The 112,178-nt window shown below is 68.6% G+C and carries 105 protein-coding genes and 2 pseudogenes (2 of these 107 only partly in view); 65 read left to right on the top strand and 42 right to left on the bottom strand.

What is annotated here, in order from left to right:
• The 5 genes from K8P63_RS01600 to K8P63_RS01580 form a co-directional block, all read right to left on the bottom strand.
• A protein-coding gene (locus K8P63_RS01600; protein WP_223798143.1) for a hypothetical protein crosses the window boundary here: on the bottom strand, positions 1-295 show its start. It extends 353 nt beyond the left edge of the window; 295 of the gene's 648 nt are visible here — the first part of the coding sequence; its start codon is at positions 293-295; its stop codon lies off the left edge, out of view.
• The gene (gene rsmH / locus K8P63_RS01595; protein ID WP_398288230.1) at positions 292-1,236 is read right to left on the bottom strand and encodes a 16S rRNA (cytosine(1402)-N(4))-methyltransferase RsmH; all 945 of its coding nucleotides are present in this window, start codon (positions 1,234-1,236) and stop codon (positions 292-294) included. The genes K8P63_RS01600 and rsmH overlap by 4 nt, the downstream gene beginning before the upstream one ends.
• Positions 1,233-1,751, bottom strand: a complete 519-nt coding sequence (locus K8P63_RS01590) for a division/cell wall cluster transcriptional repressor MraZ (protein ID WP_223798142.1) — start codon at positions 1,749-1,751, stop codon at positions 1,233-1,235. Before K8P63_RS01590 ends, rsmH begins: the two co-directional genes overlap by 4 nt.
• Positions 1,752-2,031: 280 nt before the next feature.
• Complete coding sequence (locus K8P63_RS01585; RefSeq protein ID WP_223798141.1) at positions 2,032-2,304, bottom strand: hypothetical protein; 273 nt, start codon at positions 2,302-2,304, stop codon at positions 2,032-2,034.
• 52 nt (positions 2,305-2,356) lie between these two features.
• On the bottom strand, positions 2,357-3,349 hold the full coding sequence (locus K8P63_RS01580) for a cysteine synthase A (RefSeq protein WP_223798140.1): 993 nt from the start codon (positions 3,347-3,349) through the stop codon (positions 2,357-2,359).
• Positions 3,350-3,503: 154 nt separating this feature from the next.
• Here K8P63_RS01580 and K8P63_RS01575 point away from each other — a divergent pair, with 154 nt between their 5' ends.
• The 7 genes from K8P63_RS01575 (at position 3,504) to bfr (ending at position 9,494) form a co-directional block, all read left to right on the top strand.
• On the top strand, positions 3,504-3,890 hold the full coding sequence (locus tag K8P63_RS01575) for a hypothetical protein (protein ID WP_223798139.1): 387 nt from the start codon (positions 3,504-3,506) through the stop codon (positions 3,888-3,890).
• A 48-nt stretch (positions 3,891-3,938) separates the two neighbouring features.
• Positions 3,939-4,691: a class I SAM-dependent methyltransferase gene (locus K8P63_RS01570; protein WP_223798138.1), complete on the top strand. Its 753-nt coding sequence runs from the start codon at positions 3,939-3,941 to the stop codon at positions 4,689-4,691.
• Positions 4,692-4,740: 49 nt separating this feature from the next.
• Positions 4,741-6,972 carry a phosphoribosylformylglycinamidine synthase subunit PurL gene (gene purL, locus K8P63_RS01565; protein ID WP_223798137.1) on the top strand — a complete coding sequence of 744 codons (2,232 nt, stop codon included), beginning with the start codon at positions 4,741-4,743 and terminating at the stop codon, positions 6,970-6,972.
• A gap of 61 nt (positions 6,973-7,033) precedes the next feature.
• The gene (locus tag K8P63_RS01560; protein ID WP_223798136.1) at positions 7,034-7,441 is read left to right on the top strand and encodes an endonuclease domain-containing protein; all 408 of its coding nucleotides are present in this window, start codon (positions 7,034-7,036) and stop codon (positions 7,439-7,441) included.
• Positions 7,438-8,676 carry a DUF418 domain-containing protein gene (locus tag K8P63_RS01555; RefSeq protein WP_223798135.1) on the top strand — a complete coding sequence of 413 codons (1,239 nt, stop codon included), beginning with the start codon at positions 7,438-7,440 and terminating at the stop codon, positions 8,674-8,676. Before K8P63_RS01560 ends, K8P63_RS01555 begins: the two co-directional genes overlap by 4 nt.
• A 56-nt stretch (positions 8,677-8,732) precedes the next feature.
• On the top strand, positions 8,733-8,906 hold the full coding sequence (locus tag K8P63_RS01550) for a (2Fe-2S)-binding protein (protein ID WP_223798134.1): 174 nt from the start codon (positions 8,733-8,735) through the stop codon (positions 8,904-8,906).
• A gap of 96 nt (positions 8,907-9,002) precedes the next feature.
• Positions 9,003-9,494 carry a bacterioferritin gene (gene bfr, locus K8P63_RS01545; protein WP_223798133.1) on the top strand — a complete coding sequence of 164 codons (492 nt, stop codon included), beginning with the start codon at positions 9,003-9,005 and terminating at the stop codon, positions 9,492-9,494.
• A 116-nt stretch (positions 9,495-9,610) separates the two neighbouring features.
• Here bfr and K8P63_RS01540 read toward each other — a convergent pair whose 3' ends face one another.
• From K8P63_RS01540 to K8P63_RS01505, 8 genes are all read right to left on the bottom strand, one after another.
• A complete protein-coding gene (locus tag K8P63_RS01540) occupies positions 9,611-10,024 on the bottom strand; it encodes an Hpt domain-containing protein (RefSeq protein ID WP_223798132.1) in 414 nt (137 codons plus the stop codon).
• A gap of 63 nt (positions 10,025-10,087) precedes the next feature.
• A complete protein-coding gene (locus K8P63_RS01535) occupies positions 10,088-10,300 on the bottom strand; it encodes a sulfurtransferase TusA family protein (protein ID WP_223798131.1) in 213 nt (70 codons plus the stop codon).
• A complete protein-coding gene (der, locus tag K8P63_RS01530; RefSeq protein WP_223798130.1) occupies positions 10,297-11,643 on the bottom strand; it encodes a ribosome biogenesis GTPase Der in 1,347 nt (448 codons plus the stop codon). The genes K8P63_RS01535 and der overlap by 4 nt, the downstream gene beginning before the upstream one ends.
• Before the next feature lie 30 nt (positions 11,644-11,673).
• The gene (gene hisN / locus K8P63_RS01525; protein ID WP_223798129.1) at positions 11,674-12,438 is read right to left on the bottom strand and encodes a histidinol-phosphatase; all 765 of its coding nucleotides are present in this window, start codon (positions 12,436-12,438) and stop codon (positions 11,674-11,676) included.
• Positions 12,435-14,012, bottom strand: a complete 1,578-nt coding sequence (locus K8P63_RS01520) for an MFS transporter (RefSeq protein ID WP_223798128.1) — start codon at positions 14,010-14,012, stop codon at positions 12,435-12,437. Before K8P63_RS01520 ends, hisN begins: the two co-directional genes overlap by 4 nt.
• A gap of 2 nt (positions 14,013-14,014) precedes the next feature.
• The gene (locus K8P63_RS01515) at positions 14,015-14,542 is read right to left on the bottom strand and encodes a hypothetical protein (protein WP_223798127.1); all 528 of its coding nucleotides are present in this window, start codon (positions 14,540-14,542) and stop codon (positions 14,015-14,017) included.
• Between the two features lie 44 nt (positions 14,543-14,586).
• The gene (locus K8P63_RS01510; protein ID WP_223799923.1) at positions 14,587-14,919 is read right to left on the bottom strand and encodes an acyl-CoA thioesterase; all 333 of its coding nucleotides are present in this window, start codon (positions 14,917-14,919) and stop codon (positions 14,587-14,589) included.
• Between the two features lie 59 nt (positions 14,920-14,978).
• Entirely contained in the window at positions 14,979-16,301 is a 1,323-nt protein-coding gene (locus K8P63_RS01505) for a pyruvate dehydrogenase complex dihydrolipoamide acetyltransferase (RefSeq protein ID WP_223798126.1), read from the bottom strand.
• 112 nt (positions 16,302-16,413) lie between these two features.
• Here K8P63_RS01505 and K8P63_RS01500 point away from each other — a divergent pair, with 112 nt between their 5' ends.
• Positions 16,414-16,869 carry a universal stress protein gene (locus K8P63_RS01500; RefSeq protein WP_223798125.1) on the top strand — a complete coding sequence of 152 codons (456 nt, stop codon included), beginning with the start codon at positions 16,414-16,416 and terminating at the stop codon, positions 16,867-16,869.
• A 78-nt stretch (positions 16,870-16,947) separates the two neighbouring features.
• Positions 16,948-18,111 (top strand): SMP-30/gluconolactonase/LRE family protein, encoded by a 1,164-nt coding sequence (locus K8P63_RS01495; protein WP_223798124.1) that lies wholly within the window; start codon positions 16,948-16,950, stop codon positions 18,109-18,111.
• A gap of 1 nt (position 18,112) precedes the next feature.
• Here K8P63_RS01495 and K8P63_RS01490 read toward each other — a convergent pair whose 3' ends face one another.
• Both K8P63_RS01490 and ubiG read right to left on the bottom strand, forming a co-directional pair.
• Positions 18,113-19,303, bottom strand: coding sequence for a M48 family metalloprotease (locus tag K8P63_RS01490; RefSeq protein ID WP_223798123.1), 1,191 nt, complete (start codon positions 19,301-19,303; stop codon positions 18,113-18,115).
• A gap of 1 nt (position 19,304) precedes the next feature.
• Positions 19,305-20,030, bottom strand: a complete 726-nt coding sequence (ubiG, locus tag K8P63_RS01485) for a bifunctional 2-polyprenyl-6-hydroxyphenol methylase/3-demethylubiquinol 3-O-methyltransferase UbiG (RefSeq protein ID WP_223798122.1) — start codon at positions 20,028-20,030, stop codon at positions 19,305-19,307.
• A gap of 78 nt (positions 20,031-20,108) precedes the next feature.
• Here ubiG and K8P63_RS01480 point away from each other — a divergent pair, with 78 nt between their 5' ends.
• Both K8P63_RS01480 and K8P63_RS01475 read left to right on the top strand, forming a co-directional pair.
• Positions 20,109-21,368 (top strand): aspartate kinase, encoded by a 1,260-nt coding sequence (locus K8P63_RS01480; RefSeq protein WP_223798121.1) that lies wholly within the window; start codon positions 20,109-20,111, stop codon positions 21,366-21,368.
• 23 nt (positions 21,369-21,391) lie between these two features.
• Positions 21,392-22,378: an NAD(P)H-dependent flavin oxidoreductase gene (locus tag K8P63_RS01475; protein ID WP_223799922.1), complete on the top strand. Its 987-nt coding sequence runs from the start codon at positions 21,392-21,394 to the stop codon at positions 22,376-22,378.
• A 10-nt stretch (positions 22,379-22,388) separates the two neighbouring features.
• Here K8P63_RS01475 and K8P63_RS01470 read toward each other — a convergent pair whose 3' ends face one another.
• Positions 22,389-22,652, bottom strand: a complete 264-nt coding sequence (locus tag K8P63_RS01470) for a hypothetical protein (protein ID WP_223798120.1) — start codon at positions 22,650-22,652, stop codon at positions 22,389-22,391.
• 149 nt (positions 22,653-22,801) lie between these two features.
• Here K8P63_RS01470 and ptsP point away from each other — a divergent pair, with 149 nt between their 5' ends.
• The 5 genes from ptsP to ftsH all read left to right on the top strand — a co-directional run bounded on the left by ptsP (position 22,802) and on the right by ftsH (position 30,150).
• On the top strand, positions 22,802-25,078 hold the full coding sequence (gene ptsP, locus K8P63_RS01465; protein WP_223798119.1) for a phosphoenolpyruvate--protein phosphotransferase: 2,277 nt from the start codon (positions 22,802-22,804) through the stop codon (positions 25,076-25,078).
• 91 nt (positions 25,079-25,169) lie between these two features.
• Complete coding sequence (locus K8P63_RS01460; protein WP_223798118.1) at positions 25,170-26,015, top strand: helix-turn-helix domain-containing protein; 846 nt, start codon at positions 25,170-25,172, stop codon at positions 26,013-26,015.
• Positions 26,016-26,095: 80 nt separating this feature from the next.
• Positions 26,096-27,049, top strand: a complete 954-nt coding sequence (locus K8P63_RS01455) for a tetratricopeptide repeat protein (RefSeq protein ID WP_223798117.1) — start codon at positions 26,096-26,098, stop codon at positions 27,047-27,049.
• Between the two features lie 126 nt (positions 27,050-27,175).
• Positions 27,176-28,123 (top strand): tRNA lysidine(34) synthetase TilS, encoded by a 948-nt coding sequence (gene tilS / locus K8P63_RS01450; RefSeq protein WP_223798116.1) that lies wholly within the window; start codon positions 27,176-27,178, stop codon positions 28,121-28,123.
• 77 nt (positions 28,124-28,200) lie between these two features.
• The gene (gene ftsH, locus K8P63_RS01445) at positions 28,201-30,150 is read left to right on the top strand and encodes an ATP-dependent zinc metalloprotease FtsH (protein ID WP_223798115.1); all 1,950 of its coding nucleotides are present in this window, start codon (positions 28,201-28,203) and stop codon (positions 30,148-30,150) included.
• Positions 30,151-30,214: 64 nt separating this feature from the next.
• Here ftsH and K8P63_RS01440 read toward each other — a convergent pair whose 3' ends face one another.
• Genes K8P63_RS01440 through cysQ form a run of 4 tightly spaced genes read right to left on the bottom strand, consistent with a single transcriptional unit; the run spans position 30,215 to position 35,754 of the window.
• Positions 30,215-31,963 (bottom strand): aspartyl protease family protein, encoded by a 1,749-nt coding sequence (locus tag K8P63_RS01440; RefSeq protein ID WP_223798114.1) that lies wholly within the window; start codon positions 31,961-31,963, stop codon positions 30,215-30,217.
• 58 nt (positions 31,964-32,021) lie between these two features.
• The gene (cysN, locus tag K8P63_RS01435; protein WP_317629336.1) at positions 32,022-33,950 is read right to left on the bottom strand and encodes a sulfate adenylyltransferase subunit CysN; all 1,929 of its coding nucleotides are present in this window, start codon (positions 33,948-33,950) and stop codon (positions 32,022-32,024) included.
• Between the two features lie 56 nt (positions 33,951-34,006).
• On the bottom strand, positions 34,007-34,912 hold the full coding sequence (gene cysD, locus K8P63_RS01430) for a sulfate adenylyltransferase subunit CysD (RefSeq protein ID WP_223798113.1): 906 nt from the start codon (positions 34,910-34,912) through the stop codon (positions 34,007-34,009).
• Positions 34,909-35,754 (bottom strand): 3'(2'),5'-bisphosphate nucleotidase CysQ, encoded by an 846-nt coding sequence (gene cysQ, locus K8P63_RS01425; RefSeq protein WP_223798112.1) that lies wholly within the window; start codon positions 35,752-35,754, stop codon positions 34,909-34,911. The genes cysD and cysQ overlap by 4 nt, the downstream gene beginning before the upstream one ends.
• Before the next feature lie 364 nt (positions 35,755-36,118).
• Here cysQ and rpoB point away from each other — a divergent pair, with 364 nt between their 5' ends.
• The 5 genes from rpoB to K8P63_RS01400 all read left to right on the top strand — a co-directional run bounded on the left by rpoB (position 36,119) and on the right by K8P63_RS01400 (position 47,800).
• On the top strand, positions 36,119-40,270 hold the full coding sequence (rpoB, locus tag K8P63_RS01420) for a DNA-directed RNA polymerase subunit beta (RefSeq protein ID WP_223798111.1): 4,152 nt from the start codon (positions 36,119-36,121) through the stop codon (positions 40,268-40,270).
• Positions 40,271-40,347: 77 nt separating this feature from the next.
• Positions 40,348-44,622, top strand: a complete 4,275-nt coding sequence (gene rpoC / locus K8P63_RS01415) for a DNA-directed RNA polymerase subunit beta' (RefSeq protein ID WP_223798110.1) — start codon at positions 40,348-40,350, stop codon at positions 44,620-44,622.
• 193 nt (positions 44,623-44,815) lie between these two features.
• Positions 44,816-47,200: a TonB-dependent receptor gene (locus tag K8P63_RS01410; RefSeq protein WP_449618973.1), complete on the top strand. Its 2,385-nt coding sequence runs from the start codon at positions 44,816-44,818 to the stop codon at positions 47,198-47,200.
• 71 nt (positions 47,201-47,271) lie between these two features.
• Entirely contained in the window at positions 47,272-47,502 is a 231-nt protein-coding gene (locus K8P63_RS01405) for a hypothetical protein (protein ID WP_223798108.1), read from the top strand.
• A gap of 55 nt (positions 47,503-47,557) precedes the next feature.
• Complete coding sequence (locus K8P63_RS01400) at positions 47,558-47,800, top strand: hypothetical protein (RefSeq protein ID WP_223798107.1); 243 nt, start codon at positions 47,558-47,560, stop codon at positions 47,798-47,800.
• A 108-nt stretch (positions 47,801-47,908) separates the two neighbouring features.
• Here the strand turns inward: K8P63_RS01400 and K8P63_RS01395 are convergent, their stop codons facing one another.
• Positions 47,909-49,654 carry a fatty acyl-AMP ligase gene (locus K8P63_RS01395; protein ID WP_223798106.1) on the bottom strand — a complete coding sequence of 582 codons (1,746 nt, stop codon included), beginning with the start codon at positions 49,652-49,654 and terminating at the stop codon, positions 47,909-47,911.
• 107 nt (positions 49,655-49,761) lie between these two features.
• Here K8P63_RS01395 and K8P63_RS01390 point away from each other — a divergent pair, with 107 nt between their 5' ends.
• From K8P63_RS01390 to K8P63_RS01365, 6 genes and pseudogenes are all read left to right on the top strand, one after another.
• Positions 49,762-50,301, top strand: a complete 540-nt coding sequence (locus K8P63_RS01390) for a RecX family transcriptional regulator (protein ID WP_223798105.1) — start codon at positions 49,762-49,764, stop codon at positions 50,299-50,301.
• 88 nt (positions 50,302-50,389) lie between these two features.
• On the top strand, positions 50,390-51,001 hold the full coding sequence (locus tag K8P63_RS01385) for a cold-shock protein (protein WP_317629377.1): 612 nt from the start codon (positions 50,390-50,392) through the stop codon (positions 50,999-51,001).
• The gene (locus K8P63_RS01380; RefSeq protein WP_223798103.1) at positions 50,998-51,453 is read left to right on the top strand and encodes a DUF192 domain-containing protein; all 456 of its coding nucleotides are present in this window, start codon (positions 50,998-51,000) and stop codon (positions 51,451-51,453) included. Before K8P63_RS01385 ends, K8P63_RS01380 begins: the two co-directional genes overlap by 4 nt.
• Before the next feature lie 67 nt (positions 51,454-51,520).
• Positions 51,521-51,910, top strand: a complete 390-nt coding sequence (locus K8P63_RS01375) for an NADH:ubiquinone oxidoreductase subunit NDUFA12 (RefSeq protein WP_223798102.1) — start codon at positions 51,521-51,523, stop codon at positions 51,908-51,910.
• 3 nt (positions 51,911-51,913) lie between these two features.
• Positions 51,914-52,408 carry an outer membrane lipid asymmetry maintenance protein MlaD gene (gene mlaD, locus K8P63_RS01370; protein ID WP_223798101.1) on the top strand — a complete coding sequence of 165 codons (495 nt, stop codon included), beginning with the start codon at positions 51,914-51,916 and terminating at the stop codon, positions 52,406-52,408.
• Positions 52,405-52,851: pseudogene (locus tag K8P63_RS01365) on the top strand (DUF2155 domain-containing protein); the annotation flags it as partial. The gene mlaD and the pseudogene K8P63_RS01365, both read left to right, overlap by 4 nt.
• A 35-nt stretch (positions 52,852-52,886) precedes the next feature.
• Here the strand turns inward: K8P63_RS01365 and aat are convergent.
• Positions 52,887-53,600, bottom strand: coding sequence for a leucyl/phenylalanyl-tRNA--protein transferase (gene aat / locus K8P63_RS01360; RefSeq protein WP_223798100.1), 714 nt, complete (start codon positions 53,598-53,600; stop codon positions 52,887-52,889).
• A 74-nt stretch (positions 53,601-53,674) separates the two neighbouring features.
• Between aat and K8P63_RS01355 the strand changes: the two genes are divergently transcribed.
• The 9 genes from K8P63_RS01355 to pgl all read left to right on the top strand — a co-directional run bounded on the left by K8P63_RS01355 (position 53,675) and on the right by pgl (position 64,077).
• Positions 53,675-54,157 carry a dihydrofolate reductase gene (locus K8P63_RS01355; protein WP_223798099.1) on the top strand — a complete coding sequence of 161 codons (483 nt, stop codon included), beginning with the start codon at positions 53,675-53,677 and terminating at the stop codon, positions 54,155-54,157.
• 35 nt (positions 54,158-54,192) lie between these two features.
• Entirely contained in the window at positions 54,193-55,125 is a 933-nt protein-coding gene (locus tag K8P63_RS01350; RefSeq protein ID WP_223798098.1) for a bifunctional riboflavin kinase/FAD synthetase, read from the top strand.
• Between the two features lie 32 nt (positions 55,126-55,157).
• The gene (ileS, locus tag K8P63_RS01345; RefSeq protein WP_223798097.1) at positions 55,158-58,139 is read left to right on the top strand and encodes an isoleucine--tRNA ligase; all 2,982 of its coding nucleotides are present in this window, start codon (positions 55,158-55,160) and stop codon (positions 58,137-58,139) included.
• A 117-nt stretch (positions 58,140-58,256) separates the two neighbouring features.
• Complete coding sequence (gene lspA, locus K8P63_RS01340) at positions 58,257-58,769, top strand: signal peptidase II (protein WP_223798096.1); 513 nt, start codon at positions 58,257-58,259, stop codon at positions 58,767-58,769.
• Positions 58,766-59,263, top strand: coding sequence for a DUF3035 domain-containing protein (locus K8P63_RS01335; protein ID WP_223798095.1), 498 nt, complete (start codon positions 58,766-58,768; stop codon positions 59,261-59,263). Before lspA ends, K8P63_RS01335 begins: the two co-directional genes overlap by 4 nt.
• Before the next feature lie 30 nt (positions 59,264-59,293).
• Positions 59,294-59,932, top strand: coding sequence for a DUF1345 domain-containing protein (locus K8P63_RS01330; protein ID WP_223799920.1), 639 nt, complete (start codon positions 59,294-59,296; stop codon positions 59,930-59,932).
• 41 nt (positions 59,933-59,973) lie between these two features.
• Entirely contained in the window at positions 59,974-61,917 is a 1,944-nt protein-coding gene (locus K8P63_RS01325; protein WP_398288210.1) for a M61 family metallopeptidase, read from the top strand.
• 2 nt (positions 61,918-61,919) lie between these two features.
• Complete coding sequence (gene zwf, locus K8P63_RS01320; protein ID WP_223798093.1) at positions 61,920-63,380, top strand: glucose-6-phosphate dehydrogenase; 1,461 nt, start codon at positions 61,920-61,922, stop codon at positions 63,378-63,380.
• Positions 63,373-64,077 carry a 6-phosphogluconolactonase gene (gene pgl / locus K8P63_RS01315; RefSeq protein WP_223798092.1) on the top strand — a complete coding sequence of 235 codons (705 nt, stop codon included), beginning with the start codon at positions 63,373-63,375 and terminating at the stop codon, positions 64,075-64,077. Before zwf ends, pgl begins: the two co-directional genes overlap by 8 nt.
• A gap of 7 nt (positions 64,078-64,084) precedes the next feature.
• On the opposite strand, the gene K8P63_RS01310 is transcribed toward pgl, so the two are convergent.
• Complete coding sequence (locus K8P63_RS01310; protein WP_223798091.1) at positions 64,085-64,303, bottom strand: hypothetical protein; 219 nt, start codon at positions 64,301-64,303, stop codon at positions 64,085-64,087.
• A 175-nt stretch (positions 64,304-64,478) separates the two neighbouring features.
• Here K8P63_RS01310 and K8P63_RS01305 point away from each other — a divergent pair, with 175 nt between their 5' ends.
• The 5 genes and pseudogenes from K8P63_RS01305 to K8P63_RS20915 form a co-directional block, all read left to right on the top strand.
• The gene (locus K8P63_RS01305) at positions 64,479-65,660 is read left to right on the top strand and encodes an efflux RND transporter periplasmic adaptor subunit (RefSeq protein WP_223798090.1); all 1,182 of its coding nucleotides are present in this window, start codon (positions 64,479-64,481) and stop codon (positions 65,658-65,660) included.
• 5 nt (positions 65,661-65,665) lie between these two features.
• Positions 65,666-68,857, top strand: a complete 3,192-nt coding sequence (locus K8P63_RS01300) for an efflux RND transporter permease subunit (RefSeq protein WP_223798089.1) — start codon at positions 65,666-65,668, stop codon at positions 68,855-68,857.
• On the top strand, positions 68,854-70,392 hold the full coding sequence (locus tag K8P63_RS01295; protein ID WP_223798088.1) for an efflux transporter outer membrane subunit: 1,539 nt from the start codon (positions 68,854-68,856) through the stop codon (positions 70,390-70,392). The genes K8P63_RS01300 and K8P63_RS01295 overlap by 4 nt, the downstream gene beginning before the upstream one ends.
• A 71-nt stretch (positions 70,393-70,463) precedes the next feature.
• Positions 70,464-71,981 carry an alpha/beta hydrolase family protein gene (locus K8P63_RS01290; RefSeq protein ID WP_223798087.1) on the top strand — a complete coding sequence of 506 codons (1,518 nt, stop codon included), beginning with the start codon at positions 70,464-70,466 and terminating at the stop codon, positions 71,979-71,981.
• A 1,322-nt stretch (positions 71,982-73,303) separates the two neighbouring features.
• Positions 73,304-73,405: pseudogene (locus K8P63_RS20915) on the top strand (PEPxxWA-CTERM sorting domain-containing protein); the annotation flags it as partial.
• Between the two features lie 76 nt (positions 73,406-73,481).
• Here the strand turns inward: K8P63_RS20915 and wrbA are convergent.
• Complete coding sequence (gene wrbA, locus K8P63_RS01280) at positions 73,482-74,081, bottom strand: NAD(P)H:quinone oxidoreductase (RefSeq protein ID WP_223798085.1); 600 nt, start codon at positions 74,079-74,081, stop codon at positions 73,482-73,484.
• A 116-nt stretch (positions 74,082-74,197) separates the two neighbouring features.
• Here wrbA and K8P63_RS01275 point away from each other — a divergent pair, with 116 nt between their 5' ends.
• The 4 genes from K8P63_RS01275 (at position 74,198) to K8P63_RS01260 (ending at position 79,924) form a co-directional block, all read left to right on the top strand.
• Entirely contained in the window at positions 74,198-75,124 is a 927-nt protein-coding gene (locus K8P63_RS01275) for a LysR family transcriptional regulator (protein WP_223798084.1), read from the top strand.
• A gap of 11 nt (positions 75,125-75,135) precedes the next feature.
• Positions 75,136-77,277 (top strand): NAD-dependent DNA ligase LigA, encoded by a 2,142-nt coding sequence (gene ligA, locus K8P63_RS01270; protein WP_223799919.1) that lies wholly within the window; start codon positions 75,136-75,138, stop codon positions 77,275-77,277.
• 37 nt (positions 77,278-77,314) lie between these two features.
• Entirely contained in the window at positions 77,315-79,156 is a 1,842-nt protein-coding gene (locus tag K8P63_RS01265; RefSeq protein WP_223798083.1) for a CHASE3 domain-containing protein, read from the top strand.
• 69 nt (positions 79,157-79,225) lie between these two features.
• A complete protein-coding gene (locus tag K8P63_RS01260; protein WP_223798082.1) occupies positions 79,226-79,924 on the top strand; it encodes an SIMPL domain-containing protein in 699 nt (232 codons plus the stop codon).
• A 77-nt stretch (positions 79,925-80,001) separates the two neighbouring features.
• On the opposite strand, the gene K8P63_RS01255 is transcribed toward K8P63_RS01260, so the two are convergent.
• From K8P63_RS01255 to K8P63_RS01245, 3 genes are all read right to left on the bottom strand, one after another.
• Complete coding sequence (locus K8P63_RS01255; protein WP_223798081.1) at positions 80,002-80,253, bottom strand: GlsB/YeaQ/YmgE family stress response membrane protein; 252 nt, start codon at positions 80,251-80,253, stop codon at positions 80,002-80,004.
• Positions 80,254-80,363: 110 nt separating this feature from the next.
• Positions 80,364-80,663 (bottom strand): CtrA inhibitor SciP, encoded by a 300-nt coding sequence (gene sciP, locus K8P63_RS01250; RefSeq protein WP_223798080.1) that lies wholly within the window; start codon positions 80,661-80,663, stop codon positions 80,364-80,366.
• The gene (locus tag K8P63_RS01245; RefSeq protein ID WP_223798079.1) at positions 80,660-81,013 is read right to left on the bottom strand and encodes a hypothetical protein; all 354 of its coding nucleotides are present in this window, start codon (positions 81,011-81,013) and stop codon (positions 80,660-80,662) included. Before K8P63_RS01245 ends, sciP begins: the two co-directional genes overlap by 4 nt.
• A gap of 120 nt (positions 81,014-81,133) precedes the next feature.
• Here K8P63_RS01245 and mnmA point away from each other — a divergent pair, with 120 nt between their 5' ends.
• On the top strand, positions 81,134-82,240 hold the full coding sequence (mnmA, locus tag K8P63_RS01240; RefSeq protein WP_223798078.1) for a tRNA 2-thiouridine(34) synthase MnmA: 1,107 nt from the start codon (positions 81,134-81,136) through the stop codon (positions 82,238-82,240).
• A 115-nt stretch (positions 82,241-82,355) separates the two neighbouring features.
• On the opposite strand, the gene K8P63_RS01235 is transcribed toward mnmA, so the two are convergent.
• The 3 genes from K8P63_RS01235 to K8P63_RS01225 are packed head-to-tail and all read right to left on the bottom strand — an operon-like array spanning position 82,356 to position 84,316.
• Positions 82,356-83,150, bottom strand: coding sequence for a PhzF family phenazine biosynthesis protein (locus K8P63_RS01235; protein WP_223798077.1), 795 nt, complete (start codon positions 83,148-83,150; stop codon positions 82,356-82,358).
• Positions 83,147-83,728, bottom strand: coding sequence for a pyridoxamine 5'-phosphate oxidase (pdxH, locus tag K8P63_RS01230; RefSeq protein WP_223798076.1), 582 nt, complete (start codon positions 83,726-83,728; stop codon positions 83,147-83,149). Before pdxH ends, K8P63_RS01235 begins: the two co-directional genes overlap by 4 nt.
• Positions 83,729-83,749: 21 nt before the next feature.
• Positions 83,750-84,316, bottom strand: a complete 567-nt coding sequence (locus K8P63_RS01225) for an HNH endonuclease (protein ID WP_223798075.1) — start codon at positions 84,314-84,316, stop codon at positions 83,750-83,752.
• 179 nt (positions 84,317-84,495) lie between these two features.
• On the opposite strand from K8P63_RS01225, the gene gluQRS reads away from it, so the two are divergent.
• Genes gluQRS through K8P63_RS01210 form a run of 3 tightly spaced genes read left to right on the top strand, consistent with a single transcriptional unit; the run spans position 84,496 to position 86,170 of the window.
• Positions 84,496-85,353 carry a tRNA glutamyl-Q(34) synthetase GluQRS gene (gene gluQRS, locus K8P63_RS01220; RefSeq protein ID WP_223798074.1) on the top strand — a complete coding sequence of 286 codons (858 nt, stop codon included), beginning with the start codon at positions 84,496-84,498 and terminating at the stop codon, positions 85,351-85,353.
• A 9-nt stretch (positions 85,354-85,362) separates the two neighbouring features.
• Positions 85,363-85,596 (top strand): HIG1 domain-containing protein, encoded by a 234-nt coding sequence (locus tag K8P63_RS01215; RefSeq protein WP_223798073.1) that lies wholly within the window; start codon positions 85,363-85,365, stop codon positions 85,594-85,596.
• Between the two features lie 4 nt (positions 85,597-85,600).
• Complete coding sequence (locus tag K8P63_RS01210) at positions 85,601-86,170, top strand: cob(I)yrinic acid a,c-diamide adenosyltransferase (RefSeq protein WP_223798072.1); 570 nt, start codon at positions 85,601-85,603, stop codon at positions 86,168-86,170.
• 151 nt (positions 86,171-86,321) lie between these two features.
• Here K8P63_RS01210 and K8P63_RS01205 read toward each other — a convergent pair whose 3' ends face one another.
• Entirely contained in the window at positions 86,322-87,242 is a 921-nt protein-coding gene (locus K8P63_RS01205) for a bifunctional helix-turn-helix transcriptional regulator/GNAT family N-acetyltransferase (protein WP_223798071.1), read from the bottom strand.
• Positions 87,243-87,375: 133 nt separating this feature from the next.
• Here K8P63_RS01205 and egtB point away from each other — a divergent pair, with 133 nt between their 5' ends.
• From egtB to K8P63_RS01190, 3 genes are all read left to right on the top strand, one after another.
• Positions 87,376-88,692, top strand: a complete 1,317-nt coding sequence (gene egtB, locus K8P63_RS01200; RefSeq protein WP_223798070.1) for an ergothioneine biosynthesis protein EgtB — start codon at positions 87,376-87,378, stop codon at positions 88,690-88,692.
• 1 nt (position 88,693) lies between these two features.
• Positions 88,694-89,674 carry an L-histidine N(alpha)-methyltransferase gene (gene egtD / locus K8P63_RS01195; protein WP_223798069.1) on the top strand — a complete coding sequence of 327 codons (981 nt, stop codon included), beginning with the start codon at positions 88,694-88,696 and terminating at the stop codon, positions 89,672-89,674.
• Between the two features lie 134 nt (positions 89,675-89,808).
• A complete protein-coding gene (locus K8P63_RS01190) occupies positions 89,809-90,678 on the top strand; it encodes a 3-hydroxybutyryl-CoA dehydrogenase (RefSeq protein ID WP_223798068.1) in 870 nt (289 codons plus the stop codon).
• Here the strand turns inward: K8P63_RS01190 and K8P63_RS01185 are convergent.
• Positions 90,645-91,487: a MerR family transcriptional regulator gene (locus K8P63_RS01185; RefSeq protein ID WP_223798067.1), complete on the bottom strand. Its 843-nt coding sequence runs from the start codon at positions 91,485-91,487 to the stop codon at positions 90,645-90,647. The two genes, K8P63_RS01190 and K8P63_RS01185, sit on opposite strands and share 34 nt — an antisense overlap.
• An 86-nt stretch (positions 91,488-91,573) precedes the next feature.
• Here K8P63_RS01185 and K8P63_RS01180 point away from each other — a divergent pair, with 86 nt between their 5' ends.
• Positions 91,574-92,227 carry a queuosine precursor transporter gene (locus tag K8P63_RS01180; protein ID WP_223799918.1) on the top strand — a complete coding sequence of 218 codons (654 nt, stop codon included), beginning with the start codon at positions 91,574-91,576 and terminating at the stop codon, positions 92,225-92,227.
• Here the strand turns inward: K8P63_RS01180 and K8P63_RS01175 are convergent.
• Positions 92,224-92,688 (bottom strand): nuclear transport factor 2 family protein, encoded by a 465-nt coding sequence (locus K8P63_RS01175; RefSeq protein ID WP_223798066.1) that lies wholly within the window; start codon positions 92,686-92,688, stop codon positions 92,224-92,226. The genes K8P63_RS01180 and K8P63_RS01175 overlap by 4 nt on opposite strands.
• 134 nt (positions 92,689-92,822) lie before the next feature.
• On the opposite strand from K8P63_RS01175, the gene argB reads away from it, so the two are divergent.
• Positions 92,823-93,692 carry an acetylglutamate kinase gene (gene argB, locus K8P63_RS01170; protein ID WP_223798065.1) on the top strand — a complete coding sequence of 290 codons (870 nt, stop codon included), beginning with the start codon at positions 92,823-92,825 and terminating at the stop codon, positions 93,690-93,692.
• Between the two features lie 8 nt (positions 93,693-93,700).
• Positions 93,701-94,363: a ligase-associated DNA damage response endonuclease PdeM gene (gene pdeM, locus K8P63_RS01165; protein ID WP_223799917.1), complete on the top strand. Its 663-nt coding sequence runs from the start codon at positions 93,701-93,703 to the stop codon at positions 94,361-94,363.
• A 149-nt stretch (positions 94,364-94,512) separates the two neighbouring features.
• On the opposite strand, the gene msrA is transcribed toward pdeM, so the two are convergent.
• The 4 genes from msrA to K8P63_RS01145 form a co-directional block, all read right to left on the bottom strand.
• Positions 94,513-95,211, bottom strand: a complete 699-nt coding sequence (msrA, locus tag K8P63_RS01160) for a peptide-methionine (S)-S-oxide reductase MsrA (protein ID WP_398288196.1) — start codon at positions 95,209-95,211, stop codon at positions 94,513-94,515.
• 199 nt (positions 95,212-95,410) lie between these two features.
• Positions 95,411-96,613, bottom strand: coding sequence for a pyridoxal phosphate-dependent aminotransferase (locus K8P63_RS01155; RefSeq protein ID WP_223798064.1), 1,203 nt, complete (start codon positions 96,611-96,613; stop codon positions 95,411-95,413).
• 73 nt (positions 96,614-96,686) lie between these two features.
• Positions 96,687-96,932 (bottom strand): hypothetical protein, encoded by a 246-nt coding sequence (locus K8P63_RS01150; RefSeq protein WP_223798063.1) that lies wholly within the window; start codon positions 96,930-96,932, stop codon positions 96,687-96,689.
• A 51-nt stretch (positions 96,933-96,983) separates the two neighbouring features.
• Positions 96,984-97,481 (bottom strand): DUF4142 domain-containing protein, encoded by a 498-nt coding sequence (locus tag K8P63_RS01145; protein ID WP_223798062.1) that lies wholly within the window; start codon positions 97,479-97,481, stop codon positions 96,984-96,986.
• A gap of 96 nt (positions 97,482-97,577) precedes the next feature.
• On the opposite strand from K8P63_RS01145, the gene K8P63_RS01140 reads away from it, so the two are divergent.
• Entirely contained in the window at positions 97,578-98,273 is a 696-nt protein-coding gene (locus K8P63_RS01140) for an MBL fold metallo-hydrolase (RefSeq protein ID WP_223798061.1), read from the top strand.
• A 47-nt stretch (positions 98,274-98,320) separates the two neighbouring features.
• On the opposite strand, the gene gatA is transcribed toward K8P63_RS01140, so the two are convergent.
• Positions 98,321-99,802 carry an Asp-tRNA(Asn)/Glu-tRNA(Gln) amidotransferase subunit GatA gene (gatA, locus tag K8P63_RS01135; protein WP_223798060.1) on the bottom strand — a complete coding sequence of 494 codons (1,482 nt, stop codon included), beginning with the start codon at positions 99,800-99,802 and terminating at the stop codon, positions 98,321-98,323.
• A gap of 67 nt (positions 99,803-99,869) precedes the next feature.
• Positions 99,870-100,157, bottom strand: a complete 288-nt coding sequence (gatC, locus tag K8P63_RS01130) for an Asp-tRNA(Asn)/Glu-tRNA(Gln) amidotransferase subunit GatC (RefSeq protein WP_223798059.1) — start codon at positions 100,155-100,157, stop codon at positions 99,870-99,872.
• Positions 100,158-100,610: 453 nt separating this feature from the next.
• Between gatC and K8P63_RS01125 the strand changes: the two genes are divergently transcribed.
• The 5 genes from K8P63_RS01125 to K8P63_RS01105 are packed head-to-tail and all read left to right on the top strand — an operon-like array spanning position 100,611 to position 105,353.
• Positions 100,611-101,735, top strand: coding sequence for a DUF3089 domain-containing protein (locus K8P63_RS01125; RefSeq protein WP_223798058.1), 1,125 nt, complete (start codon positions 100,611-100,613; stop codon positions 101,733-101,735).
• Positions 101,732-102,193 (top strand): Holliday junction resolvase RuvX, encoded by a 462-nt coding sequence (gene ruvX, locus K8P63_RS01120; protein ID WP_223798057.1) that lies wholly within the window; start codon positions 101,732-101,734, stop codon positions 102,191-102,193. The genes K8P63_RS01125 and ruvX overlap by 4 nt, the downstream gene beginning before the upstream one ends.
• A gap of 33 nt (positions 102,194-102,226) precedes the next feature.
• A complete protein-coding gene (locus K8P63_RS01115) occupies positions 102,227-103,204 on the top strand; it encodes an aspartate carbamoyltransferase catalytic subunit (protein ID WP_223798056.1) in 978 nt (325 codons plus the stop codon).
• Complete coding sequence (locus K8P63_RS01110) at positions 103,198-104,412, top strand: dihydroorotase (protein WP_223798055.1); 1,215 nt, start codon at positions 103,198-103,200, stop codon at positions 104,410-104,412. Before K8P63_RS01115 ends, K8P63_RS01110 begins: the two co-directional genes overlap by 7 nt.
• Positions 104,409-105,353 carry an SPOR domain-containing protein gene (locus tag K8P63_RS01105; protein WP_223798054.1) on the top strand — a complete coding sequence of 315 codons (945 nt, stop codon included), beginning with the start codon at positions 104,409-104,411 and terminating at the stop codon, positions 105,351-105,353. The genes K8P63_RS01110 and K8P63_RS01105 overlap by 4 nt, the downstream gene beginning before the upstream one ends.
• 306 nt (positions 105,354-105,659) lie before the next feature.
• On the opposite strand, the gene K8P63_RS01100 is transcribed toward K8P63_RS01105, so the two are convergent.
• Positions 105,660-105,815 carry a DUF3309 family protein gene (locus K8P63_RS01100; RefSeq protein WP_223798053.1) on the bottom strand — a complete coding sequence of 52 codons (156 nt, stop codon included), beginning with the start codon at positions 105,813-105,815 and terminating at the stop codon, positions 105,660-105,662.
• A 108-nt stretch (positions 105,816-105,923) separates the two neighbouring features.
• On the opposite strand from K8P63_RS01100, the gene K8P63_RS01095 reads away from it, so the two are divergent.
• Positions 105,924-106,463: a GNAT family N-acetyltransferase gene (locus tag K8P63_RS01095; RefSeq protein WP_223798052.1), complete on the top strand. Its 540-nt coding sequence runs from the start codon at positions 105,924-105,926 to the stop codon at positions 106,461-106,463.
• 25 nt (positions 106,464-106,488) lie between these two features.
• On the opposite strand, the gene K8P63_RS01090 is transcribed toward K8P63_RS01095, so the two are convergent.
• On the bottom strand, positions 106,489-107,310 hold the full coding sequence (locus K8P63_RS01090; RefSeq protein WP_223798051.1) for a PEP-CTERM sorting domain-containing protein: 822 nt from the start codon (positions 107,308-107,310) through the stop codon (positions 106,489-106,491).
• Positions 107,311-107,761: 451 nt separating this feature from the next.
• Positions 107,762-108,643, bottom strand: coding sequence for a phosphoserine phosphatase SerB (serB, locus tag K8P63_RS01085; protein WP_223798050.1), 882 nt, complete (start codon positions 108,641-108,643; stop codon positions 107,762-107,764).
• On the opposite strand from serB, the gene miaA reads away from it, so the two are divergent.
• The 3 genes from miaA to ilvB all read left to right on the top strand — a co-directional run.
• Positions 108,642-109,511, top strand: a complete 870-nt coding sequence (gene miaA / locus K8P63_RS01080) for a tRNA (adenosine(37)-N6)-dimethylallyltransferase MiaA (protein ID WP_223798049.1) — start codon at positions 108,642-108,644, stop codon at positions 109,509-109,511. The genes serB and miaA overlap by 2 nt on opposite strands.
• 96 nt (positions 109,512-109,607) lie before the next feature.
• On the top strand, positions 109,608-110,819 hold the full coding sequence (locus K8P63_RS01075) for a collagen-binding domain-containing protein (RefSeq protein ID WP_223798048.1): 1,212 nt from the start codon (positions 109,608-109,610) through the stop codon (positions 110,817-110,819).
• Positions 110,820-111,007: 188 nt separating this feature from the next.
• A protein-coding gene (gene ilvB / locus K8P63_RS01070; RefSeq protein WP_223798047.1) for a biosynthetic-type acetolactate synthase large subunit crosses the window boundary here: on the top strand, positions 111,008-112,178 show its 5' portion. Its footprint extends 584 nt past the window's final position; only the first 1,171 of its 1,755 coding nucleotides appear in the window; the start codon lies at positions 111,008-111,010; its stop codon lies off the right edge, out of view.

Below are 112,178 nucleotides of genomic sequence, written 5' to 3'. Positions count from 1 at the left end.
CGCCCTTGTGGCCATAGAGGCTCGCGAGCTGCACGCCGCTATCGACATATTGCGCCGGGCGCGGTGCCTTGAGGCCGAACGTGCCGTTCCACGCATCGAGCTGGGTGAAGCGCCCGCGCGCGCTGATCTCGGTGTTGAGCTTGGTGATCTCGTCCTGCGTCGAGGCGATCTGGCGATCGACCTTGCCCAGTGCGGCGCGCTCGGCCGCGACGGATTGCGAGACCAGATAGCAACAGAGCGCCGCTACCGCGACGCCCGCCACCTGCCACACCGAGCTCAGCCGCGCGGCGATCATGATGGTCGGCCTTTCCTTAGGCCCTGGGGAGCGGCCGCGGTGCGTCGGGCGACGCGCAACGTGGCGGAACGGGAACGGGGGTTGCGCGCCACCTCGGCCTCGTCGGCGCGCACCGGCTTGGCGACCGCCTCGAAGCTGGGGGCGGGCGCGTCAGCGGTCAGGTCGGGCAGATGGCGCGAGCCGGCGGTGACGCCGCTGCGCTCCTTGAGGAAGCGCTTGACGATGCGATCCTCGAGGCTGTGGAACGAGACGACCGCCAGCCGGCCACCGGGCGCCAGCACGCGCTCGGCAGCGGCAAGGCCGTCCTCCAGCTCGCCCAGCTCGCGGTTCACGTGGATGCGGATCGCCTGGAAGGTGCGAGTCGACGGATCCTTCTTGTCGTGATCGCGATGGCCCAATGCGCGGCGCACCACCGCAGCCAGCTCGCCGGTGCGCGTGATCGGCCGGGCGGCGACAATCGCGCGCGCGACGCGGCGCGACTGACGCTCCTCGCCCAGGTGGAACAGCACGTCGGCGATCTCGGCCTCGTCGGCCTCGTTGACGAACTCGGCGGCGCTGGTGCCAGACTGGCCCATGCGCATGTCGAGCGGCCCGTCGGCCTGGAAGGAGAAGCCGCGCTCGGCCTGGTCGAGCTGCATCGAGGACACGCCGATATCCAGCGTCACGCCGTCGATCGCGCCGTCGAGCGCCGCCTCCATCTGCGAATAGACGTCGTGGACGAGCGTGAGCGCGCCGCCGCTCTCCGCCACTAAGTCCTGTCCGCCGGCGATCGCGTCGGGATCGCGATCGAACGCGATCACGCGCACGCCCGCGTCGAGCAATGCGCGCGTATAGCCGCCGGCGCCGAACGTGCCGTCGATCATCGTCTCGCCGGAATGCGGTGCCAGGCCGGCAATCACGGCGTCGAGCAGCACGGGATCATGGGCGCGCGCCGCCATCATGCTGCAATGCCCCGTTCGCGCAGCAAATAATCGACGATCTTGCGCTTGCGGAGGTTGTCGGCGAACGCCTCGCGCGCCGCGATCGGATCCCAGATCTCGAAATAGTCGACCGTACCCCAGAATAGGGCATGCTCGCCGATCCCCGCGAATTCGCGCAGCATCGGCGGGATCACCATGCGCCCGGCGGGATCGAAGGTCACCCGATCGGTCGCGCCCAGATCGCCGCTGCCCAGCTCGGCCACCATCTTGCGGCGCTCGGCCGCCGGAAGATCGGAGACGCTCTCGCGCAAATCGTGCGAGATCTGGCGCTGCGCAATCGCGTCATAGGCCAGCAGCCGGTCCATCTCCTCGTTGGTGCCGATCTGCAGGACATTGTCCTTCACCGACGCATCGCCCGCCGCATAGACGAGGCAGCGCGTGGCGATGAGCTCACGAAAAGGGGCGGGGACCGACACCCGTCCTTTCGCGTCCACCGCGTTGAGCGCGTAGCCCGTGAAAGGGTGGTCGATCGACACGCATTCCTGCCCTGTTGCCCTTCGATGAGCGGCGCCCCGCCACCCACCGACAGCGCAGGGAATGTACGTGGTCGCACATGCCCCCTGATCTGTGTTCGGGGGGATACCATGGGTAGAACATGGTTTTCAATACCACTGTATCCCACTGAATGTGGGTTCCATGGTGGGCAATGGTCTAATTCGGACGCAAAAAGCGCACAAAACCGCGCCTCGCACCGTGGACGGGCCTGTGGATAACGATGTGGGGTGATTAGTTGGCGGCCGACTTAGGCCATGCAGATCAATGCGTCGCGGCCGCCTTGACCGGATTATGCGGGATCGGCGCCGGCTGCGGTGGATTGCCGGGGGCCACACCGAGTTCGGCCAGCGGCTCGCTCGGCCCCTGGGCGTTGGCCGCGGCGTTTTCGGCGGCGGTGTCGGCCCCCGCCTGGTGCAGCAGCGCCGTCGCCAGCATGACCAGCAGGAACACGAAGGCGAGGCCCGTCAGGCCGACGCGGACACGCTGGCCGGCTGCGCCGCGCGCAGCATGGGTCTGGATAGGATCGGCCGCCATCGGCGGTAGATAGGCCTCGGCTGATCGACTGTGAAGCTCCGTTCGTCGCCGTTCAGCGGTGCAGCCACTCCGGCGCGTCGAAACCTTTCGCCGCAAGCCATGCCGGATTGAACAGCGTCGACAGATAGCGCATCCCCGAATCGCAGAGGATGGTGACGATCCGCTTGCCGGGACCGAGCGTCCGCGCCAGCGCCATCGCGCCCGCGACGTTGATCCCCGACGACAGACCGACGCACAGCCCCTCGTCGCGCAGCAGCGCGAACGTCTGCGCCAGACCCTCCTCGTCGGAGATGCGGAAGGCGAGATCGATCGGCGCGCTTTCCAGATTGGCGGTGATCCGGCTCTGCCCGATGCCCTCCGCCACCGACGAGCCCTCCGCGCGCAGTTCGCCGTGCGTATAATAATCGTAGAGCGACGCGCCGTGCGGATCGGTCAGCGCGATCGTCACGCTCTCGTCGAACTGCTTCAGCCCCAGCCCGACGCCGGCGATGGTGCCGCCGGTGCCCGCCGCACAGGTGAAGCCGTCGATCCGCCCCTCGGTCTGCGCCCAGATTTCGGGGGCGGTCGTGCGGATATGCGCAAGCCGGTTGGCGATATTGTCGAACTGGTTGGACCAAAGCGCACCCGGCGTCTCTTCCGCGATGCGGCGAGACGTGTGCACGTAATGCGCGGGGTTGGAATAGGATGTCGGCGCCACCTCGACCAGCTCGGCGCCGAGCGCGCGCAGCGTATCCTTCTTCTCCTGGCTCTGCGTCTCGGGAATCACGATGATCGTTCGGTAGCCGCGCGCATTGCCCACCAGCGCCAGGCCGATGCCGGTATTGCCCGCCGTCCCTTCGACGATCGCGCCGCCCGGCTGGAGCGTGCCATTCTCCTCCGCATCCGCGATGATCGCAAGCGCGGCGCGGTCCTTCACCGATCCGCCCGGGTTCATGAACTCGCACTTGGCGAAGATGTCGCAGCCGGTGGCGGCGCTCGGCCCGGCGAGGCGAACGAGCGGGGTGTTGCCGACGAGCGCGGAGAGATCGGGGGCGATGGGTGCCATGCTGCGGACTTAGGCAAGGCGTCGACGGCAGGCAAGCAAGCTGCGGTTGGTCGGCCCATCGCAACGCTTCGCCGTCGCAGCGGGTGCAATTTATAATTAAAGTACGTCAGTGCCACTTGACGAAAATGATGCGGTCGCGAAAGAACGTGCTGCCATGCAAAACGTTCTCCTCCGCGCGGTCCCCCTGGCCGCTCTCGCCCTCCTCTCAGCCTGCGATTCGAAGCCGACGACCATCACTGGCGCCGGCCCGGTCGACACCACCGCCAACGAGATCGCGGCTGCGCCGCCGGTCAAGTTGCCGCCGGCGGTGCTCGCCAGCAAGCAGTATCGCTGCAAGGACAACAGCCTCGCCTTCGTCGACTTCATGAACGACGGCACCTCGGCCAACTATCGCACCAAGAAGGAAGGCACGCCGACCGCGCTGACCGCGCCGGCCGCCGGCCAGCCTTATGCAGGCGGCGACGTCACCGTCACCGGCCAGGCGACCGACAAGTCGATCACGCTGAAGGCCGGCGGCAAGTCGCAGGAATGCGACGGCTGATAGCCCCTCCGCCGGCGTCGATGCCGCTTCGGGCCGGTTGATCCGGCCGTGGCATCGCGCCGGCAGCAGATCACCCCGGCCGCGTTCGACGCGGTCTACGACCGGTTCGTGCGCCCCGGCGGTTTCCACGAGCATGACGATTATTACGACATCAGCCACGATCGTTACGTCCAGACGCTGGGCTACCTCGCTGACATCGCCCTGCCCGACAATGCCCGCCTGCTGGATATTGGCGGTGGCCAGATGGCGATCCTCGGGGCCAAATTGTTCGGCTTCGACGCGGTCATAGGCGACATCAACGAGAATTTCCGCGGGCCCGCCGACGACGCCGGAATCGGGTTTGCGGTCTGCAACCTGATCGACGACGATCCGCCCGCCTTCAAGGGCGCCTTCGACGCGGTGGTGCTGGCCGAGGTGGTCGAGCATCTGCCGATGCCGCCTTATATCGTCCTGTCCAAGGTGCGGACATGGCTGAAACCCGGCGGCGCGCTGCTCGTCACAACACCCAACCTGTTCCGGCTGCGCAACACCGCCCGCATGCTGCTCGGGCGCGATCCGTTCGATCGCTTCATGATGCCGCGCCACGATGTCAGCCTGGGCCACCAGACCGAATATTCGGGCGAACATCTCGCGTGGCAGATTCGCGAGGCCGGCTTCACGCTCGAACGGCTGGAGCATGACCAGCTCGGCGCGACCGGTTTCTCGTGGAAGGCACGGCTCGCGCGCACTTTGCTGTCGCCGCTGACGCGCCGCAAGGCGTGGCGCGAGGAACTGGTCGCGGTGGGGCGCAACCCGGCGTGATCGACGCGGGGGGTAGGCGATCCGCCGCCCCTCCGCTATCCGCGCGGGCATGAGCGAGATCACGCCCCAAATCGTCGCCGAGCACGGCCTCTCCCCCGAGGAATATGATCGCGTGCTCCACGCGCTCGGCCGCGAGCCCAATCTCACCGAACTCGGCATCTTCTCGGTGATGTGGTCCGAGCATTGCTCGTACAAATCGAGCCGCATCCACCTCGGCAAATTGCCCACCAAGGGCCCACAGGTGATCTGCGGCCCCGGCGAGAATGCCGGCGTGATCGACATCGGCGACGGCCAGGCCGCCATCTTCAAGATGGAGAGCCACAACCACCCCTCGTACATCGAGCCCTATCAGGGTGCGGCGACCGGCGTCGGCGGCATTTTGCGCGACGTGTTCACGATGGGCGCGCGTCCGGTCGCGAACCTGAACGCCTTGCGCTTCGGCCGGCCCGATCATCCCAAGATGCGCCACCTGATCGCGGGCGTGGTCCACGGCATTGGCGGCTATGGCAATTGCGTCGGCGTGCCCACGGTGGGCGGCGAGGTCAATTTCCACCCGGCCTATGACGGCAACATCCTCGTCAACGCGATGACGGTCGGCGTCGCCGAAACCGCGAAGATCTTCTATTCGGCGGCATCGGGCATCGGCAATCCGATCGTCTATGTCGGCTCCAAGACCGGCCGCGACGGCATCCACGGCGCGACGATGGCGTCGGCCGACTTCTCCGAGGATTCGGAGGAGAAGCGCCCGACCGTGCAGGTCGGCGACCCGTTCACCGAGAAACTGCTGATCGAGGCGTGCCTCGAGCTGATGGCCTCCGACGCGATCGTCGCGATCCAGGACATGGGCGCGGCCGGCCTCACCTCCTCCTCGGTCGAGATGGCGTCGAAGGGCGGCGTCGGCATCGAACTCGACATGAACGCCGTGCCATGCCGCGAGGAGGGCATGACGCCCTACGAGATGATGCTCTCCGAGAGCCAGGAGCGCATGCTGATGGTGCTGAAGCCCGGCCGCGAGGCCGAGGCCGAGGCGCTGTTCCACAAGTGGGAACTCGATTTCGCGGTGATCGGCCACGTCACCGACACCGGCCGCATGGTGCTCACCTTCAACGGCGCGACCGTATGCGACATCCCGCTCGGCCCCTTGGCCGACGAGGCGCCCAAATATGACCGGCCGTGGGTGCGCACCGAACCGCCGGCGATGCCGACCGGCCTGCCCGACAGCGCCGACCCTGCGGCCGACCTGCTCAAGCTGATGGCCTCGCCCGATCTCGCCAGCCGCCGCTGGATCTGGGAGCAATATGACACGATGGTCGGCGCCGACACGGTGCAGCGCCCCGGTGGCGACGCCGCGGTGGTGCGCGTCCACGGCACCGACAAGGCGCTGGCGATCAGCACCGACTGCACGCCGCGTTATTGCTATGCCGACCCGTATGAGGGCGGCAAGCAGGCGATCGCCGAATGCTTCCGCAACCTCTCCGCGGTCGGCGCCAAGCCGTTGGCGACGACCGACTGCATGAATTTCGGCAACCCGCAGCGGCCCGAGATCATGGGCCAGTTCGTCGGCTGCATCGAGGGCATGGCCGAGGCGTGCACCGCGCTCGATTTCCCGATCGTCTCGGGCAATGTCAGCCTCTACAACGAGACCAAGAATGACGATGGCTCGGGCAGCGCGATCCTGCCCACGCCCGCGATCGGCGGCGTCGGCCTGATGCAGGATTGGAAGCGCTCGGTCGGCATCGGCTTCCGCCAGAAGGGCGACATCGTCGTGCTGGTCGGCGAACGGCGCGGCCATCTCGGCCAGTCGTTGTGGCTGCGCGACATTCACGGCCTCGACGGCCGCGACGCCGGGCCGCCGCCGCCGGTCGACCTTGCCGCCGAGCGCCGCACGGGCGACTATGTCCGCAACGGCATCGAGGAAGGCTGGATCACCGCCTGCCACGACGTTTCCGATGGCGGCGTCGCGGTGGCGCTGGCCGAGATGGCACTGGCGGGCAATGTCGGCGCGCTGATCGACGGCGCGGTGCCGCATGGCCTCGCCGGTTCGCTGTTCGCCGAGGATCAGGGGCTCTACCTCGTCACCTTGCACGATCATGCGCTGCTCGGCTTCCTCGCCGGCGCACAGGCGGCGGGCATCGTGGCCGATCCGATCGGCCGTACGAGCGGCACCCGCCTGATCTTCGAGACCGAAACCGGCGACTTCTGCGTCCCGCTCGACGCGCTCCGCACCGCCCACGAAGGCTTCTTCCCCAAGCTGATGGGCGCCGACGCGGCGCTGGCGTGAACATCTCCTCCCCGAGCTCGCTCGGGGAGGGGGACCATCGCGCAGCGATGGTGGAGGGGCAATGCTGAGCGGCCCGAAACACACCGTCAAAAAGGCCCGCACGTTCCGCCGCGCTATGAGCGTGCCCGAAGTGCGGCTGTGGGTTCGCCTCCGCGAGCGGCCGGCTGGTTTCAAGTTCCGTCGTCAGCACCCGGCAGGCCCTTACGTGCTCGACTTCTACTGCCACGAGGCACGGCTCGCGATCGAGGTGGATGGCATAGCGCACGACATGGGGGACGCGCCCGAGCGGGACGGCGAACGCGACGCGTGGCTGGCGACGCAAGGCGTGGCGACGTTGAGGCTGCGCGCCGTGGACGTGATACGTGATATCGATGCAGCGGTTGGGGCGATCGTTCATGCCTGCCGACTGCGTTTACCCCTCCACCATGCTGCGCATGGTTCCCCTCCCCGTTCCGGGGAGGATGTATGAGCGTCCCCACCTCCGGCCGCATCCTGCCGCTCGATGCGGTGCGTGGGGTCGCGGTGATGGGCATCCTGCTCATGAACGTGAACGCCTTCGCCATGCCGTTCACCGCCTATGACAACCCCGCCAATTTCGGGCCGATGCATCCCGCCGACATCCTCGTCTGGGCGGTCGAGCTGGTGCTGGTCGACGGCAAGATGCGCGCGCTCTTCTCGGCTCTGTTCGGGGCGAGCCTGTTGCTGGTCGCCGAGCGCGCCGAAGCATCCGGGCGGAGCGCCGCGCGCGTCCATTATGCCCGCATGGCGGCGTTGCTGCTGATCGGGATCGTGCATGCCTGCCTGCTGTGGGACGGCGACATCCTCGTCCTGTACGCGCTGGTGGGCATGGCGGCATTCCCGCTGCGGCGGCTGGCGGTCGAATCGCTGCTGGTGCTGTCAGGGCTGATGATGCTGATCGGCATGGCCGTGCTGGGCCTGCATTTCGAGGGTCTCGCAGCGCTGGCGGCGGCCGCGCATGCCCCGGGTGCCGCGCCCGGCGACGTTGCGCTGTGGCAGGACGTGCTCGACCAGATCGGGCGGCCACGCGCCGCGCCGCTCGCCGCCGATCTGGCGCTGCATCGCGGCCCGTGGCTCGCTTTGGTCGCCGCGCGCGGCGTACAGGAGGCGGGGTCGTGGCTGGGCGACCTGATCCTCAACGGCCCGGAGACGCTTGGGCTGATGTTGCTGGGCATGGCGGGGCTGCGTTCGGGCTTCCTCACCGGCGCGTGGCCGCGCGCGCGATACACCCGCGTCGCGCGAATCGGCTTCGCGATCGGCCTGCCGTCGATGATCGCATTGGCCGTCTGGCTGATCGCCGCGGGCTTCCCGCCGCTGATGACGAGCCTGCTCGCGGGCGTGGTGGCGACGCCGATCCGCTGGTTGCTGGCGGTCGCGCTGGCCGCGCTGATCCTGCTGTGGTTCGGCACCGGCGAAAGCGGCTTGCGCACGAGAGTCGCCGCGACCGGGCGCGCGGCGCTCACGAATTACCTGGGCGCCAGCCTCGTCATGGATGCGGTCTTCCTCGGATGGGGCCTCGATCTCTACGGCCGGGTCGAGCGCTGGGGCTTGCTGCCGATCGCGCTCGCCGCTGCCGCGTTGATGCCGCTGTGGAGCCGTTTTTGGCTCGACCGCTTCGCCTATGGCCCGATGGAGTGGCTGTGGCGCAGCATGACGCGGCTGCGGTTCGTCTCAATCCGACGTTAAGATATTGCGAGTTATTTGCAAGATGCTAGAAAGGCTCTGCCGGTAAGGAGACGGGCGTGGTCGTTTGTTCGTGCAATGCGATTCGGGAACGTGACGTGCGGGAGGCCGCACGCTCCGGCGTCGACTGTCCGCTCCAGGCCTATGCCAGCCTCGGCCGTCGCCCGCGCTGCGGCCAATGCATCCCCTTCGCCCGCGCGCTGATCGCCGAAGAGCGCAGCGCCGCAGCCTGACGCGCGCTGCCCTGATAACGATTCGCGCGAGTCGTTCGCGCTTCGTTTCGGCCGTGCGCTTCTGTATCGGCGCCCCATCGAACAAGGAGCAGTCCGATGAAGGGCGACGATAAGGTCATCGAATTTCTCAACGGGGCGCTCAAGAACGAGCTGACCGCGATCAACCAGTATTTCCTGCATTACCGCATGCTGGATCACTGGGGCATCGCCCACCTCGCGAAGTTCGAATATCACGAGTCGATCGACGAGATGAAGCATGCCGACTGGCTGGCGGCGCGCATCCTGTTCCTCGACGGCCTGCCCAACTTCCAGCTGCTCGGCCGCCTGCGCATCGGCGAGACGGTGGAGGAGATCCTCCGCGCCGACCTCGCGCTGGAAGGCGACGCCATCCCCCTGCTGCGCGATGCGATCGCGCACTGCGAAGAGGTGCGCGACTATATCAGCCGCGACCTGTTCAAGCGCATCCTCGACAATGAGGAGGAGCATGTCGATTATCTGGAGCGCCAGTTCGACATGATCGAACGGATGGGCATCCACAATTACGTCCAGCTCCAGTCGAAGCCGGCGGAAGAAGAAGCCAAGGGCTGACGCGCTTCGGCGCGGCGCCTCGCGCCCGCCGCCGTCCCGAACGGCACCGTGCTCCGGCGCAGGCCGGAGCCCAAGGCTTCAGAAGTCGGGCTTTCGCGGGCTGGGCCCGAGCCAGCTCAGCTCGTCTTGCGCCCGAATCCCCCGGGCGCGCGCCGCACCGGCGCGGGCGGCGCGACGATCGTCTGGCGCAGCGCATTGATCGCTTCGTGAAACAGGGGCCGGAGCCGCGCGGCTTCGGCCACCATGTCGGCCGGAAAGGTGCGATCCTCGACGGCCTGGCGTCCGGCCATCTCGATCTTCTCGGCGAGCATGCCTAGATGGGCAGCGCCGAACTGCAGCGATTCGCCCTTCAGCGTGTGCGCCGGGCGGACGAGGCCCGCCGCATTGGCGCCGCGCACCGCATTCTCGATCTCGGCCACCGAGCGTTCGCCGTCCTCGGCATAATAGCTCAGGATGCGCGGAAAGGCGGTGCCCATCTCGCGCTGCGCCTTGCTCAACTGGCCATGATCGATCGGCCCGAATTCGCTCACGTGCATTCCCTCCGCCGGTTGCGGCGGTGAGCAGGCCTAGCAAGCGCAGCGTAAAATAAACGTTTATCGGTCTGCCGCGGTCACGACCAGCGTGTCGCCGGCCGGATGCACCGTCCAGCCGTTGGCCGTCGCCAGCGCGGCGATCTCGGCCGGGGCCAGCGGATCGTCGGCGCGGATCGATACGCTGCGCGCGCTGCGCATCACCCGCGCCAGTCGCAGCGCCGGCCACGGGCAGCGCAGGCCGCGCGCGTCGATCGCGACCGCGCCTTCGCTCATCCCCCGAACGGATTCTTGGGCGCGCGCAGGTTGAGCCGCACCGGCACCGCACCGAAGCCGAGTTCGCGCCTTATGCCGTTGACGAGGTAACGGCGGTAGCTTTCGGGCAATTGGTCGACACGCGTGCCGAACAGCACGAAGGTCGGCGGCCGCGTGCGTGCCTGGGTGAGGTAGCGCAGCTTGATCCGCTTGCCGCCGGGCGCGGGCGGCGGGTTCGCCTCCAACGCGCGCTCGAACCAGCGGTTGAGCTCGCCCGTACCGACGCGCGCCGACCACGCCTCACGCGTCGCGAACGCCGCCTGGATCAGCTGGTCGACGCCGCGCCCGGTGACGCCCGAAACGGTGATGAGCGGCAGGCCCTTCACCTGCGCGAGCCCGTCGTCGAGCGCGCCGCGTATGCCCTGGAACAGGCTCGGCGCATTCTCGGCGACGTCCCACTTGCTCACCGCGACGATCAGCGCGCGCCCTTCCTCGATCACCTGCGATGCGATGCGCAGATCCTGCGCCTCCAGCCCGCGCGTCGCGTCGAGCAGCAGCACCACCACCTCGGCAAAGTCGATCGCGCGCTGCGTGTCGGCCGCCGACAGCCGCTCGAGCTTGTCCTCCACCTTCGCCTTGCGGCGCAGGCCGGCCGTGTCGATCAGGCGAACGGGCTTGCCGAACCATTCCCAGTCGATCGCGATCGAATCGCGCGTGATGCCCGCCTCCGGACCCGTAATCATCCGGTCCTCGCCCAGCATCTGGTTGACGAGGGTCGACTTGCCCGCATTCGGGCGGCCGACGATCGCCAGCTTGAGCGGCCCGTCGGTGCCTTCCTCGTCCTCGACCTCGCCGGGATCGAAATCGTCGACGATCGGCCGGATCGCCTCGAACAGGTCGACCAGCCCCTCGCCATGTTCGGCCGACAGCGGGATCGCCTCGCCGAAGCCCAGCTTGAACGCGTCGAGCAGGCCGCTCTCGCCCGCTTTGCCCTCGGCCTTGTTGCCCGCGAGGATCACCGGCGTGTCGCCGTTGCGCAGCCAGCGGCCCATCTCCTCGTCCAGCGGCGTCACGCCCACGCGTGCGTCGAACAGGAACAATGCCGCATCGGCATCGGAGACCGCCGCCTGCGTCTGCGCGCGCATCCGGCCGGGGAGCGTCTGCGGATCCTCGTCCTCGAAGCCGGCGGTGTCGACGATGCGGAAATCGAGCCCGAGCAGGGTCGCCTCGCCCTCGCGCCGATCGCGCGTGACGCCGGGGCGATCGTCGACCAGCGCCAGCTTCTTGCCGACCAGCCGGTTGAACAGGGTGGACTTGCCCACATTGGGGCGACCGACGATGGCGATGGTGGGCAAAACTGGCATGATCCGCCCCGCTTACCGCCTGCGAGGGTTTCAGGCCAGCGCCGCCACCGCCGCCTCGATCAGCGCGGGATCGCCCGCGGCGATGACATGGCCGCTGCTGCCGGCGTCGAGCGGCCTGCCCGCCCAATCGGTCATGCGCCCGCCCGCGCCCTCGACCACCGGCACGAGCGCCGCGAAATCGTGCAGCTTGAGCCCGCTCTCGACGACCAGGTCGAGATGGCCCGAGGCGAGCAGGCCGTAATTATGACAGTCGCCGCCCCACAACACGTCGTGGCAGGCACCGCGCAACCGCTCGAACGCGGCCCATTCGGGCGGCGCGAAATAGGATGGGCCGGTGGTGGCGATATAGGCAGAGGCGAGCGCGCCGCACGCGCGCACCGTGGCGGCCTCGCCATTGAGCTGTGTGGGCCGGCCCGCAGCGCCCAGCCAGCGGTCGCGTGCGATCGGCTGGTCGATCACGCCCAGCACCGGTCGCCCCGCCTCCAGCAGCGCGATGAGCGTGCCGAACAGCGGCCGGCCGGCGAGGAAGGCGCGCGTGCCGTCGATCGGATCGATCACCCAGACGCGCTCCGCCTCGGGCCGATCGTCGCCAAATTCCTCACCGATCACGCCGTCCGCCGGGCGCTCCGCCGCCAGGATCGCGCGGATCGCCGTCTCGGCGGCGCGATCGACCTCGGTCACCGGCGAGGCGTCGGACTTGGTCTCCATCGCGAACGGCCGGCGGTAGAAAGGGCGGATCGCCGCGCCCGCTGCATCGGCGAGCCGGTTCACCAGCATGATGTCGTCGTCGGTCATTCGAGCTCCCGTCCGGCGGTTTCGGGCAAGGTCGCGGCGCTGACGATCAGGCTGAGGATCGCCACCGCGACGACGTACCACAGGCCGGCGAACGGATCGCCGGTCCGCGCCACGGCATATTGAACGATGAAGGGCAGGAAGCCGCCGAAATAGCCGGTGCCGACATTGTAGGGGATCGACAGCGAGGTGTAGCGCACCCGCGCCGGGAACAGTTCGACCAGCCATGCCGCGAGCGGGCCGAAGGTCATGCCCGAGAACAGCGCCAGCCCCATGATCGCGAGCGCGACGCGGATCGCCGCGCCATAATCCGGCACCACCTTGTCCGGCGGATAGCCTGCCCCCGCCAGCGCCGAGGCGAGCGAAGCGTCGTCCAGCGCCAGCACCGGATGGCCGCCGATCGTCACGCTCGGCGGCACGCCCGGCGCGGCCGACGCCTTGGTGTAGGCGACCCCGCGTTTCGACAAGCTGTCGAGGATGCGGGCACATGGCGTCGCCTGGCCGTGGGAGGCGAAGGGATCGTAGCGGCAGTCGCTGCCGGTCACGATCACCGGTGCGCGGGCACGTGCCGCCGCCAGCACCGGGTTGCCGTCCTCGGCCATCTGGCGATGCAGCGGGAAGATGCAGAGGATCGCCAGCACATAGCCGACCACGATCGGCGGCTTGCGCCCGACATGATCCGACAGCCAGCCGAACAGGACGTACCAGATCATGCTGCTGGCCGCGGCGAGGCCGACGATCAGCCGCGCGGGCGTGTCGGCGATGCGCACGGTGTTCTGGAGGAAATAGAGCGACTGGATCTGCGCCGAATAGAACAGCACCGTCATGCCCGCCGCCACGCCGAGCACGGCGAGGATGCGCAGCGCCTTGGCGCGGCTGTCGAAGCTTTCGCGCAGCGGATTGCCGGCGACGCGCCCCTCGGCCTGCATCGTGCGGAACACCGGGCTTTCATGCAGCAGCATCCGCACCCACAAGGATACGGCGAGCAGCACGGTGCTGAACAGGAACGGCAGGCGCCAACCCCATTCGGTCCACGCCGCCGGCGCGACATAGGCATTGGCCGCCAGCACCACCGCGAGGCTGAGCAGGAAGCCGCCCGCCACCCCGGCATGGATGAAGCTGGTGTAGAGCCCGCGGCGATGCGCCGGCGCATATTCGGCGACATAGACCGCCGCCCCGCCATATTCGCCGCCCAGCGCCAGCCCCTGACCGATGCGCAGCAGGACGAGGATGGCGGGCGCGGCGATGCCGATCGTGGCGTAGGTCGGCAGCAGGCCGATCGCCGCGGTCGAGCCGCCCATCAGCACGACCGTCGCGAGGAAGGTGTATTTGCGGCCCAGCCGGTCGCCGAGCACCCCGAACAAAGCCGCGCCGATCGGCCGCATGCCGAAGCCGACGCCGAACGTCGCCAGCGCGATCAGCAGCGAAACCGTCTCGTTTCCAGCGGGAAAGAAATGCGAACCGATGATCCCGGCGAGCGTGCCGTAGACGAAGAAATCATACCATTCGAACATCGTGCCGAGCGCGGACGCGACCACCACCAGCCGCATCGAGGCGGCACGCTCCCCATCCGCCATCCTCAGCCGACCCGGATCGCGCGCGTCGCATGGCCGTAGCGGCCGATCTTCAGCATATAGCTGCCCATCGCCGCGCGGCGGATGCGGATTTCCGCGCCGGGCTTCGGCGGATCGACAAGGCCGGTCTCGATCGTCCGCCACACGGCGCCGCTGGCGATGCGGATCGTCCACTGATCGTAGCCATATTGGCTGACCGAGACGACGGTCGAGACGATCTCGACCGGATCGATCGAGGGACGGCGCGGTGCGCTCGGCAATCTCCGCTCGGGAACGAGCACGCCGAAACCGACGGTGCGGTCCTGCGCCACCTGTTCGCGATCGACGATCACCACGCGCCGCGCCGCCACTGCCTGCTGCAGCGTATCGAGCGCGGCATCGTAGCAGGTCGCGCGCGCGCGCGGGTCGGCGGTCTGGCGGCAGTTCACCAGCGGCGCGAGCGCGCGATCGGAGGCGCGACCGCTATCCTGCGCGTCGGCGGCGACGGCCGCCAACGTCGTCATGGCCCAGCCGAGCGCCACGCGCCTTACCATCCGTCCCCCTCAACCTCGCGCGCCGGACTTACGCCGACCAGCCATCATGGCACGATGGGACGCGGCCGGCCATCCTCGCCGATGGCGACGAAGGTGAAATGGGCGTGGGTGACGCGGTCGCTCTCGGTGCCCGCGCGGACGCGGCGCCACGCGGCGACCTCGATCTTCATCGACGAGCGGCCGGTCGACACCACCTCGGCATAGACCGACACCACGTCGCCGACCTTGACCGGCCGGTGGAAGGTCATGCCATCGATCGCGATGGTGACGGCACGGCCGCCGCTATATTGCGCGGCGACCGTGCCGGCGGCCGAATCCATCTGGCTCAGCAGCCAGCCGCCGAAGATATCACCATAAGGATTGGTGTCGGCCGGCATCGCCACGACGCGGATCGCCGGCTCGACCTCCGGCGGACCGGCGGGCTGGTCGCTGCCGCTCAAGCCAGCATCGCCAGCGGGTTCTCCACCAGCCGCTTGAACGCCGCCATGAAGGCCGCGCCGTCCGCGCCATCGATCGCGCGATGGTCGAAGCTGCCGGTCGCCGACATGATCGTGGCGACGGTCAGCTCGTCACCGACGACATAGGGCCGCTTCTCGCCCGCGCCGATCGCGAGGATCATCGCCTGCGGCGGGTTGATGACCGCCTCGAACTGCTTGATGCCGTACATGCCCATGTTGGACAGGCTGGCGGTGCCGCCCTGATATTCGTGCGGCTGCAGCTTGCCCTCGCGCGCCCGGCCCGCGAGATCCTTGATCTCGGTGGCGATGGCGGAGAGCGACTTGGTGTCGGCGCCGGTGACGACCGGCGTGATGAGCCCGCCGGGGATCGACACCGCGACCGAGATGTCGGCGCGCTTGAACTGGATCAGCGTGTCGCCGCCGAACTGCACGTTGCAGGCCGACACCTCCATCAACGCAACAGCCTGCGCCTTGACGAGCATGTCGTTGACCGACAGCTTCACGCCGCGGCTCTCCAGCCCCTTGTTGAGCTCGGTGCGCAGCTTCAGCAGCGCGTCGAGGTTGATGTCGACGGTCAGGTAGATGTGCGGCACCTGCTGCTTCGACTCGGTCAGGCGGCGCGCGATCGTCTTGCGCATGTTCGACAGCTTGACCGTCTCGGCCGGCACGCCCTCGGGCGCGGCGGTGACCGGAGCCGGCTTCGGCGCTTCGGCAGCGGCCGACGCAGGCGCGGCGGCCGGGGCCGGCTTGGCCTGGCCGGGCTGCGCGCCCTCGACGTCGGCCTTGACGATGCGGCCGTTCGGGCCGGTGCCGGCAAGCGCCGCCAGGTCGAGGCCCTTCTGTTCGGCGATGCGACGGGCGAGCGGGGTCGCCCGGACGCGGTCGCCACTGGCGGCAGGCGCGGCAGCGGCGCTCGCGCTCACGTCGGACGGCTTGGGATCGGTCGCCGGGCTCGCACCATAGCCCTTCTCGGCCACTTCGGGCTCAGCCTTTGGGGCGGCGGCAGGCTTGGCGGCGGGCGGCGCATCGGCCTTGGGGGCAGGTTCGGACGCATCCTCGTCCTCTCCGGCCAGCCACGCGATGGTGGCACCCACCTTCACGCCGTCCGATCCCTCGGCCACCATCAGCTTGGTGATCGTGCCTTCGTCGATGGTCTCGAACTCCATCGTCGCCTTGTCGGTCTCGATCTCGGCGAGGATATCGCCCGACTTGACGGTGTCGCCCTCCTTCACCAGCCATTTGGCGAGCGTCCCCTCCTCCATCGTCGGGGACAAAGCGGGCATCTTGATCTCGATCGGCATGGAGCGCGAAAGCCTTTTCGGGGAGCGGATGGTCGGCGCCTCATTTCGGCCAGCGGGCACTGCCGGTCAAGGCGCTTGCGTCGCGGGGGGCGACGCGACACTCTCGCGCGCCATGCGGACCTACCTCGCCGTGATCGACGACAAGCCCGAGGCGCGGGTCGCGCTGCGCTTCGCCGCGCGCCGCGCCGCCAAGACCGGCAGCGCCATCGCCATCCTCGCGCTGGTGCCGCAGGCCGAGTTCGTCCACCTCGCCAGCGTCCAGGCGGCGATGGAAGAGGAAGAGACACTGCGCGTCGAGGCGCTGGTCGCCGCCGCAGCCGGCGCGCTGCTGGAGGAAACCGGCGTGAAGCCCGAGATCATCGTACGGCAGGGAGAGGGCGTCGCGGTGGTCAACAAATTGCTCAAGGAACGCAGCGACGTCGCGGCGCTGGTGCTGGGCGCGGCGGTGGTCGACGGCCCCGGCCCGCTGGTCGCGCATTTTGCCGGCCCCGGCGCGGGCAAGATGACCTGCCCGGTGATGATCATCCCCGGCAGCCTCAGCGACGAGGCGCTCGACCGGCTGAGCTAGCCCGATCCGGCCATACGGAAACCCATATGCGGCTGCGGGGTTCGGGATCCATTCCGCCGCGCAAGAAAGCCCGTCTCGATGTCATTCCGCCTGTCCAGCCTTCGCAGCCGCTCGTTTCGCGTCGCCATCGGCGTCGCGTTGCTCGGAGCGGTCGGCGCGGCGCCCACGGCGACCGGCGTCGAGCGACCCGATAGCGTCGATCACGGCGCGCGGCCGAGCGGCAACGTCCGCGTCGTCGCGCGATTCGACCAGGCGCAGCCGTCGGGCATCGCGGCTCTCCCCGATGGCGGACTGGTCATCTCCTTCCCGCGCAGCGCGTTCGATCATCCGGGGCCGCGTCTCGGGCTATGGCGCGATGGCAAGCTCACCGCATGGCCCGACGCGGCAGCGCAGGCGCAGTTCGTCTCGCCGCTCGGCATGACGATCGACGCGCGCGGACGGCTGTGGCTGCTCGACGAGGGCATCGTCGCCGGCGCGCATGGCGCGCCGCGCCCGCATCTGTTCGCAATCGATCCGGCCACCCGTCGCATTGTGGAAGATATCGCGCTGGTCGCGCCGGGAGCCCCCACCGGGACGGCGGTCAACGACATCCGCATCGACCTGACGCACGGATCGGCCGGCACCGCCTATATTTCCGACATATCGGGCGATCATCCCGGCATCATCGTCGTCGATCTGGCGACGCGCGCCGCACGCCACCTCCTCACCGGCGCACCGCAGGTCAGCCCGGTTCCGGGGTTCGCGATGATGGTCGACGGCGATCTGAAGCGCTACGACCCGAGGCACCCCAATTTCGCGGTCGGCGCGATCGACGGCATCGTGCTGAGCGCCGACAAGAAGTGGCTTTACTGGTCGCCGCTCGCCGGCCGCCGGCTCTACAGCCTGCCGACCGCCTTGCTCGCCGACCCCGCCACGACCGAAGCAGCCTTACGCGCTGCGATTCGCGACGAGGGCGAAGTCGGCGTCGCCGACGGCATGGCGGCGGGGGCCGACGGCTCGCTCTTCTTCACCGATCTGGAGCGCCACGCGATCGAGCGGCTCTGGCCCGATGGCCACCTGTCGACCGTGGCGCGCGATCCGCGGCTGATCGCCCCCGACAGCATCGCGCTCACCAATGGCGGCATGTTCGTCACCGTCGGCCAATGGTCGCGGTTGCCGAGCTACCATGATGGCCGCGATCTGGTCGAACGGCCGTGGCTGGTCGTCCATATCGACGCGCCGGGTGTCGCGCCCGCGCGCTAGATCACTTCCCGACGAGATCGGGATGCTGCGCCTTCCACACCATCGCCCGATGCACGCGCCGTTCGACGCTCGGATGATCGTAGAAGATCGCCTCCTCGATCCATGACGGCGAGGAGGCGCGATAGGCGATCGTCTTGACCAGCGCCTTCGCCATGCCGTCGGGCTCGTGCGCATGATCGTAGGAAAAGCGATCGGCGTCGCTTTCCTCCAGCCGGGTCAGCGTGTTGGTCAGCGGCGTGGCGAGCAGGCCGAGCGTGGCGATCATCGCCATCAGCACGGGCAGGCCGGCCGGATCGGCGATGCCCGCGATTCGAGCAGCCTGCCCGGTCCAGCCGAGCACGACCGGAAAGAAGCGGCCGACGATCCACAGCCCCACGATCGCGATCAGGCCGAACCCCAGCACCATCCACAGCACATGCGCGCGGGCATAATGGCCCATTTCGTGGCCGACGACGCCGCGCACCTCGGCCAGATCGGCGCCCTGCGCGAACATCGTGTCGCTCATCGCGACGCGCGCGCTGCCGAACAGGCCGGAGACGTTGGCGGTGTAGCGCTCGGATTGCTTCGAGCCGTTGAAGACGAAGATCTTGTCCGACGGCACGCCGCTCCGTTTCGCCAACGCCACCACCGCGTCGCGCGTCGGCCCCGGCGGGGCCGGCGTATAGGTGTTGAACAAAGGCTCGATCAGGATCGGCCCGAGGATCAGCAGCACCGCCAGCGCCAGCACGACCACCCCGCCCGACCACGCCCACCACCAGCGCGGCGCACGGCGGATCAGCGCGAAGACCGCGAGCCCGATCAGCGCCCACACGATCGCGCTGATCGCGAACGACATGAGATTCTCGCCGAGCCAGCCGCCGAGTGGCTGCTTGGTCAGGCCATATTGGCCCTCGCGCCACCATGCCGAATAGATCGACCAGGGCAGTTCGAGCAGCCAGTCCGCCACCAGGAAGGCGACCACGCAGCCGAGCACGGCGAGGTTCGGCCGCGCGCGCCGCCGCTCGATCCGGTCGCGGATGCGGACGAGCAGACCCGACCGCAGGATGATCCACGCGGCGAGCACGGTGACCAGCCAGCCCCACAATAGCAGCCAGTGGCCGCCCTGCGTGTAAGCGGTCGCGCGGGCATGCGCCGCGGGCGACAGCGTCGCCATGTAGGCGGCGGTGGCGGCGTCGGGATCGAACCGGATCATGCTAGCTCCTGCGCGCCGTGACGAAATAACCCATCGCCATATTGGCCGACAGAGTGAAGCCGGTGCGCGGATCGAACGCCAGCCCGCGCGTATCGACGACGTCCAGCCCTTCCGCCACCAGCAATGCAGTCAGTTCGTCGGGGGTGAGGAACCGGCTCCAGTCGTGCGTGCCCTTCGGCACCATCCCCAGCCCCTCGCCCACGGTGATGAGTGCGAGCCGCGACAGCGGCGTGCGGTTGGGGGTCGAGAGGATCAGCAGGCCATCGTCGGCGAGCGCGCCGGCAAGGCCGGCGACGAACGCGGCCGGATCGGCGACATGCTCGATCACCTCCATCGACACGACCAGATCGAACCGTTCGCCCGCCACCTGCGCGAGATCGCCCGCCCGATAGTCGATCGCCAGCCCCTGCCCCGCCGCATGCGCCCGCGCGACCGCGACATTTTCGGGCGCAGCGTCGAGCCCAGTGACCGCCGCGCCGAGCCGCGCCAGCGGCTCCGACAGCAAACCCGCGCCGCAGCCGACGTCGAGCGCGCGGCGACCGGCGAGCGGCGTGCGTGTGCGCGGATCGAGGTCCCACGCCGCATCGACCTGCGCGCGCAGATAGACCAGCCGCGCCGGGTTCAGCCGGTGCAGCATCGCCGACGAGCCCTTGGGATCCCACCACTCCGCCGCGAGCGTGCCGAAATGCGCCGCCTCGGCGGGAACGATCGTGTCGGTTGCGTTCATGATGTCATGCCGCTAGCAGAGCGCCCGCCTGCGCCCAAGCCGGCATTCCCGTAATTTAGTTGCGAAGATCGACGCTCAATGGCCCGTATCGTGATGAAGTTCGGCGGGACCTCGATGGCCGGCATCGAGCGCATCCGCAATGTCGCCACCCGCGTGAAGCGCGAGGTGGAGCGTGGCAACGAGGTCGCGGTCGTCGTCTCGGCAATGGCGGGCGAGACCGATCGCCTCGTCAATTTCTGCCGCGAGGCCAGCCCGCTCTACGACCGCCGCGAATATGACGTTGTGGTCGCGTCGGGCGAGCAGGTGACCAGCGGGCTGCTGGCGATCGCGCTGCAGGCGCTGGGCGTGCGTGCGCGATCGTGGCTCGGCTGGCAGATGCCGATCGAGACGTCCGACGCGCATGCGTCGGCGCGCATCACCGGCATCGATACCACGGCGCTCGGCGCGGCGATGGCCTCGGGTGAGGTCGCGGTGATCCCCGGCTTCCAGGGCATGGCCGCCGACGGGCGGGTGACCACCCTCGGCCGCGGCGGATCGGATACCAGCGCGGTCGCGGTCGCCGCCGCGATGAAGGCGGATCGCTGCGACATCTACACCGACGTCGACGGCGTCTACACCACCGATCCGCGCATCGTGCCCAAGGCGCGCAAACTGAAGTATGTGACTTACGAAGAGATGCTCGAGCTGGCGAGCGTCGGTGCCAAGGTGTTGCAGACCCGCTCGGTCGGCCTGGCGATGAAGGAGGGCGTGCGCGTCCAGGTGCTGTCTTCGTTCGGCGACGCGCCGGACGGGGGCGACCTGCCGGGTACGATGATCGTGAACGAGGAAGAACTCGAGGAAAAGATGGAACGCCAGCTCATCACCGGCATCGCGCACGACAAGAACGAGGCGAAGGTGACGCTCACCGCCGTGCCCGACCGGCCCGGCGCGGTGGCGAGCATCTTCTCGCCGCTGGCCGAGGCCAGCATCAACGTCGACATGATCGTGCAGAACGTCGCGCATTCGACCGGCTCGACCGATGTGACCTTTACCGTGCCCGCCGCCGAACTGGCGCGCGCGCTGGACGTGCTGGACAAGGCGAAGGACGCGATCGGCTACGACAAGGTGATCCACGACACGTCGGTGGCGAAGATCACCGTCGTCGGCGTCGGCATGCGTAGCCACGCCGGCGTCGCGGCGCAGATGTTCAAGGCACTGGCCGACCGCAAGATCAACGTGCTCGCCATCACCACCAGCGAGATCAAGGTCTCGGTGCTGATCGACGAGGATTATACCGAGCTCGCCGTCCGCGTGCTCCACACCGCCTACGGGCTCGACGCCAGCGACGAGGCCGCGTGAGCCATCCCAAGCTCGACGCGCTGATGGCGCGCGGTGCGGCCTTCCTCGGCAGCACCCATGCGATCATGGCCGGCGCGATGTCGTGGGTGTCCGAACGGCATCTCGTCTCGGCCATCTCCAATGCGGGCGGCTTCGGTGTGATCGCGTGTGGCGCGATGACGCCCGATCTGCTGGATGCCGAGATCGCCGCGACCAAGGCGATGACCGACCGGCCGTTCGGCGTGAACCTCATCACGATGCACCCGATGCTGGCGGAGCTGATCGACGTGTGCGGACGCCACGGCGTCGGCCATGTCGTGCTGGCGGGCGGGCTGCCGCCGGCCGGCGCGATCGACCGGATCAAGGGCGGCGGCGCCAAGGTGCTGTGCTTCCCGCCGACGCTGCCCTTTGCCAAGAAGCTGATCCGGTCGGGCGTCGATGCGCTGGTGATCGAGGGAATGGAGGCCGGTGGCCATATCGGCCCGGTCTCGACCAGCGTGCTGGCACAGGAGATGCTGCCCGAGATCGCCGAGCAGGTGCCGGTGTTCGTCGCCGGCGGCATCGGCCGCGGCGAGGCGATGGCGGGTTATCTCGAAATGGGCGCAGCCGGCGTCCAGCTCGGCACGCGCTTCGTCTGCGCGACCGAGTGCATCGCGCATCCGAACTTCAAGAAGGCGTTCATCCGTGCCTCGGCGCGCGACGCGGTGGCGAGCGTGCAGATCGACCCGCGCCTGCCGGTGATCCCGGTGCGCGCGCTCAAGAATGCCGGCGGTGAATTGTTCTCGGCCAAGCAGCGCGAGGTGGCGCAGGCGCTGGACGAGGGGCGGCTCGCCATGGCCGAGGCGCAGCTCCAGATCGAACATTATTGGGCCGGCGCGCTGCGCCGTGCGGTGATCGACGGCGACGTCGAGCATGGCTCGGTGATGGCCGGTCAGTCGGTCGGCATGGTGACGAAGGAGGAACCGGTGGCAGACATCGTCGCCGCGTTGCTCGATCAGGGCGAAGCCGCGCTGGCCCGACGCGGAGCCTGACGGCTCCAGCCTAGCGCGGCGCCACCTTTCGCAGCACCAGATCGGCCTGCAGCGCGGCCATCGTCTCGCGGTTCGCCTCGCGCGCGATCAGCGCGCCGACGTGGATCAGCGTCGCCCGCTGTTCGTCGGGCAGATGGTCGGTCAGCCCCGACACCAGCACGGCGAGGTGGTAGACAGCATCGACCGCCCACATCTCGCCGTGCGGCAGACCACGCTCCACCGCCTGCATTTCATCGATCACCGTGCCCCAGGTTCCAGCCATGCTGTCGGTCATCGGTCGCTCGTCCGTTCCGTTGGTCAAATCCGCACCCCGGCCGGATGATCCGATAATCCTGCCTGATGGTTAATGCGGCTGGGCCGATGCGGGGAAACGCGACGGATCGAGGCATTTGCCGCGCGCCCGGTTTCTGTTAGCCCCGGTTTATGGGTGCTCCTTCCGCCACGTCCGCCGCGCGCGAGATCCTGACGCGGCTGCACGACGTGATGGCGGCGCGCACCGCCGCGCAGGCGAAGCTCAATCAGGTCGTGCAGATCATCGGCGAAGCGCTCAACAGCGAGGTCTGCTCGATCTACCTGCTGCGCGACGGCGTGCTGGAACTCTACGCCACGCGCGGGCTCAACCAGGAGGCGGTGCACGTCACCACGCTCGCGCTGGGCGAGGGGCTGGTCGGCACGATCGCCGAGGATGTCGAGACGCTCAATCTCGCTGAGGCGACCAGCCATCCCGATTTCTCGTACAAGCCGGAGACCGGCGAGGATCTCTATCACAGCTTCGCCGGGGTGCCGATCGTCCGCGCCGAGCGCTCGGTCGGCGTGCTGTGCGTGCAGCACGTCGCATCGCGCCGCTACGACGATGTCGAGATCGAGGCGCTGCAGACCGTCGCGATGGTGCTGGCCGAGCTGATCGCCGGCGCCGGCCTGATCGACGAGGCGGCCGCGCGCAGCGCCGATGCCCGCGATCAGGGCGCGATCCGCCTGAGCGGCCTCAAGCTGGTCGACGGGATGGGCGCCGGCTATGCCGTCTTCCACCAGCCGCGCGTCGTGGTCGAGCATATGATGGCGGAGGATACGGAGGCCGAGCGCCGCCGCGTCTATTCGGCCTTCGACAAGATGCGCGACCAGATCGACCGCATGATGAGCCAGGCCGAGTTTGGCGTGGCGGGCGAGCATCAGGACATTCTCGCCACCTACAAGATGTTCGCCTACGACGAGGGCTGGAGCCGTCGCATCAACGAGGCGATCGACTCGGGCCTGACCGCCGAAGCGGCGATCGAGCGCGTCCAGCAGCGCACGCGGATGCGGATGCGCGAGATCGACGACCCGCTGCTCGCCGATCGCATGCACGATCTGGAGGATCTCTCGAACCGGCTGCTGCGCATGGTTTCGGGCCAGCTCGGCACCGCCGCCCAGCTCGGCCTGCGCCGCGACTCGGTCCTGATCGCGCGCAATCTGGGGCCGGCCGAATTGCTGGAATATGATCGCCGGCGGCTGAAGGGCGTGATCCTGCAGGAGGGATCGCTGACGGCGCATGTCGTGATCGTCGCGCGCGCGATGGGCGTTCCGGTGTTGGGCCGGGTGCGCGACGCCCGCCGGACCATCGCCGAGGGCGACATGGTGCTGCTCGACGCGGGTCAGGGCGCCGCTTTCGTCCGCCCGGTCGCCACCACCGAGGAGGCGTTCGACGCGAAGCTCGCGCTGGGGCAGAAAAGGCGCGCCGAGTTCGCCGCGATGCGCGACCTGCCGCCGGTGACGCTGGACGGCACGCGCATCACCCTGATGGTCAATGCGGGGCTGCGCGACGATGTCGCCGCGCTCGACACGACCGGTGCCGACGGCATCGGCCTGTTCCGCACCGAGTTCGAGTTCCTGATCTCGGCCGAATTCCCCAAGCGCGAGCGCCAGCAGCGCATCTATCGCGACGTGCTGGACGCCGCGGGCGACCGGCCAGTGATCTTCCGCACGGTCGACATCGGCGGCGACAAGGTGCTGCCCTACATGAATGCGGACGATCCTGACGAGGAGAATCCGGCGATGGGCTGGCGCGCGATCCGGCTGGCGCTGGAGCGCGACGCGCTGATGAAGGCGCAGGCCGAGGCGCTGATCGCCGCGGCCGGCGGCCGCACGCTGAACGTCATGTTCCCGATGGTGTCCGAGCCGTGGGAGTTCGAGCAGGCGCGCGCCTTGTTCGAGGCGCAGCGCGCGCGCGTCGCGCGCAAGGGCAAGGCCCTGCCGCTCGCCGTCCGCTACGGATCGATGCTCGAGGTGCCGGCGCTGGCGGAGAGCCTCGACATATTGCTGCCCCAGATCGACTTCCTCTCGATCGGCACCAACGATCTCACGCAATTCCTGTTCGCGGCCGATCGGGCCCATCCCAAGCTGGCCGAACGCTACGACTGGCTGTCGCCCGCCATCCTGCGCTTCCTCGCGCGGGTGGTGCGTCAGTCCGACGCGGCGGGCGTGCCGGTCGGCGTGTGCGGCGAGATGGGCGGGCGCGCGCTGGAGGCATTGGCGCTGATCGGGATCGGGATCGAACGACTGTCGATCACGCCCGCGGCGATCGGCCCGGTCAAGGCGATGGTCCGCTCGGTCGACCTGTCCGCGATCCGGCGGGTGATGTCGGAATGGCTCGTCCACCCGCCGCGCGACATGCGCGCCGAGCTTACCCATTGGGCGACCGCGAACGACGTCCGCATTGCGTGAGGGCGGATGGCGGCAGGGTCCGATTTGACAGGGGCGTTTGACTATGCCTTCCCTGATTCAGATTAGTCAGCATACCGCGGCCGGAGGTTAAGTGAGCGATCAGGGCGAGGCGGGCGCATTCGACGAACGCGTGGGAGATCGACTGCGAGCGGCACGCGAAGCTGAAGGGCTGGAGCTGACCGATGTCGCCCAGCGCACGCGCATTCCGATCCGCCATCTCGCCGCGATCGAGGAGGGCGATTATTCGGGGCTTCCCGCCGCGACCTACAGCGCCGGTTTCGTCAAGAGCTACGCCCGACTGCTCGGGCTGGACGGGCAGCGCCTGTCGCAGGATTTCCGCGAGGAGATGGGCGGCGCGACGGTGGTGCGCCAGAACGTGATGACCTACGAGCCGGCCGATCCGCACCGGACGCCGCCCGCCGGGCTCGCGCTGGTCGTGCTGCTGATCGCGATCGTGGCCGGGCTCGGCTATCTCTACTGGCGCGGATCGCAGTCCGAGGCGCCGACCGAGCTTGCCGCAACGTCGAGCGACCGGCCGGCCACTCCGCCCGTCGCCGCCACTACACCTGCGCCTCAGCCGGCCGCTCCGGCCCCGGCCGCGCCCGCCATCGGCGGCCCGGTGGTGATCGGGGCGACGCAGGACGTGTGGATCAAGGTGGAGGATAGCGGGAAGACGCTGTTCATGGGGCTGCTGAAAACCTCCGATCATTTCGAGGTGCCCGCCACGGCGGTCGCGCCGATGCTCACCACCGGGCGGCCGGGCGTGACCACCATCACCGTCGGCGCGACGCCGATCCCGCCCGTGGGCGATCCCGATCGCGCCGCCAAGAACGTGTCGCTCAAGGCCGACGCGCTGCTGGCGCGCGTCGCGACGCCCGCACCCGCGACGCAGCCGCCGGCCGACGCGCCGACCCCGGTCGACAACGGCGCGAACTGAAGCGCTTCACCCGCGCGTCAGCTTGATTATGCTTGGGGCGTGAGCGGGCAGCGCCGCCCGCATATCCATTGGGAGCCCGCATGACCCGCCTTCGCCTCGGCATCGTCCTTCTGCTCGCATCGGCGGCATCGCCGGCGTGGGCCGATTCCAAGCCGGGCCTCGACCAGCGCGTCGACCGGGTCGAGCGCGAGCTGAAGGCCGTGCAACGCAAGGTCTTCCCCGGCGGAGCGCCCGCTTATTCGGAGCCCGAGATCGCCGCGCCCGCACCGCAGGCGGCGGCCGGCCTGCCGGCGAGCGCGCCGCTCAACGACCTGACGGCGCGCGTCAGCGATCTCGAGCGCGCGGTGTCGCAGATGACCGGCCGCGTCGAGGAGGCCGAGCATCGGCTGCAGATCATGTCCGAACAGAGCGCGCGCGACCGGCAGGAATTCGACACGCGCCTGAAGACGCTGGAGGCGGCATCCGCCCCGCCGCCGGCGCTCGCTGCACCCGCGCCGGCGCCGTTCGTCGATACCGGCCCCGCCCCGGCACGGCCCACCAAAAGCGGCAAGACCACGCCGCCACCGGGACGCCCCGCCAAGCTGATCGCCGAACCGGTCGACGAGACGCCCGCGCCCGCGGCCGATGCCGGCGCCGCGAGCGGCGATCCGGCCGAGGACGCCTACATGGCCGGCTATCGCCTGTGGTCGCAGAAGAAGTTCGCCGACGCCGAGACCGCGCTGAAGGCGGTCGTCGCCAAATATCCGAAGAGCAAGCGCGCCAGCTATGCACAGAATCTGCTCGGCCGCGCCTATCTCGACGACGGCCAGCCTGCGCGCGCCGCCGAGACGTTCGCCGCCAATTACCAGACCAATCCGCGCGGCGACCGTGCGCCCGACAGCCTCTATTATCTCGGCCAGTCGCTCTACCAGCTCAAGAAGACCAGCGACGCCTGCCGCGTCTATGACGAGCTCGACAGCGCCTATGGCGACAAGGTGCCCGACAGCCTGAAGCAGAAGGTCGCCGCCGGCCGCCGCGACGCCAAGTGCAAGTGACGCGCACCGCCGCAGCGCCCCGTCATCCCGGCACAGGCCGGGATCCAGGACGGCGGCACGGATGCGGCAACGCTCTGCGATCGACCATTACCCTGACCTGGATCCCGGCCTCCGCCGGGATGACGGATGGGCGGTAGCGACCATCTCGATCGCTTCGCGCAGGCGCTGACCGGCCTCGCGCCGTCCGACCGGCTCGCGCTTGCCGTCTCCGGCGGCCCCGACAGCCTCGCATTGCTGCTGCTCGCGCACGCGGCGCGGCCGGATACGGTGATCGCCGCGACCGTCGACCATGGGCTGCGGCTCGAGGCGCGTGCCGAGGCGATGATGGTGGCAGAGGTCTGCCGCACGCTCGGCGTACCGCATGCGATCCTGACGGTCGAAGTCGCCGACGATCCGGCCGGGCTGCAGGCGGCGGCGCGCGCGGCGCGCTACGCCGCGCTCGCGCGCTGGGCGGCGGGCGAAGGCGCGGCCATGCTCGCGACCGCGCACCACCAGGACGATCAGGCCGAGACCGTGTTGATGCGGCTAGTGCGCGGCGCGGGCATTGCCGGCCTCTCCGGCATCCGCCGCCGCCGGCCGCTGGACGGCGCGCCCGGCGTAGAGTTGGTCCGCCCGCTGCTCGACTGGACCAAGGCCGAGCTGGAGGCTTTAGTGGCCGAAGCCGGCCTGACACCGGCGCGCGACCCCTCGAACCTCGACCCGCGCTTCGATCGCACCCGCGCCCGCGCATTGTTGGCGCAAGGGTGGCCCGCCGCGGCGCGGCTCGCCGCGGTGGCGGATCGGCTGGCGGAGGCGGAGGAGGCGCTCGCGTGGACGGCGGCGCATCTCGCCGCGGCGCGCATCACGCAGGGCGAGGCGTTCGTGTCGATCGATCCGTTGGCGCTGCCGCGCGAGCATCGCCGCCGGCTGCTGCTCGCGGGCATCGCACGGCTCGCCCCCGATCGGCCGCCGCGCGGCGACGCGCTCGATCGGCTGCTCGATACGCTCGACGGCGGACGCGTCGGGACGTTGGTCGGCCTGCGCTGCGATCCCGGGCCGCCGTGGCGGCTCACGCAGGCGCCGTTCCACCGATAATATGGATCGCGGCTGTTCCATTGCCATTAACGTCTGCGCGCTTATCTTGTCGGTTCCATGAAAGGCGGGCGCACGCGATGAAGGACGACAAGGAGCCGCAGGGCACCAACCCCCTGATGAAGAATCTGGCCATATGGCTCGGAATTCTCCTTGCGATCGTATTGTTTGTCTCGCTGTTCGAAGGCGGCGGCAGCAAATCGGCGGGCGAGAGCGTCGCTTATTCCGACTTCCTGCAGGCGGTCGACTCGGGCTCGGTGCGCGAGGCCGACATCGGCAACGGCGTGATCGTCGGCAAATATTCGAACGGCGCGCAGTTCAAGACCTATGCCCCCGCCAATGATCCCACGCTGATCCAGCGTCTCGCCGGCAAGGGCGTGACCTTCCGCGCCCGGCCGGAGGAGCAGGCGAGCCTGTGGCAGTACGTCCTCGTCCAGGCGATGCCGTTCCTCATCATCGTCGGCATCGGCTATCTGGTGATGCGCCAGATGCAGAAGAATGCCGGCTCGGGCGCGATGGGCTTCGGCAAGAGCCGCGCCAAGATGCTGACCGAGAAGCAGGGCCGCGTCACGTTCGACGACGTCGCCGGCATCGACGAGGCGCGCGAGGAATTGCAGGAGATCGTCGATTTCCTGCGCGATCCCTCCAAGTTCGCCCGCCTCGGCGGCAAGATCCCGAAGGGCGCGCTGCTGGTCGGCTCGCCCGGCACCGGCAAGACCCTGCTCGCCCGCGCGATCGCGGGTGAGGCGAAGGTGCCGTTCTTCACCATTTCCGGTTCCGATTTCGTCGAGATGTTCGTCGGCGTCGGCGCCAGCCGCGTGCGCGACATGTTCGAGCAGGCGAAGAAGAGCGCGCCGTGCATCGTCTTCATCGACGAGATCGACGCGGTCGGCCGCCATCGCGGCGCCGGCCTCGGCAACGGCAATGACGAGCGCGAGCAGACGCTGAACCAGCTGCTGGTCGAGATGGACGGCTTCGAGGCGAACGAGGGCATCATCATCGTGGCGGCGACCAACCGCCCCGACGTGCTCGATCCCGCTCTGCTGCGTCCGGGCCGCTTCGACCGCCAGGTCGTGGTGCCCAAGCCCGATATCGAGGGCCGCGAGAAGATCCTCGACGTCCACATGAAGAAGCTGCCGCTGGCACCCGACGTCGATGCGCGCACGATCGCGCGCGGCACGCCGGGCTTCTCGGGCGCGGATCTCGCCAACCTCGCCAACGAGGCCGCTTTGCTCGCCGCACGCAAGGGCAAGCGTCTGATCGCGATGCGCGAGTTCGAGGAAGCCAAGGACAAGGTCATGATGGGCGCCGAGCGCAAATCGATGATCATGACCGAGGACGAGAAGCGCGCGACCGCGTTCCACGAGGCCGGCCATGCGCTCGTCTCGCTGCACGTCCCCGGCTGCGATCCGCTGCACAAGGTCACCATCATCCCGCGCGGCCGCGCGCTGGGCGTGACGTGGAACCTGCCCGAGCGCGACCGTTATTCGATGACGATGAAGCAGATGAAGGCGCGGCTCGCGCTCTGCTTCGGCGGCCGCATCGCCGAGCAGCTGATCTACGGCGCGGACGAGCTCAACACCGGCGCGTCCAACGACATCCAGCAGGCGACCGACATGGCCCGCTCGATGGTCATGGAATATGGCATGAGCGAGAAGCTCGGCTGGCTGCGCTATCGCGACAATCAGGACGAGGTGTTCCTCGGCCACTCGGTCGCGCGCAACCAGCATATGTCCGAAGAGACCGCGCGGCTGATCGACAGCGAAGTCCGCCGCCTGGTCGAAGAGGGCGAGAACCATGCCCGCCAGGTGCTGACCGACAATCTCGACGAGCTGCACCGGCTGGCTTCGGCCCTGCTGGAATATGAGACGCTCAACGGCGACGAGGCCAAGCGTGCCATCGCCGGCGACGATATCGGCCGCGAGGATCCGAAGCTCCGCGCGCCGCGCGCGCTGGCGGCCGGCGGCTCCTCGATCCCCAAGAGCCGCCGCCCCGGCGGCTGGGGCGAGCCGACCCCGGCCGGCGCCTGACGCCTGTCGTTTCGTGAATGCGAAGGGCGGTCCCGCGGGGCCGCCCTTTTCGTTTGAGAAGTCGTCAGGCGGCGATGCCGTTACGCTTCAGACGATCGATTCCTTTGGGGTCGATCGCGATGCCGGCGGCGATATCCTTGTCGCCCGCGGCCTTCTGGCCCTGGCGCAATTCCACCAACCCGTGACCGTAGAGCGAAGCGGCAAGCTTCGGGTCGAGCTTCAGCGCCGCATCGTAATCGGCCTTCGCGCCCGCCAGATCGCCCTGCCGGAGCCGGATCAGCCCGCGGCTGTCGAGCATAGCGCCATCCTTTGCGTTCCCCCGCAGCGCCTCGTTGCAGTCGGCCAGTCCTTCGGCCAGTTCGCGTCCGGCGAGACCACGCAGCCAGCAGCGCTCGTTGAGCAGAGCGGCGCGCAGCCCGCTTTGCCGATGCGCGTCGAGCCACAACGTCAGATGCGCGATCCCCGGCTCGAACGCGTCGATATCGCCGTAAAGACCGCCCAGAAACCGCTGCTCGTCGGCGTCCGCCGGCAATATCGATGCGAGCGCGTCGAGATCCCGGCGTGCCAATGCCGGCTTGTCCGCACCCACGCGCATCCGCGCGCTGGCGAGCAGTGCCTCGACATTCTTCGGGTCAATCGCCAGCGCGGCGTCGAGATCCTTGCGTGCAAGCGCAAGATTGCCCCCTTCGCGGTACATCGCCGCGCGCCCGAGCAGGTAACGCGACTCGTTCGGCGCCAGCGCGATCGCCTGCGCCATATCCGCCAGCGCATCCGCCCGGTCGCCGCGTGCGACCGAGGCCGACGCGCGCCGGGCATAGCTCTCGGCATCGGCAAGCTTCGGCTGGTTGGCCGTCGATGGCGCGGGTGCCGCACCGTCCTGCACCGACAGGTTGAAGACCGGGCCGCCATTATAGGTGAAGTAGAGTTTGTGCTGGCTCTTAGACACGTAGACGTGGTGCGAGAGGAAGAAATCCGCGCCGAGCAGCATGTCGACGTCGATATCCCCGCCCAGATCGCCGATCCGCAGGCGGGTGTTGCGAATCTCTTCGTCGCCGACCTTGAACGACGCGAACGGGCCGATCCACGTGTCGCGCGATCGCGCGCCGAAGCCATGCGCCAGCCCGGCCGGCACTACCCCCGGACTGGACGGCTTGACGCCGACGCGCGCGGCGGCAGGCAGGCTGAGGACCGACGTCGACGCGCCGGTATCGAAGATCGCCTTCATCGTGACGCCGTTCACGATCACCTGGCCGCGAATATGCCAGTTCCGCTCGACCGGCTCGATGCCGATCACCGAATAGGCCGTTCCGTTCCTGGCCCAATAGGGGCTCTGGTCGGCATCGCAGCCCGTCGCCTGGATCAGCCGCACGACGCCCTGGCCCAGATCATATTCGGTATCGCCGGAATTGAGGATGTTCTGGCCGAGCACGCTCCCGCTGCCGAGCAGAAACTGCAGGAAGCCCGGATAGCTTCCCGATGCCGCGATGGTCCGTCCCGACAGTGTCAGCGTCTGCGCCGCCGCGATGCCGGTATTCTCGCTCCCGCCGATGCCGATGATCTCGTAGCCCTTGCCCTGCGCGGAGAGCTTCATCCCGAATTTGGCGGCATCCTCGTGCGTGATCGTGCTCCAGAAGGCGCCGCTGTCGAGCAGGAAGGTCTTGTCAAAGCCGTTGACCTTGGTCGGCACCATCGGCCGGAGACCATTGAAGGTGATCGGCAACTCTGCCTTCAACCCGCGCGTGCACACCGCCCCGACAGGCGCTGCGGCCGCCGACGCCATTGCGAGCGCCGACGCCATAACGATCCGCTTCATCCATTCCCCCACGAAATCGCCGCCATGCTGGGGCAACCGCGGGAGCGCCGTCAACCCGTCAGGGGATGAGGTAGCGCACGATCAATTCCGCCGCCTCGTCCGCCGTCATCGTGCTGGTGTCGATGCGGATTTCGGGGGCGTCGGGGGCTTCGTAGGGGCTGTCGATGCCGGTGAAGTTCTTCAGCGTGCCCGCGCGCGCCTTGGCATACAGGCCCTTCACGTCGCGCGCCTCGGCGTCGGCCAGCGGCGTGTCGATATGGATCTCGACGAACTCGCCCGCGGGCAGCATGCTGCGCACCATCGCGCGCTCGGCGCGGAAGGGCGAGATGAAAGCGGTCAGCACGATCAGCCCGGCATCGGCCATCAGCCGCGCGACTTCGCCGACGCGTCGGATATTCTCGACCCGGTCGGCATCGGTAAAACCCAGATCGCGGTTGAGCCCGTGGCGCACATTGTCGCCGTCGAGCAGGAAGGTGTGGCGGTTCATCCGCGCCAGCTTCTGCTCGACCAGATCGGCGATGGTCGACTTGCCTGCGCCGGACAGGCCCGTGAACCACAAAACCGCCGGCTGCTGGTGCTTGAGCGCGGCGTGATGCTCGCGCGTGCGCTCGGTCGCCTGACGGTGGATATTCTGCGCGCGGCGCAGCGCGAAGTGCAGCATGCCCGCAGCGACGGTGGCGTTGGTCAGCTTGTCGATCAGGATGAAGCCGCCGAGCGTGCGATCCTCGGCATAAGGCGCGAACACCAACGGGCGGTCGGTCGACAGATTGGCGACGCCGATCGCGTTCAGCTCCAGCGTCTTCGCCGCAAGATGCTCCAGCGTGTTGACGTTGACCTGATATTTGGGCGGCTGCACCGTGGCGGACACGGTCTGCGTCGCCGATTGCAGCCAGTAGGCACGGCCGGGCAGCAGCGCTTCCTCCGCCATCCACACGATCGTCGCCTCGAACTGGTCGGCGGCCTCGGGCGGGGCATCGGCGGCGGCGATGACGTCGCCACGGCTGCAGTCGACCTCGTCCGCCAGCGTCAGCGTGACCGACTGGCCCGCGACCGCCTCAGCCAGATCGCCGTCGAGCGTGACGATGCGCGCGACGGTCGAGGTCCGCCCCGACGGCAACACGCGCACCGCATCGCCCGGCCGCACCGTGCCGGCGCCGATCAGCCCCGAGAAGCCGCGGAAATCGAGATTGGGCCGGTTGACCCACTGCACCGGCAGCCGAAACGGCCTGGCCTGATCGGCGGTGGCGTCGACCTCGACCGCCTCCAAATGCGCCATCAGCGTCGGCCCGTCATACCATGGCGTGTTGGCCGAGCGCGCGGTGATGTTGTCGCCGACGAAGCCCGAGATCGGGATCGGCGTGAAGCCCTCGATCCCGATCGACTGCGCGAAGGCGGCATAATCGGCGACGATCGCGTCGTAGGTCGGCTGGTCGTAGCCGACCAGGTCCATCTTGTTGACCGCGAGTACCAGATGGCGGACGCCGATCAGGTGCGCGAGGTAGCTGTGCCGCCGCGTCTGCGTCAGCACGCCCTTGCGCGCGTCGATCAGGATGACGGCGAGATCGGCGGTCGATGCGCCGGTCACCATGTTGCGCGTATATTGTTCGTGGCCGGGCGTGTCGGCGACGATGAACTTGCGCCGGTCGGTCGCGAAGAACCGGTAGGCGACGTCGATCGTGATGCCCTGCTCGCGCTCGGCGGCGAGGCCGTCAACCAGCAAGGCGAAGTCGATATTCTGCCCCTGCGTGCCGACGCGCTTCGAATCCGCCTCGAGCGCCGCCAGCTGATCCTCGAAGATCATCTTCGAATCGTAGAGCAGGCGGCCGATCAGCGTCGACTTCCCGTCGTCGACGCTGCCGCAGGTGATGAAGCGCAGCAAGCTCTTGTGGCGATGCCGCTCGAGATAGGCGTCGATGTCCGCCGCGATCAGCGCGTCGGCCTGATAGGCATTGTCGTCGCCCCGGCGAAGGCCGGGGTCCAGGTCCACGTCAGCGGCTGGATCCCGGCCTTCGCCGGGATGACGGGAAAGCGGAGCATCGCTCATCAGAAATAGCCCTCCTGCTTCTTCTTCTCCATGCTCGCGCTGCCGGCGTCGCGATCGATCGCGCGGCCCTGTCGCTCGGACGTGGTGGTCAGGAGCATCTCCTGGATCACCTCGGGCAGGGTCGTCGCCTCGCTCTCGACCGCGCCGGTGAGCGGGTAGCAGCCCAGCGTGCGGAAGCGGATCGAGCGCTCGACCGGCACCTCGCCGGGCGCAAGGCGGAAGCGATCGTCGTCGACCATCAGCAGCAGCCCGTCGCGCTCCACCGTCGGGCGCTTCGCCGCGAAATAGAGCGGGACGATCGGGATGCTCTCGAGATGGATATATTGCCAGATGTCGAGCTCGGTCCAGTTGGAGATCGGGAAGACGCGGATGCTCTCACCCTTCGCATGGCGGGCATTGTAGAGGTTCCATAGTTCGGGCCGCTGGTTCTTCGGATCCCAGCGGTGCGCGGCCGAACGGAACGAGAAGATGCGCTCCTTGGCGCGGCTCTTCTCCTCGTCGCGGCGCGCGCCGCCGAACGCCGCGTCGAAGCCATGCTGGTCGAGCGCCTGCTTCAGCCCCTCGGTCTTCCACAGGTCGGTGTGGAGGCTGCCATGGTCGAACGGGTTGATGCCGCGCGCCATCGCGTCGGGATTGCGGTGGACGATCAGCTCCATCCCGCTCTCGGCCGCCATGCGGTCGCGCAGCGCGTACATGTCCCCGAATTTCCACGTCGTATCGACATGGAGCAAAGGGAAAGGCGGCGGCGACGGATAGAAGGCCTTGCGCGCAAGGTGCAGCATCACCGCCGAATCCTTGCCGACCGAATAGAGCATCACCGGCCGCTCGGCGGTAGCGACCACCTCGCGCAGGATGTGGATGCTCTCGGCCTCCAGCCGCTGCAAATGGGTCAGCGCGGCGCTCATGCCCGCACCCCCGGCACGGTCGGCGCATCGGGATAATGATCGCGCAAGGGCACCGCCGTGCAGCGGCCGGCGGCGACGAAGCCCGGATTGAAGAAATGCGGCTTGCCATAGGCCAGCGGCGCGCCGTCGAGATCGAAGGTCATGCCGCCCGCCGCGCGCAGCACCGCATCGCCCGCGGCCGTGTCCCACTCCATCGTCGGCCCGGCGCGCGGATAGATGTCCGCCTCACCCGCCGCCACCAGCACGAACTTGAGGCTGGAGCCGACCGACAGGCGTGCGCCGGCCTTGCAGGCGGTGAGGTAGGATTCGGTCGCGGGGGTGCCGTGCGATTTGGATGCGACCGCGCGCAACCCGCCCGCGGGCGCAGTGCAGGCGATGCGGCGCACCTCGTCGGCGGCTCCGTCGACTGGCTGGGTCGCCTGCCACGCCTCGCCCGCCACCACGTCGCCCCAAAACAGACGGGCGCGGGCGGGGGCGTAGACGACCCCCAGCACCGGCGCGCCCCGCTCGATCAGCGCGATGTTGACGGTGAAGTCGTCGCCGCCGCCGACATATTCCTTGGTGCCGTCGAGTGGATCGACCAGAAAGAAGCGGTCGCCCGCCTGCGGGATGCGGCCGGCGGCGGCTTCCTCCTCCGCCACAACCGGCACGCCCGGCGCGACCGCTGCCAGATGGCGCAGGACGATCGCCTCGGCCTCGCGATCGGCGGCGGTGACGGGGGAATGGTCGGCCTTCTCCTCGGCGTGGACGCCCGCCGCGCGGTGGCGCAGCACGGCGGCGCCGGCCTCGACCGCGGCGGTACGGAGGGAGTCGAGAAGATCGGACGGAGACGGATCGGGCATGGCGGCGATATGGAAGCGCGCGCCGCCGCTGATAAGACGGATTGTGCTATCGCGGCGGCAAGCGAAGGTTTCAGCGTCCGGTCGCACCCCCTTTACCTCCGTTGAAAAATCCCTACATGGCAAAGCGACGATGCGGGAGTCGCGTATGACGCCCCATCCTCCGTCCCGCCTCGGGACACGGCCCGGTTAGCGCACGGGCCGCGACGAATTGGGGCGACGGAGGACTTCCCAGACGCTGCAGTGCGGTTCCGATGGCCCGGATCCGCACTTTTTTGCGTGGAATGCACCCCACGCTTCGGCCGCGTTTCCGCAGCGAGGCGGAAGAAATCTGATCCGGCTCCGTCCGGCACCAAGAGGAAGATCGATGGCGACTCAGGCCCTCCCCCCCGCGCTGACTGCAGCGAAGAAGCGCATCCGCAAGGTCTTCGGCAACATCCACGAAGTCGTGCAGATGCCGAACCTGATCGAGGTGCAGCGCGAAAGCTACGAGCAGTTCCTGCGCTCCGATCCCTCGATCGGCTACATTTCGGGTCTCGAGAAGACCCTGCGCTCGGTCTTCCCGATCCGCGACTTCGCCGGCACCGCCGAGCTCGATTTCGTGACCTACGAGCTGGAAGAGCCGAAGTACGACATCGACGAGTGCCGCCAGCGCGGCATCACCTTCGCGGCGCCGATGCGCGTGACGCTGCGCCTGATCGTGTTCGAGGTCGACGCCGACACCGACACCCGCTCCGTGCTCGATATCAAGGAGCAGGACGTCTACATGGGCGACATGCCGCTCATGACGCAGAACGGCACGTTCATCATCAACGGCACCGAGCGCGTGATCGTCTCGCAGATGCACCGTTCGCCGGGCGTGCTGTTCGACCATGACCGCGGCAAGACCCACGCCTCGGGCAAGTATCTCTTCGCGGCGCGCGTGATCCCGTATCGTGGCTCGTGGCTCGATTTCGAGTTCGACGCCAAGGACATCGTCAACGTCCGCATCGACCGCAAGCGCAAGCTGCCGGTGACGACCCTGCTCTACGCGCTGGGCCTGAACGACGAGGAAATCCTCACCCACTTCTACCGCACGCAGCGCTACGTTCGTGGCGATGGCGGGTGGAAGGTGCCGTTCGTCTCCGAGAATTGGCGCGGCCAGAAGCCGGGCTTCGATGTCGTCAATGGCGACACCGGCGAGGTCGTCTTCCCCGCGAACACCAAGATTTCCCCGCGCGCGGCCAACAAGGCGGCGAAGGACGGGCTGACGACGCTGCTGATCCCGACCGAAGAGATTTACGGTCGCTATTCGGCGTTCGAGCTGATCGACGAAGCCACCGGCCGCATCTACATCGAGGCCGGCGACGAGGTTACGCCCGAGAATCTCGAGAAGCTCGACGGCGCCGGCTTCGACCATGTCGACCTGCTCGACATCGACCACATCTCGACCGGCGCATGGATGCGCAATACGCTCAAGGCCGACAAGGTCGAGGAGCGCGATCATGCGCTGTCCGAAATCTATCGCGTCATGCGCCCCGGCGAGCCGCCGACGAAGGAGACCGCCGAGGCGCTGTTCGCCGGCCTGTTCTTCGATCCCGAGCGCTACGACCTGTCGGCCGTCGGCCGCGTGAAGCTCAACATGCGTCTCGACCTCGACGTCGAGGACACGGTCACGACGCTGCGCACCGAGGATATCCTCGCGGTGGTCAAGACGCTGGTCAACCTGAAGGACGGCCGCGGCGAGATCGACGACATCGACAATCTCGGCAACCGCCGCGTGCGTTCGGTGGGCGAGCTGCTCGAGAACCAGTATCGCGTCGGCCTGCTCCGCATGGAGCGCGCGGTGAAGGAGCGCATGAGCTCGGTCGACGTGTCGACCGTCATGCCGAACGACCTGATCAACGCGAAGCCCGCGGTCGCCGCGGTGCGCGAATTCTTCGGTTCGTCGCAGCTGTCGCAGTTCATGGACCAGACCAACCCGCTCTCCGAAGTGACGCACAAGCGTCGCGTCTCGGCGCTCGGGCCGGGCGGTCTCACGCGTGAGCGCGCGGGCTTCGAAGTCCGCGACGTCCACCCGACCCACTATGGCCGCATCTGCCCGATCGAGACGCCAGAAGGCCCGAACATCGGCCTGATCAACTCGCTCGCGTCGTTCAGCCGCGTAAACAAGTATGGCTTCATCGAGACGCCGTACCGCAAGATCATCGACGGCAAGGTGACGAACGACGTCGTCTATCTGTCGGCGATGGAAGAAGCCAAGCACACGATCGCGCAGGCCAATGCCGAGCTCGACGCCGAGGGCCATTTCCAGGAGGATCTGGTCTCGGCACGCGAGAGCGGCGAGTTCCTGATGGCGCCGCGCGGCCACATCACGCTGATGGACGTCAGCCCCAAGCAGCTCGTGTCGGTCGCGGCCTCGCTCATTCCCTTCCTGGAGAATGACGACGCCAACCGCGCGCTGATGGGCTCGAACATGCAGCGCCAGGCCGTGCCGCTGGTCAAGGCCGAGGCGCCGTTCGTCGGCACCGGCATGGAGGAGACGGTCGCCCGCGACAGCGGCGCCGCCATCGCCGCCCGCCGGCTGGGCATCGTCGACCAGGTCGACGCCGCCCGCATCGTGGTGCGCGCCACCGGCGACATCGATGCCGGCAAGTCGGGCGTCGACATCTACACGCTGATGAAGTTCCAGCGCTCGAACCAGTCGACCTGCATCAACCAGCGTCCGCTGGTGAAGGTGGGCGACGTGGTGAAGGCGGGCGACATCATCGCCGACGGCCCGTCGACCGAGTTCGGCGAGCTGGCGCTGGGCCGCAACACCCTCGTCGCGTTCATGCCGTGGAACGGCTACAACTACGAGGATTCGATCCTGATCTCCGAGCGGATCGTGAAGGACGACGTGTTCACGTCGATCCACATCGACGAGTTCGAGGTGATGGCCCGCGATACGAAGCTCGGGCCGGAGGACATCACCCGCGACATCCCGAACGTGGGTGAAGAGGCGCTGCGCAACCTCGACGAGGCGGGCATCGTCTATGTCGGGGCCGAGGTCGAGCCGGGCGACATCCTCGCCGGCAAGATCACGCCGAAGGGCGAAAGCCCGATGACGCCGGAAGAGAAGCTGCTCCGCGCCATCTTCGGCGAAAAGGCGTCCGACGTGCGCGACACCTCGCTGCGCCTGCCGCCGGGCGTGTCCGGCACGGTGGTCGACGTCCGCGTCTTCAACCGTCACGGCATCGACAAGGACGAGCGCGCGCTCGCGATCGAGCGCGAGGAGATCGACCGCCTGACCAAGGACCGCGAGGACGAACGCGCGATCCTCAACCGCGCATCGTGGTCGCGCCTGCGCGAGATGCTGACCGGCCAGACGGTCGTGTCGGGTCCGAAGGGCGTCCGCAAGGGCGCGGTGATCGACGAGACCCTGCTCGACGAGGTCGAGAAGCGCGACTGGTGGAAGTTCGCCGTCGCCGACGATGCCCGCCAGAGCGATCTGGAAGCGGTCAAGGCGCAGTATGACGATGCCGTCGCCGCGATCGTCCGCAAGTTCGACGACCGCGTCGAGAAGCTGCAGCGCGGCGACGAGCTGCCGCCGGGCGTGCTGAAGATGGTCAAGGTGTTCGTCGCGGTGAAGCGCAAGCTGCAGCCGGGCGACAAGATGGCCGGCCGTCACGGCAACAAGGGCGTCATCAGCCGCATCCTGCCGATCGAGGACATGCCGTTCCTGGAGGACGGCACCCACGTCGACATCGTGCTGAACCCGCTCGGCGTGCCGAGCCGCATGAACGTCGGCCAGATCTTCGAGACGCATCTCGGCTGGGCCTCGCGTGGCCTGGGCAAGCAGATCACCGAGGCGCTGGAGGATTGGCGCGAAGCCAATCCGAACGCGTCCGGCGGTGCTGCCCCCGAGGCGGTCGTGGCGCGGCTGAAGGACGTCTACGGTCCGCAATATCACGACGAGATCGACGCGCTTTCGGGCGATCAGGTCGTCGAGATGGCGGGGCTGCTGAAGAACGGCGTGCCGATGGCGACCCCGGTGTTCGACGGTGCGCGCGAGGCGGACGTGTCGGCGATGCTGACCAAGGCGGGCTATGCCACGTCGGGCCAGTCGACGCTGTATGACGGCCGCTCGGGCGAGGCGTTCGATCGCAAGGTGACCGTCGGCTACATCTACATGCTGAAGCTGCACCACCTTGTGGACGACAAGATCCACGCACGTTCGATCGGGCCGTACAGCCTCGTCACCCAGCAGCCGCTGGGCGGCAAGGCGCAGTTCGGCGGCCAGCGCTTCGGCGAGATGGAGGTGTGGGCGCTCCAGGCCTATGGCGCCGCCTACACGCTGCAGGAGATGCTGACGGTGAAGTCCGACGACGTGGTCGGCCGCACCAAGGTCTACGAGGCGATCGTCAAGGGCGACGATACGTTCGAGGCCGGCATCCCCGAGAGCTTCAACGTGCTCGTCAAGGAAATGCGCTCGCTCGGCCTTAACGTCGACCTCACCACCAACGAGGACGGCGACGACCTGGCCGAAGCGGCGGAGTGATCCAGCGGAGCGTCGCCCGATGCGGGCGGCGCTCCTGATCGCCGCGCGATGTTTTCCCTCCCAGTGAGGACTTGAAAATGAACGAACTGACCAATTTCGCCAATCCGGTCGCGAAGGCCGAGACCTTCGACCAGATCAAGATCGGCATCGCCTCGCCCGACCGCATCCGCTCGTGGAGCTTCGGCGAGATCAAGAAGCCCGAGACGATCAACTATCGCACGTTCAAGCCCGAGCGTGACGGCCTGTTCTGCGCGCGCATCTTCGGTCCGATCAAGGATTACGAGTGCCTGTGCGGCAAGTACAAGCGCATGAAGTACAAGGGCATCGTCTGCGAGAAGTGCGGCGTCGAGGTCACCGTCTCGAAGGTCCGCCGCGAGCGGATGGGCCATATCGAGCTCGCCGCCCCGGTCGCGCACATCTGGTTCCTGAAGTCGCTGCCGTCGCGCATAGGCCTGCTGCTCGACATGCAGCTCAAGCAGCTCGAGCGCGTGCTGTATTTCGAGGCCTATGTGGTGATCGAGCCGGGCCTGACCCCGCTCGAAAAGTATCAGCTCCTCACCGAGGACGAGCTGCTCACCGCGCAGGACGAATATGGCGAGGACGCCTTCTCCGCCGGGATCGGCGCCGAAGCGGTCAAGCAGATGCTCATCGATCTCGACCTCGAGGGCGAGCGTGACGCGCTGCTCAAGGAGCTGGCCGAGACGAAGTCCGAGCTGAAGCCCAAGAAGATCATCAAGCGGCTGAAGGTCGTCGAGAGCTTCATCGATTCGGGCAACCGCCCGGAGTGGATGATCCTCGACGTCGTGCCGGTCATCCCGCCCGAGCTGCGCCCGCTGGTGCCGCTGGATGGCGGCCGCTTCGCGACCTCCGATCTCAACGATTTGTATCGTCGCGTCATCAACCGCAACAACCGCCTCAAGCGGCTGATGGAGCTGCGCGCGCCGGACATCATCGTCCGCAACGAGAAGCGCATGCTGCAGGAGTCGGTCGACGCCTTGTTCGACAATGGTCGTCGCGGCCGCACGATCACGGGCGCCAACAAGCGTCCGCTGAAGTCGCTGTCCGACATGCTGAAGGGCAAGCAGGGCCGCTTCCGCCAGAATCTGCTCGGCAAGCGCGTCGACTATTCGGGCCGTTCGGTGATCGTGACCGGTCCCGAGCTCAAGCTGCACCAGTGCGGCCTGCCGAAGAAGATGGCGCTCGAGCTGTTCAAGCCGTTCATCTACGCGCGCCTCGACGCCAAGGGCCTCAGCATGACGCTGAAGCAGGCGAAGAAGTGGGTCGAGAAGGAGCGCAAGGAAGTCTGGGACATCCTCGACGAGGTGATCCGCGAGCATCCGGTGCTGCTCAATCGCGCGCCGACGCTCCACCGTCTCGGCATCCAGGCGTTCGAGCCCGTGCTGATCGAGGGCAAGGCGATCCAGCTCCACCCGCTGGTCTGCTCTGCGTTCAACGCCGACTTCGACGGCGACCAGATGGCCGTCCACGTTCCGCTGAGCCTAGAGGCGCAGCTGGAAGCGCGCGTGCTGATGATGTCGACCAACAACATCCTCTCGCCCGCCAACGGCAAGCCGATCATCGTGCCGTCGCAGGACATGGTGCTTGGCCTCTATTACCTGTCGATGCTCAAGGAGAATGAGCCCGGCGAGGGAATGGCGATCGGCGACATGCCCGAGGTGCATCAGGCGCTCAACGCCGGCGCGGTGACGCTCCATACCCGGATCACCACCCGCGTCCCGCAGACCGACGAGAATGGCCAGACCTACCTCAAGCGGGTCGAGACCACGCCGGGCCGCATGCTGATCGCCGAGACGCTGCCGAAGAGCCACAAGGTGCCGTTCGAGACGGTCAACCGCCTGCTGACCAAGAAGGAGATCGGCGACGTCATCGACATCGTCTATCGCCACACCGGCCAGAAGGAGACGGTGCTGTTCGCCGACGGCATCATGAGCCTCGGCTTCCGCCACGCGTTCAAGGCGGGCATCTCGTTCGGCAAGGACGACATGGTGATCCCGGCGGCGAAGGAGCCGCTGGTCGACGAGACGCGCTCGCTCGTGAAGGATTACGAGCAGCAATATCAGGACGGCCTGATCACCCAGCAGGAAAAGTACAACAAGGTGATCGACGCCTGGTCGCGCTGCGGCGACCGCGTGGCGGCCGAGATGATGAAGGAGATCCAGGCGGTCAAGAAGACCGACGACGGTCGTGAGGCGCCGATCAACGCCATCTACATGATGGCGCATTCGGGCGCGCGTGGTTCGCAGGCGCAGATCAAGCAGCTTGCCGGCATGCGCGGCCTGATGGCCAAGCCGTCGGGCGAGATCATCGAGACGCCGATCATCTCGAACTTCAAGGAAGGCCTGACCGTCCTCGAATATTTCAACTCCACCCACGGCGCCCGCAAGGGTCTCGCGGATACGGCGTTGAAGACCGCCAACTCCGGTTACCTCACCCGCCGTCTGGTCGACGTGTCGCAGGATTGCGTCGTCGTCGAGCTCGACTGCGGCACCGAGCGGGCGCTGGAGATGCGTGCGATCGTGCAGGGCGGTGCGACCATCGCCTCGCTCGGCGAGCGCATCCTCGGCCGCACCACGGCGGAGGACATCGTCGACTCCAAGACGGGTGACGTCGTCGCGCCTGAGGGCACTTTGCTCGACGAGGCGCTCGTCGCCAAGATCGAGGCGGTGGCTCCGCAGGCCGTGAAGATCCGCAGCCCGCTGGTCTGCGAATCGAAGGGCGGCGTCTGCGCGGCCTGCTACGGACGCGATCTCGCCCGCGGCACGCCGGTCAACATCGGCGAGGCGGTGGGCGTCATCGCCGCGCAGTCGATCGGCGAGCCGGGCACGCAGCTGACGATGCGGACCTTCCACATCGGCGGCGCGGCGCAGCTCAACGAGCAGTCGAACCTTGAGGCGGTGGCCGACGGCACGATCCAGTATCGTGACGTTCCGACCATCCTCAACCCGCGCGGGCAGCGTGTCACGCTGTCGCGTTCGGGCGAGATCGCGATCGTCGACATGGACGGGCGCGAGCGTTCGACCCATCGCCTGCCCTACGGCGCGCAGATCCTGTACGAGGACGGCCATATCGTCACCAAGGGCGATCGTATCGCCCAGTGGGATCCGGCCTACATGCCGGTCATCACCGACAAGAAGGGCATGGTCCGCTTCCAGGATCTGATCGAGAACCGCACCGTGCGCGAGGAATCGGACGAGACGACCGGTCTCACCCAGCGCGTCGTGCTCGAGGATCAGGGCCGTTCCAAGAAGGACGACCTGCGCCCGCGCATCACGCTGCTGGACGAGCAGTCGGGCGAGGCCGGCATCAGCCGCCTGGCACCGGGCGCGGTCATCGCGGTCGAGGACGGGCAGATGGTCGAGGCCGGCGAAGTGCTGGCACGCGTTCCGCGCGAAGCGGCGCGTACCCGCGACATCACCGGCGGTCTGCCGCGCGTCGCCGAGCTCTTCGAGGCGCGCAAGCCCAAGGAGAATGCGATCATCGCCAAGGTCTCCGGTCGGGTCGAGTTCGGCAAGGACTACAAGGCCAAGCGCAAGGTCATCATCCGTCCGGACGATGGCTCGGAGCCGGTCGAGTATCTGGTGCCGAAGTCGAAGACGATCGACGCGCAGGAAGGCGATTACGTCAAGCGCGGCGACAATCTGATCGGCGGCTCGCCCGATCCGCACGACATTCTCGAGGTGCTCGGCATCGAGCCGCTCGCGGAATATCTCGTGTCGGAAATCCAGGAGGTCTATCGTCTGCAGGGCGTGAAGATCAACGACAAGCACATCGAGACGATCGTCCGTCAGATGCTGCAGAAGGTCGAGATCACCGCGGCCGGCGACACCACCCTGCTCCCTGGCGAGCAGGTGGATCGCGAGGAGATGGACGAGGTCAACGCCAAGGCGGCGCTGACCGGCGGCGCTCCGGCGGAAGGCAAGCCGATCCTGCTGGGCATCACCAAGGCCTCGCTGCAGACGCGCTCGTTCATCTCGGCGGCGTCGTTCCAGGAGACGACCCGCGTCCTCACCGAGGCTTCGGTGCAGGGCAAGATCGACACGCTGAACGGCCTCAAGGAGAATGTGATCGTCGGCCGTCTCATCCCCGCCGGCACCGGCGCGGGCATGAACCGGCTGCGCGTCACCGCGACGTCGCGCGACGCGGCGCTGCGCGCCTCGCACCGCGGCCTCGCCGCCTCGCTGGTGGCGCCGGAGAGTGCGGCCGAGGAGCATGCCGCCGAGCTCGCGCGCACCCCGCGTGACTCGACCGGCACCGGCAGCGATCCGCTGGCCGAGGTCGTGGCGACCGGCCACGGCACCGATGCCGATGCGGGCGACTATCTGAACAGCTGATCGTCCCCCGCGACGATCCTCGAAACGACGCCGCCACCCTACCGGGTGGCGGCGTTTTTCGTATGTGGCGTTCCCGTCCGAAGCGGTCGTTTTATGGACCCGGCGGCGCAAGTTCTGATATGGCAGGGCAACTTAGCGCGAACCGCCGCGTGCCTGAGGCACCGCGAGCCGCGCGCACGGGGGGATAATGACGATGACGATGCGCCGCCTTCTGCTGGCGACGATCTGTGCCTGCTGCGCGGCGATGCCGGCCCTGGCACAAGCCGATGCGGTGCCCGCACCGGCCAGCAATACCGCGCAGGCGGCTCCGTCGAGCGATCCGCAGGGCCTGCCCGACGTCATCGTCACCGCGCGCCGCCGCAACGAGGATGCGCAGAGCGTACCGGGATCGCTGTCGGTGGTGGGCGGCGCGCTGCTCGACCGATCCTACACGGTCAACACCCAGCAATTGCAGCAGCTCGTCCCCAGCCTCAGCTACAGCTCGGCCAACCCGCGCAACACCGCCTTCACCATCCGCGGGCTGGGCAGCAGCGTCGTAGCGGTCAGCCAGTCGAACGACGGGCTGGAGCCGGGCGTCGGCTATTATGTCGACCAGGTCTATCACGGCCGCCCGGCGACGGCGGCGTTCGATTTGTCCGACATCGACCAGGTCGAGGTGTTGCGCGGGCCGCAGGGCACGCTGTTCGGCAAGAACAGCACCGCCGGCGCGATCAACGTCACCACGCGCGCGCCCACCTTCACGCCCGAGGCCTATGAGGAGGTGTCGGTCGGCAGCCGCAATTTCGTGCAGGCCAAGGCGGCGGCATCCTTCCCGATCAGCGACACGCTCGCGGCGCGCATCTCCGGCCTGTCGACCCGCTCCGACGGCTTCATCCACAACATCCGCACCGGCGCGGACCAGAACGGGATCGGCAATCAAGCAGTGCGCGCGCAATTGTTGTTCAAGCCCGACGACGTTTTCAAGGTGCGGCTGATCGCCGATTTCACCAATTTCGAATCCGAATGCTGCACGCAGGTCTTCTACAAGGTCGCGCCGACGCTGAAGGCGGCCGCGCGCCAATATGCCGCGTTGGCGGCGAACGTGCCGGGCGGCGCCTACGTCTTCCCCAGCACCAACCCGTATGACCGCGTGACCGACATCGACGCGGCGCTTGGCGTGAACACCAACGAGGGCGGGGTTTCCGCCATCGCCGACTGGGACGTCGGGCCGGTCACGCTCACCTCGGTCAGCGCGTGGCGCTTCTGGAACTGGGATGCGGCGAACGACCGCGATTATACCGGAATCCAGATCCAGACGTCGCAGCACATCCCCTCGCGGCAGGATCAATATAGCCAGGAGCTGCGCTTCGCCTCGAACGGCGATCACCGCCTGTCCTATGTCGGCGGCCTGTATTTCCTGCGGCAGAAGCTGGTCGGCCACCCGATCTCGATCTACGGATCGCAGGCGACCTACTGGCTGCTCGGGCCGGCCAGCACCTATCCCGCCAACCTGCTCGACGGCTATGGCACGAACGGCACGACCGATTTCCGCTCGAACAGCTATGCCGCGTTCGGCGAGGTCAACTGGCGGCCGGTCAACCGGCTGACGCTGACCGGCGGCCTGCGCTACACCTACGAGGACAAGGCCGGCGATTATTCGACCTACGTCTTCGGAGGGACGACGCCGACCACCACGGCGCAGGCCAATGCCAAGCTGTCGATCCTGCGGCCGCAGGCCTATTCGGCGAGCGTCCACGATGGCGCGGTCACCGGGCGCGCTAACGCCGCCTATCAGCTGACCACCAACATCCTCGGCTATGTGAGCTTCGCGCGCGGCGAGAAATCGGGCGGCATCAACATGTCGGGCCTCGCGCTCGACAATAACAGCAACCCCGCGCTCAACACCGCCGTCGTGCGGCCGGAGAAGAACACCAGCTACGAGATCGGGCTGAAGACGCGATTGTTCGACAATCATCTGATCGCCAACATCGACGGCTATTACAACAAGGTCACCGATTTCCAGACCAACGTCACCGACACCAATGCCGCCGCCGCGTTGCGCACCTATCTCGCCAATATCCCGAAGGTGACGGTGCGCGGTGCCGAGGTCGACCTGACCGCGCTCGTCACGCGCCGGCTGACGCTGCGCGCGAGCGGCGCCTATACCGACGGCAAATATAACAGTTATGCCAACGGCCCCTGCCCGATCGAGCGGATCGGCAGCGCCACCGCGGTGTGCGACCTGAGCGGCCAGCGCCTCTCCAGCCTGTCCAAATATGCGATGACGCTCGGCGCGGATTACGAGCTGCCGCTGGACGACCGGCACGGCCTGATCCTCCACGCCGATTCCAGCACGCGCAGCAACCAGCTCGGCGACCCGACCGGATCGGCCTATACCCGCATCCCCGGCTACACGATCGTCAACGGCAGCCTCGCCTTCCGGGTCAAGGCGGGCTGGGAGGTGGCGGTGTTCGCGCGCAACCTGTTCGACAAGAACTATATCCAGAACGTCACGATCCAGGCGGGCAATTCGGGGCTGATCCTGGCGACGCCGAGCGAGCCGCGCCTGATCGGCGTGACCTTCCGCGCGCGCCAGTAAGCCCACCCGGATGCGGCGAGCCGAGCGCGGCCGCCGCGCCGTCGCCGCAAAGCGGGGTTAGCCGGGGCGGCATGATCCGCCTCGCGCCATTGCTCCTGCTGTTGCTCCTGCCCGGCTGCGTGGTGAGCACCGCCGCGCATGTCGCGACCGCGCCGGTGCGCGCGACCGGGTGGACCTACGACCGGCTCACCACCAGCCAGGCCGAGGCCGACCGCAATCGCGGCCGCCAGATGCGCAAGGACGAGAAGAAGCGCGCCAAGGAGCAACGCCGCGCCGCACGCGAGGCCGCGCGCTCCTCCTGATCGGGGAACCTTCGCCGCGTCCGCGCGCTCCCCGGCCGACCAAAGGGAGGCGATAGTGGCGAACAACATGCTCGGTATGCTGGTGGGTGCGGCGATCGACCGTGAGGATGGCGACAGCGGCATCAAGGGCGCGCTCGGCGGCTATCTGGTCGAGGGCGGGCTGAAGCTGGTCGCGCCGTTGCTCGTCACCTACGCTATCGGCTGGGGCGTCCAGTACGGCATCCGCAAGGGCCTGCACGCGCTGACGGGCGACCCCGATCTGGCCAAGGGCGCGATGTCGCCCGATACGGCGGCCTGACGCGCGAGACGCCGCTGTTCTCCGGCGCAGGCCGGAGCCCAGGGCTTCAGACGGCGACGCTTGCAGCCCTGGACTCCGGCCTGCGCCGGAGCACCGAGCGAGTGTTTCCTACGCCGCCAGATCGTACAGTTCGATCTCGCCCGACAGATACAGGTTGCGCGCCTTCGAGCGGCTGAGCTTGCCCGAGCTGGTGCGCGGCAAAGTCTTCGGCGGCACCAGTTCGACCACGCAGTTCATGCCGGTAATGACGCGCACCCGCTCACGAATCTCGTCGCGTAGCCGCGTGCGTTCGGCCGGGTCGGAGGTGCGGCACTGCACCAGCACCGCCGGCGTTTCCTCGCCGCCCGGCGTGGTGATCGCGAAGGCGGCGATGTCGCCCGCCTTGAAGCCCGGCAATTGCTCCACCGCCCACTCGATATCCTGCGGCCAGTGATTCTTGCCGTTGATGATGATCATGTCCTTGGCGCGGCCGACAATGTAGATGTAGCCGTTGCTGAGGTAGCCCATGTCACCGGTATCCAGCCAGCCGTCGATAAGGCAGGCGTCGGTCGCCTCCTGATCGCGGAAATAGCCGACCATCACCGACGGGCCGCGGCACCACACCTTGCCGACGGCGCGTTCGGGCAGCGGGTGGCCATCCTCGTCGCGGATCGCGACCTCCATGTCGCGCGCCGGCTTGCCGCAATTGACGACCGCGCGATAACGCTGCGGCCGCTCGCCGGGGGCGGAGCCGCCCGATAGCTCGGTCTCCTCGACCAGTTCGACGACGATGCCCTCGCCCGGCGGCATGATCGAGACGGCGAGCGTCGCCTCGGCCAGCCCATAAGACGGCAGAAACGCCGAGGCGCGGAAGCCCGCATCGTGGAAGGCGTCGACGAACGCCTGCATCACGTCCGGCCGGATCATGTCGGCGCCGTTGCCGGCGACGCGCCAACGCGACAGATCGAACCGATCCGATGCCTTGGTCTGGCTCGACATGCGGCGTGCGCAGATATCGTAGCCGAAGGTCGGCGAATAAGAGAGCGTCGTGCCCGGATTGCGGCTGATCAGATCGAGCCACGCGAGCGGACGCCGCGCGAAATCCTCGGTCTTCAGATAATCGGTCGAAACCTGGTTGGCGACCGGCGACAGCAGACAGCCGACCAGCCCCATGTCGTGATACCAGGGCAGCCACGAAACGCAGCGGTCGCCCTCGCGCACCAGCATGCCGATCGAATGGGCGGCGAGGTTTGACAAGAGCGCGCGATGGGTGATCGCGACGCCGTGCGGGAAGCGGGTCGAGCCGCTCGAATATTGCAGATAGGCGATATCGTCGGAAGACGCTTCGGGCAGCGCGACCGGCTCGGCCGCGCTCTCCGCCAGCGCCGCATAGCTCGCGACGGCGATGCCGCGCGTCGCGGCGGCCGCCTCGGCCATCGCGGTCAGCTCGGTCGGGTGAAGCAGCAGGCACGGATCGGAGCTGGCGAGCTGGACGGCGAGCTGGTCGATATAGGCTTCCCTCCCGCCGAACGATGTCGGCAGCGGCAGCGGCACCGGCCATGCGCCGACGTAGATCGCGCCGAAGAAGGCTGCGGCGAACTCGGGGCCGGTTTCGGCGAGCAGCGCGATCCGATCGCCCTTGGCGATGCCGCGCGCGATCAGCCGGTGCGCGATCGCGACCGCGTCGGTGCGCAGCTCCGAATAGGGATAGGCGCGCACCAGCACGCCGCGCGGATCGTGGAAGTTCATTCCCCGCGCGCCGATGGCCGCATGATCGAGCGCTTCGCCCAGCGTCGAAAAATCAGCGTAGCGTCGCGCGTGATTGTCGTCGGATGGCGTGGGCGCCAGCGCGGTGTCCGCACCTGTCTTGGTCACGTCTTGTTGGGCTCCGTCCTCATCCCGCGCGCGCGGTCTTGCCAATCGTTAACCTACGATCGCAGCCGCGTTCAAATTTCGGCTCCACTGTGGCACAATCGTGGCGCATGTTCCCTAACTTCAAGACGCAGGGGCGCAAGCCCCCTTCTCCGATCGATGCGGCACGCCTCGATGCGCTGGCGCTCGGCTATGTCGGCCGTTACGCCACCAGCCGCGCCAAGCTTGCCGCTTATCTCGTGCGCAAGCTCGACGTCGCGGGATGGGCCGGCGAGGGCGAGGCGCCGGTCGCGGCGGTCGTCGCCCGGCTCGCCGCGCTCGGTTATGTCGACGATGCGGCGTTCGCCCGGGCACGCGGCGCGGCGCTCGGCCGGCGCGGCTACGGCGCGCGACGCGTTTCCGATGCGCTGCGCGCCGCCGGGGTCGAAGCGGAGGATGCGGCGCCCGCACAGGTGGAGGCGCAGGACGAAGCGCTGGCACGCGCGCTCGCCTTCGCCCGCCGCCGGCGAGTCGGGCCTTATGCCGACGCCCCGCTCGACCGGCCCGCGCGCGAGCGGGCTTTGGGCGCGATGCTTCGCGCAGGACACGCTCTAGAGGTCGCACGACGGGTGATAAATGCACTGCCCGGCGACGAAATCGATTCAGACTAGCTTTTCGGCCGTTTCGAGCCCGTTTACATCTTCCGTAATTTACGGAAACTGATACGTCGGAGGGATTCTCCTGAGGTCGTGCGTGAAAATGAGTGAACCCGAGGGGGCGATGTTCGCCTCCGGTGCGTCGGTTGATGAGCGTGAAAGCCATGCCCGCGACGTCGCAGGGCATGAGGCACAGGCCGGAGCCGCGCGCATCGTTTCCGGCGCGATCAAATGGTTCGACGCGACCCGCGGCTTCGGTTTCATCGTCGGCGACGATGGCGAGGGCGATGTGCTCGTCCACTTCTCCGTATTGCGCGAACATGGCCGCCGCACCCTGCCCGAGGGCGCGCGCGTGACTGCGGAGGCCGCCGACCGCGATCGCGGCATGCAGGCGGTGCGCATCATCTCGTTCGACCTGTCGACCGCGACCGGCCCCGATGCCGACCTGATCGCCAAGCGCGCCGCCGACCGGATCGACCCGCTGGAATTGGCGGGCGAGGCGGGGCCGATCGAGCCGGTCACCGTCAAATGGTTCAACCAACTCAAGGGATATGGCTTCGTGGTGCGTGCAAGCGGCGGCGGCGATATCTTCATCCACATGGAGACGGTGCGACGCGCCGGCTTCGCGGCGCTGGAGCCCGAGCAGCGGCTGAACGCGCGGATCGCCGTCGGGCGCAAGGGGCCGCTGGTCGTCGCGATCGAGTCGGCCGAATGAGCGCCCGCCTGCTGGCGGCGCTGCTTGCCGCCGCCCTCCCCCTCGCCGCCGCGCGCGCCGATCTGCCGGAGACGGCACAGCATCTGGCCGCCAAACCGCTGACGGTGGTGAGCGGCAAGCGCACGATCCGCTTCAGCGTCGAGGTGGCGAAGACCGGCGAGGAGCAGGAAATCGGCCTGATGTTCCGCAAGACCATGCCGGCGATGGCGGGCATGATCTTCCCGATGGATCCGCCGCGCATGGCGAGCTTCTGGATGAAGAACACGTTGATCCCGCTGGATATCGTGTTCATCCGCGCCGATCACCGCATCTCGTCGATCGCGGCCAGCGTCGCCCCGCTCGTCACCTTCCCGACGGTCGACTCGACCGAGCCGGTCGCCGCGGTGCTCGAACTGAACGGCGGCGCCGCCGCGCGCAACGGGCTAAAGCCGGGCGATCTCGTGCGCTGGTAGGCGCCGGCGGAACTCCACCCGGCATCGTCCATTGCAAGGCGATGCGATCCACGGCAAAGCAGCGCGCATGGCCATTCTGAAGCATATTTTCACTTGGTGGAACGGTGCCACCCTCGGCACCATCATCTTCAGCCGCCGCAACGGCGCGAAGGTCGGCACCGATTCGCTCGGCAACGTCTATTTCCAGGGCGGGACCGACGTGCACGGCAAGCCGCGGCGCTGGGTGATGTACGCCGGCGCGAACGATGCCAGCCGGGTGCCGCCCGAATGGCACGTCTGGCTGCACGGCACGACCGACCTAGTGCCGGAAGAGCTGCCGCCGCCGCGCCCTTGGATCAAGCCCGCCGTGCCCAACCTGACCGGCACCGCCGCTGCCTTCCGCCCGTCGGGCGCGATGGAGCGCGGGGGCAATCGCGCCGCCGCGACCGGCGATTACGAAGCGTGGAGCCCGAACTGAGCCATGCGCGCTTTGCTTCGTGAGAATGTCGGCGAGGCGATCATCGGCCTCGCGGTCGTGCTGCTCGCCGCCTGGTTCGTGATGTTTGCATGGGATCGCACCGGCGGCGGCGAACGCGCGGGCGCGATCCGCGTCACCGCGCTCTTCCCCAATGCCAGCGGCGTCAATGTCGGCACCGATGTGCGCGTCGCCGGGCTGAAGGTTGGCACCGTCTCGGCGCAGAAACTCGACCCGCAAAGCTATCAGGTGGCGGTGAGCCTCGCGCTCGATCCGTCGGTCAAGCTGCCGTCCGATTCGACCGCGGCGATCACCTCGGAAGGGCTGCTCGGCAGCACCTTCATCGCGCTGACGCCGGGCGGATCGACCAAGCCGTTCAAGAATGGCGACACCATCACCGACACGCAGGGCGCGATGGACCTGATGGCGCTGATCGGCCAGTTCATCAACAAGCCGGCCAGCACCGGCGGCACCGCGGGCGGCGCTCCCGCGACTCCATGATGTCCCGGCGCGCGGCCGGGATCGCCGCCGCGCTGGTGCTGAGCGGCGCGATCGCGCTGGCCGCCCGCTCCAGCATCCAGCAGGACGTCGCCGATCCGCAGGCGGCGCTGTCGCCCGATTCGGACCTGACCAACGCTACCGCCTCGGCCACCGTGCCCGTGCGCCCGAAAGCGCCCCCCGCCCCGCCGCCGGTCACCCAGGTCACGCCGATGGGCGAGCGGATCGCCGTGCTGGGCGTGCTCAACAAGCGCGACGGCATCGCCCGCGACGTGTCGCTCCATCCGGGCCAGGCGGCGCGCTTCGGCGACCTGATCGTGCGGCTGCGCGCCTGCGAGGCGACCGCCGACTGGGAGCCCGAGCAGCTGACCGGCGCCTTCGTCCAGGCCGACCTGCACGGCGCGGACGGAACGTGGAAGCGTATCTTCTCGGGCTGGCTCTACAAGGAATCGCCCTCGCTCAACGTCGTGCCGAGCGCGCTCTACGATGTCTGGCCCAAGAGTTGCACGATGCGCCGCCCGGAGACCGGGCCCGACACGGTCGCGGCGACGTCGCCCGCGCCCCGATCGATCGCGAAGAAGTCGGCCGACACGCCGGCCGAGACGCCCACGCCCGATCCCAGCCCCAGCGCATTGTCCAACAGCGCGACATAAGCGTCGCGCGCAACCTCGATCGTGCCGAGCGAGGCGAGATGCTCGGTCAGGAACTGGCAGTCGAGCAGGCGGAAGCCGCCGCAGCGCAGCCGCGCGACGAGATGCGCCAGCGCGACCTTCGACGCATCGCGCGCCCGGCTGAACATGCTCTCGCCGAAGAAGGCCGCGCCGAGGCGCACGCCGTAGAGCCCGCCGACCAGCGCGCCGTCATGCCAGGTCTCGACCGAATGGGCGTAACCGCGGCGATGCAGCTCGGCATAAGCCGTTTCGATATCGGGGCTGATCCAGGTGTCGGGGCGCCCGTCGGTCTCCTCGGCGCAGCGCGCGACGACCGCGCCGAAGCAGGTGTCGACCGTCACCGTGAAACGATCGCTCCGGATCGTCTTGGCGAGCGAGCGGGCGAGGTGGAAATGATCGAGCGGCAGCACGCCGCGCTTCTTGGGCTCGACCCAGAAGACGTCGGCGGCATCGCGCGTGCTCGCCATCGGAAACACGCCGACCGAATAGGCCCGCAGCAGCAGATCGGGATCGAGAGCGGTCACGGGCGAAGACTGTATAGCTGCTTGGTCCTCAATAAAATGCTCCTGAGCGCGGACGATCCTGCTAGGCGGCGGCGATGACCGAATGCGAGCTCGTTGCGGTGGTGGCGCGCGCCGACAATGGCGTGATCGGACGCGACGGCGGGCTGCCGTGGCACATCTCCGCCGACCTGCGCCACTTCAAGCGCATGACGCAGGGCAAGCCGATGCTGATGGGCCGGCGCACCTTCGCGAGCCTGCCCGGCCTGCTGCCCGGCCGCCGCCATATCGTGCTAACGCGCGATGCCGGCTGGCACGCAGAGGGGGCAGAGGCCGCGCTTTCGGTCGCCGAGGCGCTGGCGCTCGCCGATGGCCCGGCCAGCGTGATCGGTGGCGCGGAAATCCTCGCATTGTTCTGGCCGCACCTCACCCGCATCGAGCTGACCGAGGTGCATGCCGCGGTCGAAGGCGACACCATCCTGCCCGCGCCGGGGCCCGACTGGCACGAGATCGCGCGCACCGAACACCCGGCCGAAGCGGGCAATCCCGCGCTCAGTTTCGTCTCGCTCGTGCGGCGCTAGGCGTTCGCGCACCAGCCGCTTATAGGGCCGCCCCCATGAGGCTTATCGCGAGCGATATGCCGCTGCCGCCGGCGCTGCGCGGCGCGGTGATCGCACTGGGCAATTTCGACGGCTTTCATCGCGGGCACCAGGCGGTGGTCGGCCGCGCGGTGGCGCGCGCACGCGCCGAGGGGCGGCCGGCGATCGTCGCGACGTTCGATCCGCACCCGGCGCGCTTCTTCCGGCCCGAGACGCCGCCATTCGCGCTGACGACGATGAACCAGCGCGCGGCGTTGTTCGCCGAAGCGGGCGTCGATGCCACGCTGGTACTGCGCTTCGATGCCGCGCTGGCCGTGTTGTCGCCGCAGGCGTTCGTCGAGGATCTTCTGGTCGGCCGCTTCGGCGCGGCCGGCGTGGTGACCGGCGAAGATTTCACCTTCGGCCGCGACCGCGCCGGCAGCCCCGCCGTGCTGGCGGCACTCGGCGCGCCGCATGGGCTGGTCGCCGAGACGGTCGCACCGGTGGCCGATGCCGACGGCACCATCTCGTCCACCCGCATCCGCGCGGCGCTGCGCGCGGGCGATTGCGCCACCGCCGCGCGCCTGCTCACCCGCCCCTTCGCGATCGAGGGCAGCGTGGTGCATGGTGCCGCCCTCGGCCGCACGATCGGCTATCCCACCGCCAATGTGACGCTCGGCGACTATGCCCGCCCGCGCTACGGCATCTACGCGGTGCGGGTGCGGCTTGACGACGGGCGAATGGTCGACGGCGCCGCCAATCTCGGCATCCGACCGAGCTTCGATCCGCCGCTCGAACTGCTCGAGCCGTATCTGTTCGACTTTTCGGGCGACCTTTACGGCCGCACGATCGCGGTGGCGCTGATCGCATTCCTCCGCCCCGAGGCGAAGTTCGACACGCTCGACGCGCTGGTCGCGCAGATGGCGCGCGATTGCGACGAGGCGCGTGAGATTCTCGGCCGTTTGGATTGAGTCGAAACCTCCGCTAAGGGCCGCTGCTTATCATGGCCGACACCCCCGATCCTTCCGCCGCGCGCGACTGGCGCGACACCGTCTTCCTGCCGAAGACCGCCTTTCCGATGAAGGCCGGCCTGCCGCAGAAGGAGCCCGCTATTCTCGCCAAATGGCAGGCGGACGATCTGTATGCGCAGACCCGCGCGACGCGTGCCGGCGCGCCCAAGTTCATTCTCCACGACGGCCCGCCCTACGCCAATGGCGACATGCATATCGGCCACGCGCTCAACCATATCCTGAAGGACATGGTGGTGCGCACCCAGACCCTGCTGGGCAAGGACGCGCCCTACGTGCCGGGCTGGGACTGCCACGGCCTGCCGATCGAGTGGAAGGTCGAGGAGCAATATCGCAAGCAGAAGCGCAACAAGGACGAGGTGCCGCTGCCCGAGTTCCGCGCCGAATGCCGCGCCTACGCCCAGAATTGGGTGAACGTGCAGCGCGAGCAGCTCAAGCGGCTCGGCATCAACGGCGACTGGGACAAGCCCTATCTGACGATGGACTTCGCCGCCGAGGCGACGATCGTCACCGAGCTGCTGAAGTTCGCCGCGTCGGGCCAGCTCTATCGCGGCGCCAAGCCGGTGATGTGGTCGCCGGTCGAGAAGACCGCGCTGGCCGAGGCCGAGGTCGAATATGAGGACGTGACCTCGACCCAGATCGACGTCGCGTTCGAGATCGTCGAGAGCGCGATCGAGGATCTGGTTGGCGCGCATGCGGTGATCTGGACGACCACGCCGTGGACGATCCCGGTCAACCAGGCGCTCGCCTACGGACCGGACGTCGAATATGTTCTCGCCCGCTTCGACAGCATTCACGAAGGGCCGCGCACCCTGCTGGTCGCGCTCGATTTGCTCGAGAGCTTCGGCGCGCGCATCGGCCATCCGGTGGTGGTCAAGCTGGGCGACGCGCCCGGCACGGTGACGCCATTGCGCTCGATCATGGGGCGCGAGCTGGCGGGCACGATCGCGCGCCACCCGATGCACCATCTCGGCGCATTCTTCGCACGACCGCGGCCCCTGCTCGCCGGCGACTTCGTCACGACCGACGCCGGCACCGGCCTCGTCCACATGGCGCCCGATCATGGCGAGGACGATTTCCTGCTGTGCAAGGCCAACGGGCTGGAGCCGGTGTTCGCGGTCGAGGCCGACGGACGCTACCGCGCCGACTGGGCGTGGCTCGGCGGCCAGGGCTCGGTCATCAACCCGAAGTTCACCGCGCCGGATGGCCCGATCTGCACCGATCTCGCCGAAACCGGCGCGCTGATGGCGGCAAGCGCAGACTTCCGCCATTCCTACCCGCATTCGTGGCGGTCGAAGGCGAAGGTGATCTTCCGCGCGACCCCGCAATGGTTCATCGGCATGGATCGTCCGTTGTCTCCCTCTCCCCTGGGGGGAGAGGGTCGGGGTGAGGGCGCGCGCGGCGAAGCCGAGCGCTCCGACGCTGAAGGCGGAGCACCCTCACCCAACCCTCTCCCTCAAGGGAGAGGGCTTGAAGGCGAAGGGCTGACGCTGCGCCAAACCGCGCTGGCCGCGATAGCGGACACGCGTTTCGTGCCGGAGAAGGGTCGCAACCGCATCGGCGCGATGGTCGAGGGGCGGCCCGATTGGGTGATCTCGCGCCAGCGCGCATGGGGTGTGCCGATCACCTTGTTCGTCGAGCGCCGCAGCGGCCAATATCTGGTCGACGAGGCGGTCAACGCGCGCATCGTCGCCGCAGTGCGCGAGCGCGGGGTGGATGCGTGGGATGCCGAGGGCGCGCAGGCGCTGCTCGGCGACGCCTACGACCTCGCCGATTACGAGCGCGCGACCGACATTCTCGACGTGTGGTTCGACAGCGGCTGCACCCATGCCTTCGTGCTCGAATCGGGCAAGTGGCCCGAGCTCAGCTGGCCGGCCGACCTCTATCTGGAAGGGTCGGACCAGCATCGCGGCTGGTTCCAGTCGTCATTGCTGGAAAGCTGCGGCACGCGCGGCCGCGCGCCCTACAACGCGGTGCTGACCCATGGCTTCACCATGGACCAGAAGGGCATGAAGATGTCCAAGTCGCTCGGCAACACGGTCGATCCGATCGCGCTGATGAAGGATCATGGCGCCGACATTCTGCGCCTGTGGGCGCTGTCGATCGACTTCACCGAGGATCATCGCATCGGCAAGGAGATCCTGACCGGCATCTCCGATACCTATCGCAAGCTGCGCAACAGCTTCCGCTATCTGCTCGGCGCGCTCGACGGCTTCGCCGAGAACGAGACGGTGGCGCCCGCCGAGATGCCCGGGCTGGAGCGCTACATGCTCCACCTGCTGGCCGAGCTGGATGCCGAGCTGCGCGCGGCGACCGACGCGTTCGAGTTCAACCGCTACGTCCGTGCGCTCACCGATTTCTGCAACAACGACCTGTCGGCCTTCTTCTTCGATATCCGCAAGGACTCGCTCTATTGCGATGCGCCGACCGATCCGAAGCGGCGCGCCTATCGCACCGTGCTCGACATCCTGTTCCACGCGCTCGTCCGCTACGCCGCGCCGGTCCTGGTGTTCACCGCCGAGGAGGTGTGGGGCACGCGCTTCCCCGAGACCGGCTCGGTCCACCTGCTGACGTGGCCCGCGGTCGATGCCGGCTGGCGCGACGACGATCTGCGCATGACGTGGGAGCGGCTGCGCACGCTGCGCACCGAACTGACCGGCCAGATCGAACCGCTGCGCCGCGACAAGGTGGTGGGATCGAGCCTCGAGGTCGACGTGACCGCGCTCGCCTACGACCAGGCCGATCTCGATCTGCTCCGCTCGGTCGATTTCGCCGAGATCGCGATCACCGCGCCGGTGAAGGTGTCCGCCGGCGACGTGCCGATCGCCGAGGACGTCGTCCGCTTCGAGGTCGCCAAGACCGACTATGAGAAATGCGGCCGCTGCTGGCGCCATCTGCCCGAAGTCACCGAGGACGGCGCGCTGTGCGCCCGCTGCACCGAGGTGGTCGGTGGCTGAATCCTTGATCGTCCGTCACCCCGGACTTGTTCCGGGGTCCACCGCGCCACTGGACCGCAGGCTTCGGCTCGTGCCGGCCGGTGGATGCCGGAACAAGTCCGGCATGACAGTCGGCGGATGACCGGCGTGCGCACCTATCGCCGGCTCGGTTTCCTCGTCGCCGCGCTCGTGCTGCTGGCCGATCAGACCAGCAAATATGTCATCATGCGCCACATGCTGCTGGCCGAACGCGACGGCGGGGTCGATCTCCTCCCGGTCTTCCGCCTGCTGTGGGTCGAGAATCGCGGCGTTTCGATGGGGTTCCTCACCGCCGGCAGCGACGCGCAGCGCTGGGCGCTCACCCTGTTCACCGCCGCGATCGCGGTTGGCGTGGCGGTGTGGCTGTGGCGCGAGCGGCGGCGCGTCGATGCGGTCGCGCTCGGTCTCGTCATGGGTGGTGCTGTCGGCAATATCCTCGATCGCACGCGGCTGGGCTTCGTCGCCGATTTCCTGAACCTTCACTTCGGCGCATGGTCGCCCTTTTTGGTCTTCAATGTTGCCGATGCCGCGATTAGCATCGGTGTTGCCTTGCTGGTGTTGCGCGCGCTGCTTTCGCGCGACGCGCCCCCGCCTTCGGAGAGTTTGAAATGAACAAGCGTAATCTGGCTGCGGCAGCGCCGCTGGCGGCGATTCTGCTGCTCGGCGGCTGCCACAGCACCCCTAAGGGCGTGTTCCAGGCGACGCATCACGGCGCGCCGGACGAGTTCGCGGTCGGCCGTCAGGCGCCGCTGACCGTACCACCGGATTTCGCGCTGGCGCCTCCCCGTCCGGGCCAGCCGCGCCCGCAGGAGGCCGACAGCTCGACCCAGGCGCTGAGCGCGCTGTTCGGCGGCAGCCAGCCGGTGAGCCAGGGCGAAGCCGCATTGATCAACGACGCCGGCGGCGCGGCGCCGGTCGGCATCCGGACCGAGGCGAGCAGCCCGGGCACCAACATCGTCAACAAGGGCCAGGGCACGCGCGATATCCTGAATGCGCCCGCGAGCAACAACCCGCAGGCCAATGCCCGCACCGACGGGACGGCGGCTGCCGCACCCGCGGCGCCCGCCACGCCTCCGGCCGCGCCGACCGACAAGCCCAAGAACTAAGCGGGACGCCGCCGGAGAGACGCACCGATGATGAAGCTGCGGCTGGGGAATCGCATCGCGCCGGTCCGCTTCATCACCTTCGTGGTGCTGATGGCCGGCGGCCTCTTTCTGCTGATCCCGCCGCTCGGCTGGCGGGAAGGGACGATGGCGGCGTTCGACGTCGCCGCCCTCGTGTTCCTTGCCGCATGCGCGCCGTTGCTCCGCTACGAGGCGGAAGGCATGCGCGAGGCGGCCAAGCGCAACGACGCCAACCGCGCGCTGCTGCTCGTCATCACCGGCGCGGTCAGCATCGTCGTGCTGGTGGCGGTCGCGTCCGAGCTGGCGCAGAAGGGCTCGCCGCGGCCCACGGCGGTCATCCTGATCGTCGCCACGCTGGTGCTGTGCTGGCTGTTCAGCAACATCGTCTACACGTTGCATTATGCGCATTTGTTCTACTCGGACGACGCGCAGGGCAATGACAGCGGCGGCGTCACCTTTCCCGGCACGAAGGAGCCGGATTACTGGGACTTCATCTACCTGGCGACGTGCCTCGGCATGACGTTCCAGACGTCGGACATGAACATCTGCTCGGGCCGGATGCGGCGGATCGTGACCGGCCACTGCCTGCTCGCCTTCGTCTTCAATCTCGGCATCCTCGCCTTCACCATCAACTCGCTCGGCGGCAGCTAGGCGCTGGACAGGCGCGGCGCTGCGGCGCAACAGGCGCGGCGATGATACGACTCTCCTTGGCTCTTCCGCTCGCGGCCGCTTTGGCTGCCGTTCCCGCCACCGCCCAGATCAGCGACGCCCCCACCGGCACCAGCAAGCCGCAGCCGGTGCCCGTCGGCGAGCCGATCCCCGAGGCGCGCGATATCCCGTTCGCCGGCACGATCCGGCTGGCGGTCGACGCGACCGACGTCGCGCACGCCATATTCCGCGTGAGCGAGACGATCCCGGTCACGCCGGGCAAGCTCACCTTGCTCTATCCCAAATATCTGCCCGGCAATCACAGCCCGTCGGGGCCGATCAACAAGATGGCCGGGCTGGTCATCACGGCCGGGGGCAAGCCGCTGGCGTGGCGGCGCGACCCGGTCGACGTCACCGCCTTCCACCTCGACGTGCCGCAGGGCGTGTCGAGCCTCGACGTCGCCTTCCAGTTCCTGTCGCCGACCGCGGGCGCGCAGGGGCGGATCCAGATGACCGACGCGATGCTCAGTCTCGAGTGGAACGAGCTGCTGCTCTATCCCGCCGGCTGGTTCGTGCGGAACATGATGGTCGACGCCAGCGCCACTTATCCGGATGGCTGGACCTCCTACACCGCGCTCCGTCCTTCGGGCGTGGCGACCGCGAAGGGCGGCCTCGTCCATTATGCGCCGGTCGCGCTCGACACGCTGATCGACTCGCCGACCATCGCCGGCGCTTATGCCCGCGCCGAGGAGATGGCGCCGGGCGTGACGCTCGACATCCTCGCCGACCGGCCCGACCAGCTCGCCGCCAAGCCCGACCAGCTCAAGCTGCTGCGCACGATGACCCAGCAGGCGATCAAGCTGTTCGGCGCGCAGCATTACAATCATTACGACTTCCTGTTCACGCTGTCCGACACGCTCGGCGGCGCGGGGCTCGAGCATCATCGTTCGTCGGAGGATGGCGTCCCCGCCGCCTTCTTCACCGGCTGGGATGCCAACGTCGCCGGCCGCAACGTGCTGGCGCACGAATTCACCCACAGCTGGGACGGCAAGTTCCGTCGCCCGGCCGATCTGTGGACGCCCGATTACGCCCGGCCGATGGGCGACAGCCTGCTGTGGGTCTATGAAGGCCAGACCCAGTTCTGGGGCAACGTGCTCGACGCGCGTTCGGGCGTGGCGCCGAAGGAGGATGCGCTGGATGCGCTCGCCGGGCTCGCCGCCACCTATGCCAATCAGGCTGGGCGCCAGTGGCGATCGGTCGAGGACACGACCAACGATCCGACGATCGCCAAGCGCGCGCCGGCGCCGTGGCCGAACTGGCAGCGGTCGGAGGATTATTATCGCGAGGGGCAGCTGACGTGGCTCGATGCCGACAGCCTGATCCGCGAGAAGACCGGCGGCAGGCGCTCGCTCGACGATTTCGCGCGGGCCTTCTTCGGCACGCACGATCGCGATTGGGGCGAGCTGACCTATACGTTCGACGACGTCGTCGCGACGCTGAACGCGGTGCTGCCCTACGACTGGGCGACCTTCCTGCGCACGCGCATCTACGACGTCGCGCCGCGGCCGCCGCTCGACTGGCTGGCGCGTGGCGGCTACCGGCTCGTCTATACCGACGTGCCCGGACGCTGGTGGACCTCCGACGAGAAGAAGCGCAAGGCGATGGACCTGAGCTATTCGCTCGGCATCGTCGTCGACAAGACCGGCACCGTCACCCGCGTGGCGTGGGACAGCCCCGCCTTCAAGGCCGGCTTCGCCATCGGCACCAAGCTGGTCGCGCTCGACGGTCGCGCATATTCGGACGACGATCTGAAGACGGCGATCACCGCCGCCAAGGGCGGCAACCGCCCGATCCAGCTGCTGGTGCGGCAGGCCGACATCTATCGCACGGTCGGCGTGAGCTGGAACGGCGGTCTGCGCTATCCCCATCTGGAGCGGACGGGTAAGGAACCCGGCACGCTCGACGCCCTGCTAGCCCCGAGGGAGTGAAGATGCCGACACCTGCCCAGACGCTGCTGCTGTTCGGCGTGACCGGCGACCTGTCGCGCCGCATGCTGTTGCCCAGCCTGTTCGGCCTCGACGCCGACGGGCTGCTGCCGCCCGATCTCCGCATCGTCGGGACGGCCCGGCAGGAGATCGACGATGCCGGCCTGCGTGAGACTGCGGAGACCGCACTCGCGCCGATCATGGCCGATCGCAAGCTCGACCGGGCGGTGCTCGATCGCTTCCTCGGACGGCTGCGCTACGTCGCCGCCGACGCATCGAAGCCCGAATCGCTCGCCGCGATCGGCGAGGCCGTCGGCCCGCGCGCCGATCAGGGGCTCGCCATCTTCCTGTCGACCGCACCGAGCTTGTTCGAATCGACAATTGCCGGCCTGCAGGCGGCGGGCCTCACCGGCCCCGCCACGCGCCTCGCGCTGGAAAAGCCGCTAGGCCACGATCTTGCCTCCAGCCAGGAGATCAACGACGCGGTCGCGGCGGTCTTCCCCGAGCGGCAGACGTTCCGCATCGACCATTATCTCGGCAAGGAGACGGTGCAGAACCTGCTGGCGCTGCGCTTCGGCAACATCCTGTTCGAGCCGCTGTGGAACGCCACCGCGATCGAGCATGTCCAGATCACGATCAGCGAGACGGTCGGGCTGGAAGGCCGCGTCTCGTACTTCGACGGCATGGGCAGCCTGCGCGACATGGTGCAGAACCACATGCTCCAATTGCTGGCGCTGGTGGCGATGGAAGCCCCGGCGCAGTTCACCGCCACTGCCGTGCGCGACGAGAAGGTGAAGGTGCTGCGCTCGCTCCGCCCGATCGACGCGAACACCGCCGCGCGCGAGAGCGTGATCGGCCAGTACACTGCCGGCGCGGTCGCGGGCCAGCCGGTGCCCGGCTATCTCGACGAGCTCGGCAGCCCGTCCGACACCGAGACGTTCGTGGCGCTGAAGGCGCATGTCGACAATTGGCGCTGGCAGGGCGTGCCCTTCTACATGCGCACCGGCAAGCGCCTGCCCGTGCGCCGCTCGGAGGTGGTGATCCAGTTCAAGCCGGTGCCGCACTCGATGTTCGCCGGGCGCGGCGCGGTGCTGCAGCCCAACCGGCTGGTCATCTCGATCCAGCCGGACGAGAATGTCAGCCTGACGATGATGTCGAAGCAGCCGGGGCTCGATCGCGACGGCATCCGCCTGCGCGAGGTGCCGCTGAACATCGGCCTGCCCAACGCGTTTGCCGACGTGCGCCGTCGCATCGCCTACGAACGCCTGCTGCTCGACCTGATCGAGGGCGAGCCGACATTGTTCGTGCGCCGCGACGAGGTCGAGGCGCAATGGGAATGGATCGACGCGATCCGCGACGGCTGGGAAGCCAATTCGATGGTGCCCAAGCCTTATGCGGCGGGAACGTGGGGCCCGGCCGCCGCGATCGCGCTGACCGAACGAGATGGAGTGAGCTGGCATGATTGAAGCCGAATGGTGGGAGCATGACGACAAGGCCGCACTGGCCGAAGCCGTAGCCGGCGACATCGGCTTCATCATCGAGAGCGCGCTCGACGCGCGCGCGGCGTGCCTGCTCGCATTGTCGGGCGGCAAGACGCCCATCGCCGCCTACGAGAAACTGGCGGCGATGAAGTTCGACTGGCGGAAGGTGACGATCGTCCCGGTCGACGACCGGCTGGTGAAGGTCGACGATCCGCTGTCGAACGCCGGCATGCTGGCGCGCATCTTCATGCCGAAGGGCGCACGGGTGATCCCGCTGTGCGGCGACAATCCCGACGTCGCCACCGCCGGCAACGCCGCCGACGCGCGGCTGCAGGACGTGAAGTGGCCGCCGGACCTCATCCTGCTCGGCGTCGGCGGCGACGGCCACACCGCCTCGATCCTGCCCGGCCCGGATGCCGAGGCCGCGCTCACCGCGCCCAAGACGCGTCGCGCGATCGGCGTCACGCCCGATCCGCTGCCCAAGGAAGCGCCGGTCGCGCGTGTCACGATGACCAAGGCCGCGATCCTGCAGGCCCGCTCGCTGATGCTGGTGCTGACCGGCGACGCCAAGCGCGGCCTGGTGGAACAGGCGATCGAAGACGGCAGCGGATCGACGCTGCCGATCGGCCGCGTGCTGGCCGATCTCGAGCAGCCGATCGACATTCACTGGAGCCCGGACTGACCGGGCTTCAGGTCGCCCCGAGCGACCCCGAATAATACCAGCGCCGCGTCGCCTGCGTCCGCACGAGATCGCAGCCGCAGTCGCGACAGCGCGACCGTAACGTCCCTTCGGTAAAGATCAGCCGCACGCGCCGTGCGCGGTGCTGCCCGGTCGTGCAGGTCGCCGGCTGCATATGATCGTCCTCGCCCATCGTCGCCTCCTCCGGCCGACGATCGCGCCCGCGCATTACCCGCGCATTTCGGCGCTGCGGCAGACCGGTTCAGCAATGTTTCACGTCGGCAATCATGTCGCTTGCATTCTACTAGACCGATCGGTACAGAATGGCCGATCAGTCCACCCCGGCCCTTGATTCCGCACCTGCACACTGCGTTCGACGGCCCGCCCTGACCTTGGATGACAATATGAAGCGCGTATTTTCGAGCGGGCTGATGCTCGCGCTGTTGGCCAGCTGCGGCAGGCAAGCGCCCCCGCCGCCGCCCCCGCCGCAGGTCGCGGTCGCGCGGCCGCTGCTGCGCCAGGTGACCGACTGGGACGATTATGTCGGCCGATTCGAGGCGGTGCAGGACGTGACCGTCACCCCGCGCGTATCGGGCACGATCACGCAGATCCTGTTCCGCAACGGCCAGGACGTCAGGGCCGGGCAGGTGCTGTTCGTCGTCGATCCGCGCCCCTATGTCGCCGCCTATCAGCAGGCGGTTGCCGCCACCGGCCGCGCGCAGGCGACCCTCGCCAATGCGCAGACCGAGCTCGATCGCGCGCAGAAATTGCGCGGCCTGCAGGCGGTTAGCCAGGAGGAACTCGAGACCAAGCAGGCGAACCTGCGGACCGCCGCCGCCGACGTGCGTGCCGATCAGGCGGCGCAGAATGCCGCCAAGCTCAACGTCGAGTTCACGACCGTCCGCGCGCCGGTGTCGGGCCGCGTCTCGGATCGGCGCATCAGCCTGGGCGACGTCGTCAGCGCCAACACGACCCAGCTCACCCGCGTGGTGACGCTCGATCCGATCTGGTTCACCTTCGAGGGCGCCGAGAGCCTCTACCTGAAATATGTCCGCGCGGCGGAGAAGGGGCAGCGCGGATCGTCGCGCTCCACCGCCAACCCGGTCGACATCCAGCTCGCCGACGAGAGCGGTTATCACCACCGCGGCAAGATGGTGTTCGTCGACAATGCGATCGATCCGCGCTCCGGCACGATCCGCGCGCATGCCGAGCTGGCCAACGGCGATCATATGCTGACGCCCGGCATGTTCGGCCGCGCGCGTCTGCTCGGTTCGGGCGCATACCAGGCGATGCTGCTGCCCGACGAGGCGATCAGCACCGACCAGACGCGCAAGCTGGTCTACGTCGTCGGCCCCGACAACAAGGTCGCGCCGCACGAAGTGACGATCGGGCCGATCGTGGAGGGTCTGCGCGTCATCCGCACCGGCATCGCCGCCGGCGACCAGGTCGTGCTCGACGGCCTGACCGTGCTGCAGCCCGGCGCGCCCGTCACGCCGAAGCTCGGCCAGATCAAGCCGCGCGCGCCCGACGACACCCCCGGAGAAACGCTCTCCGCCCCTCCCGCAGCGACGGCAACGGCGAAGTAAATCCCATGCGCTTTCCGCACTTCTTCATCGAGCGGCCGATCTTCGCGGCGGTCCTGTCCGTCCTGATCGTCGTGTTCGGGCTGGTGGCCTATCCGCTGCTGCCCGTCGCCCAATATCCCGACATCGCGCCGCCGACCGTGGTCGTGACGGCGAGCTTCCCCGGCGCGACCGCAGAGACGCTGGCCGAGACGGTGGCGACGCCGCTCGAACAGTCGATCAACGGCGTCGAGCACATGCTCTACATGTCGTCCTCGTCGACCGGCGACGGCAATCTGACGATCACTGTCACCTTCGAGCAGGGCGCCAACGTCGACCAGAGCCAGGTGCTGGTGCAGAACCGCGTCACCACCGCCGAGCCGCGCCTGCCCGACGAGGTGCGCCAGATCGGCGTGACCGTCGAGAAGAACTCGCCCGACATCCTGATGGCGGCGATGTTCATCTCGCCCGACAAGTCGCTGTCGCCATCCTACATGTCCAACTACGCTACGCTGCAGATCGTCGACCGGGTCAGCCGCATCAAGGGCGTCGGCCGCGTGCAGCTGTTCGGCGGACGCGACTACAATATGCGCGTCTGGATCGACCCCGATCGCGCCGCCGCGCTCAACATGACCGTCGACGAGGTGATCGCGGCGATCCGTGCGCAGAACGTGCAGGTCGCGGCGGGATCGATCGGCCAGCCGCCGTTCAATCGCGGCGCCACCGCCTTCCAGCTCGGCATCCAGACCAAGGGACGGCTGTCGAGCCCGCAGGAATTCCGCGACATCATCGTGCGGACCGACGATCAGGGCCGCGTCACCCATCTGGGCGACGTCGCGCGTGTGGAGCTCGGCGCGCAGGATTATGGCGTGAACGCCTATCTGTCGAACGTGCCGACGGTGGCGATGGTCGTGCAGCAGCTGCCCGGATCCAACGCGCTCGCCACCGCGCAGGCGGTGCGCGACGAGCTGGAGCGCTCGTCCAAGTCCTTCCCCAAGGGCATGGAATATCGCATCCCGTACCACCCGACCGATTACATCCAGGAATCGATCTCGGCCGTGCAGCATACGCTGGGCGAGGCGATCGTGCTGGTCGCGATCGTGGTGCTGATCTTCCTGCAGAGCTGGCGTGCGGCGATCGTCCCGATCATCGCGATCCCGGTCTCGCTGGTCGGCGCGTTCGCGGTGCTGGCGGCTTTCGGCTTCAGCCTCAACAACCTGTCATTGTTCGGGCTCGTGCTCGCGATCGGCATCGTCGTCGACGACGCGATCGTCGTGGTCGAGAACATCGCGCGCCTGATGGAGGAGGAAGGACTCGATCCGCGCGAGGCTGCGCACAAGACGATGGACGAGGTGTCGGGCGCATTGGTCGCGATCGCGCTGGTGCTGATGGGCGTGTTCATCCCGACATCGTTCATCCCGGGCATTTCGGGCCAGTTCTACCGCCAGTTCGCGCTCACCATCGTCAGCGCGACCGCCATCTCCGCCTTCGTCTCGCTGACGTTGTCGCCGGCGCTTGCCGCTTTGATCCTGAAGAAGCCGGAGGAGCATCACGCCACGCCGCGCGCAGGCTGGCGCGGCTGGCCGCGGCGCTTCGCCAACGGCTTCAACCACGGCTTCGAGCGGCTGAGCGACCGTTACGGCCGGTTCACGGCGCGCGCGGTGCGCACGCTCGCGCTGGTCGGCATCGCCTATGTCTGCCTGATCGGGCTGGCGGGCTGGCGCTTCTATGCGACCCCCACCGGCTTCATCCCGGCGCAGGACCAGGGCTATCTGATCGGCGTCATCCAGATGCCGCCGGGCGCCTCGCTCCAGCGCACCGACGAGGTGCTGCGCGCGGCGCAGAAGATCGCGCTCGCCAACCCCGCGACCGAGAATACCGTCGCCTTCGCCGGCTTCGACGGCGCGACCTTCACCAATGCCCCCAATACGGCGGCGATGTTCGTCGCGCTGAAGCCGCAGAAGGATCGCGAGGCCGCCGACAAGGTGACCGCCGAGCTGCGCCAGAAGCTGGGCGCGGTCACCGCCGGCCTCGTGCTGGTCGTGCCACCGCCGCCCGTCCAGGGCATCGGCACCGGCGGCGGCTACAAGATGATCATCGAGGATCGTCGCGGCGCCGATTATCGCGGTCTGGAGAAGGCGACCTATGCGATGATGGGGGCGGCCAACCAGACCCCCGGCCTCGCCGCGGTCTTCACGACCTACAACACCAAGACGCCGCGCCTGTTCGCCGACATCGATCGCGAGCGCGCCGAGAAGCTTGGCCTGCCGGTGGAGAACATCTTCTCGACGCTCAACACCTATCTCGGCTCGACTTACATCAACGACTTCAACTTCCTCGGTCGCACCTATCGCGTGACCGCACAGGCCGACGCGCCGTTCCGCGACGAGATCGGCGATATCGGGCAGCTGAAGGCGCGCGCCAGTTCGGGCACGATGGTGCCGCTCGATGCGGTGCTGAAGCTGCGCAACGATAGCGGGCCGTATCGCGTGGTGCGCTACAACCTCTATCCCGCGACCGAGCTGCAGGGCGACACCGCCCCCGGCTACTCGTCGGGCCAGTCGCTGCGCGCGCTGGAGGGGCTGGCGGCGAAATTGCTGCCGGCGGGCTACACCTTCGAGTGGACCGAGCTCGCGCTGCAGCAGCAGAGCGCCGGCAATACCGGCATCCTCGTCTTCGGCCTCGCGGTGCTGTTCGTCTTCCTGCTGCTCGCGGCGAATTACGAGAGCCTCGTGCTGCCGCTGGCGGTGATCCTGATCGTGCCGATGTGCCTGCTCGCCGCGATCATCGGCGTCGACGTGATGGGGCGCGACAACAACATCCTGACGCAGATCGGCCTGGTCGTGCTCGTCGGCCTCGCCGCCAAGAACGCCATCCTGATCGTCGAGTTCGCCAAGCAGGATGAGGAGGACGACAATCTCGATCCCGAGCATGCCGCCGAGCGCGCCGCGCAGCAGCGCCTGCGCCCGATCCTGATGACGTCGGTCGCGTTCATCCTCGGTACGCTGCCGCTCGTGATCGACTCGGGGCCGGGCTCGGAGATGCGGCAGGCACTCGGCATCGCGGTGTTCTTCGGGATGATCGGCGTGACCTGCTTCGGCCTGTTGTTCACGCCGAGCTTCTACGTGATCTCGCGCCGGTTCGGCATGTGGATACGGCGCCAATATGATCGACTGCGGCCGCACGCCCGCGATGCGCGGCCGGTGGAGGACGCCGCATGAGCCGCTCGCTCACCCGCTTCGCGCCGCTGGTGGCGCTGCTGCTCGGCGGCTGCATGGTTGGCCCGAATTATCGGCAGCCGATGCCGCCGCCGACCGCCACCGCGAGCTTCGTCGATCCCGGCGCGAGCGCGCAGGCGCTGCCGTCCAACTGGTGGCGGCTCTACGCGGACCCGACGCTCGACGCGCTGGTGGACGAGGCGCTGCGCCACAATATCGACGTGCGCGTCGCCGCCGCCAACCTCACCAAGGCGCGCTACGTGCTGTCCGAGGCACGTGCCGGCCGGCTGCCGACCACCAACTCGACCGCCGGCTATACCCGCCAGCGCATCGGCGCCGACCAGCTCGGCACGACCACCGGCACCACCACCACCGGTGCCGGCGCGACCGGCGGGACGGGAACGGGCGTGGGCACGGGCATCGGCGCCGGCACCGGCACGACCACCGGCATCGCCTCCACCGCGAGCGGCTACACGTTCGATTACTACAATCTCGGCTTCAACGTGTCGTACGAGCTCGATCTGTTCGGCGGCGTCAGCCGCTCAATCGAGGCGGCGCGCGGCGACTATGCGGTGGCGGCGGCGGCGCTCGATGCGGCGCGCGTCACCGTCGCGGCGGAGACGGCGCGCTCCTATGCCGATGTGTGCGGCTATGCCGTGCAGGCGGCGAGCGCGCGCGAGACGATCGATCTGCAGGCGCGCACGCTCGACCTCACCAACCGCCTGAACGAAGGCGGCCGTGGCACGCAGCGCGACGTCGATCAGGCGCGCACGCTGTACGAGCAGGCACGCGCCGAATTGCCGACGATCGAGGGCGAGCAGCGCGCGGCGCTCGCGGCGCTGGCGACGCTCACCGGCCGCACGCCGGCGGCGCTCGACCCAGTGATCGCGAGCTGCGGCAAGATCCCGCAGCTCGCCGCACCCTTGCCCGCCGGCGACGGCCGCACCCTGCTCGCGCGCCGGCCCGACGTGCGCCGTGCCGAGCGCCAGCTGGCGGCCGACACGGCGCGGATCGGCGTCGCGGTGGCGGATCTCTATCCGACGATCACGCTCGCGGGCGCGGTGTCGCTGGGCTCCACCCGCATCGGCGACATCGGCAAGGCGCGATCGTTCGGTTACTCGCTCGGGCCGCTCATCTCGTGGAACTTCCCGATCCAGAGCGCGGCGCGCGCCCGCGTGCACGAGGCGCGGGCGACCGCCGAGGGCTCGCTCGCGAGCTTCGACGGCGCGATCCTGACCGCGTTGAAGGAAACCGAACAGGCGCTCGCGCGGCTGGATGCCGAGCAACGACGCAACGCCGCGCTGCAGGCGGCATACACGGCGGCCGCCGACGCGGCCAAGCTGTCGCGCTACCGCTTCGATTACGGCTCGGACAGCTTCTTCCAGCTGCTCGATGCCGAGCGGACGCGCGCGCAGGCGAGCGCGGCGCTGGCCACCTCCTCGACCGCGCTGATCGACGATCAGGTCGATCTGTTCCGCGCGCTCGGTGGCGGCTGGGAGGAGGCGCCGCCGGTCACGACCGTGTCCGCGCAGAAATAGGCGCGCGACGGGGCTGACGATCGACGCCATTGCTTGCTATCACCCGGCCATAACAAGGTCGGGAGAGGGCCGTGGTTGTACGGGGTTGGACGATAGGGCTGTGCGCCGCGATCGCGCTCGCGGCGCCGATCGCGGTCGCGGCGCAGCAGGCCGAGCTGTCGGGCGAGGCCGCCCGGCAGGACATGATGCGCCAGCTCGGCGTCACGGGCATGAACTCCGGCCCCAGCGCCGATCCCCACGCGCCCGACGCCGCCAATTACGACGAGGCCAAGGCGACTCCCTATCCCGACCTGCCCGATCCGCTGCGCACCGACGCGGGCGCGCCGGTCACGACGGCGAAGCAATGGTGGACGCAGCGCCGGCCCGAGATCGTCGCCGCCTACGAACGCGACGTGTACGGCCGCGTGCCCGACAGCGCGCCGCGGATCGACTGGCGCGTCGCCATCACCGATCATGAGCGGGTCGGCTTCACGCCGGTGATCGCCCGGCGCGTGATCGGCCATGCCGAGGACCCCGCCGCGCCCGGCATCGCCGTCGACATCCGCATGACCGTGGTCGTGCCCGCCGCCGCGAAGGGGCCGGTGCCGCTGCTGGTGATGTTCGGCCGCGACGACTTTCCCTTGCCGTCCGAGCCGTCGCGCGCCGACTATGAGCGGATCGACGCAGCGCTCAAGGCGCTGCTGGCGAAGCAGGATCCGGCGCTGGGGCCGGTCTTCGCCGCGCACCCGGCCTTCATGCTGCACCCGCAGCCGCCCTTCCGCCTGCCCGAGCGCGACGCGCATGGCGATTACCCCCGGCCCGATCAGATCATCGCCGCCGGCTGGGGCTATGCGTTGCTCGACAGCGACACGATCCAGCCCGACGATGCCGGCGCGCTCCAGCGCGGCGTGATCGGCCTCGCCAATCGCGGGCGCCCGCGCACCCCCGAGCAATGGGGCGTGCTGCGCGCCTGGGCATGGGGCGCGAGCCGCGCGTTCGATTTCCTGAGCAAGGATCCGGCGATCGATCCGCATCGCATCGGCATCGAGGGCGTCTCGCGCTACGGCAAGGCGGCGTTGCTGACGATGGCGTTCGACCAGCGTTTCGCGGTCGTGCTCGTGGGCTCGTCGGGCAAGGGCGGCGCCACGTTGCTGCGCCGCAATTTCGGCGAGGCGGTGACGAGCCTGAGCGGCGGCAGCCATTATTGGATGGCGGGCAATTTCCTGCGCTATGGCGCCGCTGCCGGCCGCGACGTGCGCACCGCGAAAGACCTGCCGGTCGATTCGCACGAGCTGATCGCCCTGTGCGCGCCGCGGCCGGTATTCGTCAGTTATGGCGTGCCCGAAGCGGGCGACGCGCAATGGCTCGATCATCGCGGCAGCCTGATGGCGACGATCGCGGCCGGCCGCGTCTATCGCCTGCTCGGCGCGAAGGATCTCGGCCTCGGCGACGATTATCGCAACGCCACGCTGCCGCCGGTCAATACCGGCCCGATCGGCGGGGCGCTGGCGTGGCGGCAGCATGACGGCGGCCATACCGACACGCCGAACCTCACCTATTTCCTCAATTGGGCCGACGCCCAGCTCCGCGTCGGCGCCGCCAAACTGTAATAACTATTAATTAACCGCGTCACCCATGGCCACACGGCCGATTGGGGAGGATGTACATGCGTTCCAAGCTTTTTTTCGCGGCCCTGGCTGCCGCCGCACCGCTGATGCCCGCGCACGCGACGGTGTTCACGCCCGGCAATCTGGTCGTCAGCGTCTACGGCAATGGCGACAATTCGGGCGTCTATAGCGATAACCAGGCATCGCCGATCGTGCTGCAGGAGCTGACCACCAGCGGCCAGAAGGTCAGCACGACGACGCTGTCGCAGACGACCAAGGTCGTCAACGGCGTCACCCAATATGCGGTGTCGGGCGAATATGGCTCGTCGTCGGAAGGCTTCCTGCAGTTGAGCGGCGACGGCCATTCGCTCGTCATCGCCGGCTATGCGGTCAATGCCGCCACCTACAATGCCGGCGGCGCGGCGGTGTACGGCAATGCCGCGCTCGCCCAGTCGACCAGCATCCAGGGCGGAGCCAGCACCGCCGTCGCGCGCGTGGTGGCGCAGATCGGCGCCGACGGCACGGTCGACAGCAGCACCGCGCTCTACAACGTCTTCAACACCAACAATCCGCGCAGCGTCGCCACGCTCGACGGCAGCTCCTTCTACGTCTCCGGCCAGGGCGTGAAGGGCGACACCACCACCGGCCTGTTCGTGGCGAGCAAGGGCGCGAGCAGCGCGACCGCGGTGACCGGCAACGGCCAGGACACGCGCGACGTGCAGATCGTCAACGGCGCGGTCTACGTCTCGGCCGACGTCAAGAATGCCAACACCGCGATCGGCACGCTGCCGCTCGGCGCGACCAACGCCGGCACGCCCACCGCGCTGAACGGCTTCGCGCCGACGGTCACGCTCACCGCCGGCGAGGCCAACGGCATCAACAACAGCCGCATCGGCAAGACGGTCTACATCAGCCCCGAGCAGTTTTTCTTCGCCGACGCGAACACGCTCTACGTCGCCGACAGCGGGCTGCCGAAGAATGGCAACACCAATGCCGCCGGCCTGGGCGACGGCGGCCTGCAGAAGTGGATCTATGACGGCACGACCTGGACGCTGGCCTACACGCTGTCGGCCGGGCTCAACCTCGTCAACAATGCCGGCACGTCGGGCACGACCGGATTGTTCGGACTGACCGGCACGGTGATCGACGGCAACGTCTATCTCTACGCCACCAATTCGACGATCGGCGACCTCGACCAGAGCTATCTCTACGCGATCACCGACTCGCTCGCGGCGACCACGCTGCCCGGCGAAACGTTCAGCACGATCTATACCGCCGCCGCCGACACCAAGATCAAGGGTGTGGCGTTCGCGCCGACCTTGGCCGCCGCGGTGCCCGAGCCGGCGAGCTGGGCGATGATGCTGGCGGGCTTCGGCCTGGTCGGCGGCCTTGCCCGTCGCCGCCGCGTCACGGTCCGCTTCGCGTAACGGCACACGCGCCGGACAAAGAAAAAGCCGCCGGCCCGCGAGGGTCGGCGGCTTTTCTTTTTGATCCCGCCGCGTCTTACCCGAAGATCTTGGCCGCGATCTCGGCGACGTGCTTGCCCTGGAAGCGTGCGCCGTCCAGTTCGACCGCGCTCGGCTGGCGGCTGCCGTCGCCATTGGCGATCGTGGTCGCGCCATAAGGGCTGCCGCCATGCACTTCGGCCACGCCCATCTGGCCCTGGAAGCTGTAGGGCAGGCCGACGATCACCATGCCGAAATGCAGCAGGTTGGTGATGCCGGAAAACAGGGTCGTCTCCTGGCCGCCATGCTGGCTGGCGGTCGAGCCGAACACGCTGCCGACCTTGCCGTTGAGCTTGCCGGTCGCCCACAGCCCACCCGCCTGATCGAGGAACGCCGCGACCTGCGACGGCATCCGGCCGAAGCGCGTCGGCATGCCGAGGATGATCGCGTCATAATCCGCCAGCTCGGCGACCGTCGCGACCGGCGCTGCCTGGTCGAGCTTGAAGTGCGCGGCCTTGGCCACCTCTTCCGGCGCGGTCTCGGGAACGCGCTTCACCTCGACCGTCGCGCCGGCGCTCCGCGCGCCTTCGGCCACCGCCGCCGCCATCTGCTCGATATGGCCGTAGCTCGAATAATAAAGAACCAGAACCTTGCTCATCGTCGATCTCCGTCGCGCGGCCGAACCGAAGGGCGTCGCGGCGATGCACCATTAGGGCTTGGCGTCGCACGAAAAAACCGCATTGATGGCAAGGCACCCATGACGGAATTTGACCGATGAGCCTGCCCGATTTCGACGCCTGGGCGATCTTCGCCAAGATCGCGCAGACCGGATCGTTCGTTCGCGCCGCGACCGAGCTCGGCCTGTCGAAGCCGACCGTGTCGAAGGCGGTGACGCGGCTGGAGGCGCGGCTCGGCGCGCCTTTGCTCCACCGCACCTCGCGCCGCCTGTCGCTGACCGAGACCGGGCGCACCGCGCTCGCCCGCGCCGCGCGGATCCTCGCCGAGGGCGAGGCCGCCGAGGCCGAGGCCTCCGACCAGGCCGAGCATCCGCGCGGGCTCGTCCGCCTGTCGGCGCCGATGTCGTTCGGCATGGAGCATCTGGCGCCGCTGCTGCCCGAATTCCTGACGCTTTATCCCGACGTCGATCTCGACCTGCAGCTGAGCGACGCGCTGGTCGATCTGGTCGGCGACGGCTTCGATCTGGCGGTGCGCATCGCGCGGCTGACCGATTCGAGCCTGCGCGCTCGGCGCCTGTGCGCGGTGCGGATGCCGCTGGTGGCGGCGCCCGATTATCTGGCGCGCCACGGCCGGCCGGAGCATCCGCGCGACCTCGCCCACCATCAGATGTTCATCTACACCAACGCCGCCACGCCCGAGGTGATGCGGCTGCACCATCCGATCGAGGGCGACTATAGCGTGCCGACGCGCGGCCGGCTGCGATCGAACAATGGCGAGGCGTTCCTGCACAGCCTGCATGCCGGGCTCGGCATCGCCGTGCTCCCCGAATTCCTGCTGTGGCGCGATCTGCGCAATTGCCAGCTGGAACAGATATTGCCCGACTGGGGCCTGTCGCCGGTGGCGCTCAACCTCATCACCCCGCCCAATCCGCTGCGACCGGCGCGGGTGCGCGTGCTGATCGATTTCCTCGCGACGCGCCTCGCCACCGCGCCGTGGGCGGTTGACCGGTCGGAGGCGGCATGATGAAGGACGCCATGATCGATCCCGCCGCCCTGAGCGAGGCCGAGGCCGCCGCCGCGCTGGAGCAACTGGCGGCCGAGATCGCGCACCATAATCGCCGCTATCACGACGCGGACGCGCCGGAGATTTCGGACGCCGAGTATGACGCGCTGGTGCGCCGCAACGCCGCGCTGGAGGCGGCCTTCCCAGCTTTGGTGCGGAGCGACAGTCCGAGCGCGCAGGTCGGCGCCGAGCCGACATCGGCGCTGGGCAAGATCCGCCATGCGATGCGGATGATGAGCCTCGACAACGGCTTTTCGGACGAGGACATTGCCGAATTCGTGGCGCGCGTCCGCCGCTATCTGGCGCTGCCCGAGGATGCGGTGGTGACGCTGACCGCCGAGCCGAAGATCGACGGCCTGTCCTGCTCGCTGCGCTACGAGAAAGGTGCGCTCGTCCAGGCGGCGACGCGCGGCGACGGCACCACCGGCGAAGACGTGACGCCCAACGTCCGCACGATCGGCGACATCGCGCAGGTGCTGGCGGGCGACGACGTGCCCGACGTGTTCGAGGTGCGCGGCGAGATCTACATGGCGAAGGCCGATTTCAGCGCGCTCAACGCCCGCCTGCTGGCCGAGGCAGACGATCCTGCCAAGGCGCGCCAGTTCGCCAATCCGCGCAACGCCGCCGCCGGTTCACTGCGCCAGAAGGATGCGGCCGTCACCGCCAGCCGACCGCTGCGCTTCCTCGCCCACGGCTGGGGCGAGACGAGCGCGCTGCCCGCCGACACGCAGGCCGGCGTGATGCACGCGATCGCGCGCTGGGGACTGCCGGTGTCCGACATGCTGACCCGCGTCGACACGCTCGACGCGCTGGTGGGCCATTATCGCATGATCGAGGCGGAGCGGGCCGAGCTGCCGTTCGATATCGACGGCGTCGTCTACAAGGTCGACCGGCTCGACTGGCAGCAGCGGCTGGGCTTCGTCGCCAAGGCACCGCGCTGGGCGATCGCGCACAAATTCCCGGCCGAGCGCGCGCAGACCACGCTGGAAGCGATCGACATCCAGGTCGGCCGCACCGGCAAGCTCACCCCCGTCGGGCGGTTGGTGCCGGTGACGGTGGGCGGCGTGGTCGTCTCGAACGTGACGCTGCACAATGCCGACGAGATAGCGCGGCTGGGCGTGCGGCCGGGCGACCGGATCATCGTCCAGCGCGCGGGCGACGTGATCCCGCAGGTCGTCGAGAATCTGACGCCGGACGAACCGCGCGACGCCTACGTCTTCCCCGATCACTGCCCGGTCTGCGGATCGGAGGCGGTGCGCGAGGAAGGCGAGGTCGACGTGCGTTGCACCGGCGGGCTCGTCTGCGCGGCGCAACGGTTCGAGCGGCTGCGCCATTTCGTCAGCCGCGGCGCGCTCGACATCGAGGGGCTCGGCGAGAAATCGATCGAGGAGTTCATCACCCTCGGCTGGATCCGCGAGCCGGCGGACATCTTTCGCCTCGGCGCGCATCGCGACGACCTGCTCGGGCGCGAGGGGTGGAAGGAGAAGTCGGTCGACAACCTCCTCGCCGCGATCGAGGCAAAGCGGGCGCCCGATGCGGCGCGGCTGCTGTTCGGGCTCGGCATTCGCCATGTCGGCATCGTCACGGCGCGCGACCTGCTCAAGCGCTACACCACGCTCGACGCGATCCGCGCGCTCGCCGACGCGCTCATCGCGTTGCGCGACGGCTTCCAGCGCGCGCTGGGCGAGGAGGAGGGCCGCTTCCGCAACCGGATGGACAAGGCGATCGCCGAATTGATCGGGGTCGAGAATGTCGGCGCGGCGGTGGGCCACGCGCTCGCGGATTTCTTCCACGAGCCGCACAATGTGCAGGTGTGGGACGATCTGCTCGCCGCCGTGTCGCCGCCCGACTTCGTCGTCGAGACGCAGGCGAGCCGCGTGTCGGGCAAGACGGTGGTGTTTACCGGCAAGCTCGAGACGATGAGCCGCGACGAGGCGAAGGGGCAGGCCGAACGGCTGGGGGCCAAGACCGCCGGCTCGGTCTCCACCAAGACGGATCTGGTCGTCGCCGGGCCGGGCGCGGGCACAAAGCTGAAGCAGGCCGAGACGCTCGGCATCGAGGTGATCGACGAGGCGCGCTGGGCGGAGATCGTCGCCGCGGCCGGCGCGGGCTAGGATCATCTCACGCGCGAGCCGGCTTGCGCGAGCGCGCATGCGCCCCCACAATATCGACGACATGCCGCGCGCCACCCTCCGCCGCGTACCGTTGATGCCGCTGGCGGGGCTCGCAATCACCGTCGTCGCCGGCATCGCTGCGCTCGTGCTGAGCTTCGGGGTCGCGCGCGCCAATCACTGGATCGCGCACAGCATCCGCACGCAGGTGGGCATCATCGCGGTCGGCGAGCGGCTGAGCGCCTACGAATCGGGCTTTCGCGGCTATCTCGTCCGCCGCAATCCAAGCATGCTGGACGAGGCCGAGACCGCGCGCACCGACCTGCAGCAGCGGCTCGTCGTGCTCGCCCACGAGACCGCCGACGATCCGGTGCAGCGGCAGCGCGCGGCCGAGCTCGCGCGGCTGATCGCGGCGCGCGTCGACGGCGCCGAGGAGCTGATCCACATCCGCGCGCGGGGCACGATCGATTCGCTGCCGGCGATCTCGCGCACCCGCCTGCTGATGGATCGGATCCGCGCCCAGATCGCGGCGATGTTCGGCGAAGAGGAACGGCGTCTCGCCGTGCGCCAGCGCTGGCTGCAGACGCTCACCGTAGGGCTCGCGCTGTTCCTCGTCGGCGCGGTGCTGGTCGTGGTGGTGGTGGCCTACCTGACGGTCAGCGATGCCGCCGTCCGGTATGCCGAGCTGGAGCAGGCGCACGACGAAACGCGCGTCGAGATGCAGAAGCGTGAAATGGCCGAAAGCCAGTTGCGCCAGATGCAGAAGATGGAGACGATCGGCCAGCTTGCCGGCGGTATCGCGCACGATTTCAACAACATGCTGGCGATCATCATCGGCAATCTGGATATGGCGCGCCGCCATCAGCCGGATCAGCCCGAGCGGGTGTCGCACGGCATTGCGACCGCGCTGGACGGTGCGGCGCGCGCCGCGGCGCTCGTGCGGCGGCTGCTCGCCGTATCGCGCAACCAGCCGCTGTCGCCGATGCCGATCGACGCCAACCAGTTGATCGAGAGCATGTCGGACCTGCTGCGCCGCACGCTTGGCGAGCGCTTCACCGTCGAGACGGCGCCGACCGAAGCCCTGTGGACGTGCTTCGCCGATCCGGTGCAGCTCGAGAGCGCGCTGCTCAACCTGGCAGTCAATGCGCGCGATGCGATGCAGGCGCGCGGTGGCCGGCTGACGCTGACCGCCGAAAACGTGGTCTTCGGATCGCCCGCCGACGGGACGTCCGACGGGCTGCTGCCAGGAGACTATGTCGGCATTTCGGTCGGCGATACCGGCGACGGCATGCCCCCCGCGTTGATCGAACGCGCCTTCGATCCGTTCTTCACCACCAAGGAAGTCGGCAAGGGCACCGGGCTCGGGCTCAGCCAGGTGCTGGGTTTCGTGCGCCAGTCGGGCGGCGACGTGACGATCACCTCCCGCGTCGGCGCCGGCACGATCGTGCGGCTGCTGCTGCCGCGCCACCACGGGGCGGTGGCGCCGGTCCAGCCGATATCGACGCGCATCGCGGCGCGGGCGAATACCGGCGAAACGATCCTGGTGGTGGAGGACGAACCCCATGTCCGTCACTTCTCGGCCGATGCCCTGAGCGAGCTCGGCTACACCGTGCTCGCCGCATCGAACGGCGCGGAGGCGCTGCAGCTGATCGAACGGCCGGGCGAGATCGCCTTGCTTTTCACCGACATGGTGATGCCTGGGCTTTCGGGCCGCGCGCTCGCCGAACAGGCGCGGCAGATGCGGCCGGGGCTGCGCGTGCTCTATACCACCGGCTATGCCCGCGACGAGGGCGAGGCGGCGAGCGTCGGCACGATCCTGCCCAAGCCCTTCACCATGGCGCAACTCGCGCAGAAGGTCCGCGCCGCGCTCGACGCGCATTGATCCGCCCCGCGTTCAGCAACGATCCAGCGCACAGCCGCCACGACAGGCTATACGTTGGGGAGAGCGATGATGATGAAGCCGATCCTGTTTCTTGCCGTGTGTGCCGCCGCGCCGGCGCTCGCGGCCGACGAGATGCCGCAGCCGATCGCCGGCACGCGGCTCGACATTTCCGCCACCGCCGACGTGACGCGGCCGCCCGACATCGCGCGGATCGGTGCCGGCGTCGTCACCCAGGCGGACAGCGCAGTAGTTGCGTTGCGCGACAATGCCGCGCGCATGACCGCGACCGTCGCGGCGTTGCGCCGCGCGGGCGTTGCTGCGGCCGACATTCAGACGAGCGCGATCACGCTCACGCCGCGCTATCGCTATGCCGACAATCAGCCGCCGACACTGACCGGGTACGAGGCGAGCAATCGCGTATCGGTGCGGCTGCGCGGCGTCGAGCGCGTCGGGCCGACGATCGATGCGCTGGTCGCGGCGGGCGCGAACCAGCTCGACGGGCCGAACTTCGAGGTCGAGGATCCCAAGGCCGCGCTCGACGAGGCGCGGACCAAGGCCATCGCCGAGGCGCGCGCGCGCGCGACGCTCTATGCGCGGGCGACCGGGCTGTCCGTCAGGCGGATCGTCCGCATCGACGAACAATCGGCCGGCGGCGGCCAGCCGGTGCGGCCGATGATGCTGGCGATGCGCAAGGCCGACGCGACCCCGGTCGAGGCCGGCGAGCAGACGCTGAGCGTGACGGTGCAGGTGACGTTCGAGCTCGGTTGAGCCCGTCCACCGCCACAAACGACAAGGGCCGCGCCGGCAGTGCCGGCGCGGCCCTCAAGCCGTTACGATCGGTGGGTTCAGCGAACCGCGCCGCGACGGACCAGGTTGACGATGGCGAGCAGGATGATCGCGCCCACCAGCGACGAAATGAAAGTGTAGAGCGTCAGGCCGGCATTGATCGAGCCGCCGAACAGCAAGCCACCGATGAATGCACCCACGATGCCGACGACGACGTTCAGGACAATGCCCTGCTGCGCATCGGTGCGCATGACCATGCTGGCCAGCCAGCCGACCACGCCACCCACGATAAGCCAAAGAATGATACCCATCTCGCCTCCTCTGTTCGCTGCGAAAGAGCGTCGACATGCGCCGCAGCGATCGGAGGTTGATACGCGCCGGCAACGTTTCCGTTCCGGCGCGCTGGCAACAATAGGGATTGTCAATACTTTTGTTGGCGCTCGTAGAGCGACTTGTAATGCTGGATGCGGGTCACCCGCAGGCCGGGCATGCCCGACCGCTCGACCGCGCGCTTCCACCCGGCGAACTCCTCCAGCGTGAGGCCATAACGTTCGCACACTTCCTCGAACGTCAGCAGCCCGCCGTTTACAGCGGCGACCACCTCGGCCTTGCGACGTACGACCCAGCGGGTGGTGCCCGGCTTGGGAAGGCTATCCAGCGTCAGCGGCTCACCGAGGGGGCCAACCACTTGCGCTGGTCTTATCTTTTGGTTCTCAATCATTTAACCCTCGCGCTCGCCCCCACGGGCATCGATCCCCTTCGATCTTCGTCTAGCCCCGAGCCGTTGAAGGAAGCCTCAAACGCCAAGGTAAAGGGCACGGTCATCTTTACAGGCGCAATCGTTTCGGAAAGCGCAATCGGGTGAAAGCAGCCGCACAGCGCCGTGCGATCGTCGGCGCGATCCTCGCCGAACAGGCGGACGAGCGCCTCGGCACGGTCGAGCAGGGGGCGCGTCCGCAGGCTGGCCAGCGCCGTCGGCGTGGCGGCCTGCGCAGCGGCCAGCCCGGCCCTCAGCATGTCGAAATCCGGATGGGTGGGGACGGCGCCCCCCACGTCAAAACGCATCTTCACTATGGTAAGCCCCGCAACCCTATTGCCCTTCTCCCTTTGACGGGTGCCGGGGCTGCGTCTTTAGGGCTGGCGGCACGCAGGGAGCTTTCGCCGAAGGCGATCACGCACTAGATCGCGCGCATGCTCGATCGGTTTCAGCTGGACGGCCGGCCCGGCCCCCGCCGCATCGTCGTCGCCATGTCGGGCGGGGTCGACAGCTCGGTCGTGGCCGCGCTGGCGGCGCAGAGCGGGGCGGAGACGATCGGCGTCACGCTCCAACTCTACGATCATGGCGCCGCGGTCGGCCGCGCGGGCAGCTGCTGCGCCGGCAAGGATATCGCCGATGCGCGCGCCGTGGCCGATCGGCTCGGCATCGCGCATTATGTGTTCGATCACGAGACGCGCTTCCGCGCCTCGGTGATCGATCGCTTCGCCGACGATTATGTCGCGGGCCGCACGCCCATTCCCTGCGTGCGCTGCAACCAGGGCGTGAAGTTCACCGATCTGCTCGGCCTTGCGCGCGAGCTGGGCGCCGACTGCCTCGCCACCGGCCATTATGTGCGGCGGATCGTGGGCGCGGCCGGCGCCGAGCTGCACCGCGCGCACGATCCCGCGCGCGACCAGAGTTACTTCCTGTTCGCCACCACCCGCCACCAGCTCGATTATCTGCGCTTTCCGCTGGGCGACCTGCCCAAGGCCGAGGTGCGCGCGCTGGCGGCAGCGCACGGCCTGGCCGTCGCCGCCAAGCCCGACAGCCAGGATATCTGCTTCGTCCCCGACGGCGACTATGCCGGCCTGGTGCGCAAGTTGCGGCCCGAGGCGGCGGCACCGGGCGAGATCGTCGATCTCGGTGGCCGCGTGCTCGGCACGCATAGCGGCGTCGCCGGCTTCACCGTCGGCCAGCGGCGCGGGCTGGAGATTGGCGGCACGGCCGAGCCGCTCTACGTCGTCCGCATCGAGCCTGCGTCGCGCCGGCTGGTGGTCGGCCCACGCCGCGCGCTCGCCGTCCGTGCGGCGCGCCTGTCCGAGATCAACTGGCTAGGTGAGGCGTATGACGGCTCGCTGACGGTGAAGGTCCGCTCGCTGGCCAAGCCGGTCCCCGCGCGGTTCGACGGAGCAAGCGTCAGCTTCGATACGCCCGAATATGGCGTGGCACCGGGCCAGGCGGCGGTGCTCTATGCCGGCGATCGCGTGCTGGGCGGCGGATGGATCGAAGAGACCGTCGCGGCCGAGCTGGAGCTGACTTGAATATTCTTCCTCCGTTCGCCCTGAGGAGAGGCTGAGCGAAGTCGAAGCCTCGTCTCGAAGGGTGCTTCGAGACGGCATTTCGACAAGCTCAATGCCTCCTCAGCACGAACGGGAGTTAAAGCCGGAACCGCCCCTCGATCACCGTCACGCAACTGCCCCCGAGCGTCACCCGCTCGCCGTCGAGCGTCACGTCGAGGAATCCGCCGCGCCGCGACGCCTGATAGGCCTTGAACCGCGTCCGCCCGAGCCGCTCCGCCCAATAAGGCGCGATCACCGCATGCGCCGAGCCGGTCACCGGATCCTCGTCGATCCCGCCGCCGGGGGCGAAGGCGCGGCTCACCACCTCGGCCGTCTCACCGGGTGCGGTGACGACCGTCAGCCAGTCGCCGGGCGCCGCCAGCGCGCGCATGTCGGGCACGCAGGCGCGCACCGCCGCCTCGTCCGCCAGCACGACCACGCCGTAACGCCGCTCGTGCCACAACGTCTCGACCACCGTCGCCGGATCGACCACGAGCGCGGCGACGATCGCGTCGAGCGGCTTGGGCGCGGGCCGCCACACCGGCAGCGACAGAGCGTAACGCGCGCCGTCGCGCGCCACCGACAGCAAGCCGGCCTTGCGCGTGCGGAAGCGGATGATCTCCTGCCCCTCGCCCAACAGTGCATGCCCCGAGGCGAGCGTCGCATGGCCGCACATCTCGACCTCGCAGGTCGGCGTGAACCAGCGCAGCTCGTAATCGGCATCGCCCTCGGCCGGCACGGTGAAGGCGGTCTCGGCGAGGTTGTTCTCGGCCGCGATCGCCTGCAGCACATCGTCGGGCAGCCACGCGTCGAGCGGCATCACCGCCGCCGGATTGCCGGTGAAGGCTGCGTCGGCGAAGGCGTCGACCTGAAGGAAGGGTAGGCTGGTCATGGGTAGAGCAGCCCCTCATCCCAGCCGCCGTCGGGCCGGCGCGTGAACAGGCGGCGCTCGTGCAGGCGGTGCGCGCGATCCTGCCAGAATTCGATCCGCGCGGCCGCCACGCGAAAGCCGCTCCAGTGCGGCGGGCGCGGCACGTCGCCGCCGGCGAAGCGCGCTTCCATATCGGCGAAGCGCGCCTCGAACGTCGCGCGCGCATCCAGCGGCTGCGACTGCAGCGACGCCCACGCACCGAGCTGCGAATCGCGCCCGCGCGTCGCGAAATAGGCGTCGGCCTCGTCGTCGGCGACCGGGCCCACCGCCCCCTCGATCCGCACCTGCCGCCGCAAGGATTTCCAGTGGAACAGCAAGGCCGCGCGCGGCTGCGCGCGCAGGTCGCCCGCCTTGCGGCTCTCGAAATTGGTGTAGAAGACGAAGCCGCGCGCGTCGTGCCCCTTCAACAGCACCATCCGCGCCGAGGGCTGGCCATCGGCGCCGACGGTGGCGACGGTCATCGCGTTGGAGTCGTTCGGTTCGCTCGCGCGGGCCTCGGCCAGCCACGCGTCGAACAGCGCATCGGGATCGGTCGCCATGGTCCTCCGCCGGGCGGAGGATCAGGCCTCCAGCTCGATGTCCCAGTAAAGCCAGTCGCGCCAACTGTCGTGCAGATAGTTGGGCGGGAAGCTGCGCCCATTCTCCTGCAGCTGCCAGCTGGTCGGGCGATACGGCCCCTCGTGCAGCGCCATGCCGGCCTGCCGCGGGGTGCGGCCGCCCTTGCGCAGGTTGCATGGCGCGCAGGCGGTCGAGACATTCTCCCACGTCGTCCGCCCACCCTGCGCGCGCGGGATCACGTGATCGAAGGTGAGATCGGTGAGGCAGCCGCAATATTGGCAGGCGAAGCGATCGCGCAGGAACAGGTTGAACCGCGTGAACGCCGGGTGGGCCGAGGGTCGCACATATTGGCGCAGCGCAATTACCGACGGCAGCTTGATCGCCTGGCTGGGGCTGCGCACCTCGCGCTCGTAATGCGAGACGATGTCGACCCGCTCGAGGAACACCGCCTTGACCGCGGTCTGCCACGGCCAGATCGACAGCGGGTAATAGGAAAGCGGTGTATAATCGGCGTTGAGCACCAGTGTAGGGCAGCTTTCCGGGTGTCGGATGAGATCGGGATGATACATGAAACGACCATGGCCTCCGCAATGGCGGAGCCCACGTCTGGCATCGATCCTGCGCGGCCCGTCGCACTCGGGACACAGGCCAACCCGGCCGCGTCTCCGTCGCCACTGCCCCTGCCAGAGGGCGATGACGGGCGCATGACACCATTGCTGCGACTCGCGGTCAAGTGGCGATTTTCGGCGTGGCAATAGTCTCGCGTTTCGCGCCGAGCCCGACCGGCCGGCTGCATCTCGGCCACGCTTATTCGGCCGTACGCGCACACGATCTGGCGCGCGCCGCGGGCGGGCGCTTCCTGCTGCGGATCGAGGATATCGACGCGACGCGCAGCCGCGAAAGCTTCGTCGCCGGGATCGAGGAGGACCTGCGCTGGCTCGGCCTCGCCTGGGACGGGCCGGTGGTCCGCCAGTCGGCGCGGCTGCCGCTTTATGCCGCCGCGCTCGAGCGGCTGAAGACGATGGGGCTGGTCTATCCCTGCTTCTGCACCCGCGCCGAGATCGCGGCGAGCGCGACCGCGCCGCACGGCAGCGATGGCCCCGCTTATCCCGGCACCTGCCGCGCGCTTTCGCCGGACGAGCACGCCGCGCGCGCCGACGCGCCCCATGCCTGGCGACTCGATCTGTCGGCGGCACTCGCACGTGTCGATCGTCCGCTGACGTGGCGCGATACCGCCGCCGGCACGGTGATGGCCGATCCGGCGGCGCAGGGCGACGTCGTGCTCGCGCGCAAGGATGCGCCGACCTCCTATCACTTCGCCGTCACGATCGACGACGCCGCGCAGGGCGTGACCGACGTGGTGCGCGGGGCCGACCTGTTCGAGGCGACCCACGTCCACCGCCTGCTGCAGGCGCTGCTCGGCCTGCCGACCCCTATCTACCACCACCATCCGCTGCTGACCGGCACGGACGGGCGGCGGCTGGCCAAGCGCGACGGCGCGCCCGCACTGGCCGAGCTGCGCGCGGGCGGCGCCGATCCGGTCGCGCTGGTGGCGGCGCTGCGGGCGGGCACGTTGCCCATTGGCGCGGGCATCGCCGCGGCCTAGACTGATGCGATGCAGACGTTCCTCTTCGTCCTGATCGTGCTCGCGGCGATCGGCGCCCTCGTCTCGGTCGTGCGCGGCGTCATCATCATGCTGCGTACCTCGCACGAAGACCTCACCGGCACCGGCGTCAGCCAGTCGGGCCTGCGCCAGAACCGGATGATGTGGCGACGCATCCAGTTCCAGGCGATCGCGATCGTGTTCGTCGTCCTGTTCCTGCTCGTCGCGCGCGGCCACGCCGGCTGATCCGATGGTGTTGCTGAGCAAGATCTACACCCGTACCGGCGATGCGGGCACGACCGGGCTGGTCGGCGGCGCGCGCGTCGCCAAGAGCGATCGCCGCATCGCCGCGATCGGCGACGTCGACGAGGCGAATTGCGCGATCGGCGTCGCGCTCTGCCATCTCGGCGACGGCCCCGAGCGCGAGATGGTCGTGCGCATCCAGAACGAGATGTTCGATCTGGGCGCCGATCTCGCCACGCCGGGCGAGGATTTCGCGCCGTCGGACATGACGCTGCGGATCGTGCCGGGCCAGGTCGAACGGCTGGAGCAGGAGATCGACCATATGAACGAGGGGCTCGCACCGTTGCGCTCGTTCATCCTTCCCGGCGGGCTGATCGGCGCGGCCGAGTTGCATCGCGCCCGCGCGACGGTGCGGCGGGCCGAGCGCACCGCGGTCGCGGCGGCAGCGGCGATGCCGCTCAACCCTCAGGCGCTCGCTTACCTCAACCGCCTGTCGGACCATCTGTTCGTCCTCGCGCGGCTGCTCAACACCGCCGCGGCGGGCGACGTGCTGTGGCAGCCAGGGGCGACGCGCTAGCGACCGAACGGGTTCGGCCCCACCGTTCGTGGTGAGGAGAGACTGAGCCAAGGCGAAGGCTCGTCTCGAACCACCTGGCGCGGAACCCTTCGAGACGGCACTTCGACGTCGCTCAGCGCCTCCTCAGGGCGAACGGGGCGCGCGGGTTTTTCTAACCCGCATCCGCCAGCGCCAGCCGCCACGTCTCGCCATGGACCGGCGCGTCGAAGGCGTGGTGGATCGCCGTGGCGATGCAATCGAAGCCGTGGCGCGCATACAGCCGGCGCGCATCCGCCAGCACGGTATGCGTCCACAGCACGATCTCGCGCTGGCCGATCGCGGAGGCGAAGTCGATGCACTGGCGCACCAGCGCGTCGCCGATGCCGCGGCGCCGCGCGAATGGCTCGACGTGGAGCAGCCGCAGCCGCGCAATGCCCTCGCCCTCGTCGGTCACCAGCACCGCACCGGCCATCACCCCGTCAATCTCCGCCACCCAGCATTGCTCGCGGCCGGGTTTGAAATCGCGCAGGAAGGCGGCGACCGTCTCCGCCTCGATCAGTTCGAGCGCGCGGCCCCAATTGTGGCTGGCGGCATAAAGCACCGATTGGCGCGCGATGATGTGGCCGACATCGCCGATCCGGAAGGTGCGCAGCGTGAACGGCCCGCCCGATGCGGGATCGAGCAGCAGTCGCGCCCGCGCGAGCGCCGCGACCAGATCGTCGCGCTCGACGCCGCCCAGTCGATCGAGGTCCGCCGCCACCGCCGCCCGCTGGCGCGCGTCGATCGTCTCGAACAGCGCGCGACCATCGGCGGAGAGGCGGATCGGCCGGACGCGCGCATCGCCCGCCACCCGATCGCGCACGATCCAGCCGCGCCGTTCGAACCGTGCGATCGTCCGGCTGAGATAGCCGCGATCGAGCCCGAGCGCGTTCTGCAGCACCCGCGCCAGCACCGGCGCGCGCGTCGCGATCTCGAACAGCAGCCGCGCCTCGGGGAGGTTGAGATCGCTGCCGAGGAAATGCGCGTCGATCGCGCCGACATGGCGCGTGAAGAAGCGGTTGAAGCGGCGGATGGCGTCGATTGAATCGTCCATCGCCGTCATTCATCACAGAAGGTTGATTTAGTCAACAATCTCGAAATCATGCGTCCCGGCCTTGCCCGTCGGGCACGCAACCTTATCTTTGTTCGCAGGTTGTTCACGGCCGGGGATGGTCGAGGGGGTAATCATGGCTGCACGCGCCGAGCTGCTTGCATGCGAAGCGGACCTTGCCGGTCTGTTCAATTATACCCGCCAGCTTTCGGCGGCGCTGGCGGCGCCGCTGTCCGATGCGGATGCGACGATCCAGCCGCACCCCGATGCCTCGCCCGCCAAATGGCATCTCGCCCACACGACATGGTTTTTCGAAACGTTCGTGCTGCGCGATCACGTGCCGGGCTATCGCGCATTCAACAAGCGCTTCGCTTTCCTGTTCAACAGTTATTACGAGGCCGAGGGCGCACGCCACGCGCGCGACCGGCGCGGCATGCTCAGCCGGCCGTCGCTCGGCGAGATACTCGCGTGGCGCGCGGCGGTGGACGAGGCCGTCGTCACTGCGCTGCCCAATCTCCCGCCCGCCGCGCACGCGCTGGTGCGACTGGGGATCAATCACGAGCAGCAGCATCAGGAATTGCTGCTGACCGATATCCTCGCCAGCTTCGCGGCCAACCCACTCGACCCGGCCGTATGGGCCGAGCCACGCCCCCGCCCCGCACCCGTGCCCGGCCCGATCCGCTGGCTGCCGGGGCGCGAGGGCATCGCCGCGATCGGCCATGACGGCGCCGGCTTCGCCTTCGATTGCGAGGGGCCGCGCCACGCGGTGCTGCTCCATCCGCACGCACTGGCCGATCGGCTGGTGACCAACGCCGAATATTGCGGCTTCATCGCCGATGGCGGCTATCGTCGGCCCGAATTGTGGCTGGCCGACGGCTGGGCGTGGGTGAAGCGCGAGGCGATCGCGGCCCCGCTCTACTGGCGTCGTGAAGGCGTGCGCGCGCAATCCTCAACTTCCTCAACTTCGGCCGACGAAAAGCCCGAAAACTGGCTGGCCTTCGCGCTCGACGGCCTCCACCCGGTCCATCCCGCCGCCCCTGTCACCCACGTCTCGCATTACGAGGCGGATGCCTATGCGCGCTGGGCCGGCGCACGCCTGCCGACCGAGCCCGAATGGGAAGTGGCGGCGCAGGCGCTCGATCCGCTGGCAGGCAACCAGCTCGACACCGCCGGGCCGGTGCGCCCGCGCGCGGCGATCCGCAGCGACTCGGCGCATCAGATGTTCGGTGACGTCTGGGAATGGACGAGCAGCGCCTTCCTGCCCTTCCCCGGCTTCCGCCCGGTCGAAGGTGCGGTCGGCGAATATAACGGCAAGTTCATGAGCGGGCAGGCCGTGCTGAAGGGCGCCTCCTGCGCCACCCCGCGCGGCCACAGCCGCGCGAGCTATCGCAACTTCTTCTACCCGCACCAGCGCTGGCAGTTCACCGGCGTGCGGCTGGCCAAGGATCTCTGACATGCTGCGCGACGACGATCTCGCGGTGGCCGCGGGCCGCAACGCCGATCCCGCCTTCCTCGCCGACGTGCTGACGGGGCTCGCCGGGCCGCGCAAGGCGATCCCGGCGCGCTGGTTCTACGATCATGCCGGCTCGCAATTGTTCGAGGAGATCACCCGCCTCCCCGAATATTATCCCACCCGCACCGAGACGCGGCTGCTGGAGACGCATTGCGCCGAGGTCGGCGCGGTCGCGGGTGCAGGCCGCGCGGTGGTCGAGTTCGGCTCGGGCTCGTCGACCAAGACGCCGCGCCTGCTGTCGAGCATCGCGCCGTCGGCCTATGTGCCGATCGACATTTCGGGCGAGTTCCTGCGCGAATCCGCCGCCGGCCTGGCGCAAGCTTTTCCCGGCCTGCCGGTCTTGCCGGTCGAGGCCAATTTCATGAGCCCGGTGGCGCTGCCGCCCGAAGTGGCCGGCCTGCCCAAGCTCGGCTTCTTTCCCGGATCGACCATCGGCAACCTCGTGCCGCGCACGGGGGTCGACCTGCTGCGCGGCATGGTCGCGACGATGGGCGAAAGCGCGATGCTGCTGATCGGCATGGACCGGGTGAAGGATGTTGACGTGCTGGAGCGCGCCTATGACGATGCCGCGGGCGTGACCGCGCGCTTCAACCTCAACCTGCTCCACCGCATCAACCGCGAACTCGGCGCCGATGTGCCGGCCGATGCCTTCCGCCATCGCGCGGTGTGGAACGACACCTGGTCGCGGATCGAGATGCATCTCGAGGCGACGCACGACCTGTCCTTCGTCATCGCCGGGCGCCGTTTCGCAATGCATGCGGGCGAGACGATCCACACCGAGAACAGCCACAAATATTCGGATCGCTCGGCGCGGCAATTGCTCGCCGCCGGTGGATGGACGCCGCTGCGCGAGTGGATCGACCCCGACGGCCTGTTCTCGCTGATCCTCGCCGAGGCCGTGCCCGAGCCGATCGCGCCGTGATGGACAAATCTCCCCCGTTCGTGGTGAGGAGAGGCTGAGCGAAGCCGAAGCCTCGTCTCGAACCACCTGACCCACCCTTCGAGACGGCATTTCGCCAAGCTCAATGCTTCCTCAGGGCGAACGGAGAAGAACGGATGGACACGATCGGCGTCATCGGCGCGGGGCAGATGGGTGCAGGCATCGCCCAGGTCGCGGCGCAGGCGGGCTATCGCGTGCTGCTGTCCGACGTCAGCCGCGACGTCGCCGACAAGGGCAAGACCGGCGTCGCCAAGCGCCTCGCCCGCGCGGTCGAGAAGGAGCAGATCGCCGCCGCCGATCGCGACGCCGCGCTCGACCGGATCGAGGCCGTCGACAGCCTCGCCGCCATGGCCGAGGCCGCGCTCGTGATCGAGGCCGCGACCGAGCGCGAGGCGGTGAAGCGCGCGATCTTCGCCGAGGTGGCGAAGGCGCTTGGCCCCGACGCGATCCTCGCGACCAACACCTCGTCCATCCCGATCACGCGGCTGGCGCAGGCCACGCCCGATCCGGCGCGTTTCATGGGCGTCCATTTCTTCAACCCGGTGCCGGTGATGAAGCCGATCGAGCTCATCCGCGGGCTCGCCACGTCCGACGCGACGGTCGCGCGGGTCGAGGCGTTCGCACGCTCGCTCGGCAAGACGGTGGTCCATGCCAACGACGCGCCGGGCTTCGTCGTCAATCGCGTGCTGCTGCCGATGCTGAACGAGGCGATCTTCGCGCTGGGCGAGGGCGTCGCCAACGTGCGCGACATCGATGCGGGCGTCAGCCTCGGCCTCAACCATCCGATGGGGCCGCTGACGCTCGCCGACTTCATCGGGCTCGACACCTGCCTCGAAATCCTGCGCGTGATGCAGGAGGGCACCGGCGACCCCAAGTTCCGCCCCGCCCCCCTGCTCGTCAAATATGTCGAGGCGGGCTGGCTGGGGCGGAAGACCGGCCGCGGCTTCTATGATTATGCGGGCGCGGAGCCGGTGCCGACGCGCTGAGGCTCAGCTCCCGCCGTCAGATGCGCCGGCAGCGGCCCGACATCCTTGCCCGCCGCGCGCATGCGGGTGGCGGCGTCGTTGATGAAGCGCCACACTTCGGACGAAAAGCCCGGATCGGCCTGCCCCTCCCATTCGGGCATGCGTTCGTACAGCCCGGCCGACTTCTGCCACATGTCGGGCGTGGCGACGCGCGAGAACGGCTCGAGCAAGGCGAACCATTCGCGCACGAAGCCCTCGGCCTCTGGCGCGCCGGGATCGAGCGGCAGCGCGGCGGTGATACGGCCGCCCAGTTCCTGCCAGCGACGGGCATAATCGGCGGGATCGAACTCGGCCGACGGCGGCATGCGCGCCGCCCATTCGGCTTTCTCCTCGGGGGTGAAATAGCGGTCGGCGACCGCCTTCCAATTGCTTTCGGTCATCGTCTGGTCTCCGGTTCGGATCAGCGAGCAGAGGGTCGCGACATCGAGCGGCTCGCCTCGGCCGATGCGGGACTGAACGGACTGGAGCAGGCGGCGCGCCTCGGCGATCTCGGCGGCCTTATCGTCGAGCGCCGCCAGCTGCGCCGCGATCAGCCCGGCAAGGTCGACCGGCCGCCGATCGAGCAGCCGGCCGATATCGGCGAGGCTGAACCCCGCCGCCTTGAGCGTGACGATGCGGTGCAGCCGCGCCAGCTCGCCCGCGCCGTAGAGCCGCCGCCCCGATGCGGTGCGCAGCGGCCGCACGAGCCCGCGCGCCTCGTAGAAGCGGAGCGCGCGGGCGCTGAGGCCGGTCGTGCGCACCACCTGCGAAATGTCGATCGGCTGTTCCATCGCCCGAGTCGTAGCGGATGACGCAGCGTCAGCTTCAAGCGGTTTTTCGCGTGGACAGCGGCACGCCAGCCGTTACCGTCGGCGCGATGCAGTCGCCCGCTCCCGGCTATTCCAAGTCGCTGTTCGCTTTCTCGATCTTCTACGGCGGCATGGTCTGCATCGCCGGCGTGCTCGGCAACAAGCAGGTGGCCCTCGGCCCGCTCGCGGTCGAGGCCGGCATCTTCGCCTTCCTGCTGCTCGTCGTGACATCGAGCGCTGTGGCGGAATTGCACGGGCGCGCCGCCGCCAACCAGCTCGTGCGGATCGGGTTCGTGCCGCTGATCGTCTCGCTGCTGCTGTCGCTGATCGTGCTCGCTTTGCCCGCGTCGCCGAGCATGGATCCGGCGCGGATCGGCGCCTTCACCTTGATGATCGGCTCCACGCCGCGCATCTGGCTGGGCGGCATCATCGCCTACGGCATCTCGCAGACGCTGAACGTGATGATCTTCAGCCGGCTGAAGGGGAGCGAGGGCGCGCGCCTGCTGTGGCTGCGCGCCGCCGTCGCCAGCATGGTCTCGCAGGTGATCGACACGTTGCTGTTCGTCACGATCGCGTTCCTCGGCATCTTCCCGATCGGCGAGTTGCTCGTCGGGCAGATGCTGGCGAAGGTCACGCTGTCGGCGGTGCTGGTGCCCCCGCTCATCTATCTGTTCGTGGCGCTCGGCCGGCGGCTGGACGCTGCGCCGCGCGCGGCATCCTAGAGGCCGAGCTCGCCGAGCGACGGATGATCGTCCGGCCGGCGCCCGAGCGGCCAGTGGAACAGGCGCTCGGCGGACGCGATCGGGCGGTCGTTGATCGACGCGATCCGCCGCGCCATCAGGCCGGCATCGTCGAACTCCCAATTCTCGTTGCCGTAGGAGCGGAACCAGCTGCCGCTGTCGTCGCGCCATTCGTAGGCGAAGCGCACGGCGATGCGCCGCCCGTCATGCGCCCACAGCTCCTTGATCAGGCGATAGTCCAACTCGCGCGCCCATTTGCGGGTGAGGAAGGCGACGATCGCCTCGCGCCCGGTCAAGAATTCGGCGCGGTTCCGCCAGACGCTGTCGGGCGTATAGGCCTGCGCCACCGCCGCGGGATCGCGGCTGTTCCACGCATCCTCGGCCATGCGCGCTTTCTGCGCCGCGGTTTCGGCGGTGAATGGCGGCAGCGGCGGTCGCGACATGATCGGTATCCAGCACAAAAGGGGCAGGCCCGTCGGTACACCGCCCGGTCGCGCGACGACAGGCCGCGCATCATCGCGTCGTCGCGCCAGCAAGCCGGTTTCCCTTCGCAACAAACCGCTTTATCGGCGCGGGCATGACCGATTACCGCCCCGATCCCGCGCTGCTCGCCAAGGCCGAGACGCTGTCCGAGGCGCTGCCCTATCTGCAGCGCTACGCCAACAGCACCTTCGTCGTGAAATATGGCGGGCATGCGATGGGCGATCCCGACGCGGCCGAGGATTTCGCCGAGGATGTCGTGTTGCTGAAGGCGGTCGGCATCAATCCGATCGTCGTCCATGGCGGCGGCCCGCAGATCGGCGCCGCGCTCAAGGCGCAGGGGATCGAGAGCCGCTTCGTCAACGGGCTGCGCGTCACCGACGCGGCGACGATGAAGGTCGCCGAGATGGTCCTGTCCGGCTCGATCAACAAGGAGATCGTGTCGTGGATCGCCGCCGAGGGCGGGCGCGCGGTCGGCATATCAGGCAAGGACGGGCGGCTCGTCACCGTGTCGAAGGTGCTGGGCGAGCATGATCTCGGCTTCGTCGGCGAGCCCGACGACGTCGACACCCGCCTGCTCGACACGATCAGCCGCGCCGGCATGATCCCGGTGGTCGCGCCGATCGGCGTCGGACCGGACGGCCAGACCTACAATATCAACGCCGACACGATGGCGGGCGCGCTCGCCATCGCCACGGGGGCGGAGCGGCTGTTCCTGCTGACCGACGTGCCCGGCGTGCTCGACCAGGACAAGCGCCTCGTCACCGACCTGACGCCCGCCGGCATCGCCAAGCTGCAGGGCGAAGGCACGATCTATGGGGGCATGATCCCCAAGCTGCAGACCTGCATCGACGCGGTCGAGGGCGGGGTCGACGCGGCCGTCATCCTCGACGGGCGCGTGCCGCACGCAATGCTGGTCGAGATCTTCACCAAGCAGGGCGCGGGCACGCTGGTGCGCCGCGATTGAGCGTGCGGCTGGCCCCCTTCACCTTCGGCGGGGTCGAACTGGCGGCGGTCGGATCGGGCGCGCTCTATTGGCCGGCACGGTCGGCGCTGCTGGTGGCCGATCTGCATCTGGAAAAAGCGAGCTGGTATGCGCGCGGTGGCCAGATGCTGCCGCCTTATGATTCGATCGCGACGCTCGACGAGCTCGATGCGCTGCGCGTCGCGACCGGCGCGCGCGAGATCTGGTGCCTCGGCGACAGCTTCCACGACCGGCATGGCTGCGAGCGGCTGCCGGCCGACGCCCGCGCGCGGCTGATCGGCCTGACGCACAGCACGCGCTGGACGTGGATCACCGGCAACCATGATGCCGGGCTGGTCGACCATTGCGGCGGCGACGTGGTCGAGGAAGCGGAGGTCGATGGCCTCGTCCTGCGCCACGAGGCGGACCCGCGCGACGTCCGCCCCGAGCTTTCGGGCCACTTCCACCCCAAATTGCGGCTGACGGTGCGCGGCCGCAACGTCGCGCGGCGCTGCTTCGTCGCAAGCGGGACGAAGCTGATCCTGCCGGCGCTGGGCGCCCTGACCGGCGGGATGGATGCGGGCGACCCGGCGATCGTGCGCATCGTCGGCCGTGCGGCGCAGGCGCTGGTGCCGGTCGACGACCGGATGCTGCGCTTCCCGCTGGCGGCCTAGAGCCGATCGACACCCAGCAACAGAGCTGGCGCGCGCGGAAATTCTAATGTGCTCCTGCGCAAGCAGGAGCCCAGGTGGAGGGCCCTGCACGTGAAAGCCCTGGGCTCCTGCTTGCGCAGGAGCACGACAGGGTTAAATGTCGCTCGATTCTACCCCTTCACCAGCACCGGCTGCTCGCGCCAGAGCTGCGGATACATCGCCTTCAGCGCCTTCACCTTCGGCATGTCGTTATAGGCGATATACGGCGCGTCGGGGTGCCGCGTCAGGTAATCCTGATGATAGGCCGGCGCGGGATAGAAAGCCTTGAGCGGCTCGAGCCGGGTCACGATCGGCGCGGGCCACAATTTCGCCTGCGACAATTGGGCGAGATAGGCACGTGCGACCTTGGCCTGCGCCGGGCTCGTCGGGAACAAAGCCGAGCGATATTGCGTGCCCTCGTCCGGGCCCTGGCGGTTGAGCTCGGTCGGATCGGTGATGACCGAGAAATAGACGCGCAGCAACTCGGCATAGGAGACGACGCGCGGATCGAAGGTAACGCGGACCGATTCGGCATGGCCGGTATCGCCGTCCGACACGCGATCATAGGTCGCGGTGCCCGCCACGCCGCCGGTGAAGCCCGACACCGCGCTCGTTACGCCCTTCACGTGCTGGAACACGCCCTGCACGCCCCAGTAACAGCCACCGGCGAAGATCGCGGTTTCCGAATTGGTCGTGGCGGGCGCGGTGACGAGCGGCGCGGGCGCATGCACCACCGCCTCCGCCGACAGCGCCGACGCGCCGCCGATCAGCGCGTAGCCGAGGCCGAGCGCTGCTGCGCCGGCGAGAAGATGCGAGGTGACGCGCGCCATATGATCCGCTCCAAGTCTTTGAAGCGGATATAGGATGCCTCGCCTGAACCGCGAGTGGCTGCCGATCGTGTGCCTCGGTATCCGTTCGTCCTGAGGAGGCATTGAGCAACGTCGAAATGCCGTCTCGAAGGGCCTGTGGTTCGAGACGAGGCTTCAACAGGCTCAGCCTCTCCTCACCCCGAACGGTGTTGTTTGCTCCTCAGCGCAGCGCGGCGCAGGCCGCCTGGATGCGGGTGCAGGCCTCGGTCAGCGCCGCATCCGAGGTCGCATAGCTGACGCGGAACGCCGGCGAGAGGCCAAAGGCGTTGCCCGCCACCGCCGCCACGCGCGCCTCGTCGAGGAAATAGTCGATCAGCTCGTCGTCGCTGGCGATCGTCTTGCCGGCGGGTGTCGCCTTGCCGATCAGCCCGCTCACGTCGGGATAGACGTAGAAGGCGCCGTCGGGCGTCGGGCAATGGATGCCCTCGACGTCGTTCAGCATCCGCACGACGAGATCACGGCGCGTCAGGAACGCGGCGTTGCGCTCGGCGAGGAAATCCTGCGGGCCGTTGAGCGCCGCCACCGCTGCCGCCTGCGCGATCGAGCAGGGGTTGGAGGTCGATTGCGACTGCAGCTTCGCCATCGCCTTGATGAGCGGCACCGGGCCGCCGGCGAAGCCGATGCGCCAGCCGGTCATCGCATAGGCCTTGGAGCAGCCGTTGACCGTCAGCGTCCGCTCGTAGAGCGCGGGCACCACCTGCGCGATCGTCGCGAAGCGGAAGTCGCCGTAGGTGATGTGCTCGTACATGTCGTCGGCCATCACCCAGACGTGCGGATGGCGCAGCAGCACCTCGCCCAGCGCCTTCAGCTCGTCGGCCGAATAAGCCGCGCCGGTCGGGTTGGAGGGTGAATTCAGGATCAGCCACTTGGTGCGCGACGTGATCGCGGCATCGAGCTGCGCGGGCGTGAGCTTGTAGCCCTGGTCGGCCCCGGCGGCGATGAACACTGGGGTGCCGCCGCAATATTGAACGATATCGGGATACGACACCCAGTAAGGCGCGGGCACGATCACCTCGTCGCCCGCCTCGACCGTGGCGACCAGCGCATTGAACAAGGTGTGCTTGCCGCCCACGTTCACGCTGATCTGGCCGGGCGTGTAGTCGAGCCCGTTGTCGCGCTTGAACTTGGCGACGATCGCGGCCTTCAGCTCGGCGGTGCCGTCGACATTGGTATATTTGGTCTTGCCGGCGCGGATCGCCGCAATCGCGGCATCCTTGACGAAATCGGGCGTATCGAAATCGGGCTCGCCCGCGGCGAGGCCGATCACGTCGATCCCCTGCGCCTTCAGCTCCAGCGTGCGGCTCGTCATCGCCAGCGTGGGCGAGGGGCTGATGCGACCGAGCGCGGCCGAGATGAGGCTCATGGGGCGATCTTCCGATTAGTCAGGTGCAGGAACGCGGCGCGCTATACGCCGGTCGTTCCGCCGGCGGCAACCGCTACGACGCCGGACGCGCCTCGATCGCGATCGCGCCGCCGGGGCTGGCCGCCAGCCGGATGATCGACATGCCCGGCAGCCGGAAGGTCGCGGCGTGCAGCTCGTTGCGCGCACCGTGCCGATCGAAGCCGAAGCCGCGCGACGCCGCCTCCCGACTCAGATCGTCGATCCGCTCCTGCAGATCGACGATCCCGATCATCGGATCGAAGTGCATCGTCACGACAATGTCCGAGGTTTGCCCGCTCATCGCGCCTTCCTAGGCGCATCGGCGCACCGGCTCCAGCATGCCCGCCACGATTCACATCACCGGCATCGCCTGCAGCAGGGTGATATGCTGCTGCACCACCGGCACGATCCGCGCAGCGGCGGCCTTGACCGCGGGCACGCCGCCGCCGAGCGCATAATCCTGTTGCAGCTTCAGCGCCTCGTCATGCACGTCGCGCTGCTGCTCAATATAGACCGCGTCGCGATGTTCGCCCTTCGCATCCTTCAGGTCGGCGAGCATGCGCAACTGCTTGGCCGACAAGGATGGCGGCAGCGGATGGAAGCCCGATTGCGCCGCGGCCTGCATCACCAGCTGCGTGCTCTGCGCATGATCGGCGAGCATCATCTGCGCGAACGTGCCGACCTCCTTGTTCTTCGTGCCGTCGAGCACGACCTCGGCCGACTCGCGCTCGAACAGGTCGCTCGCGCCGGCCTTGGCGAGATATTCGGCCGTGGACATCGGCGCCGCCAGCGCCGGCATCGCCGCCATTGCCACCACCGCCGCAAAGGCGACCCGCTTCAATCCCGACATCGATCATCCTTTCACATCTGCCGCGACAACGCCGCCGCTTGGCTTTGGTTCGGGATCGCGCTTGCGGGCGGCGCGGCTGCGCGCCATCTCCGCCGCATGACTGCTGAACCTCCGCTCCGCGCCGCCATCATCCCGGTCACACCGTTCCAGCAGAATTGTACATTGATCTGGTGCACGCGCACCATGCGCGGCGCGGTGGTGGATGCCGGCGGTGAGCTGCCACGGATCAAGGCCGCTGCCGCGCAGGCGGGCGTCGCGATCGAGAAATTGCTGGTGACGCACGGCCATGCCGATCATTGCGGCGGCGTCGCCGAATTCGCGGCCGAGCTCGGCGTGCCGGTCGAAGGGCCGCAGCGCGAAGACCTGTTCTGGATCGCCAAATTGCACGAGAATGCGCCGCGCTTCGGCATCGACGCGCGCCCGTTCGAGCCGACCCGCTGGCTGGAGGATGGCGACCAGGTGACGGTGGGCGCGCTGGTGCTCGACGTCTATCACTGCCCCGGTCACACGCCCGGCCATGTCGTGTTCCACCACGCACCGTCGAAGCTGGCGCTGGTCGGCGACGTATTGTTCCAGGGATCGATCGGCCGCACCGATTTCCCGCGCGGCAACCATGCCGAGCTGATCGCGGCGATCACGCAGAAGCTGTGGCCGCTGGGCGACGACACCGCCTTCATTTGCGGTCACGGCCCGATGTCGCGCTTCGGGCATGAGCGGGCGAACAACCCGTTCGTCGGCGACACGGTGCTGGCGCGCGGCGGCGGCGATGCCAACCGGCACGGGCCGGGGTGAGCCAGCGTCCGTTCGTGCCGAGCGAACGGATTCAGCTCAGGCTGGCGTTACCACCACTTCTCCGCCCGCGCGGTGAAGCCCGCGCGCTCCTCGATCGCGAGCGCGGCGTTGAGCACGCCCTGCTCGTCGAGCGGCCGGCCGATGATCTGCAGGCCGAGCGGCAGCCCGCCCGCATCGACCCCGCCCGGCACCGACATGGCCGGCAGCCCGGCGAGGCTCGACGGCACCGTGAACACGTCGTTGAGGTACATCGCCAGCGGATCGGCGCTCTTCTCGCCCAGCGCGAACGCGGCCGACGGCGCGGTCGGCGTCAGCAGCACGTCGCACGTCTCGAAGGCGCGCTCAAAATCGCGCGCGATCAGCGCCCGCACCTTCTGCGCCTTGGTGTAATAAGCGTCGTAGAAGCCCGCCGACAGCACGTAGGTGCCGATCAGGATGCGGCGCTTCACCTCGGCGCCGAAGCCGTCGGCGCGCGTGGCGGCGTACATGTCCTGCAGGTTCGCGCCCTCGGGCAGGTCGCGCAGGCCGTAGCGCACGCCATCGTAGCGGGCGAGGTTGGACGACGCCTCCGCCGGCGCGATGATGTAATAGGTCGGCAGCGCATATCTGGTGTGCGGCAGACTGACCTCGACGATCTCCGCGCCCGCGTCGCGCGCGAAGGCGATGCCGCGCTCCCACAGGGCATCGATCTCGGCGGGCATGCCGTCGACGCGATATTCCTTCGGCACGCCGACGCGCAGGCCGCGCAGATCGGACGAGAGATTATTTTCCCACGCCGGCACGTCAAGCTTGAGCGAGGTCGCGTCCTTGGGATCGAAGCCGCTCATCGCCTCGAGCATGATCGCGCAGTCGCGCACGTCGCGCGCCATCGCGCCCGGCTGATCGAGGCTGGAGGCGAAGGCGACCACGCCCCAGCGCGAGCAGCGGCCATAGGTCGGCTTGATGCCCGAAATGCCGGTGAAGGCGGCGGGCTGGCGGATCGAGCCGCCGGTGTCGGTGCCGGTCGCGCCCGGCGCGATCCGCGCCGCGACCGCCGCCGAGCTGCCGCCCGACGAGCCGCCGGGCGTGAGCGCGGCATTGCCGCCGGTCTTCGAGCGCCACGGGCTCAACACGTCGCCGAACGCGCTCGTCTCGTTCGACGAGCCCATCGCGAACTGGTCGAGGTTGAGCTTGCCGAGCATGCCCGCGCCCGAGAGGAACAGCCGCTCGGTGACGGTCGATTCATAGGGCGGCACGAAGCCTTCGAGCATGTGGCTGGCGGCGGTGGTCTGCACGCCGGCGGTGCAGAACAGATCCTTGATGCCGAGCGGCACGCCCGACAACGGCCGCACCGATCCGTCGGCGCGCTCCTGATCGGCCGCATCGGCGGCGGCGAGCGCATGCTCGGGCGTCTCGACGATGAAGGCGTTGAGCGGCTTGGCCGCGGCGACGGCGGCGTTGAACGCCTCGGCCACTTCGCGCGCCGAAAAATCACCCTCGCGGAAGCCGTCGCGAATGGCGGCGACGCCGAGATCGGTGAGACCGCTCATCGTGCCTGCTCCTGACCGTGCGAGATCCCCGCCTGCGCGGGGATGATCGAATGATGCCGATCCGCCATCATTCGATCACCTTCGGCACGGCGTAGAAGCCATGTTCCGCCTGCGGGGCGTTCGCCAACACGTCGTCGCGGATGCCGCCATCGGTCACGACGTCGTCGCGCAGGCGCAGCTGGTTCGGGATGACGGCGGCGAGCGGTTCGATGCCGTCGGTATCGACCTCCCCCAATTGCTCGACCCAGCCGAGGATGTTGTTGAGCTCCCCCGTCATCGCGTCGACCTCGGCTTCGGTGACGGCGATACGGGCCAGGCTGGCGATCTTGCGCACGGCGGCGGCGTCTACGGACATGAAGCGCGGCTAGCATCGTGCCCGTGCCGCATCAAGCATGGCGGTTCGTGCCGCATCGGTCGCGACTGCGGCCCGCTCGCCTCCGAAACGGATACGATCGCCCCGTGCGGGCGGCCGACAGCGCGCTACGTTCGGTGGACGTAAGGGGGGACTTCGATGAATCCTGCAGCTCGCGGGCTATGCTGGCCTGCAGCGCCGCGACGCAGCGCCCTCGATCGGCGTTTCGATCGCGGAATGCGCATTCTGTCGCGATGCTGGCGGCGGCTCAGGGGGCTCTGGGCCGGAACGCCGGGCGCGTGCCATCTGTGCACGACCGCACTGCCCGAAGCAGCGACGATCTGCGACGAATGCCGGCTCGGCATGATGGGCGCGCCCTGACGCATCGAACGCGGGCATCATCACGAGGCATGGCGGGGGCGGACGTGGCGGCTTATGGCGGGCGTCCCTGTCCGGATGCCATCGCCTATCATGCCCGCCCGCCGCTTCCTCTACCTGATCGCGATCGTCATCGGCCTGCTGCTGGCGGTCGGGCTCGGCTGGGCGCTGTTCCAGGATCGGTTGATGCGGCTGGCGTTCGTACCGTCCGCCCCGTTCGCGCCGCTGCCCGCCACGACCTCGCCCGATTATGCGCGGTCCGCCGCATGGCTGTCGCGTCCCGATCTGCCCGACGATCCCAGCCGCTGGACACCCCCCGGCACGGCGGCGGCACCGAGCCGACGTGCCGCGATCTTCTATCTGCCGCCCACCACCTATCTCGGTCGCGACCGCTGGAACGCCCCGATCGACGATGCGTCGGCGAACGCCCGCCTCGTCCTGTTCGCGCGCAGCCAGGCGAGCGTCTTCAACGGTGCCGGCGCGATCTGGGCGCCGCGCTATCGCCAGGCGACGCTCGGCGCCTTCCTCGTGCCGGGCGATCCGCGCGCGAACCAGGCGCTCGACTTCGCTTATGCCGACGTGGCGCGCGCCTTCGATGCGTTCCTCGCCGCCGCGCCGACGGATGCGCCGATCGTGCTGGCGGGGCACAGCCAAGGTGCGCTTCACCTGCTGCGGCTGTTGCGCGAAAAGGTGGCGGGCCGGCCGATCGCGGCGCGCATCGCCGCCATCTATGCGATCGGCTGGCCGATCTCGACCGCTGCCGATCTGCCCGCGCTCGGCTTTCCCGCATGCGACCGTCCCGACCAGCGCGGCTGCATCGTCGCCTATCAGAGCTTCGCCGAGCCGGCCGATCCGCGCCTGATCGCGCCTTACTTCCTGCACGGCACCGGCTTCACCGGCCGGCCGCGCGCGGGCACCGCGATGCTGTGCGTCAACCCGCTGACCGGCGCGGCCGGCGGCGCCGCACCCGCATCGGCCAATCGCGGCGCATTGGTGCCCGATGCCGATTATCGCGCCGCGACGCTCAAGCCCGGCCTCGTCCCCGCGCGCTGCTCGCCGCAGGGGCTGCTGCTGATCGGGCCGCCGCCGGATGGCTATGGCGCCTACGTCCTGCCCGGCAACAATTACCACGTGTTCGATTACGCCTTGTTCTGGGCGAACCTGCGCGCCGACGTGGCGACGCGGCTGGGCGCGGCGCGATGATCGGCGCCGATGCCGCCGCCTTTGCCATGGCACTGCCCGAACGCGGGCGGCTGGCGGGGCTCGACGTCGGCACCAAGACGATCGGGATCGCCTTCTGCGACGCCGGCTGGACGATCGCGAGCCCGGCCGAGACGATCCGCCGCGCCAAGTTCAGCGTCGATCGCGCGATCCTGCGCGACCTGCTCGCGCGCCAATCGGTGCGCGGCATGGTGATCGGGCTGCCGCTCAGCCTCGACGGCAGCGACAGCCCGCGCACCCAATCGGTGCGCGCCTTCGCCCGCAACGTCGCCGATCTCGGCCTGCCGATCCTACTGTGGGACGAGCGCTGGTCGACCGCCGCCGTCACCCGCACATTGATCGCCGCCGACGCCAGCCGCGCCCGCCGCGCCGAGCTGGTCGACAAGCTGGCGGCGGCCTACATCTTGCAGGGTGCGATCGATGGTCTGGCCTCGGCTTGAGCTTGGCGGTCGTCACGGCTAGGAAACGGCCTCATGCCTGCCCCGAGCCATCGTATCCCTGACGACCGCGCGGGGCTGCCATTCCCGCACCGCCATCTGCTCGGCATTTACGGCCTGCAGCCGCACGAGATCCTGTTCCTGCTCGACGAGGCGGAGCAGTGGGTGACGCTTAACCGCCAGGCGAGCAAGCATGACGACCGGCTGCGCGGGCTGACGCAGATCAACGCCTTCTTCGAGAACAGCACCCGGACGCTGCTGAGCTTCGAGATCGCGGGCAAGCGGCTCGGTGCCGACGTGGTCAACATGGCGGTGGCACAATCGAGCGTGAAGAAGGGCGAGACGCTGATCGACACCGCGATCACGCTCAACGCGATGCGGCCCGATCTGATCGTGATCCGCCACGATGCGTCGGGCGCGGTGCAACTGATCGCCGACAAGGTCGACTGCCCGGTGCTCAATGCCGGCGACGGGCGACACGAGCATCCGACGCAGGCGTTGCTCGACGCGCTCACCATCCGCCGCCGCAAGGGGCGGGTCGAGGGGCTGACGGTCGCGATCTGCGGCGACGTGCTGCACAGCCGCGTCGCTCGGTCGAACATCCTGACGCTGACCGCCTTGGGCGCCGACGTCCGCGTCGTCGGGCCGCCCACCTTGTTGCCCGCCGCGATCGAGCGGATGGGGGTAACGCCGTTCACCGATTTCGACGCCGGCCTCGACGGCGCCGACGTGGTGATGATGCTGCGGCTGCAGCGCGAGCGCATGTCGGGCGGGTTCGTGCCGTCGCTGCGCGAATATCATGCGCTCTACGGCCTCACGCCCGAGCGGCTGGCGAAGGCCGCGCCCGACGCGCTGGTGATGCATCCCGGCCCGATGAACCGCGGGGTCGAGATCGCCAGCAGCGTCGCCGACGATATCGATCGCTCCGCCATTCCCGAACAGGTCGAGATGGGCGTCGCCGTGCGCATGGCGTGCCTCGACGTGCTGACGCGCACGCGGCGGGGTGCATGGTGAGCGATCTTGCGATCCTCAACGGCCGCTTCGCCGATGGCGGCAGCGGCGGCGTGCTCGTCCGGGACGGGCATATCGCCGCGATAGGCGGCTTCGACGTGCCCGAAAGCGTCAGCCGCATCGACGCGCGCGGCGCGCTGATCGGCCCCGGCCTGATCGACGTCGGCGTGTTCGCGGTCGACGGCCCGGCTTTCGCCGCGGGCGGCATCACCCGCATCCTGCTGATGCCCGATCAGGCGCAGCCGCTCGACAATACGGCGCTGATCCTGCGCGCCGCCGCATCGGGCAAGCCGGGCGTGTGGGTCCACCCGCTCGCCGCCGCGACGCGCGCGCTGGAGGGGCAGGAACTCGCCGAGATCGGATTGATGCGCGCCGCCGGTGCGTGCGGGGCGGCGACCGGGCGCGGCTGGATCGCCGATTCGGGCGTGATGTACCGCCTGCTCGCTTATGCCGGCGCGCAGGGGCTGCGCCTCGTCGCGCATGCCGAGGATGGCGGGCTCGCCGCCGACGCAGTGATGACCGAGGGCGAGACCGCGACGCGGCTCGGCCTCGCCGCCGCACCGCCGCAGGCCGAGGCGCTGGCGATCGCGCGCGACCTGCTACTGGTCGAGGCGACCGGCGCGCCGCTCCATTTCCGCCAGGTGACGACCGCGCGCGGGCTCGCGCTGGTGCGCGACGCCAAGAAGCGCGGGCTGCCGGTGAGCTGCGGCATCAGCCCGGCGCATCTGCTGCTCGCCGACAGCGCGGTCACCGGCTTCCGCACCTTCGGCCGGCTGTCGCCGCCGCTGCGCGACGAGGCCGACCGGCGTGCCTGCCTCGATGCGGTCGCCGACGGCACGATCGACCTGATCTGCTCGGGGCACGATCCGCAGGGGCCGGAAGCCAAGCGCCTGCCCTTCGCCGATGCCGAACCGGGCATGGCCGGCGCGGAGACATTGCTCGCGCTCGCGCTCGTGCTGGTGCGCGACGGGCTGATCGATCTGGTGCGCCTGTTCGACCTGCTCGCCGGCGCCCCCGCGCGGCTGTTCGGCCTGCCCGGCGGCCGGCTCGACGTGGGCGCGGAAGCCGACATCCTGCTGGTCGACCCGGATGCGCCGTGGCGGATCACCTCGGACGCGATGGTCGCCGCCGCCGGCAACACGCCGTTCGACGGGCTGCCGGTGCAGGGCCGCGTGCTGCGCACGATCAAGGGCGGAGTGACGCTGGCGTGAGGCTGCTGCTCGCCCTCGCCGCGCTGCTGGTCGCCGCCGCGCCGGTGGTGGCGGCGGTCGATCCGCTGGCGGAAACCCGGATCGCGGCGGGGAGCGGCGATGCCAACGCGCAGTTCGCGCTGGCCGAAGCGCTGCGCACCGGCAAGGGCGCCCCGGCCGACCGCGAGGCGGCGATCATGTGGTACAAGCGCGCCGCCGCGCTCGGCCATGCCGACGCATCGGACACGGTCGGCTTCCTGCTGTTCGCCGCCGGCCAGCGATCGGAGGCGATGCCCTATATCGAGAAGGCGGCAGCACGCGGCGATCCGCGCGCCTTCTACCTGCTCGGCACCGCGCACTTCAACGGCGACTATGTCGCGCGCGACTGGCCGCTCGCTTACGCCCAGATGATGCGGGCGGCCGAAGCGGGGGTGATGCCGGCGCGCAAGAGCCTGATCGTCATGGATAAATATCTGCTGCCCGGCGACAAGGCCAAGGCCGAGACGATCCTGACGACGCTGCCTCCGATCCGCCGGCTGAGCCCGGCCGCGACGCGCCTGTCCACCGCGCTGGCGAACGAACCGCCGCCATCCAGCCACACCGCGACGCCCGTGGCATCATCGCCAACGGCGCGCACGATTGCACCCGTGACTTCCGGGGCCAGCACCGAACCAAGCGCGCCACGCGCCGCGCCGCCGCCTGCTGCATCGCCCCAGCCGGCTGCGGGCGGGGCGTGGCGCGTCCAGCTCGGCGCCTATGCCTCGGCCGATCGCGCGCGCGGCGACTGGGATCGGCTGGTGCGCAAGGTGCCGGCGCTCCGCCAGTTCGACCAGCGCGTCGTGCAGGCGAGCCCCGGCGTTCAGCGACTGCAGGCGGGCGGCCTCGCCGATCGCCGTGCGGCCGAGTCGCTCTGCCGCCAGATCCACGCCGCCGGCGGCGCCTGCTTCGCACTGGCGCCCTAGCCGCGCGACCGACCTGACCGACGCCGCGCCGGAGCACTGCCGCGCGGTGCGGAAGGTGACGAAGGTGACGCTACGTCAGGGGTGGGCACCCCTTCTCACCACGCCGCAGCGGCTGCACGCCGATCGGGCGGGACGGTCATCATCGGCACTACAGGTCCGGCCGAATATCGCGAACGGATGATGCGAACGGATCATGGCGATGGCTCCTATATGGTCGGGAGCCTGACCATCTGACCCGCCAAATCCTACTTTGCAAGCGATATGTTCGCTTTTCGTTCGCGCCCGGGCCGACGGCCCCGACCCCATCTATCGCCGGCGGGTCAGCAGGATGATGACGAGGATCACCAGCAGCAGGCCGATGCCACCGCTCGGATAATAGCCCCAATCGGTGCTGTACGGCCATGCGGGCAGACCGCCGATCAGCAGGATGATGAGGAGGACGACGAGGATCGGAAACAGCATATCAATCTCCCATGTTCTTCATCCGTAACGAACGAGCCCGCGCGCGGTTTCGGGGCCTGCCTGCGCCGCTACATCGCCACAACGCCGCGGAGGACGTACAGGGGCGCGATGGACCCCGCGATCGCGATCCGCGCTGAACGACCGGAGGACGGCCCGACGATCGGCGACATCGTGCGTCGGGCCTATGCAGCGGTTCCGCACAGCGATCGGCGCGAGCATCTGATGATCGAGCGGTTGCGCGAAAGCGACGCTTTCATCCCCGCGCTATCCCTGCTGGCCGCGGTGAACGGCGCGGGCGTCGGCCATGTCCTGCTGACCAGGGCGCACATCCAGAGCGAGCGATCGAGCATGCCGGTGCTGGCGCTGGCGCCGCTGTCGGTGGTGCCCGAATGGCAATCGCGCGGCATCGGCACGCGCCTCGTCGATGCGGCGCACCGCCAGGCCGCCGAACGCGGCTTCGGCGCGATCGTGCTGGTCGGCAATGCCGATTATTATCCGAGGTTCGGCTATCGGCCGCTCGCCCGCTATCCGATCATCCTGCCGTTCGACGCGCCGGCGCCGAACTGCATGATCATGCCGCTGACCCCCGGCGCGCTCGCGGGCGTCTCGGGGACGGTGCGCTACGCCGATGCGTGGCTGGACCACTGAACCATCGGCATTCCGAAGAAACCGATCAGGCGGATCGTGCCGCAAGCCGCGTTCGTCGTGTTCCCGCGCCGCACATCGCGAAGCCGCACAGCGCCATCAGCCACGACGCGGGCTCGGGCACGGCGGAGGGCACAGGGCCGCCGATCGACTGGACATCGAACTTCAGGTCCGATTCGACCCCGAACAGATCGGTTGTGTATGTGTTTCCGTTATTGGTCAGTCCGCTGAACGCTGCGAAGATCTCATATTCGCCAGCATCGAGAATGCTCGTTTGATACGTGGCGTTTGCAGCGCCGAACTGAAAAGGAAGTTGCGTCGTGCTGTCATAGCGAATCTTCTTCGTGCCGTCGACGATCTGAAACACGACCAGCTGCCCGATTGTATTATTGGGGGCAAGCGACTGCGAAAGATATGTCGACGTGAAGTCGATCTGTATTTTGGTATCCGAGCTGAAATAATAGCCGATATTCGCGGCCCCGGTCGCGTTCGCGACGGCGGGCTGGGGATAATAAGGGTATTCATATCCAAAAAGATTGATCGCGAATTCGCCGGAAGACGGACTGCCAAGCGTGCCGGTCACTTCGGACTGCGAGCCCGAAAAAGGCGCGTTGAGCGCTGAGGCGATCGTTTCGCTGGCTTTGGTGTCGACCGGTTGACTGGAATAAGTGGGGTGATCGACGATCGTGCCGCCGGCATCACCGGACGCAGTCTTCCCCGTTGCGGTCGCGTTCGCCGCGACGAGGACCGCCAGATCATCATAAGTGACGGCCGCCATCGCCGACGTCGTCGTCAGGCAAGCTGTAATCCCCGACGCGATCAGGACGCATCTGTTCACGACCTTGCCCATCTATAGCTCCCCCAGTAGCAACGAGAGTTATGACAACGCACACACAAGACCTCCTGAAGACAATATGCCTTCAGAATGTCAGCCACGCCATCAATATCACCCAAGTCCAAAGCCTATTGTAGCGTGATAACGAGTCAAGCAATTTCATTAAAAGTAGATGCGGTCTCATCATTAAATCCAGACCACCTGTAAGTTTCGCGTAAGTTTAGTCATCGATGCTGATTAGGTGGAGTTTTTCGGGGTCATCTTTTCTTTGTCATGTTCGCTATTCGCGCCGGATCACCGATGGAGATCGTCGGCATCGTCGGATTGGCGTGGGTCGCGTAACGCAGTACGAATCGCGGCGATCTCTTTCCCGACACCGCCAGCCCGAGGCAGCGAGGCCCCGGCTCAAGCCCAAGGCGACGGCGGGATTGTTGCAAGCGTGTCCGGCGCCCTCGCCGCGGAGCGCTCAATCCACCCATGCCGCGCGGGCATAGCCCTGTGCGTAGAGCAATGCCGTCAGGTCGCCGTGCGCGATCCGTGCGGCGGCGGCGGCGGCCGTCCTGGGCTTGGCGTGATAGGCGACGCCGAGACCGGCGGCCTGGATCATTGGGATGTCGTTGGCGCCGTCGCCCACCGCCAGCGTCTCGGCCGGATCGAGCCCGAGCGCGGCGCGCTCCTCTTCCAGCACCGCCTGCTTGGTCGCCGCGCCGACGATCGGGCGCGCGACGATGCCGGTCAGCCGCCCGTCGGCGAGCCCCAACCGATTCGACAAGGCCCGATCGAAACCAATCGAAGCCGCCACGCGATCGGCGAATACGGTGAAGCCGCCCGAGACCAGCACGGTGCGCGCGCCATTGGCCTTCATCGTCTGGATCAAGGTGCGCGCGCCGCCCATCAGCACGACGCGCTCGGCGTGGCAGCGCTCGATCGCGCTTTCGTCCAGATCCTTGAGCAACGCGACGCGCGCGTCGAGCGCGGCCTCGAAATCGAGCTCGCCGCGCATCGCACGCTCGGTAACCGCGGCGATCTCGGCCTTGATGCCTGCATAATCGGCGAGCTCGTCGATGCACTCGATCGTGATCATGGTCGAATCCATGTCGGCGACGAGCAGCTTCTTGGCGCGATGCGCGCGCGGCTGGACGACCACGTCGACGCCGGGCAGCAACCCCTCCAGCGCAGCACGCGCGGCGGCGCGGTCGATCCGGCCGAACGGCAGATCGACGGCGATGCCGTCGTCGATCCACGCCGGTTCGGCCGTCATCGCCCCCACGCCGGCGAGCGCATCGCGCGCGCCGTCCACGTCGGCGCGCGACAGATGGTTCGATGCTATCAGGGTCGCGATGTCCATGTCTGATCCGGAAAGCCTGCCGAGGCTGGCGCTCATCGCAGGCCCGACCGCGAGCGGCAAGTCGGCGCGCGCGCTGACGCTGGCCGAAGACGCGCGCGGCACGATCATCAACGCCGATGCGACCCAGGTCTATCGCGACCTGCGCATCCTCTCCGCGCGTCCCGACGCGAACGAGGAGGCGCGCGCGCCGCACCGCCTGTTCGGCCATCGCGACGGCGCCGACGCCTGCTCGGCGGCGGACTGGGCCGCGGAGGCGGAGGCGGCGATCGCCGAGGCGCATGCGGCGGGGCGTCTGCCGATCCTCGTCGGCGGCACCGGCCTCTACATCCGGACATTGCTCGACGGGATCGCGCCGGTGCCGGAGATCGATCCGGCGGTGCGCGCCGAGGTGCGCGCGCTGCCGACCGCGACGGCACATGCCGCGCTGACGAACGAAGATCCGGCGGCGGCGGCGCGCCTCCACCCCAACGACACCAGCCGCATTCAGCGCGCGCTGGAGGTGATCCGCGCGACCGGCCGCCCGATCGAGGATTGGCGCACCGAGCGCGTCGGCGGCATCCGTGGCGCGGTGGCGCTGACGATCGAGGTGATCGATCCGCCGGTGGCCGAACTCTATGCGCGCTGCGATACGCGGGTCGACCGGATGATCGCGGCCGGTGGCCTCGACGAGGTGGCGGCGCTGGTCGCGCGCGGGCTCGATCCCGCGCTGCCGGTGATGCGCGCGATCGGGGTGGCGCCGTTCGCCGCCAGTCTCGCGGGCACGCTGGCGCTATCCGCGGCGATTAACGAGGTTAAACAGGCCACCCGCAACTATGCGAAGCGCCAGCGCACGTGGCTGCGCCATCAGCTCATCAAAAATGATGGTTAATGCGCAATTTTCTGCAGATTTTGACGAGTCGTATCGTTGTTGAGCCGAAAGGATAGGGCTAGGGGCAAGCTGTATTTTGCGTAGTGGAGTGGTCACATGGTTAATCGTTCGCTGCTCGTCGCGGGGCTCGCGACGGTGTTCGGGCTGAGCGCCCCGGCCGCCGCCACCAGCTTCTCCACCGTCACGCTGGGCCAGGCCCGCGACGGCCTGGAGATGATGCGCGAGCTCAACGTCATCACCATCGGCAACCTCAATTCGAACAGCCATGTGCAGGGCAAGGCGTTCGTCGGCGGTTCGCTCTACGGCGCCGCATCGGGCTATGCCACCACCGGCGCCACCGGCGACAGCAACGCCACGTTCGGCCAGGGCAACAGCAATGCCGGCGCCACCGCATCGAGCCGGCCCACGCTGGCGGTGGCGGGCAGCACCTATACCAGCTTCACGCTGCAGGACGGCCAGAACGGATCGGGCGCGAGCCAGCCCAAGTCGGTCGTGGTCGGCAAGAACCTGAATTACACCAACAACGTCAATCCGGATAATTGGAGCGTGAAGGTCGGCGGCAATCTCGCCGGCTTCCAGAACGTCAATGGCGGCCCGTCGATCACCTATGGCGGCAGCTATGGCGGCAGCAACACCGGCAATGGCCGCGTCGCGAAGGACAGCACGATCGCCGCGGGCGGCTCGGCCGATCTCGGCGCGTCGCTCGCCAGCCAGGCGGCGACGATGAAGACCGATCTCAATTCGCTGTCGACGGTTCTCGCCAGCCTGACGAGCAACGGCACTGTCGCGACCAACGGCAGCAACATCACCTTCGACTTCAGCAAGGTGACCAGCGGCTACGGCGCCTACACGATCGATGCCTCGACGCTGTTTTCCTATAATGGCGCGCTCGACGTGATCCTCGGCACCGCCGGCGGCAGCACGGAGCCGGTCGTCATCAACGTCACCGGCAGCGGCCAATATGTCGATTCGCTCAACATGAACCTCGCCGATTCCGTCGCGAGCGAGATCATCTGGAACTTCGTCGACGCGACCGGGCTGACGATCAACGCCAACTTCACCGGCTCGATCCTCGCGCCTAACGCCACGATCGTGAACAGCTCGAACATCACCGGCTCGGTCGTCGCCAACGTGCTCAACCAGAATGCCGAGGTCCATCTCGCGACCTATTCCGGCACCGACGCACTGGTGCCGACCTCGACGGTCGGCGCCGTGCCCGAGGCCGCGACGTGGGCGATGATGGTGGTCGGCTTCGGCCTGATCGGGCGTGTCGCCCGCAGCCGTCGCGCAACGACTCGCATCGCCTGAGACGACCCCTGTCCGTCCCGACCGATGAGGCCGCGCTCGCGCGGCCTTTTTTGTGCGCCTAATATCCCAATGTGCGCAACTAAGTTGCTTATCACATGGCCATTTGGATATTTTGTGTGCGCACAAGGTTGACAGCGATTATCCGCGCGTCTACCCGGCCGCCCTCCCTACACGATTGAGCGACGACGATGGCCGACGAACGGACCGGTGCTGATATCCTGATCGAGACGCTGCGCGATCTCGGCGTCGAGGTGGTGTTCGGCTATCCGGGCGGCGCAGTCCTCCCGATCTACGACGCTCTGTTCAAGCAGGCCGAGCGCCCCGACGCGATCCGCCACATCCTCGTCCGCCAGGAAGGCGGCGCGGCGCATGCGGCGGAGGGCTATGCCCGTTCGACCGGCAAGTGCGGGGTCGTGCTGGTCACCTCCGGCCCCGGCGCCACCAACGCCGTCACCGGCATCACCGACGCGCTGATGGATTCGATCCCGATGCTGGTCATCACCGGCCAGGTGGCGACGCCGCTGATCGGATCGGACGCCTTCCAGGAATGCGACACGGTCGGCATCACGCGCCACTGCACCAAGCACAATTATCTGGTGAAGGATCCGGCCGAGCTGGAAGGCGTGATCCGCGAGGCGTTCGCGATCGCCACCGGCGGCCGCCCCGGCCCGGTGCTGATCGACCTGCCCAAGGACGTGCAGGTCGCCGCCGCGATCAGCCGCCCCTCGCCCACCGCGCACCGCTACAACCCGCAGCGCGAGCCCGATCCAGCGCTGATCGAGACCGCGGTCGAGATGCTGGCGGCGGCCGAGCGGCCGATCTTCTACACCGGCGGCGGCATCATCAATGCCGGCCCGGAGGCGAGCGATGCGCTGCGCGACCTGCAGGCGCTCACCGGCGCGCCGGTCACCTCGACGTTGATGGGGCTGGGCGCCTTCCCCGCTTCGGCGCCCGAATGGCTCGGCATGCTCGGCATGCACGGCACCTACGAAGCCAATCACGCGATGAACCGCGCCGACCTGATCGTGGCGCTGGGCGCGCGCTTCGACGATCGCGTGACCGGGCGGCTCGACGCCTTCGCGCCGCACGCGCGCAAGATCCACGTCGATATCGACCGTTCGTCGATCAACAAGATCGTGCGCGCCGAGCTCGGCATCGTCGGCGACGTCGGCCTCGTCATGCGGGCGATGGCGCGGCTGTGGCGCGAGCGCGGGCACCAGCGGCAGGATCTGTCGGCATGGTTCGCGCGGATCGAGGAATGGCGCGCCAAGCGCTGCCTCGATTTCCCGCTGTCGCCGACCGAGATCATGCCGCAGCAGGCGATCCGTCGCCTGTACGAGGCGACCAAGCATCGCGCGC

The organism is Sphingomonas nostoxanthinifaciens (genome assembly GCF_019930585.1).
Taxonomy (GTDB): Bacteria; Pseudomonadota; Alphaproteobacteria; order Sphingomonadales; family Sphingomonadaceae; genus Sphingomonas_I; species Sphingomonas_I nostoxanthinifaciens.
The sequence above is the reverse complement of the archived record's forward strand: the minus strand, read 5'-3'. Positions and strand labels throughout refer to the sequence as shown.

Excerpts from the sequence above, each read along its gene's own strand:
- rsmH (WP_398288230.1), bottom strand. The coding sequence starts at position 1,236 with ATGATGGCGGCGCGCGCCCATGATCCCGTGCTGCTCGACGCCGTGATT.
- K8P63_RS01585 (WP_223798141.1), bottom strand. The coding sequence starts at position 2,304 with ATGGCGGCCGATCCTATCCAGACCCATGCTGCGCGCGGCGCAGCCGGC.
- K8P63_RS01580 (WP_223798140.1), bottom strand. The coding sequence starts at position 3,349 with ATGGCACCCATCGCCCCCGATCTCTCCGCGCTCGTCGGCAACACCCCG.
- K8P63_RS01575 (WP_223798139.1), top strand. The coding sequence starts at position 3,504 with ATGCAAAACGTTCTCCTCCGCGCGGTCCCCCTGGCCGCTCTCGCCCTC.
- purL (WP_223798137.1), top strand. The coding sequence starts at position 4,741 with ATGAGCGAGATCACGCCCCAAATCGTCGCCGAGCACGGCCTCTCCCCC.
- K8P63_RS01560 (WP_223798136.1), top strand. The coding sequence starts at position 7,034 with ATGCTGAGCGGCCCGAAACACACCGTCAAAAAGGCCCGCACGTTCCGC.
- K8P63_RS01555 (WP_223798135.1), top strand. The coding sequence starts at position 7,438 with ATGAGCGTCCCCACCTCCGGCCGCATCCTGCCGCTCGATGCGGTGCGT.
- bfr (WP_223798133.1), top strand. The coding sequence starts at position 9,003 with ATGAAGGGCGACGATAAGGTCATCGAATTTCTCAACGGGGCGCTCAAG.
- K8P63_RS01535 (WP_223798131.1), bottom strand. The coding sequence starts at position 10,300 with ATGAGCGAAGGCGCGGTCGCGATCGACGCGCGCGGCCTGCGCTGCCCG.
- der (WP_223798130.1), bottom strand. The coding sequence starts at position 11,643 with ATGCCAGTTTTGCCCACCATCGCCATCGTCGGTCGCCCCAATGTGGGC.
- hisN (WP_223798129.1), bottom strand. The coding sequence starts at position 12,438 with ATGACCGACGACGACATCATGCTGGTGAACCGGCTCGCCGATGCAGCG.
- K8P63_RS01520 (WP_223798128.1), bottom strand. The coding sequence starts at position 14,012 with ATGGCGGATGGGGAGCGTGCCGCCTCGATGCGGCTGGTGGTGGTCGCG.
- K8P63_RS01515 (WP_223798127.1), bottom strand. The coding sequence starts at position 14,542 with ATGGTAAGGCGCGTGGCGCTCGGCTGGGCCATGACGACGTTGGCGGCC.
- K8P63_RS01510 (WP_223799923.1), bottom strand. The coding sequence starts at position 14,919 with ATGCCGGCCGACACCAATCCTTATGGTGATATCTTCGGCGGCTGGCTG.
- K8P63_RS01505 (WP_223798126.1), bottom strand. The coding sequence starts at position 16,301 with ATGCCGATCGAGATCAAGATGCCCGCTTTGTCCCCGACGATGGAGGAG.
- K8P63_RS01500 (WP_223798125.1), top strand. The coding sequence starts at position 16,414 with ATGCGGACCTACCTCGCCGTGATCGACGACAAGCCCGAGGCGCGGGTC.
- K8P63_RS01495 (WP_223798124.1), top strand. The coding sequence starts at position 16,948 with ATGTCATTCCGCCTGTCCAGCCTTCGCAGCCGCTCGTTTCGCGTCGCC.
- K8P63_RS01490 (WP_223798123.1), bottom strand. The coding sequence starts at position 19,303 with ATGATCCGGTTCGATCCCGACGCCGCCACCGCCGCCTACATGGCGACG.
- ubiG (WP_223798122.1), bottom strand. The coding sequence starts at position 20,030 with ATGAACGCAACCGACACGATCGTTCCCGCCGAGGCGGCGCATTTCGGC.
- K8P63_RS01480 (WP_223798121.1), top strand. The coding sequence starts at position 20,109 with ATGGCCCGTATCGTGATGAAGTTCGGCGGGACCTCGATGGCCGGCATC.
- K8P63_RS01475 (WP_223799922.1), top strand. The coding sequence starts at position 21,392 with ATGGCGCGCGGTGCGGCCTTCCTCGGCAGCACCCATGCGATCATGGCC.
- K8P63_RS01470 (WP_223798120.1), bottom strand. The coding sequence starts at position 22,652 with ATGACCGACAGCATGGCTGGAACCTGGGGCACGGTGATCGATGAAATG.
- ptsP (WP_223798119.1), top strand. The coding sequence starts at position 22,802 with ATGGGTGCTCCTTCCGCCACGTCCGCCGCGCGCGAGATCCTGACGCGG.
- K8P63_RS01455 (WP_223798117.1), top strand. The coding sequence starts at position 26,096 with ATGACCCGCCTTCGCCTCGGCATCGTCCTTCTGCTCGCATCGGCGGCA.
- tilS (WP_223798116.1), top strand. The coding sequence starts at position 27,176 with ATGGGCGGTAGCGACCATCTCGATCGCTTCGCGCAGGCGCTGACCGGC.
- ftsH (WP_223798115.1), top strand. The coding sequence starts at position 28,201 with ATGAAGGACGACAAGGAGCCGCAGGGCACCAACCCCCTGATGAAGAAT.
- K8P63_RS01440 (WP_223798114.1), bottom strand. The coding sequence starts at position 31,963 with ATGAAGCGGATCGTTATGGCGTCGGCGCTCGCAATGGCGTCGGCGGCC.
- cysD (WP_223798113.1), bottom strand. The coding sequence starts at position 34,912 with ATGAGCGCCGCGCTGACCCATTTGCAGCGGCTGGAGGCCGAGAGCATC.
- cysQ (WP_223798112.1), bottom strand. The coding sequence starts at position 35,754 with ATGCCCGATCCGTCTCCGTCCGATCTTCTCGACTCCCTCCGTACCGCC.
- rpoB (WP_223798111.1), top strand. The coding sequence starts at position 36,119 with ATGGCGACTCAGGCCCTCCCCCCCGCGCTGACTGCAGCGAAGAAGCGC.
- rpoC (WP_223798110.1), top strand. The coding sequence starts at position 40,348 with ATGAACGAACTGACCAATTTCGCCAATCCGGTCGCGAAGGCCGAGACC.
- K8P63_RS01410 (WP_449618973.1), top strand. The coding sequence starts at position 44,816 with ATGACGATGCGCCGCCTTCTGCTGGCGACGATCTGTGCCTGCTGCGCG.
- K8P63_RS01405 (WP_223798108.1), top strand. The coding sequence starts at position 47,272 with ATGATCCGCCTCGCGCCATTGCTCCTGCTGTTGCTCCTGCCCGGCTGC.
- K8P63_RS01390 (WP_223798105.1), top strand. The coding sequence starts at position 49,762 with ATGTTCCCTAACTTCAAGACGCAGGGGCGCAAGCCCCCTTCTCCGATC.
- K8P63_RS01385 (WP_317629377.1), top strand. The coding sequence starts at position 50,390 with ATGAGTGAACCCGAGGGGGCGATGTTCGCCTCCGGTGCGTCGGTTGAT.
- K8P63_RS01380 (WP_223798103.1), top strand. The coding sequence starts at position 50,998 with ATGAGCGCCCGCCTGCTGGCGGCGCTGCTTGCCGCCGCCCTCCCCCTC.
- K8P63_RS01375 (WP_223798102.1), top strand. The coding sequence starts at position 51,521 with ATGGCCATTCTGAAGCATATTTTCACTTGGTGGAACGGTGCCACCCTC.
- mlaD (WP_223798101.1), top strand. The coding sequence starts at position 51,914 with ATGCGCGCTTTGCTTCGTGAGAATGTCGGCGAGGCGATCATCGGCCTC.
- K8P63_RS01355 (WP_223798099.1), top strand. The coding sequence starts at position 53,675 with ATGACCGAATGCGAGCTCGTTGCGGTGGTGGCGCGCGCCGACAATGGC.
- K8P63_RS01350 (WP_223798098.1), top strand. The coding sequence starts at position 54,193 with ATGAGGCTTATCGCGAGCGATATGCCGCTGCCGCCGGCGCTGCGCGGC.
- ileS (WP_223798097.1), top strand. The coding sequence starts at position 55,158 with ATGGCCGACACCCCCGATCCTTCCGCCGCGCGCGACTGGCGCGACACC.
- lspA (WP_223798096.1), top strand. The coding sequence starts at position 58,257 with ATGACCGGCGTGCGCACCTATCGCCGGCTCGGTTTCCTCGTCGCCGCG.
- K8P63_RS01335 (WP_223798095.1), top strand. The coding sequence starts at position 58,766 with ATGAACAAGCGTAATCTGGCTGCGGCAGCGCCGCTGGCGGCGATTCTG.
- K8P63_RS01330 (WP_223799920.1), top strand. The coding sequence starts at position 59,294 with ATGAAGCTGCGGCTGGGGAATCGCATCGCGCCGGTCCGCTTCATCACC.
- K8P63_RS01325 (WP_398288210.1), top strand. The coding sequence starts at position 59,974 with ATGATACGACTCTCCTTGGCTCTTCCGCTCGCGGCCGCTTTGGCTGCC.
- zwf (WP_223798093.1), top strand. The coding sequence starts at position 61,920 with ATGCCGACACCTGCCCAGACGCTGCTGCTGTTCGGCGTGACCGGCGAC.
- pgl (WP_223798092.1), top strand. The coding sequence starts at position 63,373 with ATGATTGAAGCCGAATGGTGGGAGCATGACGACAAGGCCGCACTGGCC.
- K8P63_RS01310 (WP_223798091.1), bottom strand. The coding sequence starts at position 64,303 with ATGCGCGGGCGCGATCGTCGGCCGGAGGAGGCGACGATGGGCGAGGAC.
- K8P63_RS01305 (WP_223798090.1), top strand. The coding sequence starts at position 64,479 with ATGAAGCGCGTATTTTCGAGCGGGCTGATGCTCGCGCTGTTGGCCAGC.
- K8P63_RS01300 (WP_223798089.1), top strand. The coding sequence starts at position 65,666 with ATGCGCTTTCCGCACTTCTTCATCGAGCGGCCGATCTTCGCGGCGGTC.
- K8P63_RS01295 (WP_223798088.1), top strand. The coding sequence starts at position 68,854 with ATGAGCCGCTCGCTCACCCGCTTCGCGCCGCTGGTGGCGCTGCTGCTC.
- wrbA (WP_223798085.1), bottom strand. The coding sequence starts at position 74,081 with ATGAGCAAGGTTCTGGTTCTTTATTATTCGAGCTACGGCCATATCGAG.
- K8P63_RS01275 (WP_223798084.1), top strand. The coding sequence starts at position 74,198 with ATGAGCCTGCCCGATTTCGACGCCTGGGCGATCTTCGCCAAGATCGCG.
- ligA (WP_223799919.1), top strand. The coding sequence starts at position 75,136 with ATGATCGATCCCGCCGCCCTGAGCGAGGCCGAGGCCGCCGCCGCGCTG.
- K8P63_RS01265 (WP_223798083.1), top strand. The coding sequence starts at position 77,315 with ATGCGCCCCCACAATATCGACGACATGCCGCGCGCCACCCTCCGCCGC.
- K8P63_RS01260 (WP_223798082.1), top strand. The coding sequence starts at position 79,226 with ATGATGAAGCCGATCCTGTTTCTTGCCGTGTGTGCCGCCGCGCCGGCG.
- K8P63_RS01255 (WP_223798081.1), bottom strand. The coding sequence starts at position 80,253 with ATGGGTATCATTCTTTGGCTTATCGTGGGTGGCGTGGTCGGCTGGCTG.
- sciP (WP_223798080.1), bottom strand. The coding sequence starts at position 80,663 with ATGATTGAGAACCAAAAGATAAGACCAGCGCAAGTGGTTGGCCCCCTC.
- mnmA (WP_223798078.1), top strand. The coding sequence starts at position 81,134 with ATGCTCGATCGGTTTCAGCTGGACGGCCGGCCCGGCCCCCGCCGCATC.
- K8P63_RS01235 (WP_223798077.1), bottom strand. The coding sequence starts at position 83,150 with ATGACCAGCCTACCCTTCCTTCAGGTCGACGCCTTCGCCGACGCAGCC.
- pdxH (WP_223798076.1), bottom strand. The coding sequence starts at position 83,728 with ATGGCGACCGATCCCGATGCGCTGTTCGACGCGTGGCTGGCCGAGGCC.
- K8P63_RS01225 (WP_223798075.1), bottom strand. The coding sequence starts at position 84,316 with ATGTATCATCCCGATCTCATCCGACACCCGGAAAGCTGCCCTACACTG.
- K8P63_RS01215 (WP_223798073.1), top strand. The coding sequence starts at position 85,363 with ATGCAGACGTTCCTCTTCGTCCTGATCGTGCTCGCGGCGATCGGCGCC.
- K8P63_RS01210 (WP_223798072.1), top strand. The coding sequence starts at position 85,601 with ATGGTGTTGCTGAGCAAGATCTACACCCGTACCGGCGATGCGGGCACG.
- K8P63_RS01205 (WP_223798071.1), bottom strand. The coding sequence starts at position 87,242 with ATGGACGATTCAATCGACGCCATCCGCCGCTTCAACCGCTTCTTCACG.
- egtB (WP_223798070.1), top strand. The coding sequence starts at position 87,376 with ATGGCTGCACGCGCCGAGCTGCTTGCATGCGAAGCGGACCTTGCCGGT.
- egtD (WP_223798069.1), top strand. The coding sequence starts at position 88,694 with ATGCTGCGCGACGACGATCTCGCGGTGGCCGCGGGCCGCAACGCCGAT.
- K8P63_RS01190 (WP_223798068.1), top strand. The coding sequence starts at position 89,809 with ATGGACACGATCGGCGTCATCGGCGCGGGGCAGATGGGTGCAGGCATC.
- K8P63_RS01185 (WP_223798067.1), bottom strand. The coding sequence starts at position 91,487 with ATGGAACAGCCGATCGACATTTCGCAGGTGGTGCGCACGACCGGCCTC.
- K8P63_RS01180 (WP_223799918.1), top strand. The coding sequence starts at position 91,574 with ATGCAGTCGCCCGCTCCCGGCTATTCCAAGTCGCTGTTCGCTTTCTCG.
- K8P63_RS01175 (WP_223798066.1), bottom strand. The coding sequence starts at position 92,688 with ATGTCGCGACCGCCGCTGCCGCCATTCACCGCCGAAACCGCGGCGCAG.
- argB (WP_223798065.1), top strand. The coding sequence starts at position 92,823 with ATGACCGATTACCGCCCCGATCCCGCGCTGCTCGCCAAGGCCGAGACG.
- msrA (WP_398288196.1), bottom strand. The coding sequence starts at position 95,211 with ATGGCGCGCGTCACCTCGCATCTTCTCGCCGGCGCAGCAGCGCTCGGC.
- K8P63_RS01155 (WP_223798064.1), bottom strand. The coding sequence starts at position 96,613 with ATGAGCCTCATCTCGGCCGCGCTCGGTCGCATCAGCCCCTCGCCCACG.
- K8P63_RS01150 (WP_223798063.1), bottom strand. The coding sequence starts at position 96,932 with ATGAGCGGGCAAACCTCGGACATTGTCGTGACGATGCACTTCGATCCG.
- K8P63_RS01145 (WP_223798062.1), bottom strand. The coding sequence starts at position 97,481 with ATGTCGGGATTGAAGCGGGTCGCCTTTGCGGCGGTGGTGGCAATGGCG.
- K8P63_RS01140 (WP_223798061.1), top strand. The coding sequence starts at position 97,578 with ATGACTGCTGAACCTCCGCTCCGCGCCGCCATCATCCCGGTCACACCG.
- gatA (WP_223798060.1), bottom strand. The coding sequence starts at position 99,802 with ATGAGCGGTCTCACCGATCTCGGCGTCGCCGCCATTCGCGACGGCTTC.
- gatC (WP_223798059.1), bottom strand. The coding sequence starts at position 100,157 with ATGTCCGTAGACGCCGCCGCCGTGCGCAAGATCGCCAGCCTGGCCCGT.
- K8P63_RS01125 (WP_223798058.1), top strand. The coding sequence starts at position 100,611 with ATGCCATCGCCTATCATGCCCGCCCGCCGCTTCCTCTACCTGATCGCG.
- ruvX (WP_223798057.1), top strand. The coding sequence starts at position 101,732 with ATGATCGGCGCCGATGCCGCCGCCTTTGCCATGGCACTGCCCGAACGC.
- K8P63_RS01115 (WP_223798056.1), top strand. The coding sequence starts at position 102,227 with ATGCCTGCCCCGAGCCATCGTATCCCTGACGACCGCGCGGGGCTGCCA.
- K8P63_RS01110 (WP_223798055.1), top strand. The coding sequence starts at position 103,198 with ATGGTGAGCGATCTTGCGATCCTCAACGGCCGCTTCGCCGATGGCGGC.
- K8P63_RS01100 (WP_223798053.1), bottom strand. The coding sequence starts at position 105,815 with ATGCTGTTTCCGATCCTCGTCGTCCTCCTCATCATCCTGCTGATCGGC.
- K8P63_RS01095 (WP_223798052.1), top strand. The coding sequence starts at position 105,924 with ATGGACCCCGCGATCGCGATCCGCGCTGAACGACCGGAGGACGGCCCG.
- K8P63_RS01090 (WP_223798051.1), bottom strand. The coding sequence starts at position 107,310 with ATGGGCAAGGTCGTGAACAGATGCGTCCTGATCGCGTCGGGGATTACA.
- miaA (WP_223798049.1), top strand. The coding sequence starts at position 108,642 with ATGTCTGATCCGGAAAGCCTGCCGAGGCTGGCGCTCATCGCAGGCCCG.
- serB (WP_223798050.1), bottom strand. The coding sequence starts at position 108,643 with ATGGACATCGCGACCCTGATAGCATCGAACCATCTGTCGCGCGCCGAC.
- K8P63_RS01075 (WP_223798048.1), top strand. The coding sequence starts at position 109,608 with ATGGTTAATCGTTCGCTGCTCGTCGCGGGGCTCGCGACGGTGTTCGGG.